The sequence below is a fragment of the Amycolatopsis sp. La24 genome, from assembly GCF_029087445.1.
Classification (GTDB): Bacteria; Actinomycetota; Actinomycetes; order Mycobacteriales; family Pseudonocardiaceae; genus Amycolatopsis; species Amycolatopsis nivea.
In genome coordinates this window covers 1-115,343 of sequence record NZ_JARACH010000024.1, presented here as the reverse complement: position 1 = coordinate 115,343, position 115,343 = coordinate 1, and the positions used below count along the sequence as shown (strand labels likewise).

The window sequence follows — 115,343 nt, the reverse complement described above, 5'->3', positions numbered from 1 at the left end:
CAGCAGGTGGAAGTAGTTCGCCGGGGTGGAGGGCACCGCGACGGTCATCGACGCTTCCGCGCACAGCGACAGGAACCGCTCGATCCGGCCGGACGTGTGGTCCGGGCCCTGGCCCTCGTGGCCGTGCGGCAGCAGCAGCACGACGTCCGAGCGCTGGCCCCACTTGGCCTCGCCGGAGGAGATGTACTCGTCGATCACGGTCTGCGCGCCGTTGACGAAGTCGCCGAACTGCGCTTCCCACATCACGAGCGCCTCGGAGTTCGCCACCGAGTAGCCGTACTCGAAGCCGACGGCCGCGTACTCCGACAGCGCCGAGTCGTAGATCATCACGCGGCCCTGGCCGTCGGCCAGGTGCTGCAGCGGCGAGTACTCCTGGCCGTTCTTGCGGTCGATGAACACCGAGTGCCGCTGGGTGAACGTGCCGCGCCGGGAGTCCTGGCCGGACAGCCGCACGAGACGGCCTTCCAGCGCCAGCGACCCGAACGCCAGCAGTTCGCCGAACGCCCAGTCGACGCCGCCCTCGCGCGACATCTTGTGCCTGCGCTCCATGACCGGCTTGACCCGCGGGTGCGGGGTGAAGCCCTCGGGCAGGTTGACGAACGCGTCGCCGATCTTCTCGACGACCTCGCGCGACACGGCGGTGGTGACCTTCGCCGGGATCTGCTGCTCGCCCTCGACCGAAGGGCTCGCCTTCGCCGGGTGCTTCTCCAGTTCGCGCACCTCGTTGAAGACGTGCTCGAGCTGGCTGGAGAAGTCGCGCAGCGCGGCCTCGGCCTCTTCGACGGAGATGTCGCCCCGGCCGATCAGCGATTCGGTGTAGATCTTCCGGACCGAACGCTTCGTGTCGATGATGTCGTACATCGCCGGCTGCGTCATCGAGGGGTCGTCGCCCTCGTTGTGGCCGCGGCGGCGGTAGCAGATCAGGTCGATCACGACGTCCTTGTGGAACGCCTGGCGGTAGTCGACCGCCAGCTTCGCGACCCAGTGCGCGGCCTCGGGGTCGTCGCCGTTCACGTGGAAGACCGGCGCGCCGATCATCTTCGCGACGTCCGTGGCGTACTGGCTCGACCGCGAGTGCTCCGGCGCGGTGGTGAAGCCGACCTGGTTGTTGACGACCACGTGCACGGTGCCGCCGGTGCGGTAGCCGCGCAGCAGCGCGAGGTTCAGGGTCTCGGCCACGACGCCCTGGCCCGCGAAGGCCGCGTCGCCGTGCATCAGGACCGGCAGGACGGTGTAGCCCTCGCCGCCCTTGTCGAGGACGTCCTGCTTGGCGCGGACGATGCCCTCGAGGACCGGGTCGACGGTCTCCAGGTGCGACGGGTTGGACGCCAGCGAGACCCGGGTCTCCCCGTCGCCGAACATCCGGAAGTACTTGCCCTCGGCGCCGAGGTGGTACTTCACGTCGCCGGAGCCGTGCGCCTGGCCCGGGTCGAGGTTGCCCTCGAACTCCTGGAAGATCTGGCTGATCGGCTTGCCGACGATGTTCGCCAGCACGTTCAGCCGGCCGCGGTGCGGCATGCCGATGACGACCTCGTCGAGCTCGGCCTCGGCGGCCTTGTCGAGCACCGTGTCCAGCAGCGGGACCAGGGTCTCGCCGCCTTCCAGCGAGAACCGCCGCTGGCCGACGTACTTGGTCTGCAGGAAGGTCTCGAACGCCTCGGCGGCGTTGAGCTTCGACAGGATGTACTTCTGCGCGGACGGCTCCGGCTTGCTGTGCCGGACCTCGACGCGCTCCTGGATCCAGCGCCGCTCCTCGGGGTCGAGGATGTGCGTGTACTCCACGCCGACCGTGCGGCAGTAGGAGTCGCGCAGCACGCCGAGGATGTCGCGCAGCTTCATCCGCTCGCGGCTGGAGAAGTCGCCGACGGCGAACTCGCGGTCCAGGTCCCACAGGGTCAGGCCGTGGCTGAGCACGTCGAGGTCGTGGTGGCTGCGCTGGCGGTAGTTCAGCGGGTCGGTGTCGGCCATCAGGTGGCCGCGCATCCGGAACGCCTCGATCAGCTCCATGACGCGCGCGGTCTTGTCGACCGGGCCGTCCGGGATGTCGGCGACCCAGCGGATCGGCTCGTACGGCAGCCGCAGGCTGGTGAAGACGTCGTCGTAGAAGCCGTCCTCGCCGAGCAGCAGTTCGTGAATGCGCTTCAGGAACTCGCCGGACTCCGCGCCCTGGATGATGCGGTGGTCGTACGTCGAGGTCAGCGTCATGATCTTGCTGACCGCGAGGTCGACGAGGGTCTTCTCGCTGGTGCCCTCGAACGACGCCGGGTACTGCATCGCGCCGACGCCGATGATCGCGCCCTGGCCCGCCTGCAGCCGCGGCACCGAGTGGTTCGTGCCGATGCCGCCCGGGTTGGTGAGCGAGATGGTGGTGCCCGCGAAGTCGTCCGCGGTGAGCTTGTTCGTGCGGGCCTTCTTGACGATCTCCTCGTAGGCCTGCCAGAACTGCATGAAGGTCATGTTCTCGGTGGCCTTGATGGAGGCCACGACGAGAGTGCGGGAGTCGTCCTTGCCCTTCATGTCGATGGCAAGCCCGAAGTTGACGTGCTCCGGCGTGATCGCGAACGGCTTCCCGTCGATCAGCTTGTAGTGCCGGTTCATGTTCGGGAAGTCCTTCAGCGCCCGCACCATGGCGTAGCCGATGAGGTGCGTGAAGGAGATCTTGCCGCCGCGGGTGCGCTTGAGGTGGTTGTTGATGACGATGCGGTTGTCCGCCATCAGCTTCGCCGGGACCGCGCGCACGCTGGTCGCGGTGGGCACGGAAAGCGAGGCGTCCATGTTCTTGGCGATCGCGGCCGCGGCGCCGCGCAGCTGCTTGGACTCCGGCTCGGCGTCCTTCGCCGGAGCGGACTTGGCGGGCGCGGAAGCCGCGGGCTTCGCGGCCGGGGCGGGCTTGGCCGGGGCCTTGGCCGCCGGGGCGGGCGCTGCCTTGGCGGCCGGCGCCGCCGGGGCCTTCGCGGCGGGGGCGGCGGGCTTGGCGGCGGGGGCCGCCTTGGCTTCCCCGTTCCCTTCCGCCTGGGTGCCGTTGCCGCCCGGAGTGGGCTTGTAGTCGGCGAAGAAATCGTGCCAGGCGGCGTCTACCGACTGGGGGTCCGCGAGAAACCGCTCGTACATTTCTTCGACGAGCCACTCATTGGCACCGAACTGCGATGCGGGACTGCTGCTGGCCACGGCTGGCTCTCGCCTCTATCCATTCTCGATCCGATATCACAAGCATCTGCTGACCGCCAGGCTAGTCCCCTGCCGGTGGCCCGAAACACGCCACCTGGACGCTCGTGAGACAGGTCATTGTCTGGATCGGTTGAGAGGCCCAGCCTGACAGACAGCAGGGCCCACCGTACGCGTCGCAAGGGCCGAATGCCGTCACCTCGGCCGGTTTGGGGTGATCCCGGACACAGCGCCGGCCCTCGTGTCAGCTCGCCGCGGCGGGCAGCGAACGCACCGGCGCTGGTCCGAACCACGCGCGCAGGGCTTCGCGCAGATCGGCGGGATCGGTGTCCGGGCTTTCGGCGAGCCAGGCGACGTGCCCGTCCGGGCGGAGCAGGAAGGCGGCCGGGACCTCGCTGGTGCACGGGGTGCCGGACACGAGGTCGAGCCGGTCGAGCCACGGCGCGGCGGTGCGGGCGACGGCGGGGCCGTCGGTGAGGTCGACGAGCACGCCGCGGCCGGAGTGCAGGAGCTTCATCGTGGTCGTCGCGGCGCCGTCCGCGACGATCGACCACTCCGGCACCCGTGTCCCGGCCAGCGGGTGGTCCGAGGCGGGGAAGGTCGGGTAGCGCACGTCGAGCGCGGTGATCATCTCCGCGAGGTAGCGGTTGACCTCGTCGAACTCCATCAGCGTCCCGAACAGCTCGCGCAGCGGGCCGATCTCCGGGCGCGGGTCCATCAGGGCGAGCTGGGCCTGGGTGTTGAAGCAGACGCGCGCGCCGACCGGGTGGCGTTCGTCGTGGTAGGTGTCGAGCAGCCGGTCCGGGCTGCCGTTGACGACCGCGGCGAGCTTCCAGCCGAGGTTCACCACGTCCTGGATGCCGGTGTTGAGGCCCTGTCCGCCCGCCGGGAAGTGCACGTGCGCCGCGTCGCCGGCGAGCATGACCCGGCCCTTGCGGTACTGCGCGGCCTGCCGGGTCGCGTCGCCGAAGCGCGAGAGCCACACCGGGTCGCGCATCGGGAGTTCCTGGTCGGTGACCCGCTTGACCGAGGCGGCGAGTTCCTCCAGTTCGACCGGGTCGTCGCGGTGCGCGGTCGGCGGCCGGAACTCGACCGACACGACGCGGTAGAGGTCGCCGCCGAGCGGGACCGTGCCGAACACGCCGCCCTTGCAGCGGGCCAGGTGCGGGCCGTCGGGCACCTGGTCGAGGTGGACGTCGGCGAGCATCGCGTCGATGTTGGAGGCGGTGCCGGGGAAGTCGATGCCGGCCAGTTTGCGGACCAGGCTGCTGCCGCCGTCGCAGCCGACGAGGTAGCGGGAGCGGATCCGGTACTCGCCGTCCGGGCCGGTCACGGTGGCGACCACCGCGTCGGGCCCGTTCTCCAGTTCGGTGAGCCGGTGCCCGCGGCGGATCTCGACGTCCAGTTCCCGCGCGCGCTCTTCGAGGATCGCCTCGGTGCGCGACTGCGGGACCATCAGCGCGTACGTGTGGCGCCCGTTGAGCTTGCTGAGGTCGAGCAGCCGCATGCCGGCGAAGTGCCCCTTCGGCCACACCGGCGCGCCCTCGCTGAAGCGGGGCAGCAGGCCGCGCTGGTCGAGCACCTCGACGGTGCGCGAGTGCAGGCCGAGCGCACGGGACTGCCCGCTCGGCTCGGCGAGCCGCTCGAGCACGAGCACCCGGCCGGGCCGCAGCCCGAGTTCGCTCGCGAGCATCAGCCCGACCGGGCCGCCGCCCACGATCACCACGTCGTACTCGACATCCATCCCGGTGCTCCCCATGTGTCCGTGCCTGTGCTCACCCTGTTGTCAGCACGGACAAGCCTGGAGCACCGCGCGGGTCCGCGGCTATACGCGCTGTGCTGGGGATTCAGCGCTAGCCGAGCGGTCTTGGACGGTCTCCGGGACGGCCCGAGCGGGGCGTCGGCGGAGGTCGAGAGCGTGTTGAGGGGCCTTCGAGACCCGGCCGGAAGCATCGCCGCACACGAAGGTTTCCGCGGCTGTCCTGCGCGCGGACCACCAGATAAGGAAGGCAGGTACGACCCGGGATGACTGCCCACCCCACCGTGGACGCGCAGGCGATCGGCCGCCTCAACATGCTGTTCACCCAGTCGAAGATCCTGCACAGCGCGGTCGAACTGGGAGTGTTCGAGTTGCTGGCGGACGCGCCGAGGACGATCGACGAGATTCGCCAGGAACTCGGTCTGCACCAGCGGTTCACCGGCGATTTCGTCCAGGCGCTGGCCGCGCTCGGCCTGCTGGAGCGCGACGGCGAGAAGTTCAGCAACGCGCCAGCTACTGCGGAGGTACTGGTGCCGGGCGCGTCCGGCGGCGGCTACCTCGGCGCGCGGGTCCGCACGACGTCGCAGCGGCACTACGCGATGTGGGGCAAGCTGTCCGAGGCGCTGCGCGACGGCGAGCCGAAGGCGGACATCGGAGGGCACGGCGCGTTCGCCAAGCTGTACGAGGATCCGGTGCGCGCCAAGGCTTTCCTGGTGCACATGGACGCGAACAACGCGTTGGTCGCGCCGCAGCTGGCCGAGCACGTGGACTGGTCGGAGTACAAGAGCTTCGTCGACGTCGGCGGCGCGCGCGGCAACGTCGCGGCGCAGTTGTGCCTCGCGCACCCGCATCTGCAGGGCGGCGTGTTCGAGCTGCCGCCGATCGAACCGCACTTCGACGAGCTGATGGCGGAACTGGGCGTCGCGGACCGGGTCACGTTCCACCCCGGCGACTTCTTCGAGACGCCGCTGCCGGAGACCGACGTCGTCGTGTTCGGCCACGTGCTGCACGACTGGGACCCGCAGCGGCGCGTGGAACTGTTGGTGCGGGCCAAAAACGCGGTGCCGAGCGGGGGCGCGGTCGTGGTGTACGACCAGATCCTCGACGCCGAGAACCCGGATCTGCGCAGCCTGGTCGGCAGCATCAACGTCGGACTGATCACCGACGGCGGTTCCGAGTACACCGTGCCGCAGCTGCGCGAGTGGCTGGCCGAAGCCGGGTTGGAATTCCGCGCCGCCACCACTCTGCCGAAGGGCAACGACACCGTTGTGGTCGCGGTGAAACCGTGAGTGCGCAAGCGCTGGTAGTCGGGGCCGGGCCGGTCGGGCTGACCGCCGCGCACGAACTGGCCCGGCGCGGCGTGCGGGTGCGGATCGTGGACCGGGCGGGCGGTCCGGCGGTGACCAGCCGGGCGCTGGCGACGCATCCGCGTTCGCTGGAGATCTACGACCAGATGGGCGTGCTCGACGACCTGCTGCCGCGCGGGCAGCAGGTGCGCGCGTTCACGATCCACATGCGCGGCAAGCGAATGGTCGGTCTCCGGGCGGACTACTCGCGGCTGCCGACGCGGCTGCCGTTCACGTTGATGGTCGACCAGGTCATCACCGAGGAGGTGCTGCGGACCGCGCTGGCCAAGCAGGGCGTCGAGGTCGAATGGGGCGTCGCCTTGGCCGACTTCACCGACACCGGAGACGGCGTCCAGGTGCGGCTCGAACGCGACGGCGAGGTCGAGGAGACCTCGGCGGACTGGCTGGTCGGCTGCGACGGCGGGCACAGCGCGGTGCGCAAGAAGCTGGGGCTGAAGCTCGAAGGCGACTCGTCGGAGACCTGGCTGATCGCCGACGCGCAGGCGGACACCGCGTTGCCGCGCGACAGTATTCATCTCATCCGGACCCCGGGCGGTTCGGTGATGATGGTGCCGTTCCCGGACGAGGGCAAATGGCGGCTGCTCGACACCCGGGACGTCGAGTACTCCGGCTCCGGCGACGACGCGGCGGTCGCGCGGCGGTTCTCGGAGAAGGTGTCCGCGGCGACCGGCGTGCCGACCGTGGTTTCCCCGCCGACGTGGGTTTCGGTGTTCTCCATCCAGCAGCGGATGGTGCCGTCGATGCGGTCCGGCCGCTGTCTGGTCGCTGGCGACGCCGCACACGTGCACAGCCCGGCGTCCGGTCAGGGGATGAACACCGGCGTCCAGGACGCGTACAACCTCGCGTGGAAGCTGGCGATGGTGATCGACGGGCACGCCGACGAGCAGTTGCTCGACAGCTACTCGCGCGAGCGCGTGCCGGTGGGCGCGGAGCTGCTGCGCACCACGAAGAAGGCGACTTTCCTGGTACAGCTGAAGAATCCGTACGTCGCCGCAGTGCTGCCGGTGGCGTTCGGCGTGATGCGCAACGTTTCGGCGCTGCGCGGCAAGCTGGAACGCAAGATCATGGGCGGAATGTCCGCACTGGGCCTTTCGTATGGCGACGGCTCCGCGGCGGCCGGGCCTGGACCGCGACCGGGCGAGCGGCTGTCGGTCGTCGCCGGTGCGGACGCGGAAACCCCGGCGTGGCAGGCGTTGCTGGCGCAGTTGCGCGAACCGGGCTGGACGCTGGTGCTCGGCCCGGACGCGGAGCGAGCCGAACTGCCGTCCGTGGGCGGCTGGCTGGTGCCGCAGGTGGCCGGCCCGGGCAGGGACCTGCCGGACGCCGACGGCGCGTTGCGGCGGTCGCTCGGCCTTTCGGCGACGGGCTGGATCCTGACGCGCCCGGACGGCTACGTGGCCGACCGCGGCGACCGGATGTCCGCCGCTGTCGTGCGCGCCGTCTTGCGGCACGCGCACATCTCTGTCTGACGGCCCCGCGGGGCCGCGAATTCGAGGAGCGAAGGTGGATCTGGGGCTGACCGGCAAGGTCGTGCTGGTGACCGGCGGCAGCGGCGGGATCGGGGCCGAACTCGCGCGCACGTTCGCCGCGGAAGGGGCTCGGGTCGCGGTGACCTACCGGGCCAACCGCGAGGCGGCGGAGGAGGTCGCGCGCGAGTGCGGGCCGGACCGCGGGCTCGCCGTGCACTACGACCTGACCGAACTGGCCAGCGTGGACGCGGCGGTCGAGACCGTGGAGCGGCACTGGGGCCCGGTGGACGTGCTGGTCGCGAATGCGATCAGTCCCGGCGCGCTGCGCAAGCCGGGAAAATTGTTCGAAGAACTACCTACGGAGGATTGCGCTTCGTTCATCAATGTGAATATCGCGCCGGTGTTCCACACAGTGGCGAAGGTGCTGCCCGGTATGCGCGCGAAAAAATGGGGACGGATCGCATTTATCTCGTCGCGCGCGGCGACCGCGGGCAAGCCGGGCCGCGAGGCTTATGGGGCGGTGAAGTCCGCATTGCACGGTTTCGCCACGAGCCTCGCCTGGGACGTCGGCCGTGACGGAGTGCTGGTCAACACCATTCTTCCTGGCCTGACCGTCACTCCCCGTGTTGCGCAACAGGTTCCGGCCGAGATGCTGGAGCGCGAGCGAGCCATCACGCCCAGTGGCCGATTGAGCTGTCCGGGTGATGTCGCACAACTCGCAGTGTTCCTGTGTTCGGCCGCCAACGGCAATACGAACGGACAGTTCGCAGAAGTATCAGGCGGACGTTAAGTTTTTCCCGCCCGGGATCAGGAAGCCGTTTCTCTGCTAGCGTCGCTGGCGTCTCACTGGGGGAAAGCGAAGCACGCGGGCAGCTGCCTGGCGTGCTCTTTCGGCAGGTATCTGGGGGTCGGATGCAGATCGCAATATTGGGACCGCTGGCCGTACGCGCGGACGGAGTGGGCAAGACGCCGTCCGCGCCGAAGCTCCGCACGGTGCTGGCCATGCTCGCGCTGAACGCCAACCGGGCAGTGCACTTCGAGCAGTTCGTCGAGGAGCTGTGGGAGAACAACCCTCCGGCGAGCGCGGCCACGACGTTGCAGACCTACGTCTACCAGCTGCGCAAATCGCTGCGCCTGGCCGGTTCGGCCGAGGAGGGAGCGACAGTACTGCTAACGCGCCCGCACGGTTATGAACTGCAGGTGCCGCGGGCGGACGTGGTCGACGCGGTGCGCTTCTCGGCGCTGCTCGACCAGGCTCGGGACCGGCACGACGCCGGTGATCTCGAAGCCTGTGCCGAGCTGGCCAGACAGGCGCTCGCACTGTGGCGCGGGGCCGCGCTCTCCGATCTCCCGCTCGGCCCGACCCTCGCCGCGCGGGCGACTCAGCTGGAGGAGAGCCGCAAGGCGGCGCTTGACCTGCGGTTCGAGGCCGAACTGGCGCTGGGCAGGCACCGGCGCGTGGTCGACGAGCTCGCCGGGGTGGTCAAGGCGAATCCGACGCACGAGGCGTACTCGGCGAAGCTGATGGTCGCGCTCTACCGCTGCGGCCGCCGGGTCGAGGCGCTCGACGTCTACCATCGGGTGCGCAGTGATTTCATCGCACAGCTGGGCATCGAGCCGTCGGCGACCCTGCGTTCGGTGCACCAGCAGATCCTGGTGGACGATCCCGCGCTCACTCTTCCGGCCCCGCGCGGGTCCAGTGTGAGTGAAGCCACAACTGGTCTAGACAACGGGCAAACCGGGCATACCGCGCAAAATGAGCGCACTGCGGAAGTAGCCGTCCGGAGTATCGACGACAACGACACCGTGACTGAGAGCAGTGTCGTCGAAGTGGTTTCCGTCGTGCGCGCCGATGCGGAGGGTGATCTGGTCCCGCTGCGGCCCGCGGCGCCGGAGGTGCTGGGGCCGAATCACCTCCCGTCCGACGTGCCCGACTTCGTCGGCCGGGACGAGGAGATCCGCGAGCTGGTGCGGCGGTGTTCCGCCGCGCGCACCAAGCTCACCGGCGGCAGCACGGTCGTGGAGATCACCGGCGGGCCGGGGGCGGGCAAGACCGCGCTGCTCGTGCACGTCGCGCACCGGGTCCGCGCGACGTTCCCGGACGGGCAGATCTTCGTGTCGCTGACGCCGGTGCACCGCGGCGAGGAGACGATGGCCGACGTGCTCGCCGGCTGCCTGCGCGCGTGCGGCGTTCCGCTGTCGCCGTCGCCCTCGATGTCCGAGCTGGTGAACGTCTACCGCGACTACACCGCCACCCGGCGGCTGCTGGTCGTCGTGGACGACGCCGCCCGGTCTTCCGAAGTGGATCTGTTGCGCCCCAGCGGTTCCGGCAGTTTGCTGCTGGTCGCGAGCAGGCGGCGGCTGTACCTGCGCGGCGTGGTCGCGCCGGTCAACCTGCCGCCGCTGACGGTCAACGAATCGCTGGAGCTGCTCGGCCAGTTCATCGGGCGGCGGCGGATGCTGGAGGACCTCGACTGCGCCAGCGCGCTGGTGCGGATGTGCGGCAGGCTGCCGCTGGCCGTCGCGGCGGTCGGCGGGTACCTGGCCTACCGGCCGGCCTGGTCGTTGCGCCGGATGCACGACCGGCTGTCCCGCGATCCCGGTGCGGTGCTTCGGTTGCCGTGCGGGGAAGGCACGGTCGACGCGAGCGTCCGGGCGAGTTACCGGACGCTGTGCGGACCGGCGCAGGAAGCGTTCCGGCAGCTGGCGAGCATCGACGAGTTCACCGTGCCGGACGCGGTCAAGCTCCTCGGCCGCCCTGGAGAACTGGTGCGCGAAGTGCTCGAGGACCTCGAATCCGCCGGGCTGGCCGAGGAAATCGGCGAACGCGGCGGTTCGGGACCGCACCGGTACCACGACGCAGAGTCCAATGTAGACGTCCTGCGGCCTTCCACGGCGGACGCGGTCTACTGCGTTCCCCGGCTCCCGTCGTTCGCGGGCCGTTGGCTGGCAAGGGAAGCCGAGCCCGCAGCACGCGAGGCCGCGGTCGCCACCGGCTGAGAACGAGGCGGGGTCGAATCCGGCTGGAGCGCGTTCGACCCCGCTTCGATCCGTCTTGGACACCCCGGGCCCAGACTCGACAACAGCGACGTCGGGCGCTCGGAGCGCGAAGGGCAGGTGCAGACGGAGTGAGTACGAGTGCGGGGCACCCCGGGGCAGCGGGAGTGCCGGCGCGGCACGGCAGCGGAGGTCCGCGGCGGGCGGTGATCACCGGGATAGGTGTTGTCGCGCCGGGGAAACCGGGGCGCGAACCGTTCTGGGACATGGTGTCGGGCGGGCGGACCGCCACCCGGCCGGTGTCGTTCTTCGACGCCTCCCAGTTCCGCTCGCGGATCGCCGCCGAATGCGATTTCGATCCGGAGGCGGCGGGGCTCGGTCCGCAGCAGGTGCGGCGGATGGACCGGGTGGCCCAGTTCGCGGTGGCGTGCACGCGGGAGGCGCTGGCCGACGCGGGGCTCGCACCGTCCGATGTGGACCCGTACCGGACCGGGGTTTCGATCGGCAGCGCGGTCGGGGCCACGATGAGCCTCGAACGCGAGTACGTCGTGGTGAGCGACGGCGGCCGGAAGTGGGAGGTCGACGCGGACTACGCGGTGCCGCATCTGTTCGACCAGTTCGTGCCGAGTTCGATGGCCAAGGAAGTGGCCTGGGAAGCGGGCGCGGAAGGGTCGGTGCAGGTCATCTCGACCGGCTGCACGTCCGGATTGGACTCGGTGGGCCACGCGCGGGACCTGATCGCCGAGGGCAGCGCGGACGTCGTCCTCGCGGGCGGTTCGGACGCGCCGATCTCGCCGATCACCGTGGCGTGCTTCGACGCGATCAAGGCGACCTCGCCGCGCAATGACGAGGCGGCGACGGCGTCGCGTCCGTTCGACAACACCCGCAACGGGTTCGTGCTCGGCGAGGGCGCGGCGGTGTTCGTGGTGGAGGAACTGGGCCGGGCGCTCGCCCGCGGGGCTCGGATCTACGGCGAGATCGCCGGGTTCGCCACGCGGTGCAACGCCTACCACATGACCGGGTTGCGGGCGGACGGCGTGGAAATGACCGAGGCGATCCGGCAGGCGATGGGCCAGGCGCGGGTGACGCCGGAAGCGATCGGCTACGTCAACGCGCATGGTTCGGGCACGAAGCAGAACGACCGGCACGAGACGCAGGCGTTCAAGAATTCGCTGGGAGAACGCGCTTATCGCGTCCCGGTGAGCTCGATCAAGTCGATGGTCGGGCATTCGCTCGGCGCGATCGGCTCGATCGAGATCGCCGCCAGCCTGCTCGCCATGCGCGACGGGCTGCTGCCGCCGACGGCCAACCTCAATGAACCCGACCCGGAGCTCGACTTGGACTACATTCCTTTGGTGGCACGAGAAGCCGCGGTGGATACGGTGCTGACGGTCGGCAGCGGGTTCGGCGGGTTCCAGAGCGCCATGGTGCTCACCAGCAACGTCGGCGGTCCGGCATGAACGCGGTGATCACCGGGCTCGGCGTGCTCGCGCCGACCGGAAGCGGGGTCAAGCAGTTCTGGGAAGCCACCCTCGAAGGGGCCAGCGGAATCGGCCCGGTGACCCGGTTCGACGCTTCGAGCTACCCCAGCACGCTCGCCGGCGAGGTCGCCGGGTTCAGCGCGAAGGGCATCCTGCCCAGCCGGTTGCTGCCGCAGACCGACCATTCCACACGGATGTCGCTCGTGGGCGCGGAATGGGCGCTGGCCGACGCCGGCGTCGACCCGGAGGCGCACGACGGGTTCAACCTCGCGGTGATCACCGCCAGTTCGGCAGGCGGCTACGAGTTCGGGCAGCGCGAACTGCAGAACATGTGGAGCAAGGGCGGCAAGTACGTCAGCGCGTACCAGTCGTTCGCGTGGTTCTACGCCGTCAACACCGGGCAGATCTCCATCCGGCACGGCATGCGCGGGCCGGGTGCGGTGGTGGTGTCCGAACAAGCCGGCGGGCTGGACGCGATCGGAAAGGCCCGGCGCGCGGTGCGTTCCGGGACCGCGGTCGCGCTGACCGGCGGCATCGACAGCGCACTGTGCCCGTGGGGCTGGGCGGCGATGCTCACCTCCGGACGGCTCAGCACGAGCAGCGAACCGGCGAAGGCTTATCTGCCGTTCGATCGGTCCGCCGCCGGGTACGTGCCCGGCGAGGGCGGCGCGGTGCTAGTGCTGGAACCGGCGGACTCGGCGCGGGACCGGCAGCCGCCGTACGCCGAGATTGCCGGATACGCGTCCACTTTCGACCCGAAACCGGGCAGCGGGCGTCCGCCGGGACTGCGGCGGGCGATCGAGCTCGCTCTGACGGACGCGGGCATTTCCGCCGCCGAGGTTGACGTCGTTTTTGCCGACGCGGCCGGGGATCTCGCGCTCGACCGTGAGGAAGCCGAGGCGGTCACCGCGGTGTTCGGCGCACGCGGTGTCCCGGTCACCGCGCCAAAAGCCGGGGTCGGCCGGTTGGCCGCGGGCGGGGCCGGGCTGGACGTCGCGTGCGCGGCGCTGGCGATCCGCCACGGCGTGGTGCCGCCGACGCCGAACGTCTCGGATCCGGTGCCGGAGCACGGGATCGACCTGGTCACCGGTGCCGCGCGGGAAACGCCGGTGCGGGCCGCGGTCGTCCTCGCCCGCGGCATCGGCGGGCACAACGCCGCGCTCGTGTTGCGCGGAGTGTGAGGGAAGACTTTTCAAGATCACCCGAACGGCCGAACCGCAAAGCCTTGTCCAGCAAGAAGAACCCACTGACAGCCGCATTCGCGCGGCAGGAGGAGCGATCATGCGCGAGCTGACCTACGAGGATCTGATGGAGATCATCCGCCGTTGCGCCGGAGAGAGCGACGAAATGGCACAAACCACCGACGCGCGCGACATTCCCTTCGCCGAATTGGGCTATGACTCGCTCGCGCTGATGGAGACCGCGAGTATGCTCCAGCGCGACTACGGAGTCGAACTGCCGGACGAAACGGTGGTCGACATCGACACGCCGCGCGCTCTGGTCGAACTGGTGAACAGCAGGCTCGGTTCCGCGGTGTAAGGGGAATTCCGCCAAAGCCTTCCGAAGGAGGACAGGTGTCCGAGCCTGCCCTGAACCCGCGCCGCTGGGCGATCCTCGCGGTGCTGCTGACGTCCTTTCTGCTCACCGTGCTGGACGCGACGATCGTGACGATCGCCTTCCGCGCGCTCGCCGATCCGGTCGACGGGCTCGGCGCGTCCGCGGACCAGCTGCAGTGGGTGGTCAACGGGTTCACGCTCGTGTACGCCGGCTTGCTGCTGGCGTGGGGCGTGCTGGGGGACCGGCTCGGGCACCGGAAGGTGCTCCTGATCGGGCTCGTGGTGTTCGGCGTTTCCAGCGTGCTGGCGGCGTTCGCGCACTCGCCCGGCGAACTGGTGCTGTGGCGCGTCGTGATGGGCGCGGGCGGCGCGGCGATCCCGCCGACCACGCTCGCGACCATCTCGCACGTGTTCGGCGACAAGGAACGCCCGCGCGCCATCGGGTACTGGGTGTCCGCCGCGGGCATCGCGGCCGTGGTGGCCCCGGTGCTCGGCGGCTTCCTCATCCAGTTCGCTTGGTGGGGTTCGATTTTCCTGGTGAACGGCCCGATCGTGCTCGCCGCGATCGTGCTGACCGTGCTGATGGTCCCGGAGTCCACTTCGACCGCGCGCAAGCTCGACGTGCCCGGCGTGGTGCTGTCGGTCGCGTGGAGCACCGCGCTCGTCTACGGGATCATCCAGGCGGGCAACCTGGCCACGATCGCCGATCCGCGGGTGTACGTCCCGCTGGTGCTCGGCGTGGTGCTGCTGGTCGTGTTCGTCCTGGTGGAACTGCGGTCCGCGGCTCCGGCGCTGGATCTGCGGCTGGTGTCGGACCGCCGGGTCGCGGGTGCGACCAGCGCGGTGTCGCTCGCGTTCTTCGTGAACTTCGGCGTGCCGTTCTTCCTGATCTTCTACCTGCAGAGCGTGCTCGGCGTGAGCCCGCTGATGACCGGCTTGGCGATTCTGCCGCTGGCGCTGGCCCTGGCCGTGTTCTCGCCGCGCTCGGCGACGCTGTCGGCGAAGTTCGGCACCAAGAACGTGCTGGTCGGCGGCTTGCTGCTGCTGGCTGTCGGCGTGGCGATTTTCGCGCTGCTGGACCAGAACAGTCCGTTGTGGCCGGTGTTCGTCGCCGACTTCCTGGTCGGTCTCGCGATGGCCAACGTGATGCCGCCCGCGACCACCACGATCATGTCGGCGGTCCCGCGCGAGCGTGCCGGGGTCGGTTCGGCGCTGACGAACATGGGCCGCAGCATCGGCGGCGCGATCGGTATCGCGGTGCTGGGTTCGCTGCTGACTGTCGTGTACCGCAACGGGGTTGAGCCCGCGTTGTCGGTGCTGCCGGAGCAGTCTCGCGCCGCCGCCGGTGATTCGATCGAAGCGACGAAGGCCGCCGCGGCGGGCCTAGGCGGCAACCAGGGCACTGACTTGTTCGCCGCGGGCGCGGACGCGTTCTCGGTCGCGATGCGCACGACGGCCCTCGCCGCGGCCGGTGCCGCGGTGCTGGCGGCGATCGTGGTTCTCGTGGTGGTGCCGGCCCGGGAACGACGAGCGGCTGAGGTTTCCTGACGCGTTCCCGGGCCTGAGCTCTCAGCTTCGGCGGGTGGCGGAGATCAGCGAGAACTCCTGCGGCAGCGGAGTGATCGCGTCCAGCGCGAACCCGGCTTCCTCGAGCAGCCGGGTCACTTCCGCGGTGGAACGGATCCCGCCCCCGCCGAAGAGCACGTACATCAGGGTGTCGTGGGACAGCAGCAATGCGTTGTCCACGCCCGGTCCGGACACCCGTTCCACCAGCAGCAACCGAGCCCCCGGAGCCGCTGCCGCCGCGCAGTTCGCCAGGATCCGCGCACAGTCCTCGTCCGGCCAGTTCACCAGCACTCGAGCGAGCAGATAGAGGTCGCCGCCTTCGGGAACGGACTCCAGGAAATTCCCGGACGCCACCTCGCAGCGTTCCGTGAGGCCCGCGTCCGCGATGGCCTTTTTCGCGGCCTCCGCGGACTGTTCGGCGTCGTAGACCGTGCCGTGGAGTTGTTCGTGTGCGGCGAGCAGCCGGAGCGCCAGTTCGCCGCTGCCGCCGCCGACGTCGACGAATCGCTGGTGCGCACCGAAGTCGTAGGCGCCGGGCAGCGCGTCGAACAACGCCGTGTTGCCCGCCATCGCGCGGTCGAAAAGCTTTCCGCGTTCGGGGTTTGCGGAGAGGTACTCGAAGAAGCTAGACTGAAATGCGCCTTCAAACGCATTTTGTCCGGTTCGTACGGCGGAGGCGATGTCGGTCCAGGCACGATGGAATTCGGAGCCCGCGATGAGCGTGTACGGCCGCAGGGAGTCTTCCCGGTCGCTGCGCAGCAGCTCGCCGAGCTCGGTGAGGGAGAACGAGCCGTCGTCCTCGCGGAACACGCCCAGCGCGGTCAGGTACTGCAGGAACCGTTGGGTGGCAACAGGATCAGTGCCCGAGTCGGCCGCCACCTGAGCGGCCGTACGCGGCCCGTCGGCGAGCCGGTCGGGCCAGCCGAGCTCGGCTGCCGTGTAGACGGCTCGGGCTTTCCAGTCGCCGATGATGAGATTCATCAGCTCGAGCTGCGGCGTTTTCGCGCGCGCGGAATCGTCGGACATCCGGGTCGTCTCCTCAGCCGTTTCGGGTAGTCGACCGATGCTCGCTGCCGCCGTTCAAAAGGTTCTCGAAGATCTCTGAAGGCGGTGTCGCGGCAACGGTTTCAGCCGATACATTGGCAGAAACGGCTCGCGGAGAAGCCCGGGAGCCCGAAACCGAGGAGCAGCGGGTGGAAGACCAGGTACGCCGCGTCGCGGTGGTAACCGGCGCGGCACGCGGAATCGGCCGCGGCATCGCGGAACGGCTGGCCGCACGAGGCGACCGGGTGGTGATCAACTACCTGACGTCCAAAGAGGCCGCCGAAGAAGCGGTAGAAGCCATCACCGCGGCCGGCGGCGAAGCAATCGCAGTAGGAGCCGACGTCCGCAACGAGGAGGGCGCGCAAGCACTGGTGACCGCGACGGTCGAAGCCTACGGCCGCGTAGACGCACTGGTCTGCAACGCGAACGTCGGACTGGCTCAGGGTTCGGTCGCGGAAATCCCGTGGGAAACGTTCTCTACGAAGGTGAACGACGAGCTGGCAGCAGCCTTCCACCCCACCCGCGCGGTGTGGCAGCTGATGAAGGACCAGGGCTACGGCCGCATCGTCTACCTGGCCGCAGAAGCGAGCAAGGGCCCAGTAGGCGCGGACGTGGTAGCGCACGCAGCGGCAAAATCGGCCCTGATCTCGTACGCGAAGTTCGCCGCCCGAGAAGGCGCCCCCAACGGCGTAGTGGCGAACGTAGTCTCCCCAGGCCTAACCCGTACCGACGCCGTAGGCGAAGCCCCGCCAGACTGGTTCTCCGCCTTCGAAAAGCGAATCCCAGCAGGCCGCGCAGCAGAACCAGAAGACGTAGCCGCCTTGGTCGCCTTCTTCACCAGCAAGGACGCAGGCTACATCGCAGGCACAGTAGTCTCCGTAAACGGCGGCTCAGACATGACCCGCTAGCTCCCACTGCCGAGAAGTCCGTGAGGGCCACCTTCATTGACTCTGATTCCCTCAGGGTTCCCCTCACGACCAGCCCGCTAGCCGTCTCCGGCGTGCCCCAATGTGGCATTGGTTGCGTCGGACGCACCGAACGCCACATTGGGTGCATCGCATGCACCCAATGCCACATTGGGGCGCTCGCCTGGCACCCGCGACAAGCACGATCAGCCGAGCCAAGGCAGCCACCCACCAAACCGCACCAACCTACGCAGCAGCCGGGGCACCCACACCCCCCGCACCCCGATACGAAGCCAAAACACGCGCGGAGAGGCTTGTCAAGGTACTCTTTCCAGCCTTGACAAGCCTCTCCGCGCGTAGTCACACTCGGGCTTCGGGGTGCCCCAACGCAACTCTCTTCTCCGGCCGAAGGCCGGACAGCTCAACGAATATCATCCCGAGACACAGAACGATATTTAACGAGCCAAGCCCCATCAACCCGCACCAACTGATCCTCACACAACGTACTGCAATGAATCCGAGGCTCCCCACCCTTACGCGTAGCAATAATCAACGCATAACACCGAGTATGCAGCTCATCCTCGGACGCCCCAGGAGAAACCGTCAACATCCCCAGCCAATGCCGCCGCAACTCATGCACCTCAGCCAGCTGTCGATGCGTAGCCGCGGAAGCCGCCGCAATAGCAGCCCGCCCCTTAACCGGCTCCGGCGCGGCATTAGCCGCGAAAACCCCGTCCTCAGTAAAAGTATCGGCCCACTCATCAGTACGAGCCTGGTCAAGCAACTGCATCTGCCACGCGTAGTACTGCTGAATCTCCTGATACAACTCGCCCGACACAGTCACGCCTGCTCCTCCGCTCGAGAATCCTGAATATCGTCATGAGTCACCACACGCCGGGCGACCTGCCACCCGTCAGCCCCGCGAACCAACGTGTCCCGGCAAAACGTAGAACGCCACAACCGGGCTTCGCCCCCGGCGGGAATCTCGGCGACCATCGCGTACAACTGCGTCCGCACCTGATCCGCACTGTCCTCGGTCACCACCAGCATCCCAGTCCAATGCCGATGCTGAACCCCTCGCGAAACAACGTCGGCGGCTAGCTTCCGGGCCACCTTCAAAATCAACTCCCGCCCGGTAGCCGGTGCGGGATTCGCGTTGTTCGCGATCGTGGCGTCCGCGGTGAACGTTTCCGCCCACGGTTCCACGTCGCCGTCGTCCATCAGCTGCATCTGCTTGGCGTAAAAGGCCTGCACCTGGTGGTACAGCTCCATTCCCACCCGCGGGTGCGCGGTTGTCGCCACCGTTTCCTCCTCGTCGGCCGCGTGTCGTCCGACAGTCGCGCGGCCGGCTCAAAGTCCCCTCGTGGACCACTCGCGGGGGACGGCCGACTGTGCGTCGAGCCGTTTTGGACCGGCCCGCTGGAGGGTGGCCCGAGGCGGTGCGACAGCGGGAGGGATCGAGTGCGCGAGATCGAAGCGGACGTGTGCGTGTCCGGCGGCGGACCGGCGGGTCTGGTGCTGGCGCTGCTGCTCGCCCGGTCGGGAGTGGACGTCGTCGTCGCGGAGCGCAGCGCGTCGCTGGACCGCGAGTACCGCGGCGAGATCATCCAGCCCGGTGCGCTGCGCACGCTTGACCAGCTCGGCGTCCTCGACGGCATCGGCGGTTACCCGATGCGCAGTTTCCAGCTGGTGCAAGGGGAACGCACGCTGCTGGACATCGACTACACGACGCTTCCCGCGCCGTACGACCATTTGCTCAGCCTGCCGCAGCGGCTCCTGCTGGAGCGGCTGCTCGACGAATGCAAGGCGACGCCGGGCTTCCGTCTGCTCAGCGGCTGCTCGACCCGGGCGTTGCTGGAGGAGAACGGCGCGGTGACCGGGATCCGCTGCGGTTCCGGCGAAGGCGAGACGGAGGTACGCGCTCGCTGGGTGGTCGCCGCGGACGGCCGGTACTCGAAGACCCGTTCGCTCGCCGGGATCGGCTACGACAAGTTCGAGAAGTTCGAGCACGACGTCGTGTGGTTCAAACTGGTCGCCCCGGAACGGCGCACCAGCGCGGTCCGCATCCACCGCACCGCCGCCGATCCGGTGCTGGTGCACGATTCCTACCCGGACCGCGTCCAGATCGGCTGGACGCTGGCGAAGGGCAGCTACAAAACGGTGGCCGCCAAGGGCATCGAGCACATCCGGGAGCAGCTGGTCGCCGCGGTCCCGCAGCACGCGGACCTGATCCGCGAGCAAGTGACCGCGCTGTCCGAACTGTCGCCGCTGGACGTGTTTTCCGGCCGTGCGCGGGAATGGGTCCGGCCGGGACTCGTGCTCATCGGCGACGCGGCGCACACGCACAGCCCGATCGGCGCGCAGGGCATCAACCTGGCCATCGCGGACGCCGTCGCGCTGCACCCCGAACTCGTCGCCGCCGTAGCCGCGAAAGACAACCGGCCCGCCGCGCTCGCCGGCTTCGAGGCCGAGCGACGCGCGGCGGTGGACACCGTCTTCACGCTCCAGTCGAGGCAGAACAAGGGAATGCTGTCCTCCGGCCGGATCGTCGACGCGGTGCGGCCGGTGCTCGCGAAGCTGCTGCCGCACACCCCGATCTTCCGCAAGATCCTCAATCTCGTCGCGTTCGGAGCTCGCCCGCGCGACGTGCGCGCGGACCTGTTCCGCACGCCGAGCAACCCAGGAGGGACACGATGACCGAACAGAGCCGGGGCGTAGCGCTGGTCACCGGCGGCACCAGCGGGATCGGGCTCGCGGTGACCCGATCGCTGGCGCAGCAGGGCTACCAGGTGTACTTCTGCGCCCGCACCCAGGGATCCGTCGACGACACGGTGCGCGACCTGCGTGCCGAGGGACTGGACGTGGACGGCAGCACCTGCGACGTCCGGGAGAAGGACGACATCCAGGCGCTGGTCGCGGCCGCGGTCGACCGGTACGGCCCGATCGACGTCCTGGTCAACAACGCCGGCCGCAGCGGCGGCGGGCAGACCGCGGAGATCCCGGACGAGCTGTGGTTCGACGTGATCAACACGAACCTCAACAGCGTCTTCCTGATGACCCGCGAGGTGCTCACCAAGGGCGGCATGCTGGCCAAGGACAAGGGCCGGGTCATCAACATCGCGTCCACCGCCGGCAAACAGGGCGTGGTGCTCGGCGCGCCGTATTCGGCGTCCAAGCACGGCGTCGTCGGCTTCACCAAGGCGCTCGGGTTCGAACTGGGCAAGACCGGCGTCACGGTCAACGCGGTGTGCCCCGGTTACGTGGAAACCCCTATGGCACAGGCGATCCGCGGCCGGTACGCGGCGGCGTGGAACACCACCGAGGAAGCCGTGCTGGAGAAGTTCACCGCGAAGATCCCGCTCGGCCGGTACTCCACTCCGGAGGAGGTGGCGGGCCTCGTCGGCTACCTCGTCACCGACACCGCGGCGTCCATGACCGGGCAGGCGATCAACGTCTGCGGCGGGCTTGGCAACTACTGAGAGGACCGAGCACGTGGCTGCACCACTGCGGATCTACGAGACCGAACACAAGATCGACGTCGCCGCGCCCGCCTCGGCCGTGTACGCGCTGCTCGCCGACGTGACCCGCTGGCCGGTCTACTTCGGGCCGACGGTCCACGCACGCCAGCTCGAACGCGACGGCACCACCGAGCGAATCCGGTTGTGGGCCACCGCGAACGACGAGCCCAAAACCTGGACCTCGCGGCGCGACCTCGACGAGGACGGCCTGCGCATCGACTTCCGCCAGGAGGTTTCGCAGCATCCGGTCGCGTCGATGACCGGGGCGTGGAACATCCAGCCCGGCGGACCGGACTCGTGCACCGTCGTCCTGGAGCACGCGTTCAGCGCGGTGCGGGACCTGCCGGAGAACGTCGAGTGGGTGAGCAAGGCGGTCGACCGCAACAGCGAGCACGAGCTGGAGAACCTCCGCGGCATCGCGGAAGGCCTCGCCGAGACCGAAGAACTCACCACGGTGTTCGCGGACAGCGTCGACATCGACGCGGACGCGGCGGCGGTCTACGAGTTCCTCTACCGGTCGGACCTGTGGCCGGAGCGGCTGCCGCACGTCCAGCGACTCGACCTGACCGAGGAAACCCCGGGTCTGCAGGTCATGGAGATGGACACCAAGACCGCGACCGGCGCCGTGCACACCACGAAGTCGGTGCGCGTGTGCTTCGACGACGAGCACGCCATCGCGTACAAGCAGCAGGTGCTGCCCGCGCTGATGACCGTCCACAACGGACTGTGGACGATCGTGCCGCAGCCTGGCGGCGGGGTGCGGGCGACGTCCGAGCACACCGTGGTGATCAAGCGTGACGCGGTGGAGAAGATCCTCGGCGAAGGCAAGACGGTCGAGGACGCCAAGGCGTTCGTGCGCAACGCGCTGGGCACCAACAGCACCGCGACGCTGAACCTCGCCAAGGCCTGGGCGGAGGAACGCGCCGATGGCTGACGGTGTCCTCCCGGTCGCGTCGCTGCTCGACACGCCGCTGCTGCCGGACGCGCTGCGCATCCTCGCGGAGAAGAGCCCGAACCAGGTCGCGGTCCGGCTCGGCGAGACAGCCCTGACGTTCGCTGAACTCGACCGGGCCGCGTCCGGGTTCGCTGCCGCGCTGGCGGAACGGATCGGGTCGGCCGGTTCGGTCGTCGCGATGTCGTCGGTGCTGCACCCGGAGTTCGCGGTCGCCTATTACGGCACTTTGCGCAGCGGAAACGTCGTGCTGCCGTTGAGCCCGCTGCTGCGGGAAGGCGACCTCGGCCGGGTGCTGACCGAGTCTTCCGCCGCGGCCGCGGTGCTGAACGATTCGATGACCGCGGCGGTCGCTCGTGCTTCCGCGACGCCGGAACACCTGCTGTGCTTCGGGAATCCGGACCGCGCTAATTCGGTCGCCGCGCTAGCGGCTGGTCCGATCGGCGCTTTAACGGAACTGGAGCCGGACGCAGTCGCCTGCATCCACTTCACGAGCGGCACCACCGGGCAGTCGAAGGGCGTGCGGCTCACGCACCGCAACATCGCGGTCAACGCGGTGCAGGTCGCCGAGGCGCACGGGGTGACCGGAACGTCGGTGACGTTCAACCACCTGCCCAGCTACCACCCGATGCACCTCAACTCCGCGCTGATCGCCGGAGCCACCCAGGTGCTCTGCCTGGTGCCGGATCCGGTAGCCACGATCGCGCTCGCGGCGGGGGTGACGCACTACTACTCGATGCCGTTCCGCCTGGCCCGGCTCGCGACCGACCCGCGACTGGCGGACCTGAAACTGCCTGGCTGCGAGGTCATCCTGTCCGGTGGTTCGGCGTTGTCCCCGGTGCACGCGGAAACCCTCCGCGCGCAGTTCGGCATCCCGGTCGTGCAGGGTTACGGCCTCGCCGAAACCGCGCCGCTGGTCCTCTCCGACGGTCCGGCGGCACCGCGTCCGGGTTCGGTCGGCCAGGTCGTGCGCGACACCGAGGTGCGCGTTGTCGACTTGACGACTCGGGAGCCGCTGCCGGTCGGCGAGCGCGGTGAAGTCGAGGTGCGCGGCCCGCAGGTGATGCGCGGCTACCTCGGCCGCCCGGACGGCGACGGCATCGGCGCGGACGGCTGGCTGCCGACCGGCGACGTCGGCTGCCTGGACGAGGACGGATACCTATTCCTGGTCGACCGCATCAAGGACGTCTTCAAACGCGACAACTGGCTGATCTCGCCCACCGAAATCGAGGCCGAGCTGCTGCGCCACCCCGGCGTGGCGGACTGTGCGGTGGTCGACCAGCCCGACGAGTTCGCCGGAGCGGTGGCGGCCGCGCTGATCGTCCCGGCCGGCGACGAGTGGGTGCCGCGCGCGGGCGAGATCGCCGCGGAGTTCAACGCCGCCCAGCCGTATTACAAGCACCTCGAGCACGTCGAGCTGACCAGGGCGATCCCGCGTTCGCCCAACGGCAAGCTCGTCCGCCGCGAGCTGCGCGAGGCGCTGTCCTCCGTGCGCGGCAGCCAGAATCCCGGAACCGCACTGCTAGGAGCCGATACCGTGGTCACGTTCATCAGCAAGTTCACCGTCAAGGGCGAGCCGGAGGAGTTCGAGAAGGTCTTCACCGAGCACGCGCAGTACATGGCCGAGCAGCCCGGGTTCGTCGCCTACCAGATGGTGCGGTCGCTGCGCGATCCCAAGGTGTATCTGAACATCGGCCAGTGGGTCGACGCGAACGCGCACAAGGCCGTCGTGACCAGCCCGGAATTCCAGGCGCACGTGAAGAAGTTCGTCGAGCTGGTCGACGTCGAGGCGGACCTGTACTCGACGGTCTCCGAGGCGTCGGCGTGAGCGATCTCGGTCTGGCCGGTCGCAGCGTCCTGGTGGTCGGCGCCACCAAGGGGCTGGGGCTGGCCATCGCCCGCAAGTTCTGCGCGAGCGGCGCGCACGTGCTGCTTGACTACGCCCACGACGACGAGGCCGCCAAAGCCGCCCTCGCGAGCCTCGAAGGGCTGCCCGGTTCGGCTTCCCTGATCCGCGCCGATCCGTCCACTGAGGACGGTGCGGCACAGCTGGTCGCCGCGGTCTCGGCGGCTGGTCGCGGGCTGGATGTCTTGGTGCACAACGCCGCGTCGTGGCATCCGATGCCCGCTGCCGGAGCGTCGGTTGCCGACCTGCACACCGACATCGCCACCGCACTGGATCCGTTGCTGCGCCTGGTTCCCGCGCTTCTCGAACACCTTGCGCCAGGCGGTCGAGTGCTCGCGGTTTCCAGCTCTGGCGCGCAGCGGGTCATCCCGCGTTACGTCGCGCTGGGCGTCGCAAAGGCCGCGCTCGAATCGCTGGTGCGCTACCTGGCGGTCGAGCTGGCTCCCCGCGGCATCACGGTCAACGCTGTGACGACCGCGAAGCTGGACAAGGGCGATGAGACCACCCAGCCCGAGATGGTGCAGGTGCTGGCGGCCCGTACGCCCGCCGGGCGGCTGAGCACGCCCGCCGACGTCGCCGATGTCGTCGCGCTGCTGAGCGCACCGGAAGCGAGCTGGATCCACGGCCAGGTGATCACCGCCGACGGCGGGCTCAGCCTGCGGTCTTGACGTAAGGAGAACTCCGTTGCAGCTGATTGACCTGTCCTCCCCGATCGATCCGGAAGGCTGGGAGCCCGAGCCGCTGTCGCTGGTCACCATGTCGGCCCAGGACGGGGCCAAGCACCTGGTGTCGGAAATGCGCGAGCACTTCGGCATGGACCTCGACCCGGAAGTGCTGCGGGACGCCGAATTCCTCACCAACGACACGGTGTCGCTGACCACGCACACCGGCACGCACATCGACGCGCCGGCGCACTACGGCGACGCCACGTCGTACGGTTCGGCCCCGCGCACGATCGACCAGATGCCAGTCGACTGGTTCCACCGCCCCGCCGTGGTCCTGGACTTCACCGGCCGCGCGCCGGGTGTCATCACCGCGGACGACGTGCGCGCCGAACTGTCCCGAGTGGACTACCAGCCGAAGGAACTGGACATCGTCCTGCTCCACACCGGAGCCGACCAGCACGCGGGCACGCCGAAGTACTTCACCGAGTTCGTCGGCCTCGACCAGTCCGGACTGGACCTGCTGCTGGACTTCGGGGTCCGCGTGATCGGCACGGACGCGTTCAGCCTCGACGCGCCGTTCACGCACATCATCGAGACTTACCAGCGGACCGGCGACAAGTCGGTGCTGTGGCCGGCGCACATGCGCGGCCGCGACCGGGAGTACTGCCAGATCGAACGCCTGGCGAACCTGGCCGAACTGCCGCGGGCGCACGGTTTTACGCTGTCGTGCTTCCCGGTGAAACTGGCCGGCGCCGGTGCCGGATGGGCTCGCGCGGTCGCTATCGTCGAGTAGCTTCCGCACGAGAAAAGGCCCCGCGACTCCTCCTCTCGCGGGGCCTTTCCTTGTGCCTTAGTCAGCCCATTCGGGTTTCTCCAGCAGTTCGATCACCGCGCTGCTCCAGGAGAATCCCGCGCCGACGCCCATCAGCAGGCAGGTCTGTCCCGGCTGCAAACCGCCGGTGCGCACGAGGTTTTCCAGGCTGACGATGTGGTCGCCCGCGCCGAGGTGGCCGATCTTGCTGTCGAAGTCCCACGTGGTTCGTTCGAGGGGAACGTCCATGTGCCGCAGGTAGTTCGACACCAGCCGCCGTCGCCCGAAATGCGGCAGCACGAGACGGTCCACATCGGACAGTTCCAGTTCGGCGTCGCTCAGTGCGCGTTTCAACGCCTCGCGCTGCCCGTCGAGAATGGCCGCGAGGGTCTGCGACATTCCGGCCTCGGACACGTATGATCGTTTGTGCGCGTCCAGGTCGACCAGCTGCCGATTGCTCATCTCGACTTCACCGAACGCCGCCCCCGCACGGTGCATGCCTTCCAGCTCCGGCCCGCTCACCACCGCCAGGCTGCGCAACCGCGCGAATCCGCTCACGCTGGACAGCACCATCGCCGTCCCGCCGTCGGCGTACGCCGTGCCCGGATCGCTGTGCCAGCGGTCGAAATCGGGTCCGTCAAAGCGATCTGCCGCGGTGATCAACGCTGCTTGTCGCGCCGGGTCCGCGAGAAGGTAACTGGCCGCGAGGTCGAGTGCGGCCATGCCGCCGTTGGAAACCTGCCGCACCTCGATCGCCGGACAGGTCCCGCCGACCGCTGCCCGCTGCACGTACGCGGCGGGCGACCACAAGTCGTAGCCCTGATGGAACAACGTCGCGTGCAGCAACACCGCGATGTCGCCGCGCGCCACCCCCGATCGCGCCAAGGCGACTCGCGCGGCCCGGGCCGCCATCTCCGGCGGCGCGATCCCGTCAGGCGCGACGAGGACCGATTCCATCTCGCTTTTGCGCGCCGTCTCGGCCGAGCATTGCCCGCTCCGCACCGCTTCGGCGGTCGTCGTCGCCGGTGGCAGCCAGCTTCCGAGCCCGGCGAGGTACAGCCCGTCGAATCTCATGCCGCCACCCTTCCCGCGGGCTCTCGACAGCCTGTGGGAACGGACTCGACCTGGCGGTCCAGCAGGGGTCGAGCAGCCGTCGACCGCCGTGCCGCACGATCCGGTTTGTTTCCGGTGCCACCGGGGTTTCGGGCGGAAGGAGTTTCGGGTGATGACCGAGGTCGCACTGCTGTTCCCGGGCCAAGGCTCGCAGCACGTCCGGATGGCCGCCGGCCTGTACGGGCACGACGACGCCTTCACCGACGCGGTGGACGAAGTCTTCGCCGCGCTGGGCCCCGACGGCCCCGCCATCCGCGCCGACTGGCTGACCGACTCGCCCGCTGTTCCCCTCGACCACGTCACCCGCTCGCAAATCCTGCTGTTCACCGTCGGCCATGCCCTGGGCCGGATGATCCTTTCCTGGGGCGTGCAACCGGCCGCGCTGCTGGGCCACAGCGTCGGCGAGGTAGCCGCCGCGACCCTTGCCGGTGTCTTCGAAGTCCCCGCCGCCGCCGCGCTGATGTGGCAGCGGGTGCAGGAACTGGCGTCCGCTCCCGCGGGCGGAATGCTCGCCGTAGCCGCGACCGTCGAGGACGTCACGCCGGTCCTGACCGATGACGTCGTGATCGGCGCGATCAACGCTCCCCGCCAGCTGATCCTCTCCGGCCCGGAAGCGCCCTTGGCGGAGGCGGCGGAGAAGCTGCGCGCTGATGGGCGGATGTGCCTGCCGGTCCCCGCGACGTCCGCCTTCCACAGCCCCTCCTTGGCCGAAGCCGCCGCCCGATGCCTCCCGTCGGTCGCGGCCGCGCAGCCCTCGCCGCCGAAGATCCCGATGGTGTCGGGCTATACCGGCCGCGTGCTCACCGATGCGGAGGCGACGGACCCTGCTTACTGGGCCTCCCACCCGGTAGAACCGGTGCGGTTCTGGTCCGCCGTCGGCACGCTGCTGGGGCCGGACTCGCCGCTCCGGGTAGATGGACAACGGGTGCTGGTGGAGACGGGACCGTCGCAGTTGCTGGCCAAGGCGGCGCGCCTCCATCCGACGGTGCGGGCGAAGGAGGCTTCGGTGCTGGCGATGCTGCCCGCGCGAGCTGGCGGCCCGGACGCGGACCTTGCTGCGGCGGCGGCTTGCCGGAAGGCGCTGGAGGCGGCCGGGAGTTGCGGGTGATGGTGGCCGTCGAGCGAAGCGGACGGCTGCGGATCGCGTGACGGTGCCGCTCCGCTCCCGCCCGTGATCGCCCTCGGCGGGCCAGCCCCTTCGTCGGCTCCGGCCACAGTTCGCCGGATGAGCCGCAGCGGGTTTGCGGGCGGCTGGGCAGTCGGTCTCGCACGGCTGCACCACTCACCTGGGCGAGACAGTGCAAGGACGTCCGCCCGTGTTACGGCTGAGTTGAGATTTGCGTAGCGACTCGTTCACTGACCGGTGTTGTGCTGTCGAAAGGCTGCGGCCTCACCCGGCCGCAGCGATTTCCGAGGCGCGAGGCGGTGGTGACGCGATGTGGCTGGTCGAATGTCCGTCGTTCTGGGACCAGGGTTTGATCCGCCCGCTTGTCACCGAACACGGCAAAGTCGTGCTGATGTGCGACTCCTGCACCGCGGTGTGGCGAACCCCGTCCGGCATTGAAGAGTTCGAGCACGTCGAACCGGAAGCGCCGGAGTGGTCCATCGGCTCGGACACGCACGTCCGCCCCGGAACGACCCGCTGGGCTGAGCTCGCCGACGTCACCTCCGCCGGTTGGGGCGACCTCCGCTGGCGCGAACTGCCCTGAAGCTGGGCAGCTGCACGGATTTCCCGCGGCGGCCAGGCTGCCGAGACCACCGCGCGCGCGGATCACTCGCCGCTGAAAGCGCGACCCTGCCGGACACGTCCGCTGTTCGCATGAGCAAATAGCTCCGTGTCGTTTCGGCGGATCCGGGCTTAGGTTCGGGCAGTGGCGAACGAATTGACCATTCCGCTCCTGCCCTGTCCGTCCATCGACGAGATCGCGTCGTTCTACGAGATGCTCGGCTTCGAGATCACCTATCGGCAGACGCGGCCGAACCCGCACGTCGCGCTGCGGCGGGAAGACATCAATCTGCACTTCTTCGGCATGGACGGCTACGACCCGGCCCAGTCGTACAGCACGTGCCTGGTCATCGTCCCGGACATCGGCGAGCTGTTCGAGTCCTTCGCCGCGGGAATGCGTTCCGTGCACGGAAAACTGCTCGTCTCCGGCATCCCGCGGATGACCCGGCCGCGGCTGCGCAACGACCGGTACACCGGGTTCACCGTCGTCGATCCGGGCGGCAATTGGATCCGGATCCACAAGGCCGGCAAAGAACCCGAAGCGCGGACCAAGCTAGCAAAAGCGCTGGAAAACGCCGCGCGGCAGGCGGATGCGCGCGGCGACGCTCGCCAGGGTCTGAAGATCCTGGAAGGCGCGTTGAAGCGGGCGACCGGCGACGAGCCGGAGTTCGAGGCGGTGCGGGAGTACCGCGACGAGCTGGTCGAACGGATCAAGGGGGCGGAGCCAAGCGGTTGAGCCACTCCCCGCCGCCGCTAGTCAGTGTTACTATCTACTGGTACTCAGCAACGCTGACTAGCTGAAGGGTGTTCGATGGGCAAGCAGGCGACGGAGATGCTCAAGGGGACCTTGGAGGGCATCGTCCTCGCGATTCTTGCCGGGCGGCCCGCTTACGGGTACGAGATCACCTCGTGGCTGCGCGAGCGGGGATTCACCGATATCGCCGAGGGCACCGTTTACGCGCTGCTCGTGCGGATCGAGCAGCGCGGGCTCGTCGACGTCGAGAAAGTGCCGTCCGAGAAGGGACCGCCGCGCAAGGTTTACACGCTGAACGCTCCGGGGCGGGCGAGCCTCGACGAGTTCTGGCGGAACTGGCGTTTTCTCTCGGACCGGCTCGAACAGCTGCGCAAGGAGGGGATCGATCATGGGGAATGAAGGAAAAAGCAGGTATCTGCACTATCTGGAAGTGGTCACCGGTCCGCTGGAGGACAAGAAGCGGTACCGGCGGTACAAGGCACGCGTCGAGGAGCTGCCGCCGGACTACCGGGCGGCGATCAAGGCGTTGCACCGGTATCTGCAGTACTTCGGGCCGGGGACGGCGGAAAGTCATCTGCGGATGCTGGACGATCTCATCGACCTGTTCGAGCAGAGCGTGGCGAACGGGACGACGGTCCGGGGCATTGTCGGTGACGAGCCGGTCGAGTTCGCGGAGGAGTTTCTCCGGAGTTATCCCGAAGGGAACTGGATTTCCCGCGAACGGACGCGGCTGACCGAATCCATCGCCCGCGCGGTGGGCGGTGCGGTATGACGGCGCCGGCGATACGAGTGCGGGGGTTGCGGAAGGCGTACGGCAAACTGGAAGTGTTGCGCGGCGTCGATTTCGAGGTGGCGCGCGGCAGTATTTTCGCGCTGCTCGGGTCGAACGGCGCGGGCAAGACGACGGTCGTGCGGATTTTGTCCACCTTGCTCAAAGCGGACGCGGGGGAGGCGGAGGTCAACGGGTTCGCGGTGGCGAGCCAGGGCGACGATGTCCGCGAGTCGATCAGTCTTACCGGGCAGTTCGCGGCCGTCGATGAAATCCTTACTGGGCGCGAGAATCTGGTCCTGGTGGCCAAGCTGCGGCACCTCAAGAACGCGGGCGAGATCGCGGACGGGTTGTTGCGGAGATTCGCGTTGACTGAGGCCGGGTCGCGGAAGGTGTCGACGTACTCCGGTGGCATGCGCCGCCGTCTTGACATCGCGATGAGCCTGGTCGGGGACCCGCAGGTCATCTTTTTGGACGAGCCGACGACGGGCCTCGATCCACAGGCGCGCAACGACGTCTGGCGCGCGGTCGAAGAACTCGCGGAGCAGGGCGCGACGGTGCTGCTCACCACGCAATACCTGGAAGAAGCCGAACATCTCGCCGACCGGATCGCGATCCTGCACGAGGGGCGGGTGCTGGTGAACGGCACGCTGGAAGAGCTCAAGCGGCTGCTTCCGCCGGCGAAGGTCGAGTACGTCGAGAAGCAGCCGACGCTGGAAGACGTCTTCTTTTCCCTGGTCGGCACCGGAAGCAAGGGGGACGGGCAATGAGCGGCCACTTCATCGCAGACATTTCAGTCCTGTTAGGACGGTCGCTGCGGCACATCACCCGCAGCCTGGACACGATCATCACGACGACGATCACGCCGATCGCGATGCTGCTGCTCTTCACCTACGTCCTCGGCGGCGCGATCAACGCCGGCTCGGAGTCGTACGTGACCTACCTGCTGCCCGGCATCCTCCTGATCACCATCGCCTCCGGGATCGCCTACACCGCGTTCCGGCTTTTCCTGGACCTGAAGGGCGGCATCTTCGAACGCTTCCAGTCCATGCCGATCGCGCGCTCGGCGGTGCTGTGGGCGCACGTGCTCACCTCGGTGATCGCGAACCTGATCTCGGTCGCCGTCGTGGTGCTCGTGGCGTTCGCGATGGGATTCCGCACCAGCGCGGGACCACTGGCGTGGCTTGCGGTGCTCGGAATCCTGGTGTTGTTCACCCTGGCCCTGACCTGGATCGCGGTGATCCCCGGCCTGACCGCCAAATCCGCGGACGGCGCGGGCGCGTTCTCGTACCCGCTCATCTTCCTGCCGTTCGTCAGCTCGGCCTTCGTGCCAACCGGCACCATGCCCGGCCCGGTACGCGCGTTCGCCGAACACCAGCCGGTGACGTCGATCGTCAACACGATCCGCGACCTGTTCGCGGAGCGCCCGGTCGGCGGCGGGATCTGGATCGCGCTGGCGTGGTGTGTGGGGATTTTGGTGGTGGCGTATTTCGTTGCGAACGTGATTTATCGGCGCAAGATTTCTTGATCACGCTGGCACGTGTGGTTGCCACCGCCCGGGCGTGGACGGTTCGGCGTGCCTTGCCTGGTGCCGGACGGTGGCCGGGTCGCGAGAGCTTTCGGTAAGTGGCGGTGTGCGCGCGGGCGCGGCGCTGCGGCTGTGCGTCGTTGCGGGCGGCTCGCTGTGGCGACGCGCAGCACCGGCCACCCGGCCGAGCCTCGGTGCTTTATCGCTGCAAGACCTCCCTGCTCACCCCAAAGCCCACAGTCGCGCGTAGTGGCCGTCGGCGGCGACCAGCTCGGGGTGGGTGCCCTGTTCGACGATGCGGCCGTGGTCGAGCACCACGATCCGGTCGGCCTTCGCGGCGGTTGCCAGGCGGTGCGCGACTACGAAGGTGGTGCGGCGACGGGCCAGGTGTTCGGTGGCGCGGAGGACCGTGGCTTCGGTGGCTGGGTCCAGGGCGGCGGTGGCTTCGTCCAGCAGGAGCACGTCCGGGTTGACCAGTTCGGCTCGGGCCAGTGCGACGAGCTGCCGCTGTCCGGCGGACAGGGAGCGGCCGCGTTCGCCTACTGGTTGCCGGAAACCGGCAGGGAGTGCGGCTACTCCGTCCAGCGCGCCGACTGCTCGTACGGCGGCCTCGACTTCCGCGTCGGTGGCTTCGGGGCGGCCGTATCGCACGTTGTCCGCGACGGTTCCGGAGAACAGGTGTGCTTCCTGCGGCACCACGCCCATCCGGGCGCGCAGTGCGGGGAGGTCGTACTCGCGGACGTCGACGCCGTCGATCAACACCGCGCCGCCGGTGGCGTCGTAGTAGCGCGCGACGAGCTTCACCGCGGTGGACTTGCCCGCGCCGGTCGCGCCGACCAGTGCCACGGTTTCGCCTGCCGCGACGTCCAGCGTCAGGTTCTCCAGCGCGGGCTTTTCTGCGCCGGTGTAGGAGAAATCGACGTCCTTGAACCGCACTTCGCCGGACAGGTGTGCGGGCAGTTCGACCGGGTTCTCGGCAGGCGGCACCGACGTGGGGGTGCGCAGCAGGTCGCCGATGCGGCTCAGGCCGACGCGGGCCTGCTGGTAGCCGTCGAACACCGACGACAGTTGCTGGATCGGCGAGAAGAATTGCTGCAGGTACAGCAAGAATCCGAGCAGCACACCGGCTTCGAGCGTGCCGCCTGCGACGCGGTGGGCGCCGACGACCAGCACTGTGGTGGTCGCCAGATCCGACATCAGCGAAACGAGCGGGAAGTACGTCGCGATGTACCGCTGCGCGCGCAGCCGCGACCGGCGGTAGTCGTCACTGCGCGACGCGAACACCTCCGCCGAACGCTCTTCGCGCGTGTACGCCTGGGCGACGCGCAGACCGCTGACGTTCTCCTGCATGTCCGCGTTGACGACGCTCACCTTCTCGCGCGCCTCGCTGTACGCACGCGAGGCGACCCGCCGGAAGATCAGCGTGGCTACAAGCAGGATCGGCAGCATGGCCAGCGCGTAGACGGCCAGCGCGGCATCGGTGACCAGCAGCGCTACCGTGATGCCCACCAAGGTGAGCGCGCTGACGACCGCGGTGGCGAGGCCGGTTTGCAGGAACGTCGACAACGCGTCGACGTCCGTGGTCATCCGGGTCATGATCTTCCCGGACAGTTCGCGCTCGTAGTAGTCCAGCCCGAGCCGTTGCAGGTGTGCGTAGCTCCGCACGCGCAGCGAGTAGAGCACCGTCTCGCCGACGCGGGCGGTGAGCCGGGTTTGCCAGCGCACCACGAACCAGTCGGCTGCCACCACGAGCGCGCCGATCCCGGCCAGCAGCCACACGACGCTCGCCACGCCGGGCAGGACGCCGTGGTCGACCCCGCGTTGATACAGCGCGGGCAGTGCGAGCGAGGCCAGCGCGTCGGCCGCGACCAGCCCGATCACGCCGATGAGCGGCCACCGCACCGGACGCAGGATCCGGGACAGCTTGAAGCCGGGATCCGGGGCCGTGACGTCCACATCGGACAGTCGCGGCCGGTCGGTGGCCGGAGGCAGCCTGCGGACGCCTTCCAGCAGTTCGGGGGTCGGCGGTACGTCGGCGCCGCCACTGCCCGCGAATCCGGTGCCGCCGCCGGGCACGCCGCCGCGGGCCTGCGCGGCCTCGGCGAGAGCATCGACCTCGTCGCGCTCGTCCTCCGGCCACAGCACTGCGGTGGTGCCGTCCGAGCCTGGCTCGAGGTTGTCGCAACGGTGCGGTTTTTCAACGTCGTCGCCCGGCCCGGCGACCAGTTCGCGGAACAGCGCGCACCGCGCCAGCAACTCCTCCTCGGTGCCGACGTCGACCACCCGGCCCTGATCCATTACCGCGATCCGGTCCGCCAACTGCAGCGTCGACCGGCGGTGCGCGATGAGCAACGTGGTGCGTTCGGCGGTGACCGCGCGCAGCGTGTCGTGGATCGCGGCTTCGGTGACGGTGTCGATCGCCGACGTCGCGTCGTCCAGGATCAGCACTCGCGGGTCAGTGAGCAGAGCGCGCGCGAGGCCGAGCCGTTGCCGCTGCCCGCCGGACAGCGTGAGCCCGCGCTCGCCCACCTCGGTGGCGTAGCCGTCCGGCAGCGCGCGGATGAACTCGTCCGCCTCCGCCGCGCGGGCGGCCGCGAAGACCTCCTCGTCGCTCGCGTCCGGGCGGCCGTACGCGATGTTGTCCCGCACCGAGGTGGAGAACAGGAACGCTTCCTCGAAGACCACGCCGATCGCCTGCCGCAGATCCTTCAACGGCACGTCGCGCACATCCAGCCCGCCGACCCGCACCGAACCGGAGTGCACGTCGTAAAACCGGGGCAGCAGCATGGAAATCGTGGACTTGCCGGACCCCGCCGTGCCCACCAGCGCGAGCGTTTCGCCGGGGCGGGCTTCGAGCGTGAGCCCGTCGAGCACCGGGTCGCTGCGGGTGTAGCCGAACTTCACGTCGGTCAGCTCGACGCCCAGCGTGCCGGGCGGCAACGGCCGCGCATCGGGGCTGTCGGCGACCTCCGGCTGCGCGTCGATCAGCTCGTACACCCGCTCCGCGCCGGCCCGCGTGAGCTGCGCTTGAACGACCAGCCCGGACAGGAACCGCGCCGGGCCGATCAACGCCGCGAGATACGTGGCGAACGCGAGGAACGTGCCGAGACTGATCTGCCCGTTCAACGCCAGCACGCCGCCGATCGCCAGCACCGCGACCTGACCCGCGGCAGGCAATGCCGACGTGGTCGCTGTCGGCAACGCGGACAGCTTCGCCGCGCGCAACCGCTCCGCGAACAGCTTCCGTGCCGTGCGCTCCAGCCGCGCGACCTCGCGCGCCTCCTGCCCGAACCCCTTCACCACGCGGACGCCGGTGACGGTCTCCTCGACGTGCTGCGCGACATCCGCCGCGCGCTGCTGCGCCGACCAGGTCGCCGGGAACAACCGCCGCCTGCTCAACGCCACGACGATCCCGACCGCGGGCGCGACCACCAGCGCGATGAGCGTGAGCAGCGGCGACATCCACAACATCGCGCCCAGCGACAGCACCGCGAAAATCACCGACCCCGCCGACAGCGGAACCTGCATCAGCAACCCGGTGACCAGCTGCAGATCCGAAATCGCACGCGACACCACCTGCCCGGTGCGCAACGCGTCCTGCTTCCCGCCGTCCAGCCGCGAGACCGCGCCGAACACCCGGTTCCGCAGATCGTGCTGCACGTCCAGCGCCAGCCGCCCGCCCACGTACCGGCGCAGGAACGCCGACCCGAACGCGACGACCTGCAACGCCACCAGCCCCACCGCGAGCCCGGCCAGCTGCGCCGTATGCCCGGCCACCGCGTCGTCCACCGCCGACCGCACCAGCAACGGACTCGCCGCCTGCACCCCGACGCTCAGCACCGCCGCCGTCATCGCGAGCACGACAACGCCGCGGTGCTCCCAGCAGGCAGCGGACAACCGGCGCACCCAGCCGACCGGTCGGGGCGCCGTCTCAACGATCGGACGGTCTTGACGCGCAGGCGTCGCAGTGGTGGTCACATCACAAGGTTAGGGAGCGGCACCGACAATTTATTCCCGAGCAAGCCGCCGGCCCGGACCAAACGGGCACAACCGGCGCTCCGCCGGACAGAGGTGGCGAACGGCACGCCAGCGGGTTCCGCAGGACCCTGGAAGCCCTGCGGAGCAGGGAAACCCTGGTCCGGACGGCACAGGTGAAAGGTTGAACGTTCACCTGGTCACGGGGAAGAACCCCGGCCAAATCCACCCCCGAACGAGCGCTCCCGCCCAATGTTCTTTAAGCTAGTACCCGGCGACCCGCTCCCAGTGACCCCCAGGCTGGTTGAGCGGGTCGCCCCTTCTTCCCTTCCTCTGCTCGCGCCTGGCGGCGCTTCGCCCAGGAAGGGGCGTCGTATTGCCCGGGGGGCCGAGCCCCCCGGACCCCCACGGTGCGTTCGGTGGCGGTTGGGTGGGGGGTTGGGTGGAACAAAAAGCGTTGGGGCATAACAAAGCGGCGAGGGCCTTTGGCCCTCGCCGCTTTGTGGTGGCTGGGTTACGCCAGGGCGGTTTCCACGGGGGTGTGGGGGAGGCCGTGGGCGGTGGCTACCGGGGCGTTCGTCAGGGCGCCGGCGTGGGTGTTGAGGCCAAGGGCCAGGGCCGGGTCGGCGGAGAGGGCGGCCTTCCAGCCCTTGTCTGCCAGTTGCACGGCGTAGGGCAGGGTGACGTTGGTCAGGCCGTAGGTGCTCGTGCGCGGGACCGCGCCTGGCATGTTCGCCACGCAGTAGAAGACCGAGTTGTGGACCGTGTAGGTCGGGTCGTCGTGCGTGGTCGGGCGCGAGTCGGCGAAGCAGCCGCCCTGGTCGATGGCGATGTCCACCAGGACGCTGCCCGGCTTCATGCGGGAGACCAGGTCGTTGGAGACCAGCTTCGGGGCCTTCGCGCCCGGGACCAGGACCGCGCCGATGACCATGTCCGCTTCGAGAACCGACTCTTCCACCGACAGGCGGTTCGAGGTGACGGTGCGGATGCGGCCGCCGAAGTCGTTGTCGATCTGGCGGAGGCGGTCGACGTTCGTGTCCAGGATCTCCACGTCGGAACCGAGGCCAAGGGCGACCCGGGCGGCGTTCAGACCCGCCACGCCGCCGCCGATGACGACCACGCGGGCCGGGTGCACGCCGGGGATGCCGCCGGGCAGGACGCCGCGGCCGCCGCTCGGCTTCATCAGGGCGTAGGCGCCGACCTGCGGGGCCAGCCGGCCCGCGACCTCGGACATCGGGGCCAGCAGCGGCAGCGCGCCGTTCGGCTTCTGCACCGTCTCGTAAGCGATCGCGGTGGTGCCCGCGGCCAGCAGCGCGTCGGTCAGCGGACGGTCCGCGGCGATGTGCAGGTAGGTGAACAGCACCAGATCCTTGCGCAGGCGCGGGTACTCCTCGGCGATCGGCTCCTTGACCTTCAGCACGAGCTCGCCCTCGGCCCACGTCTCGTCCGCGGTGGCGAGCACCTTCGCGCCCGCGGCGACGTACTCCTCGTCCGTGATGGACGACCCGGTCCCGGCACCCGTCTCGACGAAGACGTCGTGCCCGCGACCGACCAGTTCGTGCACGCCTGCCGGGGTCAACGCGACCCGGTACTCGTGCTTCTTGATCTCACGGGGAACGGCGATGCGCACTGTCCTGCCTCCTGGCGGCGGTTCTGTCGAAGGTGTTGCCACTCACGGTGATCTACCCGGACGGCGGTGTCATCATCCCGCCGCCACAGTCTTGCGCCGGGTCAGTAGTGCTCCCAGGACAACGCACTTGACCTCGACCGCACTCGAGGTAGTTGGCTGGCACCCGGCGGAGACCTCGAGGAAGGGCTTACATGCGAGCGGTGTGGCTGCGGGAGTTCGGCGGGCCGGCGGTGCTGCAGGCGGGGGAGGCCCCCGATCCGGCTCCCGGGCCGGGACAGGTGCTGATCGAGGTGGCGTTCGCCAACGTCACCTTCGTGGAAACGCAGTTCCGGGCGACGGGGACGGGGCCGTTCGGCAGCACGCTTCCGATGGTGCCCGGCAACGGCGTCGGGGGTGTGATCAGCCGGGCCGGGGAGGGCGTCGACCCGGCTCTGGTCGGGAAACGCGTGGTGACGTCGACCGGCGGCAGCGGCGGTTACGCGCAGCGCGTGGTCGTGGACGCGGCGTTGGTGTTCCCGGTGCCGCACGCGCTGAGCCTCGACGCGGCCGTCGCGCTGCTGGCCGACGGCCGCACGGCGACCGGGCTGGTGCACGCGACCGCGGTGGCGCCGGGGGAACGGGTGCTCGTCGAGGCTGCCGCCGGAGGGGTCGGCAGTCTCTTGGTGCAGCTGGCGAAGGCCGCGGGCGCGGAGGTCGTGGCGGCGGCGCGCGGGGCGGAAAAGCTTGCCCGCGCCCGGGAATTGGGTGCGGACCTGGCGGTCGACTACACCGATCCGCAGTGGACCGAGGAGGCCGGGGAGGTGGACGTGGTGTTCGACGGCGTGGGAGGCGCGGTCGGCACCGCGGCGTTCGGACTGGTGCGGCCCGGCGGGCGGATGGCGATCTACGGTCTGGCAAGCGGTTCCTGGACCGAAGTGTCCGAAGAGGACGCTGCCGCGCGGGGCGTGAAGCTGATCCGGTCGATCGGCGACGCGGCGGAGATGCGCGGCTACACCGAATCGGCACTGGCGGCCGCCGCGTCCGGACAGCTCACTCCGGTGATCGGGCAGCGGTTCCCGCTGGAGCGGGCGGCTGACGCGCACGCGGCGATCGAATCTCGGGGCACGATCGGGAAGACGCTGCTGGTCGCGTGACCGGTTTCGACGTCGACAGTTTCCTCGCGCAGCCGCTGACCGCACGGGTCGCCACCGCTGGTCCGACCGTCCGGCCCACCTGGTATCTCTGGGAGGACAGGGCGTTCTGGATCCTCAGCGGCCCGTGGTCGCGGCTGCCCGCTCGGGTGCGCGAGGAGCCGCGGATCGCGGTGACGGTGGACGTCTGCGATCTCGCGACCGGCTTGGTGCGTCAGGTGATCGCGCGCGGGTCAGCCGCCCTCGAACCGTTCGACGTGCCGCGCGGACGACGGAAACTGGTGCGCTACCTGGGCCCGGATGAGTCCGCGTGGGATCCGCGGTTCCGCGCATATCTGCTGGACGATCCGGCTGAACGCGGCACGGTGTGGGTCCGGATGGAGCCGGAATCGTTGCGCGCCAACGACCTCAGCTACCAGGTCAGCTCCAGCGGAGTGCGATCAGCTGGGTAAGCAAAGCGAGCCGTACGTCAGGATCATCAAGGTTCAACGGAACAAGTTCCAACAGCCGTTTCATCCGGTACCGCAACGTGTTCGGGTGAATGCGCAACCGTTCCGCTGCAGCGCGGGGGTCGCCGGGGTGTCGGAGCCATTCGTAGAGAGTGTCGACGTACCCGGCATTGCTCGCGTCGTCGTGTGCGCGCAGCACGCCGAGCGGGCCGAGTTCCGACACCTGCGCCGCCGCTGCTCCGGCGGCGGCGCGGTGCAGGACCAGGGCGGTCCAGGCCTCGTCGTAAGCCACGACGCGGCCCTCGACCAGCCCGGCTCGCAGCAGGCCCAGTGCCTCGTCCGCCTGGGCGCGTGACGCGGCCAGCGCGGTCGGGTCGCCCGGTGCACCCGCAGCCGCGCGCGGTAGGCCGCCTCGGCGGGACGCGGGTTGGGCGAGCAGCGCCTCTCGCAGTTCCGGCCAGCCGCCCTCGCCGGGGCGGTCTGCAACCACGACGTACAGCAATCCGCCGAGTTCCGCCGCGACCGGACGGCGTCCGAAACCCTGCGAGATCCGTTCCAACAATGCCAGCAACAGTCCTTCGGCGTCCCGGCTGTCGCCACCGCTGACGTCCACGACGACGACCCGGTGCGGCTCGTCGGACAGGTCCAGTTCGGCGACTACTCGACGCGGCGGGACCTGTCCTTCCAAGACCGCGCGCAGCAATTCGGCGGAAGCGCGGCGTTGGGCGTCCGTATGCGCGCGCCGCCGCAGCAGGTGCAGCGCGACCACCGGGGCCGCATCCGCGAAAGCCGCCGCGCGTTCCTCGGAAACCGGGCCGGGGACGACCGCCCACATCGAGCCCAGCAGTTCGCCGCCCATCCGGATCGGCACGATCAGCCGCGGCAGGGTGCCGTCGCGCTGGGCCGGGACGAAGATCGTCTGCCTGCCGCGGGAAAGCTCGCGGAACACGCCGCGCGAGCGGAACCGGGCGAGTACGTCGTCCGGGATGCGGCGGCCCATGATCGTCGCGACGCGCGCCGGGTCGGTGAGGTCCTGGCGCGCGGAGTACGCGAGCACGCGCGAGTTGGTGTCCTCGATCGTCACCGACGCGTCGACCACCGCGGCCACCGCGTCGGCGAGCCGGAAGAGGTCGCCGGAACCGGGGTCGCCGCCTTCTTCGAGCGCTTCGGATTCGTCGGCGAGCGCGTCCAGCACCGTGCGCAACAGCCAGACGAGCTGAGCCCAGGACGTCGCCGCGTGTACCTGGATCAACGCGATCCCGGCCGACTTCGCCGCGCGCCGCACCGACTGTTTCGCCGCCAGCGGCGGTTTCAGCAGCACCGCTGCCGCACCCCGTCCGGCGCTCACCCGGACGAGTGCCGCGGCGTCGGCTTGCCCGATCGTGGCGACGCCCAGCACCAGGTCGCCGGCGGCGATGGCGGACTCCGCGCCCGGTTCGGCGATCACCACGTCGCCGACCGCCGGACAGCCTTCGGGCACGAGAAGCGCGTGGAGCAGCGTGGGACCGACCCGGTCCACGACGCTGCGCACCGAAACCACAGCTACCTCCAGCGCTCCTGACGTTCTTGCTGGAACGGTAGAAGACTGCACCGGTTTCGCCACCCGCGGCACTAGTTAGCGCGAAACACCTTCGGCCACGGCTTGAAGTACGACACCAGCGTCGCGCCCAGCAGCAACGTCAGCCCGACGCTCATCGCCCCGGTGCCCGACACCGCGCTCGCCCCGACGAGCTCCCCGCGCGAAGCCTGCTCGCCGTGCTCGACAAAAGACGGGACCACCAGCAGGTTGCCGCCGACGAAGAGGGCGAGCGTCGCCACCAGTTTCCACAGCACCCAGTGGTAGCGCACCAGCTTCCACTTCGTGCCGAGGCCGAGCACCACACCGGTGGCCAGCGCGAGCAGGCTGGCCGGGAAGTAGAGCGCGCCCGCGAGGATCCCGGCGATGACGTTCGCGCTGCGCGTGGTCACCGGATCGAAGCCGGCGATCGCGAGAACGCTGCAGATCAGCACCGCGAGCTCGGCTCCGATCCAGCCGACCGACGCGACGACGTGGCCGAACAGGAACCACTTCCGGGTCGACGGCCGCATTCTCCAGTCCATGCCCCTGAGCGTGCGCGTTACCGCATCGTCGCGTCGTCCGTCAGCGCTCGGCACTTGTTCCTACGTCCGGGTGCGTAGGACTCTCATCCCGTGAGAGCTGTTGGGCGTTTCGTCCGGGCTGGTTAGCGTCGCGCCAGCCGACCCGATCCCGACCGCTAGGAGCGAGCAGATGCCGGAAGACACCACGAGCTGGTCCTTCGAGACCAAGCAGATCCACGCGGGGGCGGCGCCCGATCCGGCCACCGGAGCCCGTGCGACGCCGATCTACCAGACCACGTCGTACGTCTTCCGCGACACGCAGCACGGGGCGGATCTGTTCAGCCTCGCCGAGCCCGGCCACATCTACACGCGCATCAACAACCCGACCCAGGACGTCCTGGAGCAGCGCGTCGCCACGCTCGAAGGCGGCGTCGCCGGTCTCGCGTTCGCCTCCGGCTCGGCGGCGGTCACCGCGGCGATCCTGACCCTGGCCAACGCGGGCGACCACTTCGTCACCAGCCCGTCGCTGTACGGCGGCACCTACAACCTGTTCCACTACACGCTGCCGAAGCTCGGCATCGAGGTCACCTTCATCGACGACCAGGACGACGCCGAGCAGTGGCGGGCCGCGGTCCGGCCGAACACCAAGCTGTTCTTCGCCGAGACGCTGGCCAACCCGAGCAGCGCCGTCCTCGACATCCGCAAGGTCGCCGACGTCGCGCACGAGGCCGGGGTCCCGCTGGTCGTGGACAACACCGTGCCGACGCCGTACCTGGTCCGCCCGATCGAACACGGCGCCGACATCGTCGTGCACTCGGCGACGAAGTACCTCGGCGGCCACGGCACGACCGTCGCCGGCGTCCTGGTCGACGGCGGCACGTTCGACTTCGGCAAAGACCCGGGCCGGTTCCCCGGCTTCAACGAGCCCGACCCGAGCTACCACGGCCTCAAGTACTGGGAGGCGCTCGGCCCGGGCGCGTTCGCGGCCAAGGCGCGCGTGCAGATCCTGCGCGACACCGGCGCGGCGATCGCTCCGCTGAACAGCTTCCTCATCCTGCAGGGCATCGAGACGCTGTCGCTGCGCGTCGAGCGGCACTCCAAGAACGCGCAGGCGCTCGCGGAATGGCTGGAAGAGCGCGACGAGGTCGAGAAGGTCTACTACGCCGGGCTGCCGTCGAGCCCGTACCACGCGGCGGCGCAGAAGTACCTGCCGCGCGGCGTCGGCGCGGTGCTGTCGTTCGAGCTGCGCGGCGGGGTCGAGGCTGGCCGGAAGTTCGTCGACGGCACCGAACTGCACAGCCAGCTGGTGAACCTCGGCGACGTGCGCAGCCTGATCGTGCACCCGGCTTCGACCACGCACAGCCAGCTCGGCCCCGAGGAGCAGGTCGCCGCGGGCGTCACGCCGGGTCTCGTGCGGCTCGCCGTCGGACTGGAAGGAATCGAGGACCTGAAGGCCGATCTCGAGGCGGGCTTCCGGGCCGCCAAGGCGGCGCTGTGACGGATCCCGGCGCGAGTCTTCCGCCCGTCACCGGCGCGTGGCGGGCGGGCGACCCACCCGGCAGGCGGCAGTGGTTCACCGGTCCCGGCGCGCTCGCGCTGGAGGCCGGTGCGACCCTGCCCGGCTACACCCTCGCGTACGAGACGTGGGGAACGCTCAACTCCGACGCGTCCAACGCGGTCCTCGTCGAGCACGCTCTCACCGGCGACAGCCACGTCGCCGGGCTCGCCGGACCCGGACATCCGAGTCCCGGATGGTGGGACGGACTGATCGGTCCCGGCAAGGCTTTCGACACCGACGAGCTGTTCGTCGTCGCGCCCAACGTGCTCGGCGGCTGCCAGGGGTCGACAGGTCCGTCCTCGCCCGCTCCGGACGGCAAGGCGTGGGGCAGCCGATTCCCGGTTTTGACCGTCCGGGACCAGGTCAAGGCCGAAGCGGAACTCTCGGACGCGCTCGGCATTGACCGCTGGGCCGCCGTCGCGGGCGGTTCGATGGGCGGGATGCGCGCACTCGAATGGGCCGTAAGTCAACCCGATCGGGTCGCCTCCGCGCTCGTTCTCGCCTCGACCGCTCGCGCGTCCGCCGAGCAAATCGCCTGGGCCGCCCCTCAGCTGCACGCGATCCGAGGCGACCGCGCGTGGCACGGCGGCGACTACTACACCGCGGCCGAAGGCCCGTACCGCGGACTGGGCGTGGCCCGGCGGATCGCGCACGTCACCTACCGCTGCGAACCCGAACTGGAGACGCGTTTCGGGAACCGTCCGCAGCGGGACGAGGATCCGCTGGCCGGCGGCCGGTTCGCGGTCGAGTCCTATCTGGACCATCACGCGGACAAGCTCGCCCACCGGTTCGACGCGGGTTCCTACGTGGTGCTCACCGAATCGATGAACACCCACGACGTCGGCCGGGACCGAGGCGGGGTGGCCGCTGCGCTGGGCCGGGTCACCGCGCGCACCGTGGTCGCTGCGGTGGACAGCGACCGGCTCTACCCGCCGTACCAGTCGCACGAGATCGCGGCGGGAGTCGGCGGCGAGGCCACGGTGCTGACCTCGCCGTACGGCCACGACTCGTTCCTGATCGAGACCGAGCAGATCGCCGCGTTGGTCAAGACTCTGCTGGGCTGAGACGCGGTGAAGGCCGCCTCGAGCGAACTCGAGGCGGCCTTCACCCAGTCTTGCGAACCGTCAGCCGATCGCCGAGGTCAGCGGCGAGTAGTAGCCGCCCCGCTGCCCAGCGGCAGTCGGGTGGTACGACTCGTCCACCGGCCACGTCAAGCTGTGCAGGTAGTCGCTGGCCGCCGAGCAGATGTTGTGCCCGACGAACGCCGACCGGACGTCCACGAACTTCCCGCCCGCGGCGGAAACCCGCGACGACAGCACCGAGGCCAGCGTGTCCGCCCCGGAGTTGATCGCCGACCGCTTCGTGTCGCTCAGCCCGACGTTGCACGAACCCGGCACGGTGTAGAAGCGCGGATACGAGAGCACGACCAGGCTCGCCCCAGGGGCCTTGCTCTTGGCCGCCGAATACACCTTGTCCAACAGCCCGGGCAGGGTGTTCTGGACGTAGGTCTTGGCCGTGTTGACCCGGTCCACGCAGGTCTGGTCGCTGCCCAGCGTGCACGTCTTGATCACGTCGGTGAACCCGGCGTCGTTGCCGCCCACGGTGAGCGTGATCAAGGTGGCGTTGGACGGCATCGAGCTGATCTGGTTCAGCACGTCGCCGGTCTTCGCGCCCGAGCAGGCGAGGAAGGTGAAATTGGTGCCGGAGTGGGCGTTGGCCCACAACTGGCCGTACGCGTTGGCACTGCGTTTGCAGCTGCCGGAATCTCCGTAGCTCCCGGCTCCCACTCCGGAGGAGTAGGAGTCGCCGAGCGCGACGTAGTTTTGCGACGCAGCGCTCGCACCGGTGGCGAAGCCGAGCGAGGCAGCGAGAGCGACCCCCAGGGCCGCGCACATCCGAAGGATGCGTCGTGATGGTTGACGGGTGTTTGCAGCCATAGGTCACTCCTGTCGTGACAGCTTGACGCGGTAAAGCTTTACCAGGTGCAATCCCCACGAGACACCCCTGAAATCCGGGTGCGTCCACTTGGCTCAAGCAGGAAGTAGGACCGGAAGTTAGCGCTCGCTAACCACGGGACCTACTATGTGCGGATGCCGGCGAATTCCCTCCCACTGGTGAACGGCGCGAAGCCGAACAGGCGGGAACAGATCCTCTCCGCCGCCGCCGAGCTGTTCGCCCACCACGGTTTCCACGGCGTCGGCATCGACGACATCGGCGCGGCCGTCGGCATCTCCGGTCCCGCGCTGTACCGGCATTTCCGCAGCAAGGACGCGATCCTCGGGGAAATGCTGAACTCGATCAGCCACTTCCTGCTCGAAGGCGGCACCGCGCGCGCCGCGGCGGGCGGCACGCCGGACGAGCTGCTGGCCGCGCTCGTGCGGTTCCACGTCGACTTCGCGCTCGACCATCCGGCGCTCATCACCGTGCAGGAGCGCAATCTCGCGAATCTCACCGACGGTGACCGGAAACAGGTGCGCGCGCTCCAGCGGCAGTACGTCGAGGTGTGGGTGCGGGCGATTCGCGAAGCTGTGCCCGGCCTCGGCGAACGCCAGGCGCGCTCGGCGGCACACGCCGTGTTCGGCTTGATCAACTCGACGCCCTACAACCGCCATCTCGGTGACGGGGCACTCGCCGATCTGCTGTGCCGGCTCGCGCTGGGCGCCCTTTCCGCGGCGGGCTGAGCCCGCGATCCGGGGTATCCCGCCGACCGCCGGTCTGGTGTTTGATAGGCACGTGACCGCGGACCGGAGCGAAGGCGAGCAGCGGCTCGTCGAGAAGGCGCAGCGCGCGCTCGTCGCCATCAGCCTTGGCGAGGACACGGAGGCGCTGGAAGAGGTCACGCCCACGTCGCAGGAGCCGGGCGAACGCGACGAGGAAACCAAAGAGCTGATGCTGCTGCTCTTCGGCGAGTGCAGCGCCATGGTGTCGACCCTCGGCGACGGCGGCACCGCCCCGGTCAAGGTGCAGGTGTTCGACGAGGCGGGCGAAGAGGTTTCGATCGACCAGGCCGACCCGCCGGTCCGCACCGCCGTCCGCACGCTGCTGGCCGAGGTGCACGGCAACACCGCCGCCGCGCGCGAACAGGTCGAGATCGCGCTGGCGAGCGCCGCGCCGAACGAGGTGGACAGCCTCCTGCTGCAGGCACTGCGCTGGACGATCCGGCTGTCGGTCGAATGCCTCGAACGGGATCTGCCGGTGGCAGGCTGGATCTCGGACGCGGTCGCGGGCTGACTGTCTCGTCTCGCGACCTCAGCGCCAACCCAGTCGCGCTCATCGACCGAGAGCACCGTGCGTCGACGGCCGGGGCCCGCAGCACACCCGCGCTACCGAGAAAGCCTCACTGGGTCTCCCACCTGCACCCAATGTCACACCGTGGTGCTGAGGACTGGGCTGGACACGGCGGTTAACGAGCACTAACATCTCCGGCGGAGTTAACGACCGCTAACGTCTCGACGGAGAGCCATGGACACGCCGGTACTGCGCAGTTCCGCGGATCCGAACAGCGACACCTTCACCCGCAGCGTCACTTCGCACGGAGAATTGGTCGAGGATCTGCACAAGCGGCTCGCCGCCGCTCGCCTCGGCGGGCCGGAGAAGTCGCGCGCCCGCCATGTGGAACGCGGCAAGCTGCTGCCCCGCGACCGGGTGGACGCGCTGCTGGACCCGGGATCCCCGTTCCTCGAGCTGTCCCCGCTCGCGGCCACCGGGCTGTACGACGACGAGGCCCCGTCGGCGGGCATCATCACCGGGATCGGGCGGGTGTCCGGCCGCGAATGCGTGATCGTCGCCAACGACGCCACGGTCAAGGGCGGCACCTACTACCCGATGACGGTGAAGAAGCACCTGCGGGCGCAGGAAGTCGCCCTGCACAACAACTTGCCGTGCATTTACCTGGTCGACTCGGGCGGCGCGTTCCTCCCGCGCCAGGACGAGGTCTTCCCGGATCGCGAGCACTTCGGCCGGATCTTCTACAACCAGGCCACCATGTCCGCTCGCGGCATCCCGCAGATCGCCGCTGTGCTCGGCTCGTGCACCGCCGGCGGCGCGTACGTCCCGGCGATGAGCGACGAAGCGGTCATCGTGCGCAATCAGGGCACCATTTTCCTCGGCGGCCCGCCGCTGGTGAAGGCCGCGACCGGCGAGGTCGTCACGGCAGAGGAGCTGGGCGGCGGCGACGTGCACTCGCGGCAGTCCGGCGTCACCGACCACCTCGCGGACGACGACGCGCACGCGCTGCGCATCGTCCGCGACATCGTTTCCACGCTCGGCCCGCGTACGCCGCGGCCGTGGGACGTCAAGGCGATCGAGCCGCCCGCCGCGGACGAACGCGAGTTGTACGGCGTGGTGCCGACGGATTCGCGCACCCCGTACGACGTGCGCGAGGTCATCGCCCGCGTCGTCGACGGCAGCCGGTTCGCGGAGTTCAAGAAGGAATACGGCTCGACGCTCGTCACCGGCTTCGCGCACATCCACGGCCACCCGGTCGGCATCATCGCGAACAACGGCGTGCTGTTCGCCGAGTCCGCGATGAAGGGCGCGCACTTCATCGAACTGTGCGACCGGCGCTCGATCCCGTTGGTGTTCCTGCAGAACATCACTGGCTTCATGGTCGGCCGCGCGTACGAGGCGGGCGGCATCGCCAAGCACGGCGCGAAAATGGTCACCGCGGTGGCGTGCGCGCGGGTGCCGAAGTTCACCGTGATCATCGGCGGCTCCTTCGGCGCGGGCAACTACTCCATGTGCGGCCGGGCGTATTCGCCGCGGTTCCTGTGGATGTGGCCGAACGCGCGGATTTCCGTGATGGGCGGCGAGCAGGCGGCCTCGGTGCTGTCGACGGTGCGCCGCGACGCGATCGAGGGCCGCGGCGGCGAATGGTCCACAGAGGACGAAGAGACCTTCAAGGACCCGATCCGCGAACAGTACGAGGAACAGGGCAGCCCGTACTACTCCACGGCGCGGCTGTGGGACGACGGCGTGATCGACCCGGCGGACACCCGCACGGTGCTCGGCCTCGCGCTTTCGGCCGCGGCCAACGCGCCCTTGCCCGAGGTCAACTACGGCGTTTTCCGGATGTGATAGGGCATGTTCGAGGGTTCTCTATTTAACACTGTTCTGGTCGCCAACCGCGGAGAGATCGCGGTTCGCGTAATCCGGTCGCTGCGTGCGCTCGGGATCCGTTCGGTCGCGGTGTACAGCGACGCGGACGCCGACGCCCGGCACGTCCGCGAGGCCGACACCGCGGTGCGCCTCGGCCCGGCCGAAGCGGCGAAGAGCTACCTGTCGATCCCGGCGATCGTCGCCGCGGCAAAGGAAACCGGCGCGCAGGCGGTGCACCCGGGGTACGGCTTCCTCGCCGAGAACACCGCGTTCGCGCGGGCTTGCGCGGAGGCCGGGCTGGTGTTCATCGGCCCGCCGCCGGAAGCGATCGACAAGATGGGTGACAAGATCCGGGCGAAGGCCACGGTCTCCGCGGCCGGGGTTCCGGTCGTGCCCGGGGCGTCCGATATGGACATTCCGGAGGGCGGGTTCGCTGAAGCCGCCGCCAAAGTCGGCTATCCGCTGCTGCTGAAGCCGTCCGCGGGCGGCGGCGGCAAGGGCATGCGCCTGGTGCACCAAGAGTCCGAATTGGCCGCTGCGGTCGAGTCCGCACGCCGGGAAGCGAAGAGTTCCTTCGGCGACGACACGCTGCTCATGGAGCGGTTCGTCACCACGCCGCGGCACATCGAGATCCAGGTGCTGGCCGACACCCACGGCACCGTGCTGCACCTCGGCGAACGCGAGTGCAGCCTGCAGCGACGGCACCAGAAGATCATCGAGGAAGCGCCGTCGGTGCTGCTCGACGAGGCCACCCGGGCGAAAATGGGCGCGGCGGCCGCGGAAGCCGCGCGGTCGGTCGGCTACGTCGGCGCGGGCACGGTCGAGTTCATCATGTCCGCGCACAACCCGGACGAGTTCTTCTTCATGGAGATGAACACCCGGCTGCAGGTCGAGCACCCGGTCACGGAAATGGTGACCGGCCTCGACCTGGTGTCCTGGCAGGTGCGGGTGGCGGCAGGGGAGCCACTCGGGCTGACGCAGGACGACGTGCGCCTCGACGGGCACGCGGTCGAGGCCCGGGTCTACGCCGAAGATCCCGCGCGCGGGTTTATCCCGACGGGCGGCACGGTGCTCGCCGTGCACGAGCCTTCCGGCGACGGCGTGCGGGTGGACTCGTGGATGTCGGTCGGCGCGGTGGTCGGGTCGAACTACGACCCGATGCTGGCGAAGATCATCGCGCACGGCCCCGATCGCGCGTCGGCGCTGCAGAAACTCGACCGCGCGCTCGCCGACACCGCATTGCTCGGGCTCGGCACGAACATCGCGTTCCTGCGTGGCCTGCTCGCCGACGAGGACGTCCGCGCCGGACGGCTGGACACCGAACTGGTGGACCGGCGACTGTCCGAATTGGTCTCCTCGGAAGTCCCGGCCGGCTTTTTCGTCGCCGCGGCAATGGACCGGCTGATCTCGCTGCAGCCGACCGGTGCGGTCGTGGACCCGTGGGACATCCCGAGCGGATGGCGGCTCAGCGGTCCCGGCGGGATCACTTTCCGCTTGCGTACCGGGGAAAACCAGGCCGTGGTGCGGGTCGAGGGCACGCCGTCGGATGCTTCGGTGCGGGTGGACGACGCCGAGCCGGTGCGCGTTTCCGCCCGCCGCGAGGGTGACCTGCTCGAGGTGCGCCGGGCGAACGGCGTGGAGCGGTACCGCTGTGCGGACGGTCCACAACGGACAGTGTGGCTGGCGAGGGAAGGACGTTCGTTCGCCTTCGCCGACCAGGAATTCACGTTGTCCTCGCGCGGCGAGGCGGCGGGAGCCGGTCCGGTGAAGAGCCCGATGCCGGGAACGGTGCTGGTGGTGAAGGCCGCCGAAGGCGACGCGGTGAGCGCGGGGACGCCGCTGCTGGTCGTCGAGGCGATGAAGATGGAGCACACCGTGACCGCGCCGATCGACGGTGTGGTGACTGAGCTTTCGGTGCGGGTCGGCCAGCAGGTCGCGCTCGACGAGACGCTGGCCGTGGTGAGCGCGGCGGAGGAGAAGCAGTGATCGACTTCCGGCTGGACGACGAGTACGAAGCGCTTCGCAAGACGGTCGAGGACTTCGCGCAGGCGGAGGTCGCACCGGTGATCGGGCCGCTGTACGAGAAGGAAGAATTCCCGTACGAGCTGGTCGCCAAGATGGGCGAGATGGGCCTGTTCGGCCTGCCGTTCCCGGAGGAATTCGGCGGCATGGGCGGGGATTACTTCGCGCTGTGCCTCGCGCTGGAGGAACTGGCGCGGGTCGATTCCTCGGTCGCGATCACGCTGGAGGCGGGGGTTTCGCTCGGCGCGATGCCCATCTACCGCTTCGGCACCCAGGAGCAGAAGGAAACCTGGCTGCCCATGCTGACCACGGCGGAGGCGCTCGGCGGGTTCGGCCTCACCGAACCCGGCGGCGGCTCGGACGCCGGGGCCACCCGCACGCGCGCCCGGCTCGACGGCGACGAGTGGGTCATCAACGGCAGCAAGGCGTTCATCACCAACTCCGGCACCGACATCACGAAACTGGTCACCGTCACCGCGGTCACCGACGTGATGGAGAACGGCCGCAAGGAGATCTCGGCGATCATCGTCCCGTCCGGCACGCCGGGCTTCTCGGTGGCCCCGAAGTACTCGAAGGTCGGCTGGAACTGCTCGGACACCCACGAACTGTCCTTTTCGGACGTCCGGGTGCCCGCGGAGAACCTGGTGGGCAAGCGCGGGCGCGGCTACGCGCAGTTCCTGTCCATTTTGGACGAGGGACGGGTGGCGATCGCCGCGCTGAGCGTCGGTCTCGCGCAGGGCTGCGTGGACGAATGCCTGAAGTACGCGAAGGACCGCGTCGCGTTCGGCCACCGGATCGGCGAGTACCAGGCGATCCAGTTCAAGATCGCGGACATGGAGGTCCGCGCGCACACGGCCCGGCTGGCGTACTACCAGGCGGCGTCGAAGATGCTGCGCGGCGAACCGTTCAAGAAGGAAGCGTCGATCGCGAAGCTGGTGGCGTCGAACGCGGCGATGGACAACGCCCGCGACGCGACGCAGATCTTCGGCGGATACGGCTTCATGAACGAATTCCCGGTCAGCCGCTTCTACCGCGACGCGAAGATCCTGGAGATCGGCGAGGGCACCAGCGAGGTCCAGAAGATGCTGATCGCGCGCCACCTCGGGGTCGGCGCCTGAGACCCAGCGCCGCCGGGGCGTCCGGGCGGAGTCCCGGCGGCGCTGCTTCACCTGTCCCTATGGTGGGGATATGGAGTTCACGATCCGGCCTGGGGCCGCCGGAGACGCAGACGTTTTGCTGGGGTTTTTCGACGACGCCGTCGCATGGCTGGTCGCGCGGGGCAGCGCGGGCCAATGGGGCACGCAACCGTGGAGCACGAACCCGAAACGCGTCGAACGCGTGCACGAGTTCGCGGCCGAGCCCGGGTTCCGGATGGCGGAGATCGACGGACAGCCCGCGGGCGCGTTGATCCTCGGGCAGGCGATGCCGTACACCCCGCAGGTCGACGAGCCTGAACTGTACGTGCGGCTGTTGATCACCTCCCGCCGGTTCACCGGGCACCGGGTCGGCTCGCGGCTGCTGGAGCACGCGATGGACGAGGCGAAACGGCGCGGGATTGACCTCGTGCGCGTCGACTGCTGGGCGGGCGGCGACGGCGATCTGCCGCGCTACTACGAGAGCCAGGGCTTCAAGCCGACCGAGCAGTTCACTGTCAACGGCTGGCTCGGCCAGGTCCTTGAGCAACGGGTTGGGGGATAGCGGCCCGGGCTGATCCGGAGGACGATATTGGCACAGTGTCAATAGACTGAGGAGTCCGCCATGGCGAGGCAGTCGCTCTCCGGAAAGGTCGTTGTCGTCACGGGCGGCGCGCAGGGCATCGGGGCGGCCACCGCCGCCGCGCTGCACCGGCGCGGCGCCCGGCTGGTGCTCGGCGACCTCGATCGGATCCGCGCCGAGAAAACCGCCGGCGAGCTGGGCCCGGACGTGGTCGCGTCGCCGCTGGACGTCACCGACACGGCCGCCTTCACCGCGTTCCTGGACGACGTCGAACGCACCATCGGGCCGATCGACGTGCTGATCAACAACGCCGGCATCATGCCGCTTTCGCCGCTGGACGAGGAGGACGACGCGGCCACGCGGCGGCTGCTGGAGATCAACGTGCACGCGGTCGTGCACGGCACGCGCGAGGCGGTCATGCGGATGAAGCCGCGCGGTCGCGGGCACATCGTGAACGTGGCGTCGATGGCCGGAAAGTCCGGATTCTCCGGAGCGGCCACGTACTGCGCTACGAAACACGCCGTGGTCGGGTTGTCCGAGTCGGTGCGGCTGGAGCTGCGCGGCACCGGTGTCGAGGTGTCGTGCGTGATGCCCGCGGTGGTGCGTACCGAACTCGCGTCCGGGCTGGGCGAGGCGCGGTTCATCAAGTCAGTGGGGCCCGAGGACGTCGCGGCGGCGATCGTCGACGCGCTGGAGCGGCCGAAGTTCGACGTCTTCGTCCCGAAATCGCTCGATCTGACCGGCCGGATCACCCGGCTGTTGCCGCGCGCGTTCGGCGAATGGCTGGTGCGCGCCCTCGGCGGTGACCAACTGCTCGCGTCGGCCGCGCATTCGCCCGAGCGCGCCGAGTACGAGGGCAGGGCCGCCCGGAGCGCGCCGTCGGCCGTCCCGCCTGGTGGGAGCAGCTGAGGCGGACGTGCGCTTGCCGGGTGCTTGCGGGAGTGGCGTGTTGATGCCGTGCCCGCGCGCACGGCAAGATGCCCGGCAGACGACGAGTTCCAGGAGGCGCAGCATGGTTTCCCCACCGGCCCGGTTGGCTGCCGCGGCGGCCAATGTCGTGGGCAAGGTTTTCCAGGGTGGGGTCGCCGATCTGCGGCCGATGCCGAGGGTGCTGATCGACCAGGGGCCCAACCGGTCGGTGTACCGGATGACGCACGGCGCGGCCACGACCTCGGGCCCGCCGGTACTGCTGGTGCCGCCGCTGGCCGCGCCCGCGCTGTGCTTCGACCTGCGCCGCGGCTGCAGCCTCATCGAGCACCTGGTCGAGGGCGGACGCCCGACCTACCTGGTCGACTACGGCATGGTCGCGTTCTCCGACCGCAGGCTCGGCATCGAGCACTGGATCGACGAGGTGCTGCCGAGGGCGATCCGGAAGGTCAGCGAGGACGCCGGCGGACAGGGCGTGCACCTGGTGTCGTGGTCGCTCGGCGGGATCTTCTCGATGCTGGTCAGCGCGGACCAGCCGGGCCTGCCGATCGAATCGATCACCGCGGTCGGCTCGCCGGTCGATTTCACCGCGATCCCGATCGTCGCGCCGTTCCGCCCGCTCGTGGACCTCACCGGCGGGCACCTGCTCACCCCGGTGTACCGGGTGTTCGGCGGCGCACCGTCCTATTTGGTCACCCGGGTCTTCCGCGCCACCGGGATCTCCAAGGAGATCACGAAACCGCTGGCGATCCTGAAGAACCTCGACGACCGCGACTACCTCGCGCAGATCGAGGCCGTGGACCACTTCATGGACAACATGTACGCCTATCCCGGGCGCACGTTCGGCCAGCTGTACCACCGCCTGTTCCGTACCAACGACCTCGCCGAGGGCACCGTCGACCTGAACGGGCGCAAGATCAGCCTGTCCGACGTGAAGACGCCGATGCTGGTGGTGGCGGGCGAAAACGACACCATCGCGCCGCGGGCGTCGGTGGAACGCGTGGTGCAGCTGCTGGAGAACGCACCGGAGGTCCGGTTCCGCACCGCGCCCGGCGGGCACCTCGGCGTGCTCACCGGACGCCGCGCCCGGGGCACGACCTGGCGGTACCTGGACGAGTTCCTGGACGACCGGGTCAGCTAGCCGAGGGCTGCGCCGGGAAGAACCACGTCCGCACGTCGCGGGTGAGCAGCGCCCGCAGCGCGAGCCCGGAGAAAATCAGCGGCAGCAGCCCGGGCAAGCCCTTGCTGAGCAGCGTGACGACGCTGTTCAGCACCAGGAGGCTTTCGATGACCGCTGCGGTCACGTAGGCCCATTGCTGGCGCTTGGGCAATACGACCGCGCACACCGCGAGCGCGATAGCGGTCGCGTAGGTGATCGCGATGTAGAGCTGCGTGAGGCTGATCAGCTCGATCAGCGAAACCCCGGCCATCCCGGCCAGCAGCAGTGGGCCGATCGCGCTCAGCGCGACCTGGATCCACATGAAGATGCGGGCCTGTTTGAGGTCGGCCGGCGCCACCGGAGCGGTCATGCCGGGCAGATTAGGGCATTTCCGCGGCTTTCCGGGTGAATTGCGGACGGCGGAGATCAATCCGATATCCGCGCGAAGTCGGTGAAAAACCGGCGGTACCGTGAAGCGGTGATCGCTGCATACGTGACGTCGCTCGGCGACAGTTCCCAGATCAGGGTCGGGCAGCTCCCGGACCCCGAGCCGGGGCCGCGCGAGGTGCTGGTGAAAGTCTCCGCGGTGACGGTGAACCACGTCGACACCTTCATCCGCTCCGGCGCTTATCCCACGGCCCTTTCGTATCCGTTCGTCATCGGCCGGGATCTGGTGGGCACTGTTGTCTCGTCGCCAGTAGACCGTTTCGCTCCCGGCGACCGAGTGTGGTGCAACAGCCTCGGCCACGACGGTCGGCAAGGCTCCTTCGCCGAGTACTGCGCGGTGCCCGAGGAACGGCTTTATCGCTTGCCGGACGGGGTTTCCGACGACGCCGTCGCGGTCCTGCACACCGCCGCCACCGCGTATTTGGGCCTCTTCGAACACGCCGGCGCCGGGTACGGCGAGACGATCGCGGTCCTCGGCGCGGCGGGCGGCGTCGGCAGCGCGGTCGTCCAACTTGCTTCGACCGCCGGCCTGCGCGTCGTCGCGACCGCCCGCGCCGAGGACGCGGAATGGTGCCGGGAATGCGGTGCCGAAGAGGTTTTCGACTATTCCGATCCTGACCTCTACCGCAAACTCCCCGTGGTGGATCTGCTGTGGGACAACGCCGGAAAGCACGACCTGGTCTCGGCGGTGCCACTCCTGTCCCGCGGCGGCCGCATCGTGGCGATGGCCGGAATGGAATCGAAACCGACGCTGCCGATCGGCGAGCTGTACACCCGCGACGCCAGCATCCGCGGTTTCGCCATCAGCAACGCCGGTGTCACCGCGCTGGGTTCCGCTGCCCGCGTCATCAACCGGGGCCTGTCCACCGGAATCCTCCGGCCCCGGATCGGCACTCGCCTGCCCCTGGCCTCGGCGGCGGAAGCACACCGGTTGCAGGAGTCAGGCGAGGCGCGAGGCCGGATCGTGCTGGAGGTCTAATCCCGCGACGTCACACGGTGAGGACGACCTTGCCCCGCAGATGACCGCCTTCGAGCAGCCGATGCGCGTCGGCGATGCGCTCGAACGGGAACGTCTCCTGCACGTGGACCCGCAGCTTGCCCTGCTCGACGAGCGCGACCAGTTCCCGCAGTGCGATCGGATCAGGCTCGACCGCGATGCCGCTGAACCGCATCCCGGCCGCCTCGAACTTCGCGATCAGCGCGGTGTCCTCCTCCGCGACCGCCGTCACCAGGTGCCCGCCTGGCCGGAGCACCCCCAGCGAACGCTCAGCCGCGTCGCCGCCAAGCGTGTCGAGCACAACGTCGACATCTTTGGCAGCTTCAGCGAAATCGACCTTCGTGTAGTCGATGACTTCGTCAGCACCGAGCCCCTCGACGAACTCCCGCTTGCTCTCACTGGCGGTGGTAATCACATGCGCGCCAAGGGCTTTGGCAAGCTGGATCGCGACATGCCCGACCCCGCCGCCACCGCCGTGAATCAGAACGCGATCGCCCGCCGTCACGCCGCCAAGGTCGACCAACCCTTGCCACGCCGTCAACCCGACGACCGGCAACGCCGCGGCCTCGACGTGCGAAAGCTCCTTCGGCTTCTTGACGAGATGCAAGGCCGGAGCAGCCACCATCTCGGCGTACGCGTTGGCCGCGCGGGGAAACAACGGCATCCCGAACACTTCGTCGCCAGGCCGGAACCGCCAGCTCAACGCCTCTTCGACCACGCCGCTGACGTCCCACCCGAGCACGAACGGCGGCTGCCCGAGCAACGGAAACTCGCCCTCGCGCAGCCGCGCCTCCAACGGATTGAGCCCGATCGCCTTGACGCGCACGAGGACTTCGGTAGGCAAGGCCCGGGGCTCCGGCGCGTCCACGATCGTGAGCACTTCGGGACCGCCGAGCTCTTTCTGGGTGATGATTCGCATGACTCTCCTGGTTTCTGGAGGGGTACGAAAACCAGGCTAGGAATCCGATAGGTACCTGCGGGTACCTTGGACTCCATGAGCGGTACCCGCGGCATCTTCCTCGCCGATTGCCCAGCGCGCTTGGCCGTCGACTTGATCGCCGACAAGTGGACCGTGGTCGTGCTCGCGGGCCTCAGCGAGGGCCCGGTCCGGCATGGTGACCTGGTCGAGCTGATCGGCGGCATCTCGAGGAAGGTGCTCACCCAGACGCTGCGCCGGCTGGAAGCACACGGGCTCGTTCGCCGCCAGGCGTATGCGGAGGCACCACCGCGGGTCGAGTACGAGTTGACGTCGCTGGGAGCTACGTTGATCGAGCCCATCCATACGCTGACGGAGTGGGCTCGGGCTAATGGGGACGCCGTTTTGGATGCGCTGGATTCGGCTCAACAGAACAGTTGAGTGACGGCGTCGACTGAGAAGACCGCTCGGCCCGCTACCGGCGAGCGGGCCGAGCGGTCTCGATCACTTCAGCTCAGCCGACGACTTCCCCAGCACCCGCCGAGCCACGATCAGCTGCTGGATCTGTTGCGTCCCCTCGAAAATGTCCAGAATCTTCGCATCCCGGGACCACTTCTCCAGCAGCGATTCCTCCGTGTACCCATACGATCCGGCCAGTTCGACGCACTTCAGCGTCACATCGACCACGGTCCGCCCAGCCTTCGCCTTGGCCATCGAAGCCTGCAGCGAGTTCGGCTGACGGTTGTCCGCCATCCAAGCCGATTCCAGCGTCAGCAGGTAGGCGGCCTCGTAATCCGCCTCCAACTGCAGGAAGGTCGCGGCCGCGGCGTGCTGGGTCAGGGCCGGGCGGTCGTAGTCGATGACCACGCCTGCTTCGGTGAGGATGCGGCGGGTTTCGTCCAGCGCGGCGCGGGCGACGCCGATTGCCATCGCGGCTACCAGCGGGCGGGTGTTGTCGAAGGTCTGCATGACCCCGGCGAAACCCTTGGCCGTGTCGATTTCCGGTGTGCCCAGGAGGTTTTCCTTCGGCACGCGGCAGTTCTCGAAGCGCAGCACGGCGGTGTCGGACGCGCGGATGCCGAGTTTGTGTTCCACGCGCACGACCTCGAAGCCGGGCGTGCCCTTCTCCACCACGAACGACTTGATCGCGGCGCGGCCCTTCGTGCGGTCGAGCGTCGCCCAGACCACGACGGCGTCGGCGCGCTGGCCGGACGTCACGAAGATCTTTTCGCCGTTCAGGATGTAGTCGTCGCCGTCCTCGGTGGCCGTCGTGGTGATGGCGGCCGAGTCCGAACCGCAGCCGGGTTCGGTGATCGCCATCGCGGCCCACAGGCCCTTGAACCGCTCGAGCTGCTCGTCGGTCGCCACCGAGCCGATCGCGGCGTTGCCGAGTCCCTGGCGCGGCATGGACAGCAGCAGGCCGACGTCGCCCCAGCACATTTCGATCGTGCCGAGCACCACGTTCAGGTTGGCGCCGTTGCGGTTTCCCTTGGGGCCGTCGTCCTTTTCGGACCGGCGCACGCCAGCCGCGCCCGCTCCGCCTTCGCCGGAGGAATTGAGTCCGTCCAGCAGCGCGGCGAACATGTCCAATTCGGACGGATAGGTGTGCTCGGCGCGGTCGTACTTGCGCGAGATCGGCCGGAACACCTCGGCCGCGGCCTGGTACGCCTGGTTGATCAGCGCGCCGGCCTTCTTCGGAGCTTCCAGGTTGATCATGAGTTGCCTTTCGGAGCAAGAAAAAGGATCAGAGGAGGACGGCGCCTTCCATCACGCCGATCGCCCGCAGGTCGCGGTACCAGCGCTCCACCGGATGCTCCTTCACGAACCCGTGCCCGCCGAGCAGCTGCACGCCGGCGTTGCCGATCTGCATGCCCTTGTCCGTCGCGAGCTTGCGGGCGAGCGCCGCTTCCCGCGCGTATTCCTTGCCCTGTTCGGCCCGGGCCGCCGCGCGCAGCGTGACCAGGCGCAGGCCCTCCAGCTCGATCGCGATGTCCGCCACCGAGAACGCGACCGCCTGCCGGTGGCTGATCGGTTCGCCGAACGCGGTGCGCTCGTTCACGTAAGGCACCACGTAGTCCAGCACGGCCTTGCCGACACCGGCGGCGAGCGCCGCCCAGCCGAGCCGGGAAAGCCGGATCACCTCGGTGAACACGTCCGCCTTGCCGCCGCCGAGCAGTGCGCCCGCGGGCAGCGAAACCTTCTCCAGGTGCAGCTTCCCGGTGGCCGCGCCGCGCAGGCCCATCGCGGGTTCGGACTCGATCGTCACGCCCGCGTTGGACGATTCGACCAGGAACAGCGCCGGTCCGCGGCCTTCCAGGTCGGCAGAGACGATGAACAGCTCGGCCTCCGCCGCACGCGGGACGAGCGACTTCACGCCGTCGAGCTGGTAGCCCTTCGGGGTGCGCTTCGCCTTGGTGGCGGGCTTGAACGGGTCGAACAACGGCGTCCGCTCCAGCAGCGCGAGCGCCGCGGCGGGCACCTGCTCGCCGGTGAACGCGGGCACGTAATCGGCCTGCTGCTGCTCGTCGCCCCACGCGACCAGCGCGGTGCTCACCGCGGACGGGGCCAGCACGGCCACCGCCAGTCCGAGGTCGCCGTGCGCGAGCGTCTCCGCGACCAGCGCGTTCGTCACGACCGAACGCTCAGTGCCCGCGCCGCCCAGCTCTTCCGGAATCCCGACGAGGCTGACGCCCAGCTCGGCAGCGCGGCTCAGCAGACCCTCCGGCGCGGCGAGCTTCTCGTCGGCGTCCGCGGCGGCCGGACGCAGCTGTTCGGCGGCGAACTCGCTGACCGTCTCGACGATGAGCTTCTGGTCCTCGTCCGGCGTCAGGTCGAACAGCCCGCGGTCGTCCGGCTTCGCCAGCCGCGCCGGTTTGCCCAGCCGCTGGACCGAGGTGAACGACCTGGTCGCCGCCCCCGCCGCGCGGAACCCGCTGCGGGTCCCCGTCTTGACCAGGTTCTGCACCGGCCCGCGCAGCCCGACCCGGTCGATCGCCTTGCTCCCGGCCAACCGGGTGAGCGCGGCCAGGCCGAGGCCCATCGCGTCTCGTTTCCTTGGCGCAGCCATGCAGCATCTCCCTCGCGTTACCTACTCACGAGTAGGTTAGCGCGGCGATGCGGAATCCGCCAGTGCGGCCCGGCTCACCCGACGACCGGCCGCCGGGCCAGCGACGTGCGTTCGAAGGCGATGAGAAGCAGGACCGAGGCCGTGACGATCAGCAGCAGCAAGGTCGCGGGCACGTGTCCCAGCAGCGGGGTGAGGGCGAGCAGCAGCGCCGCGAGCACGAGCCGCTGCCGGTTCCAGCTGCCGAGGTTGCGCCGCCGCAGCGAGCTGAGCGCGACCAGATACAGCGCGAGCCCGCCGGTCAGCGCCCACAGCGCGACGCCGTGCAGTGCGTCCGCCGGACTGTGGTCCAGGGTCAGGAACGTCGTCTTCAACCCGAGCGCGACGAGCACGATGCCGGCGATGAGCGGCAGGTGCAGATAGGTGTAGGAGTCAGTGGCGATCTTGGTCCGCGCGAGGCCTTCGGCTTGGGCGAGCCTGCGTTCGGCGACGTTGGCGACCAGATCGAAGTACGTCCACCACATCCCGGCGGCGAGCGCGATCCCGCAGATCGCCGACCCGGCGACGAGCCCGGTGATCGGCACGTGCCCGATCCCGATGCCGATCGCCACGACCGATTCGCCCAGCGCGATGATCACGATCAGCCCGAACCGCTCGGCGAAGTGCGCGGGCGAGTGCAGCCGCCAGCCGGCGGGACCGGTCAGATAGACGTTGAGATAGTCCACCGCCAGCGCGACCACCCACAACGCGGGCTGCCACGGCCCGCCCACGACATCGGCGACGGCCAGCAAAGCCAGGCTCGGGAGCAGTCCGCGCAGCATCTTCAGCAGCACCAGGCGCAGTTCGGCGTCGTGCCGCGCGGCCCCGGCGTACGCGACGATGTGCAGCAGCCGCACGACGCCGTAACAAGCGACGAACAGCAACGGCCCGTCGAGCCCGCCCGGTTGGCTGGTGAGTGCCTGCGGCACGGTGAGCGCGACGAGGAACATCACCGCCATCGCGCCGAACATCGCCAGCCGGGCGATGCCGTGGTCGACGTGGATGGTCGTGCCGAGCCACGCGTAGCTGCACCAGCACCACCACAGCACCATCAGCACCAGCAGTCCCTCGCCGACGCCGAGGAGGCTCAGGTGTCCGGCCATCAGTTCGGTCGTCTGCGTGATGGCGTAGACGAAGACCAGATCGAAGAAAAGCTCAAGGGTCGTGACGCGGTGGTCTTCGTCCGCGCGAACCAGATGCAGCAGTCTCGTGGGCACGGCCGATGCTGACACGGATGGGCGACCGATCGGGGCGGTTTCGCTGACAGCGTGCGACCGACCTCGCGAGGTTCTCTTCTCTCAGAAGTTGTGACTTCACCTCTGAAGTACTTCACTAGTGAAGTTGCAACAACTTTTGAGAGAGAACCACTTGCGAAGTGGTCTGCCCGCCCGCCGCGACCGCCGTCAGCCGAGCCCGAGAACCGCGTGCAGTACCGCCGTCAGCTCGGTCTGCAGATGCGGCCTGTTCTTGATCCGCCCGGTCCGGCTGAGGTCGTTCGCGATGGTCAGCGCGGCATGCACCCGGATCTTCGCCTCGCGCGCCGGAAGCTCCGGAAACACCGCGCACAGCAAGGAAACCCACTGGTCGACGTAGTCCCGCTGGACGCGGCGCAGATCGGCCTTGTCCCGCTGCGGCATGGTCGCGCGGTCCGCGGTGAAGGACACCAGCAGTTCCGGCGTGCGCAGCAGGATGTGCACGTACGACGCGGCGAGCCGGCCCAGTGCGGATCGTTCGTCCGGGGCCTGCAGTGCCTGTTCGGCGGCCAGTGCGAGCCGGTCGGCGGCGCGGTGTCCGATCGCGACCATCAGCGCGGCCTTGCTGGGGAAGTGCCGGTACACGCTGGGCCCGGCGATGCCTGCCGCCGCGCCGATGTCCTCCATGCTCACCGTGTGGAAGCCGCGTTCGGCGAAGAGCCCGGTCGCGGCGGTCAGCACCTGCTCGCGGCGGGACGGCGTGCCGAGGCTGCTCGCGACCGGCGGCGCGGGTTCGTCCGGGACCGGGAGTGAGGCGTTGAGCACAGTCTGCGCCAGTTCGACCAGCAGCGGCACGAAGCGTTTGCGCGCCACCGACGTGTGGTGCACCGCGACGCTCCCGAACACCGACAGCGCGGCCCAGCACAGCAGTTCGGCCTCGTCCGCGGACAGCTCGGGACGCAGGGTGAGCAGGGCTTTCGTCCACGCGTCGAGCACGGCGCCGGACCGGCGGCGGATCTCCCGGCGCTGCTCGCGCGGCAGATGCGGACCCTCCCAGCGCCATAGCGCGGCGATCTCCCGGCGCTCGACCGCCTGCGTCGCGAGGCCGGTGAGCAGGGCGTCCAGCTGGGCGAGCGGCGGCGCGGAATCGGCGAGCGCGGCCGCGGTGGCCGACTCCATGTCGTCGATCCCGGCGAGCACGACGTAGGCGAGGATCGCCTGCTTGTCGGCGAAATGCCGGTACAGCGCGGGGCCGGTGACCCCGGCCGCCGCGGCGATGTCATTGATTCCGACGCCGTGGAACCCCCGCGCGCGGAACAGCTCGGCCGCGACGGCAGCGAGCTGGGCCTTGCGGTCGCGAGGGCGCGTGCCGCGGGCGGGATACGTACTCATGGTGAACTGACCATAGCGCTAATCGAAACTACGGCAACCCATTGACACCATGGGGTTCATCGGGCTTATGTTAATGGCCATTAGCACCTACTGGCCGGTATAGTCGGCCGCGAGATACACCGCAGTGTCCATCCATGCCGCTTCGCGGAGGAGTTGTTCAGTGAGTAGCGAGGCCTACATCTACGAGGCGTTGCGCACGCCCCGGGGCAAGAACAAGGGCGGTGCCCTGCACGGCACCAAGCCGGTCGACCTGGTGGTCGGCCTCATCCAGGAGCTGAAGGTCCGCCACCCGAACCTCGATCCGCAGGCGATCGACGACATCGTGCTCGGCGTCGTGTCCCCGGTGGGCGAGCAGGGCGCGGACATCGCGCGCACCGCCGCGCTCGTCGCGGGCCTGCCGCAGACCGTCGCGGGCGTGCAGCTCAACCGGTTCTGCGCGTCCGGGCTCGAGGCCACGAACGTCGCCGCGCAGAAGGTCCGCTCCGGTTGGGACCAGCTGGTCATCGCGGGCGGCGTGGAGTCGATGTCGCGCGTGCCGATGGGTTCCGACGGCGGCGCGCTGTTCATGGACCCGGCCACCGCGTACGACCACTACATCGCCCCGCAGGGCATCGGCGCGGACTTGATCGCGACGATGGAGGGCTTCTCCCGCGAGGACGTCGACGCCTTCGCGGTCCGCTCGCAGGAGAAAGCCGAGGCGGCCTGGTCCGGCGGCTACTTCGCGAAGTCCGTGGTGCCGGTCAAGGACATGAACGGCGTCACGATCCTCGACCACGACGAGCACCGCCGTCCGGGGTCCACTGTGGAGGGTCTGGCGAAGCTCAAGCCCGCCTTCACCACGATCGGCGAGATGGGCGGCTTCGACGCCGTCGCGCTCCAGAAGTACCACCAGGTCGAGAAGATCGACCACGTGCACACCGGCGGCAACTCGTCCGGCATCGTCGACGGGTCGGCCATCGTGCTGGTCGGTTCCGAGCAGGCGGGCAAGACCTTCGGCCTCACGCCGCGGGCGCGCATCGTCGCCACCGCCTCGATCGGCTCCGAGCCCACGATCATGCTGACCGGTCCGACGCCTGCCACCGAGAAGGTGCTGAAGACCGCGGGCCTGACCCCGGACGACATCGACCTGTGGGAGCTTAACGAGGCGTTCGCGTCCGTCGTGCTCAAGTGGCAGAAGGACCTGAACCTTCCGGACGAGAAGATCAACGTCAACGGCGGCGCGATCGCCATGGGCCACCCGCTCGGCGCCACCGGCGCGATGCTGGTCGGCACCGTGGTCGACGAGCTGGAGCGCCGCGAGGCGCGCCGGGCGCTGGTGACGCTGTGCATCGGCGGCGGCATGGGTGTCGCGACCATCATCGAGCGGGTGTGAGGACCGAGATGACCGAGAGCAAGACCATCCGCTGGGACAAGGATTCCGACGGCATCGTCACGCTGACCCTGGACGACCCGGACCAGTCGGCCAACACGATGAACCAGGCCTTCCGCGAGTCGCTCGCCGCGACCGTGGACCGGCTCGAGGCGGAGAAGGACGACATCACCGGTGTCGTGCTCACCTCCGCGAAGAAGACCTTCTTCGCCGGCGGCGACCTGCGCGACCTGATCCAGGCGAAGCCGGAGCACGCGGCCGAGATCACCGCGTCCAGCGGCGCGATGAAGAGCCAGATGCGCCGGCTCGAGCAGCTCGGTAAGCCGGTCGTCGCGGCCATCAACGGCGCGGCGCTCGGCGGCGGCCTCGAGATCGCGCTGGCGACGCACCACCGCATCGCGGCCGACGTCAAGGGCAGCCAGATCGGCCTGCCCGAGGTCACCCTCGGCCTGCTGCCCGGCGGCGGCGGCGTGGTCCGCACCGTGCGGCTGCTCGGCATCCAGAGCGCGCTGCTGAACGTCCTGCTGCAGGGCCAGCGGATGAAGCCGCGCAAGGCGCTGGAGATCGGCCTGGTGCACGAGGTCGTGGACACCGTCGACGAGCTGGTGCCCGCCGCGAAGGCGTGGATCAAGGCCAACCCCGAGGGCGGCGTGCAGCCGTGGGACGTCAAGGGCTACAAGATCCCGGGCGGCACCCCGTCGAACCCGAGCTTCGCGGCGAACCTGCCCGCGTTCCCGGCGAACCTGCGCAAGCAGCTCAAGGGCGCGCCGATGCCCGCGCCGCGCGCGATCCTCGCCGCCGCGATCGAGGGTTCGCAGGTCGACTTCGACACCGCGATCCAGGTCGAGACGCGCTACTTCGTGAGCCTGGCGATCGGGCAGGTCTCGAAGAACATGACCAAGGCGTTCTTCTTCGACCTGCAGACGATCAACTCCGGAGGTTCGCGTCCGGACGGGTTCGAGAAGTTCACCGCCAAGAAGGTCGGCGTGCTCGGCGCCGGGATGATGGGCGCCGCGATCGCCTACGTGTCCGCGAAGGCGGGCATCGACGTGGTCCTCAAGGACGTCTCGCAGGAGGCGGCTGACAAGGGCAAGGGCTACGCGGTCAAGCTCGAGGAGAAGGCGCTCTCGCGCGGCAAGACCACGCAGGAGAAGTCGGACGCGCTGCTGGCGCGGATCAAGCCGACCGCCGACCCGGCCGACTTCGCCGGCGTCGACTTCGTCATCGAGGCCGTGTTCGAGAGCGTCGAGCTGAAGCACAAGGTGTTCGGCGAGATCGAGAGCATCGTCAACGCGGACGCGGTGCTGGGTTCCAACACCTCGACGCTGCCGATCACCACCCTCGCCGAGGGCGTGCAGCGCACCGAGGACTTCATCGGGATCCACTTCTTCTCGCCGGTGGACAAGATGCCGCTGGTCGAGATCATCTGCGGCGAGAAGACGTCGCCCGCCACGCTGGCGAAGGTCTTCGACTACACGCTGCAGATCCGCAAGACCCCGATCGTCGTCAACGACAGCCGCGGCTTCTTCACCTCGCGGGTCATCGGCACCTTCATCAACGAGGCCGTGGCCGCGCTGGGCGAGGGCGTCGAGCCGGCGTCGATCGAGCAGGCGGGTTCGCAGGCCGGGTACCCGGCGCCGCCGCTGCAGCTGATGGACGAGCTGACCCTGACGCTGCCGCGCAAGATCCGCGCGGAAACCCGTGCCGCGATCGAGGCCGCGGGCGGCACCTGGAACGCGCACGCGTCCGAGGCCGTCATCGACACGATGCTCGACAAGTACGACCGGAAGGGCCGTTCCACTGGGGCGGGCTTCTACGAGTACGACGAGAACGGCAAGCGCACCGGTCTGTGGCCGGGCCTGCGCGAGGCGTTCAACTCGGGTTCGGCGGACGTGCCGTTCGAGGACCTCAAGGAGCGCATGCTCTTCGCCGAGGCGCTGGAAACGGTGAAGTGCTTCGACGAGGGCGTCCTGACCTCGATCGCGGACGCGAACATCGGGTCCATCTTCGGCATCGGTTTCCCGCCCTGGACCGGTGGCGTGATCCAGTACATCAACCAGTACGAGGGCGGCCTGCAGGGCTTCGTGGACCGGGCCCGCGAACTGGCGGCGCGGTACGGCAGCCACTTCGAGCCGCCGCAGTCGCTGGTGGAGAAGGCCGCCAAGGGCGAGATTTACGAGTAAAAAAGAATATTCTCGGCGGGGCCGCTCCGGTTTTTCCGGGGCGGCCCCGTTTTTCATGTCTATTCAGGACGATTTCTGCTGTTTTCGTAAGGTGATCAAGGAATGGTGGTCCGCGGTCGCTGAGCGTGAACGCGGGTCGCCCGGAAGGCTGAACCCGGACTACTCGAATGGCCGCTGTCCGAGGGCGGAAATCCTTGGCATGGCGGCATAATTCCGGGACCCCTCCCCTGAGCCGCGTGGTTTACTTCGGCATGGACCAGACGGTGGCAGTCGCGGGGGAGCAGCTCGCGTTCGCTGGTGCGGATCGGCTCGTCAAGCTCATCGGGGCGCTTTACCAACGACCTCGAAGCGGCGACCGGCCGCGGGAATTGCTGGACGACGGGGAATGGCGTCCCGGTTATCACCGGGAGCGCGCCGGGCGGCGCGGGCTGCCCATGGTGTGCCTCGTCGGCGACGCGCGTGCGGGCGTGCTCAAGGAGCTGGCGTCCCGGCTGCAGAACGCGGAACCGGCGGGCACCGTGCGTTCGGTCTATCTGCCCCTCGCCGATCGGCCGGACACCGATTCCGCCGCCGAGGCGACCAAGGAGAGCGTCGACGCCGTACGCGACCTGCTGTGGCACGTCCGCAACAGCCTCGTCCGCAGCGGCCGCACCCGGGAAAGCCGGTTGCGGTTCCGGCTGTTCACGCTGGTCGATCAGCTCATGGCGAAGCAGTTTCCGGACGGCGACACCGATCCCGAACGCACCCTGTTGCGCGAGCTGCAGGAGAACGGCCTGCTGGTCCGCTTCCGCTCGGCCATCGACAGTGTCAGCCGCGAGCTGGTGCCGCAGCATCCGGCGTGGCGATTTCCGTTGCTGCTGCTGCGGTTGCTGACGTTCGGCACCTTCCGGCTCGCGGTCACCGGGCGCGTGCCCGGGCTGTCCGGGCGGTACCGGTGGTTCCTGCGCCAGCCGCACCTCGCGCCGGAGATGTCCGGCAGTTTCGTGCGCTTCGCGCTGCGGCTCACCGACGGCGAATGGCAGAAGGAATCGCCCGAGTACGTCGCGCGGCTGCTGGTCAACGCGTTCCTGGAAGACCTGCGCCGCGAGTACCGGCTGCGGCCGTGGCAGTTCTGGCGACGGCGCCGGATGACCTATCCGGTGCTGCTGCTCGACGAGGTCGGTCCCGCCAACGGCGGTTACCGGCTGCTCCGGCTGATGAACGACGTCCGCAACCAGGTCGGCCTCTTCGACCCGCTGCTCGTGGTGAGCGCGAGCCAGGCCCCGCCGCCGGACGCCGCGCCGAGCGAGGACCGGCCGAAGTACCACGCGACCGACGCCGCCGGTGCGTACCGGGTGTGGCAGAACCGGCTCAGCGCGGACCGGCGCGCTCGCCGCCCCACCGCTTGGTACCTGCCGATCGGGCTCGACGTGCCGCAGACGGAGGCCGAGGAAACCGAGGTACGCAAGCGAATGCTGGCGCTCGGCGAGCACTACGACCTGTCCGGCGGACGCGGGCGGGCGGCGTGGTGGACGACGCGCTGGATCCGCGCCGGGGTGCCCGCGGTGGTGCTCGCGCTGGTCGCCGCGTTCGCCGTGGTGCGTTATCAGTCCTTTCTGGACAGTCACTGCGGCACGTCGAGCGAGTGGCTGAGCCGGGTGGACGACCAGTGCGTCGGAGTGTCCGACGGCACCTTCACGCTGTTCTCCCCGGTCGACAAGGAGGGGACGATCCAGCAGGTCGAAGCCGTGGTCGCGGACCAGAACCGGCGGGCCGAGGAACTGCACCAGCAGCATCCGGAACGGCCGTACATCACGCTGGTCGACCTGGAGGCGCTGACGTCGTCGAACGGCACCGCCGAGGGACTCACCGCGGAACGCGAATCGCTGGAGGGCTTCGCGGTCGCGCAGTCGCGGCAGCTCGACGCGACCGCGGCGGCCGAACCGATCGTGCGCATGCTGATCGCCAACGGCGGCAAGGGAATGCTCCAGGGCGCGCAGGTCGCGCGCACCCTGCTGGAGATGGCGAAACAGGATCCCAGCATCGTCGGCGTGGTCGGACTCGACATGAGCAGCGAGCCGACCGCCACCACGATCCGCGCACTCGGCGACGCGGGCATCCCGATGGTCGCCGCGACCCTCACCGCCGATCAGCTCGCGGACCAGAACCCGATCTACTTCCAGGTCGCACCGCAAAACCGCCGGGAAGCCGCGGTGACCGCGGCCTTTGCCGCCCAGCGCCCCGGCCCGCGCTCGCTTCGCATCTATTACTCCGACGACGACACTGACTTCTACAGTCCCAATCTTCGCGACAATCTGCTGAAAGAGTTCAAGGGCAAGGGTTTCGCGGTCGAAGCACGCGCTTTCGTCCCGGACGAAGGGCAAAAAGCGAGGTCCGCGCATCTCCGCTACGGAGACCGGCTCGTGGGCAACGCGGGTGCGGCCGGGCGCGACAGCTGCTCCTACGACGGGTACGCGTTCTTCGCCGGCCGAGGCGTCCCCGATTTCGGAGCGTTCCTGGCTGGGGCCGCACAATGCGGCAGCACCGCGACGATCATCGGCGACGACGACGTCGCGCGTTTCGTCGCCGACTCCGTTGCGCGAGAAGATCATCGCGCGCTGCCGTACTACTATTTCGCGCTCGCGAACGCGCCGGCCACACCGGCGAAAGGTCTCGCGCGTGACTTCTACTCCACGCTCAATGCCAAATTCTCCTTTGAACACACCGAAAAAGGCCGCTCGTTCGACGGCCACGCGGCGTTGTCCTACGACGCCGCGCTGGTGATGATCACCGCGACCGCGTACCTGCGGGAGACGTCGTCGAAAATCCCGGTCACGCCCGGTGCGGTGTGGCGGGAGATCGCCGCGATCCACACCTCGCGGCCGGACGCGAACCAGATCAACAAATACATCGAGGGAGTGAGCGGAACCATCGACTACGGCGGCGACATCGGCAGGCACGTCCCACAGGACAAATCGCTCGCGGTACTGCAGGTCCAAGGCGGAGAAGTCGACCCGGCGCTCCAGGGCTTCTGCGGCAAGTCGGTCCTGCGCGCCCCGGACCCGTGGTGTCCCGCGGACGGCTGAGCCCGCGGGCGCGTGAGACGATGCCCGCGGAGGAGCCGATGACCGCCGAAGAGCAATTGCCCGTCCTGGACGAACATCGCGTCACCGTGCCCGCCGACGCCGAGACCACCTGGCGCGCGGTCAATCAGGTCGCCGAACGCTTCTCCGGCAGGTTGGCCACCGCGTACGCCTGGGCGGTCCGCTGCGCCGATTGGAAGGCAACCGGTCCGCGTCCGCTCGCGGAAGGATCCACCGTGCCCGGCTTCCGAGTCGTGGTCGCCGAACCGCCGCACCAGCTCGCACTGGCCGGACGACACCAGTTTTCCGAGTACCGCCTCACCTTCCGGCTCGAATCCGTCTCCGCCGCAGAGACCGTGGTCCGCGCCGAAAGCCGGGCCCGGTTCCCCGGCGTGGCCGGAGCGGGCTACCGCTTGCTCGTCGTCGGAAGCGGCGGCCATGTTTTCGGCGTGCGGCGAATGCTGGCGACGATCTCCCGGCTCGCGAAGGACTGACTCGACGGTTGAGTTTCGCGTTCGCCCTGCTGCCGGGCGGCGCGACCGCGCGACCGCCCAGTGCAACGACAGCACCTACATCTACAGCCAGCACCGTTCCGGCACCTGCTCCGGTCACGGCGGCGTCAAACAGTGGCTGTGAACCCGACGACCCCAGCGAGCATTGGGCCAAACGGACCAGTCCGCTAAGTCGGATCGATCACGAACCGCCCGTTCTGCCCGCCGCGCCCGGTAGCGTGCGAATCCGGTACGGCATACGGAGCGGGGGACGTGGTGGCGCGGGCGGGTTCGGGGCCGATCATCGTGGTGCTCGCCTCGTGCGGGCTGGTCGCGTCGTTCATGCAGACGCTGGTCATCCCGTTGATCCCGGCGTTCCCGAGACTGCTGAACACCACGCCGACGGACGCGTCGTGGGTCGTCACCGTCACGCTGCTCGCGGCGGCGGTGTGCACCCCGGTCGCCGGGCGGCTCGGCGATCTTTACGGCAAGCGCCGCGTGCTGCTGGTGAGCCTGGCGGTGCTGATCGCCGGATCCGTGGTCTCGGCGCTCACCAGCTCGCTCGCGCTGATGATCGTCGGCCGCGGGCTGCAGGGATGCGCGATGGGCGTCATCCCGCTCGGAATCAGCATCATGCGCGACGAACTGCCGCCGGAACGCGTCAGCGGCGCGATTTCGCTGATGAGCGCGACGCTCGGCGTCGGCGGCGCGATCGGCCTGCCGGTCGCGGCGATCGTGGCCGAGCACGCGGACTGGCACGTCCTGTTCTGGGGTGCGGCCGGGCTCGGGCTCGGTTGTGCGCTGCTGATCCTGCGGTTCGTTCCGGAATCGCCGGTCCGCACGCCCGCGCCCTTCGATTTCCTTGGCACGCTCGGGTTGATCGTCGGCCTCACCAGCCTGTTGCTGCCGATCGTCAAGGGCGGCGAGTGGGGCTGGGGCAGCCCGGCGACGCTCGGGTTCGCCGCGACGGCAGTGGTCGTTCTCGCTGCCTGGGGCTGGCATCAGCTGCGCCGCCGTGACCCGCTGGTCGATCTGCGCGTTTCGGCGCGGCGGCCGGTGCTGTTCACGAACCTCGCGTCGGTCCTGGTCGGTTTCGCGATGTACGCGATGTCGTTGTCGTTCCCGCAGTTGCTGCAGGCGCCGTCGGTTACCGGCTACGGCCTCGGGCTCAGCATGGTGCAAGCCGGGCTGTGCCTCGCGCCGAACGGTCTGGTGATGATGGCGCTGTCCCCGGTGTCCGCACGGCTGACCAACCGCTACGGCGCCCGCGTCACGCTCATGACCGGGGCGACCGTGATCGCGGTCGGGTACCTCTTCGCGATTTTCCTGATGGCCAACGCGATCGAGCTGATCATCGCGTCGGTGATCATCGGGGCGGGCGTCGGAATCGCTTACGCCGCAATCCCCGCGCTGATCATGAGCGCGGTGCCGGTCACCGAAACGGCGTCGGCGAACGGGCTCAACTCGCTCATGCGTTCCGTCGGCACCTCGACCTCCAGCGCGGTGATGGCCACGATGCTCGCCCATCTGACGATCACCGTCGGCTCGTTCACCGTGCCGTCGCTCGCCGGTTTCCGCGCGACGTTCGCGGTCGCCGCGGTCGCGGCGGTGGCCGGGCTGGCGTTGACCTCGGTGGTGCCGCGGTTCCATGCCGCCAGCCCGGACCTCGCCCGCGTCTAGAGCAGCGGCGGAACAGCCGCGTCGATCAGATGCGGTCCCGGCTCGGCGACTGCCCGCCGGAACTGTTCGGCCAGTTCCTCCGCGGTCGTCGCGCGGGTCGCCGGAACGCCCATGCCCTCGGCGATCTTGACGAAGTCCAGGTCCGGACGGCCGATGTCCAGCAGGTCCTTCGCCCGCGGTCCGTCCCCGGACGCACCGACGCGCTGCAACTCCATCCGCAGGATCGCGTACGCGTTGTTGTTGAGCACCACCGTGGTCACGTCGAGGTTCTCGCGCGCTTGCGTCCACAGCGCCGAGATCGTGTACATCGCGCTGCCGTCGGATTCGAGGTTGATCACCGGCCGCTTCGGTGCCGCGATCGCCGCGCCGACCGCCACCGGCATCCCGTAGCCGATCGCGCCGCCGGTCAGGGTCAGCACGTCGTGCCGCGGCGCGCCTGCCGTCGCGGCGGGGAGCATGAGCCCGGACGTGTTCGCCTCGTCCACGATGATCGCGTTCTCCGGCAGCAGCGCACCGATCACGTCGACCCAGTTCTGCACGGTGAGCGGACCGCTCGGCAGCTCCGGCCGTCCGGGCCCCTGCAGGACCGGTTCGGTGTCCGCGGCGACCAAGGCGGCGACCGCTTCCAGCGCGGCCGGGATGTCCTGGCCGACCGTCGCGAGGACGTGGACGTCCGCGCCTTCCGGGGTCAGCTCGCTCGGCATGCCGGGGTAGGCGAAGAACGACACCGGCGCCTTCGTGCCCGCGACGATCAGGTGCTTGATCCCGTCCAGCTGGTATTTGGCCTGTTCGGCGAGATACCCCAGCCGTTCGATGTTCGGCAGGCCGGCCCCGCGTTCGAGCCGCGCCGGGAACGTTTCGGCGAACGCCTTCACCCCGGTCGCGGCGACGATCCGGCTGGTCGCGCGCAAACCGGCTTCGCGGCAAGCGGATCCGCCGATCAGCAACGCCACGGGCTCGCCGCTGCGCAGCACGTCCGCGATCTTCTGCACGGTCGTCGCGTCGACCGTCTGCGGCACGCGCGGCGGAATCGGCGCGCACGTTTCGCCGCCCTCGCCCCACGACGCGTCGGCGGGAAGGATCAGCGTCGCGACCCGGCCCGGCGCGTCCTGCGCGGCCGCGACCGCTGCCGCGGCGTCCGCGCCGACGTCCTTCGTGTGCCCGGACCGGCGCACCCAGCCTTCGAGCGAGCCCGCGACGGCGTCGATGTCCGACTCCAGCGGGGCGTCGTACTGCTTGTGATAGGTGGCGTGGTCGCCGATCACGTTGACCACCGGCGTGTGCGCGCGGCGCGCGTTGTGCAGGTTCGCCAGGCCGTTCCCCAGACCCGGACCGAGGTGCAGCAGCGTCGCGGCAGGCTTGCCGGCGACCCGCGCGTACCCGTCCGCGGCACCGGTCACGACCCCCTCGAACAGTGCGAGCACGCCGCGCATCTCCGGCACCGAATCGAGCGCGGCGACGAAGTGCATCTCCGACGTGCCGGGGTTGGAGAAGCACACGTCGACCCCGCTGTCGACGAGCGTGCGGATGAGGGACTGGGCGCCGTTGAGCGTGGTCACTGTGCTCACTTTCCGGTTCGCGCGAACAGAACGCCGGGGTTCAGGATCCCGGTCGGGTCGAAGCTGTCCTTGACCCGGCGCAGCAGATCGAGCTTCGCCGGGTTTTCGAGCTTTTCGTAGTACTTCGTCTTGGTGCGGCCGAGGCCGTGCTCGCCGGAGATCGCGCCGCCCAGTTCGTACGCGTAGCCGAAGATGTCGGTCAGCAACTGGGAGCGCGTGTCCGGGTCCTTGCAGAAGATCGCCAGGTGGACGTTGCCGTCGCCGGCGTGCCCGCAGCCGATCGCGCCGCCGCCGGTCGTCATCGCCAGCGCGCGTGCTTTGGCCAGGAAGGGCGGCATCGCGGTCCTCGGCACCACCACGTCGATCACGTCGTCCGCGCCCGCGGCTTTGGCGTTCCAGAAGGCTTTTTCGCGAGCTTCGATCAGCTTGCGCGCGGCCCCGCCTTCGAGCACGTACGCGTCGACCGCGCCGAGTTCGGTGAGCAGTTCGCCGAGCGCTTCGACGTCCTCGTCGAGCCGGTCGGCCACCCGGTTTTCCAGCGCCACGGCCAGATACGCCTGGGTCCGGTCCCGGATTTCCGCCGGGACGCCCAGCTCGAGCTTGTCGTTGTAGACCATCGCGGCCATCGTCATGTTGTCGATGTACTCGAGGATCTGCGGGGCGAGACCGCTCGCGGCGATCTTCGGCACCGCCGCCATGACCTGCTCGAAGTCGTCGAACGGGGCGAGCACGGTCGCGCCGTGCGGCAGCCGGGGCTGCAGCTTCACGGTCACCTCGGTCACCAGCGCGAGCGTGCCCTCGGAGCCGATGATCAGCTGGGTGAGGTCGTAGCCGCTGGAGATCTTCGACATCCGGCCGCCGGTGCGGATGATCTCGCCGGTCGCGAGCACCGCCTGCAGGCCGGAGACGTTGCCCCGGGTGATGCCGTAGCGGATCGCGCGCATCCCGCCGGCGTTGGTGCCGACGGTGCCGCCGACGCTCGCGCTCAGCTCGCCGGGATAAACCGGGTAGGTGAGGCCGTGCTCGGCGGTCTTCGCGTCGAGTTCGGCCAGCGTGACGCCCGGCTGGACGACGGCGACGTGGTTGCCGGTGTCGATCTCGAGCACCGAATTCATCCGCTCGAACGAGACGACCAGCCCGCCCTCGACCGGCCGTGCCGCGGCGGACAGCCCGCTGCCGGACCCGCGCGCGGTCACCGGGATGCCCTCGGCCGCGGCGATCTTCAGCAGTGCGGAGACCTCTTCGGCGCTGGCTGGCTTCGCGACGTACGCCGGTTTCTGGCCCGGCGTGCTGAGCGCCTCGTCGTGCGCGTAGTCGTCGGAAATCGCGTCACCGGTCAACAGGTTCCCCGCTCCGACGGCACCTGCCAGCTGTGTTGCGATCTCGCTCATGCCACTCCCTCGTGCGCGCGCGTACGTCGTGGCCGCAGCCTAGCCGCTCTGCCGCGGAGCTGGCCATGAATAGTTTTCACGTTAGCGCACGCGGGCGCGAAAAAGGCCACGCCGCGCGCGTGGCCAGGAGGGAGAGAACCCAAGCAGGGACCGGCCCGCGCCAACAGGCCGGCCCCTGGGTTAATCCTCGGTGCCGGTCAGACGAGCCAGCCGAGCACGTGCGCCAGGTGCGCGAGCAGACCCGAGATCAGGTCGTGGCCGTGGTGCGCGTGCTGGGTGAACATCTGCATTGAGGGGCTCCTTGTTCGGATTGTTCTTCCTTGGTGCTCTCGCGAGGAGCGAACGCAGATTTCCACCGGCGCGCTCACGGTGTCAAAACGCGGATTTCCCTGTGCTGGCAAGGAATCGGCGGCCGGGGAATCTTCCCATGTTAAACATGTAAGGCTTTCGTGTTTGCCGCCGGGGGTGCACTGTGGACTCTTCGCCACGGTTCGTAGCGGGCGCCGGCTCCGATCACCGTGGGTAGCAGAAACGCGCTGCGGCAACCGGGCGGCGTCGCCCCTCGAACCGGTGAAGGCGAAGCCACGATTGGTGAGTTCCCGAGGTTCACACCGCCGGGTGATCAACAGGCCGGGATCCCTTGTCCGGCAGGGGATCCGGGTCTCGTCCATGATCGCGGAGGGTTAACCCGGCTTCACTCTGGCGGGACAATCCGCCCGATCGGATCGCGAAAAAGGCCGGTCCCTCCGCAGTGGAGGAACCGGCCCTTGCCGGGTGACTCGTCAGTCCGCGCGCGCGAACGACAGCGTTTCGCCTTCGACGCCGCGCAGCCACAGATCCTGCGCGGCCGCGGCCATCTCGGACAGGCCTTCCTCGATCGTCGCGAACACGTTGCCGGGCACCCAGCCCGCGTCGCCGTTGATCAGGAGGTTGTTGCGGCCGTAGAAAATCGCGAGATCCGTGGCACCCTGGTCGCTGTGCGCCTCGCTGCCCTCGTCGTAGCCGTACGCCGGGTTGCCGATTTCCCACGCCTCGAATCCGAAGTAGACAACATCGCCCGGGATCGGGGTGATGGTCGGATTCTCGCGGCCCGGCTTGGGTTCCGCGAAGGGCGGCACGAGCGTGTAGACCTCGTTGCGCGCGTACTTCGCGTGGTAGGCCGAACCGCTCTGCGGCAGTGCGTCCCACACTGCCTTGCAGGTGCGCGGTGCTTCGTCGTCGAGCAGCCGTGCGCGGCAGGTGACGCCGCGCTTGTCGAGGCTGATGGTGATGTAGCGCGCCATGCCTCAGCTCCCCGTAACCGAAGTGACGACGTCGCCCCAGATGCGCAGCGCGTCGTCGACCTGTTCCGCGTTGACGACCAGCGGCGGCACCATGCGCACGACGTTCGAGTACGCGCCACAGGTGAGCAACAGCAACCCGCTCTTCGCGGCTGCCTGCTGCGCGGCCTGCGCCGTGGCCGTGTCGGGTTCGCCGTCCGCAGTGGTGAACTCGGTGCCCACGAGAAGCCCGAGACCGCGTACGTCGCCGATAGCCGGCGTCTTGTCCGCGATGAGGCGCGCGCCCTCCAGCAGCTGACGGCCGCGCTCCGCGGCGTTCTCGACCAAGCCTTCGTCCTTGATGACGTCGAGCGTCGCGATAGCCGCCGCGCACGACACCGCGTTGCCGCCGTACGTGCCGCCCTGCGAACCCGGGTACGCCTTCGCCATCAGCTCTTCCGAAGCGGCGATGCCGGAGAGCGGGAAGCCGCTGGCGAGGCCCTTCGCGATCAGCACGACGTCCGGGTGGACGTCGAAGTGGTCGTGGCCCCAGAACTTGCCGGTGCGGCCGAACCCGGCCTGCACCTCGTCGAGCACCAGCAGGATCCCGTGCCGGTCGGCGCGCTCGCGCAGCCCGGCCATGAACTCGGTGTTGGCCGGGACGTAGCCGCCCTCGCCGAGCACCGGCTCGATGAAGAACGCGGCCGTCTCGCTCGGCGCGGAGACGGTCTGGAACAGGTAGTCCAGCTCGCGCAGGGCGAATTTCGTCGCCGTCTCCTCGTCCCAGCCGTAGTGGTAGGCGTACGGGAACGGCGCGACGTGCACGCCGGACATCAGCGGCGAGATGCCCGCGCTGAACCGCGTGCCGGAGGTGGTCATGGACGCCGCGGCGACCGTGCGGCCGTGGAAACCTCCCTGGAAGACGATGACGTTCGGCCGCTTCGTCGCCTGCCGGGCCAGCCGCAGCGCTGCCTCCACGGCCTCGCTGCCGGAGTTGGCGTAGAAGAGCGAATCGAGCCCGGACGGCAGCACTTCGCCGAGCTTGCGGGTCAGTTCGAGCAGCGGCTGGTGCATCACCGTCGTGTACTGGCCGTGCACGAGTTTGCCGATCTGCTCGCGCGCGGCTTCGACCACGCGCGGGTGACAGTGCCCGGTGCTGGTCACCCCGATGCCCGCGGTGAAGTCGAGATGACGTTTCCCGTCCACGTCGTAGAGGTAAACCCCTTCACCGTGGTCGACGACGACGGGCGTTGCCTGCTTGAGCAGCGGGGAAAGCTGGGCCATGCGGCGCCCTCCTGGATGCGGGTGGAGACGGTTGTCGATTGTTGACAATATCCATAGCATGGGGTTCGGGACAACAGGAACAGGAGCAACCTGGATGAGCGGGATCACCGAGAACGGCGTCGTCGACGCGGTCGGCAAGGAACTCTTCATCGGCGGCAAGTGGGTCTCCGCGCGCAGCGGGAAGACCTTCGACGTGCAGGACCCCTCCACCGGCGAGGTGCTGTGCCAGGTCGCGGACGCCGGGCCGGAGGACGGTCTCGCGGCGCTCGACGCGGCGTGCGCGGCACAGGCCGACTGGGCCGCCGTCGCCCCTCGGGAGCGCGGCGAGATCCTGCGCCGCGCCTACGACAAGCTCATCGAGCGCCGCGACGAGCTGGCACTGCTGATGACCCTGGAAATGGGCAAGCCGCTGGCCGAGGCCGCCGGGGAAATCACGTACGCCGCCGAGTTCTTCCGGTGGTTCGCCGAGGAGGCCGTGCGGATCGACGGCGGCTACGCGGTGGCTCCGAACGGTTCCGGCCGGTTCCTGATCACGCGCCAGCCGGTCGGTCCGACGCTGCTCATCACGCCGTGGAACTTCCCGATGGCGATGGGCACGCGCAAGATCGGCCCGGCCGTCGCCGCCGGCTGCACGATGGTGATCAAGCCCGCCGCGCAGACGCCGCTCTCGATGCTCGCGCTCACCCAGATCCTCGCCGACGCCGGGCTGCCCGAAGGCGTGCTGAACGTCGTCACCACCAAGGACGCGGGCGGCGTGATGGAGCCCCTGATCCGCGACGGACGCGCCCGCAAGCTGTCCTTCACCGGTTCGACCGCGGTCGGGCGCAAGCTGCTGGAGCAGTGCGCGGAGAAGGTGCTGCGCACGTCGATGGAACTGGGCGGCAACGCGCCGTTCGTCGTGTTCGACGACGCGGACCTGGACGCCGCGGTCGAGGGCGCGATGCAGGCCAAAATGCGCAACATCGGCGAGGCGTGCACCGCGGCCAACCGGTTCTACGTGCAGCGCGGCGTGGCCGAGGAGTTCTCCCGCCGGCTCACCGAGCGGATGCAGGCGCTGCCGATGGGCCGCGGCACGGACGAAGGCGTCGTGGTCGGTCCGCTCATCGACGAGGCCGCGGTGAAGAAGGTGACCGAACTGGTCAAGGACGCCACGGACAAGGGCGCGCGGGTGCTCACCGGCGGCTCGCGGGTCGACGGACCGGGACACTTCTACCCGGCGACGGTGCTCACCGACGTGCCGGTCGACGCCCGGCTGGCCAGCGAGGAAATCTTCGGCCCGGTCGCGCCGATCACGCCGTTCGACACCGAGGACGAGGCGGTCGAGAAGGCCAACGACACCGAATACGGCCTGGTGTCCTACCTGTTCACCAGCGACCTGAAGCGCGCGCTGCGGGTGTCGGAACGCCTTGAAGCCGGGATGATCGGCCTCAACCAGGGCATCGTGTCCAACCCGGCGGCCCCGTTCGGCGGCGTCAAGCAGTCCGGTCTCGGCCGCGAGGGCGGCACGGTCGGCATCGAGGAATTCCTGGAGACCAAGTACATCGCGGTGAACCTGTGACCCATCGGATCGCGAGCATCCCCGGCGACGGGATCGGGGTCGACGTCACGATCGAGGCGCGCCGGGTCCTCGACGCCGCCGCGGACAAGTACGGATTCTCCTTGGAATGGACCGAATTCGACTGGAGCTGCGAGCGGTACGCGAAGACCGGCGCGATGATGCCGGAGGACGGGGTCGAGCAGCTGTCGGGGTTCGACGGCATCCTGCTCGGCGCGGTCGGCTTCCCCGGCGTCGCGGACCACGTTTCGTTGTGGGGCCTGCTGATCCCGTTGCGGCGGGCGTTCCAGCAGTACGTCAACCTGCGCCCGGTGCGGCTGCTGCCGGGGACGTCCTCGGTGCTGGCCGGGCGGAAGGCCGACGAGCTGGAAATGGTGATCGTCCGGGAGAACTCCGAGGGCGAGTACTCGGAGATCGGCGGACGGCACAACGCCGGGCGGCCGGACGAGTTCGTGCTGCAGGAATCGGTGTTCACGCGGGTCGGGGTGGAACGGATCATCCGGTACGCCTTCGAACTCGCGCGGACGCGTTCCCAGCACGTCACGTCGGCGACGAAGTCCAACGGGCTGATCCACTCGATGCCGTACTGGGACGAGATTTTCGCCGAGGTGGCGGCGCGGTACCCGGATGTTCGTGCGGAACAGTGCCATGTGGACGCTCTCGCCGCGCGGATGGTGCAGGCCCCGGACCGGCTCGACGTGGTGGTGGCGTCGAACCTGTTCGGCGACATCCTGAGCGACCTCGCGGCCGCGATCACCGGCGGACTGGGCATGGCCCCGTCCGGAAACATCAACCCATCAGGTGAGTTTCCGTCGATGTTCGAGGCGGTCCACGGCAGTGCTCCGGACATCGCCGGGCAGGGCATCGCGAACCCGGTCGCACAGATCCTCGCCGCGGCGATGCTGCTGGAGCACCTCGGGGAAACCGTTGCCGCACAAGCGATCCGTGCCTCGGTCGACGAGGTGCTGACCGCGGGCGAAACGCTCACCCCCGACCTCGGCGGAACCGCTACCACAACCGCGCTCGGCACCGCGGTGGCCGCTTCGCTCCGCTGATTTTTCGTCGGTGCCGCGCGGTTGACTCTTCCCTGACCCGCCGACGGGTCCCCGAGGGGAGGAGGAGCCGATGTGCCAGAGGTGCGAGGAACCGGAAAGACCGGAGGAGCAGTACCTGATCGAGGTGCTCGACGAGATCAGGGAGCACGGCTGGTGCGTCCAGGGCGTGCTGGGAACAGGTTCCCGGCCGCCCTGGGCGTACACCGCGGGCCTGACCGTGCAGGGCCTGCCCGAGCTGGTTGTCACGGGATTGCTGCCACACCAGGCGGTACGGCTGCTGAACGCCGCGGCCGAACACTCGCTGCACACCGGCCCGCCGGTGCCCGGGCAGCAGTGGCTGCTGCCTCGGTTGCCGCGAGTGGAAATCGTCCAGCTCAGTGCTCCGGCGGCGCACCTGGACATCGCGGTGTGCTGCTATGGCACGGGAATCGAAGCCAGACAGCTGGTGTACGCCGACCCGGCGGGCTGGTTTCCGTGGTCTCCGCAGTACAACTCCGGCCGCGGCGGACAGCCCGTGCTGGGGGTGCGTCGTGCGTGAGTTTTTCTTGCTGTTGCAGGGTTTTCTACGCCGCTGGCCGGTAGTGTCGAAGCATGCCGGAACTGCTGGCCCCCACCGTCCGCCTGCACCGCTCGTGGCTGGACGCGCATCGCGAGTGGGGTCCGGGCTTGCACGAGGACGGCTTCGGCCTGTCCGCGTCGGATCAGGTCGATTCTCCGGCTGGCTTCGCCGCCTGGGTCGGCTCCTTGGCCGCGGATCGCGCTGTGTACCGCTGGGTGGTCGAGGAGGGACAGGTGCTCGGCGGAATCGCCCTGCGCGCTGGACCGGCCTCGTACGTTCGGTGGGCTGGGCACCTTGGCTTCGGCCTACGTCCGTCCGCGCGCGGCCGTGGTCTCGCTTCTTGGGCACTGCACCAGATGCTGCCCGAAGCCCGGCGGCTGGACCTGCGTTGTGTGCTCTTGGTGTGCGAGGGGGAGAACCTGGCGTCCGCCAAGACAATCGAACGCGCGGGCGGTGTGCTGGCGGAAACCCGTCAGACCGACCACGGACCGGTGCGGCGGTACTGGATCACGCTGGAACCGTTGGCGAGCTGAGCCGCACCTCCTGGTCGCCACGGCGGAGCGGTGCGGACTTTGCCATTCCGTTGCTGCTGCTCGCATTGCCCGGCGGCGCTTCCGGCTTCGTGCTGCACCGGTTCGCCCGCGAGGAACGGACTGCCGTGCGGTTCGCCACCACGGGGGCAAGCGGTCCGGTCAGGTGCGGAGACGACCGCGTCGCCATCCGCCGAGCGCGGATTGCGTGTGCTCATGCGGTAATCGGGCAGCGCGGGGTGAGTGGCGTGCTCCCTGCGGTGCGGGGGAGGAGAAGCGGCCGTCCGGAAAACCCGCCCGCCTCACTCCGAAAGCGCGACCCCGCCCTTCAGGCTCCGTCCCGGAAGCAACCGGCTGATCGCGTCCTCCATGTGCGCGTCCAGCAGGTGCAGCGCCGTCTCCTCGTCGTCCGACCGAAGGGCTTCGATGATCCTCGTGTGCTCCTCCAGCCGGTCCTCCACGCCCTGATACGTGCTCTGCAGCAGGGTCAGGCACATCCGCGTCTCGATCAGCAGCGTCCGGGCCATGCGCACCAGCCGTTTGCTGCCGGAGGCGTTGATCAGCGCCTCGTGGAAGCGCAGGTCAGCCTCCGACAGCGCGGCCGGATCGTCCGCGGCCGCCGCCATGTCGGCCACGTTCTGTTCCAGCATCGCCGCCACTGCCTCGCGGTCGCCGCGGAACGCGCACAGCAGGGCGGCCCGTTCGACCGCCGAGCGGGCGAGGTAGATGTCGAAGACATCCTCCGGTTCGAGGTCGATCACGAACAGGCCCCGGTGGCGTTCGCTGCGCAGCAAACCCTCGGACACGAGATGCTGCATCGCCTCGCGCAGCGGGCCGCGCGAGACCTGGAAGCGGGCGGCCAGGTCGGTTTCGCCGAGCTGGGTGCCCGGCGGCAGCGCGCCGGTCATGATCGCGTCGCGCAGCTGGCGCGCGATCACGGCGGCGGTCGATTCCCGGCTGACCGGCTCTATGTCCGGCAGTGCGACCACGGGTCAGCCCCTCGTCCGGAACAACGCGCCCAGCGAACGCACCAGCCGGGTCGTGCCGGTCAGGCGCAGGCCTTCCCACACGGTCACCTGGTTGGCGGTCAGCACCGGCTTGCCGAGCTTGGCCTCGATGTCGGTGATCTCGCCGAGCGTGCGCATCGCGGTGTCGGGCACCAGGACCGCGTCGGCGTCCGGGTGGTCGTGGCTCACCGCGAGGTCCACCACGGCCTCGGGGGCGAGCTGGCCTACCTCGGCGGCGGTGTCGATGTCGGCGCTCGACATCGACAGCACCTCGACGCCTCCCGCGGCGAGGAAGTCCACGAACAGCCGCGCGACGTCGTCGGGGTAGCTCGCGGCCACCGCGACTCGTTGCACGCCAAGGGCTTTCGCCGCGTGCACGAAGGCGAACGACGTGCTCGAGGCCGGCACTCCGGCGGCCTTGGCGAGCTGGTCGGCCTGGTTGCGCGCACCGTCCCAGCCGTACACGAAGCTGCCGGACGTGCACGCCCACACCACCGCTTCCGGCTGGTGTTTCGCGAGCAGCCGCGCGCCTTCGGCGAGCCGGGCTTCGCTGCCGAGGTCGAGCAGTTCCGGCACGGCGTGCAGGTCGGTGCCGTAGATGTGCGCGACCGGCAGGCTGATGTCGCCGTCGGAGCCGCCGAGAAGCTGTTCCGCGAGCGGGTAGTCGTCCTCGGCCGCGTGGTCGGGGTAGATGAAGCCGATCGTGGTCACGAAACCTCCGGGATGCGCAAATTGTCGACAATATTAGCGGGACTGGTCAAGACACCTCCCGCAGCCACTGGCCGGGTCCCACGATGGGCAGCTGCATCCGGCGCAGGCACGCCCACATCGTCAGCTGGTTGGCGGTCAGCACGGGTTTGCCGAGCGCCTTTTCCAGCGGTTCGATCAGGTCGAACGTCGGGAGGTTGGTGCAGCTGACGAAGATCGCCTCGGCGTCGCGGTGGTCGGCGGCCAGGATCCGCTCGGCGATGGTGCGGTAGCTGACCTTCCAGATGCCGCCGCCCAGCCCGAGGTGGTCGCTGGACACCGTGGTCACGCCGACCTCGCCGAGGAAATCGTGGAGTTTGCCGGTGAGGTCGGCGTCGTAGGGCGTGAGCACCGAGACCCGGTGCAGGTCGAGCTGATGCAGCACCTCGACCAGCGCCCCGGACGTGGTGACCGCGTCCGGCGCGCCCGCGTCGCAGATCGCCTTGGTGAGGGAGCGTTCGTAGTCGATGCCGTTCACGAAGCTGCCCGAGGTGCACAGGTACGCGACCACCTCCGGCTCCACGTGCAGCACGTCGCGCGTGGCCGCGGCGAGGTGCCTGCTGTCGCTCACCAGCTGCGCCATCTCCATGCTCACCGGAACCGGTTCGTAGGGGGTGCGGGCGAGATGCAGCGACACCTCCATCGGCACCCAGCGCCACAGCTCGCGCTCGAGCGCGAGGTCGAACGGCGCGATCACGCCGATGCCGCGCTGGGCGAGCGGGCCCTCGAACGCGAGGAAGTCCAGATCCAAGGTTCAGCCTCCGGAATACGCCTGTGCCGATGCCCGTCCGGTGCTCCGGGGGTAGTCCTCGGATTGTTGACAATCATACGAGCCACTTTTACCGTGTCAATCGTGACCGCTCCGGAAAACCCCGTACTGGCAGTGCTCTGCGGGGCAGACCATCCACCGGACATGGCCGCTATCGAAGACGCGGCGGTAGTTCGTTACACCGACGAGCGCGGCCTCGCCGGTGCGCTGGCCGGGGCCGACGCGCTTTTCGTCTACGACTTCCTGTCCGGGGCCGTCCCCGGTGCCTGGCCCGCCGCGGACCGCTTGCAGTGGCTGCACATCGCGAGCGCCGGCGTCGACCCGGTGCTGTTCCCGGGGCTGCGCGAGAGCGACGTCGTGCTCACGAACTCGCGCGGGGTGTTCGACGACGCCATCGCCGAGTACGTGCTCGGCGTCGTGCTGTCGTTCGCCAAGGACTTCGCGCGTTCGCTCGACCTGCAGCGCGCCGGCACGTGGCAGCACCGCGAGACCGAGCGGATCGCCGGACGGGAGGTGCTGGTGGTCGGCACTGGACCGATCGGCAGGGCCATCGCGCGGATGCTGCGCGCGGCCGGGATGCGCGTGTCCGGGGCGGGGCGGCGGGCCCGGGTCGGGGATCCGGATTTCGGCGTCGTGCGCGAATCCGCCGGGCTGACGGGGTATCTGCCCGAGTTCGACTACGTCGTCGCGGTCGCGCCGCTCACCGACCAGACCAAGGGCATGTTCGATGCCGCCGCGTTCGCCGCGATGAAACCGTCCGCGCGGTTCGTCAACGTGGGCCGCGGCGAGCTGGTGGTCACGTCCGATCTCATCGCGGCGCTGCAGGCGGGGGAGATCGCCGGCGCCGCGCTCGACGTCTTCGAAACCGAGCCGCTGCCCGCCGAGAGTCCACTGTGGACCATGCCGGACGTTCTGCTGTCGCCGCACATGTCGGGGGACTTCCTCGGCTGGCGGCGGACGCTGGTAGAGGTGTTCGCCGGGAACTTCCGGCGCTGGCTCGCCGGGGAACCGCTCTGGAACGTCGTGGACAAACGGCTCGGCTACGTGCCGTCCGAATCGCAGGGAGGCGCCGGATGGGCGACCGGGAATTGACCGCCAGCGAACTCGTCGCCGCCTACGCCACCGGCGAACTGTCGCCGGTCGAGGCGACCAAGAGCGCCCTGCAGAACATCGAGGACCGTGACGGCGAGGTCAACGCCTACTGCCTCGTCGACGCCGAGCGCGCGCTGGAGCAGGCGAAAGCGGCCGAGGCGCGCTGGCGCGACGGGAATCCGATCGGCGCGCTCGACGGCGTCCCGGCGTCGATCAAGGACATCTTCCTCACCCAGGGCTGGCCGACGCTGCGCGGTTCCACGAGCATCCCGGCCGACCAGCCGTGGGAGGTCGACAGCCCGGTGATGGCGCGGATGCGCGAGGCGGGCCTGGTCGTGCTGGGCAAGACCACCACGCCGGAGATCGCCTGGAAGGGCGTCACCGACAGCGCGCTCGCGGGCATCACGCGCAATCCGGTGAACCCGCGGATGACGGCGGGCGGGTCCAGCGGCGGCAGCGCGGCCGCGGTCGCGGCGGCGATGGGCGAATTGTCCGTCGGCACCGACGGCGGCGGCTCGATCCGGATTCCCGCGTCGTTCTGCGGAATCGTCGGCATGAAGCCGACGCACGGCCGGGTCCCGCTGTTCCCGGCGAGCCCGTTCGGCCCGCTCGCGCACGCCGGGCCGATGGCGCGCTGCGTGGACGACACGGCGTTGCTGCTGGACGTCCTCGCGCTGCCGGACCACCGCGATCCGACCGGGCTCGCGCCGCCGATCAGCGCGTACCGCGAGGCAGTGCGGCGCGACGTGCGCGGGCTCATCGCCGCGTACTCGCCGACGCTCGGTTTCGCCGACGTGGACCCGGAAGTCGCGGCGATCGTCCAGTCGGCGGTGCAGTCCCTCGCCGACGCCGGACTGCAGGTGGAGCAGGCCGACCCCGGATTCGCCGACCCGAAGGACGCCTTCGACGTGCTGTGGTCCGCGGGCGCGGCGAAGTCCCTCGAAGCGTTCCCGCCGGGCAGCGAGTCGCGGATCGACCCGGGCCTGCTCCGCGTGTGGGAACAGGGCCGCACCTATTCCGCGGGCGACTACCTCGACGCCACCGCGGAACGCGCCGCGCTCGGCATCCTGATGGGCGAGTTCCACACCCGCTACGACGTGCTGCTCACGCCGACCGTCCCGATCCCGCCGTTCGAGGCCGGCCACGACGTGCCGCCGGGCAGCGGGATGACCGAATGGCCGGAGTGGACGCCGTTCACCTATCCGTTCAACATGACGCAGCAGCCCGCGATCAGCGTCCCGGCCGGGCGCACCGAATCGGGCCTTCCGGTGGGCCTGCAGATCGTCGGCCCCCGGCATTCGGACGACCTGGTGCTGGCGGTGGCGAAGCTGCTCGAGGAGGTCCGGCCCTGGGCCGCGCCGTGACGCCCGCTGGGGAGACTCTCGGCACGTTTCGCCGGTGACAAGCTGTGGCAGGCTGTCCCGCATGACCGAGTTCACCGCGCCCATCGACGACCGCTGGTTCGAGGACTACCCCGAGGGATCGGTGTACGAGTTCGGCGACACGACTGTCACCGAGGCGGAGATCATCGAGTTCGCCGAAAAGTACGACCCGCAGAGCTTCCACGTCGACCCGGTGGCGGCGAAGGAGGGCCCGTTCGGCGGGCTGATCGCGAGCGGCTGGCACACGTCGAGCCTGATGATGCGGATGTTCGCCGACCACTACCTGTCGTCGGTCGCGAGCCTCGGCAGCCCCGGTGTCGACGAACTGCGCTGGCCGCGTCCGGTGCGACCGGGGGACCGGCTGCGGATGCGGGCGACCGTCACCGAGGCGCGGCTGTCGAAGTCGAAGCCCGACCGCGGCCTCGTGCGCACCAAGATGGAACTGTTCAACGGCGACGACGAGCTGGTGTTCAGCGCGAGCGCGGTCAACTTCCTGTCGGTGCGACCGGTGCCGCCTGCCGGTTCGTGAGCTGCCGGATCTCCCGGCTGCACAGCGCGAGGCCGGTCGCGACGACGACCAGCACTCCGCACGTGACGAGCACCGGCTCGCGGCCGAAGTGCTGCACGAGGGGACCCGCCGCGATCTGCCCGAGCGGCATCGCGGCGATCGACCCCAGCATGTCGTAGGAATACACGCGGGCGAGCCGGTCCGGCGGGACGTGTTCCTGCAGCGAAACGTCCCAGGCGACGCTGAACTGCTCCATCGCCAGCCCGGCCACCAGCATCGCGATCAGCGCCGGGACGAGCGACGGCCACCAGCCGAGCGTCAGTGCCGGCAGCGCGTCCATCGTCACCAGAGCCACCCCGATGAACAAGGCGTGCCGCGGTTGCCAATGCGCGGCGACGAGCCCGCCGAGCAGCGCGCCCGCGGTCTGCATCGCCAGCGCCAGTCCCCAGCCGGACCGCCCGAACGTCTCGTCCGCCACCACCGGCCCGATGACCGTGAGCGCGCCGAACCCGGCGGCGTTGACGACGGCGAACTGCGCCACCACCGCCCACACCCAGGTACGGGACCGGAATTCGTGCCATCCGGCGATCAGATCGGCGATCGGCCTGCTGCCCGGCGCTCGTTCGGCGCGCGGCAGCCGGACCGCGTGGTAGGCGAGCGCGGCGGCGAAGAACAGCAGCGCGTTGACCGCCAGCGCCCAGCCGGATCCGACCGCCGCCACCGCGACCCCGGCGACTCCGGCCCCGGCGATGCGACCGCCGTTGACCAGCAGCCGCAGCAGCGCGTTCGACGGGGCCAGCAGGTCGCGCGGCACGGTCTGCGGGGTGATCGCCGCCGACGCGGGCAAGGACATCGCCGAGACCGCGCCGTTGACCACGCTCAGCGAGATCAGGAACGGGACCGAGGAGAATCCACAAAGGACACTCGCGGCGATCAGGGCCTGGCTGAGCCCGGCCGCGATCTCGGTGCCCTGGAGGATCACCGCGCGCGGCAGCCGGTCCGCGAGCACGCCGCCGAAAAGCAGCAGCAGCACGTTCGCGAGCGACCGCGCCCCGACGACCAGCCCGAGATCGACCGCCGACCCGGTGCGGTCGAGCACCGCGAACGCGAGCGCGACCGGAGCGACCGAATTGCCGAAGGTGCCGAGCGTCCGCCCGGCGGCGAGGGCACGGAAACTGCGGTGCCGCAACGGCTCCAGGAGGCTCACCGGCCGAGCCTCCCGCGGCTGTCAATCGAATAACCACGCCGTCTCCGGCGCCATCCAGTGCCCGGGCTACCCCCGCGTCGCGAACTCCAGTTCGGCGAGCGCGGTGTCCAGATGCGTCAGGATCCGCTGCAGATGCGGGACACTGCGCCGGCATCCGGTGACGCCGAAGTCGAGATTGTCCCCGTTGCTGGTCAGCGTGATGTTCAGGGCTTGCCCGTCGAGCAGTACCGACGCCGGGTAGATGCCGTCGAGCGCCGCGCCGTTCCAGTACATCTGCTTGCGCGGGCCGGGCACGTTCGAGATGACCAGGTTGAACGGCGGCCGCGTGTTGCCGACGACCCCGGGGATCGGCGACGCGCCCAGTTGGGCCACGTTGATCCCGGACAACAGCAGCGTCTGCAGCGGCGACAGCTGCGAAAACAGCTTCTTGCCGTTCGACATCGACTCCGAGATCGCGGCCAGCCGCTGCGCCGGATCGGTCAGGTCGGTGGCGAGGTTGCACAGCAGCGCGCCGATGTTGTTGCCGGTCGCGTCTCCGGAGTCGCGGCGGCGCAGCGACACTGGGACCATCGCGACCAGCGGCGCGTCCGGCAGCGCGCTCTGTTCGATCAGATAGTCGCGCAGCGCGCCGGCACACATCGCGAGCACCACGTCGTTGCGGGACACGCCCGCGGCCGTCGCGACCTCGCGCACCCGGTCGAGCGGCCAGGACTGCGCGGCGAACCGGCGCGCGCCGCCGATCGGCACGTTCAGCATCGTCTTAGGCGCCTGCATCGGCAGCGTGAGCCGGTGCTCGCGGAACGCCTCGCGCGCCACCTTCGCCGCGGCCGGCGCGATGCCCGCGACCTGCTCGAACGTCTTGCCCACGAGGGCGAACGGCGACGCGGAGGCACGGCCGTTGCGGTTTGCGGCCGGCTTGTCGCGCGAACCCCACGGAGGCGGGCAGTCCAGGTCAGCGGGGTCGTCCGACAGCGTGCCCTGCAGATGCCGCAGCGCCGAAACGCCGTCCATCAGCGCGTGGTGGATCTTGGAGTACACCGCGAACCGGCCGTCGCGCAGTCCTTCGATGAGGTGCGTTTCCCACAGCGGCCGGTGCCGGTCGAGCAGCGTGCTGTGCCAGCGCGAGGTGAGTTCGAGCAGTTCGCGGATCCGGCCCGGCTGCGGCAGCGCGGAGTGCCGGAAGTGGTAGTCGAGTTCCAGATCGGTGTCGCGCGACCAGCGCACGTGCCCGACGGTGTTCACCGGACGGCTCGGCCGCATCCGGAACACGCCGCGCATGTTGTCCGATTCGAGCAGGGAGCGGCGGAGGTCGCGCAGATAGTCGTCGCCCGCGCCGTCGGGTTTGCGGAACAGCTGGAGCCCGCCTACGTGCATCGGGTGCTCGCGGGTCTCGACCATCAGGAACATCGAGTCGGTCACCGGCATCAACGGCATTCGGCCACCCCTTTCCGCTGCCGCGGGGACCTCGGCGTCCCCGGCACCCGGAGTGTACGCACGAAAAAGGCGGCGCCTCAGATCTCGCGGCCGGACGGGGGACAGCGGGGCCGCGCGGCGATGACAACCCCTGTCCGGTGACGTTGTCTGCAGCTGCTTACGCGAGGCGGATACCATCGCTGGCGTGGCAGGACGGACTGGAGCTCAGCAGCTGGGGGACGCGCTCACGGCTCTCGGGACCGAGGTGGTGTTCGGCCTGCCGGGAGTCCACAACCTGCCGCTGTGGGAGGCGTTGGCGGACACCGGGATCCGGCTCGTCAACGTCCGGCACGAACAGACCGCGGGGTACGCCGCCGACGGTTATGCGCGCAGGACGGGAAAACTCGGCGTCGCGCTCGTGACCACCGGACCCGGCGCGGCGAACACGCTCGGCGCGGTCGGCGAAGCGATGGCGTCCGCGGCTCCGGTGCTGGTGATCGCCACGGACATTCCGTCGACGCTGCGCCGTCCGGGTGTCGTGCGCGGAGTGCTGCACGAAACCTCCGATCAGCAGGCGATGTTCGCCCCGGTGACGAAAGCCGGTTTCACGGTGCACCGCGCGGACCAGATCGCCGCGACGTTGCACCGCGCCGCCCGGCTCGCGCTGATGCCGCAAAGCGGTCCGGTGTATTTGGGCATTCCGACCGATTTCCTCCGCGAGACCACGCCGCCGCGTGAACCGCCCGCGCCGCCCGCCGAGCGCGTGCTCGACCTGCCGGATCTGCCGCGCGCGGCGGAGCTGCTGGCGTCCGCGCGCCGTCCGCTGATCTGGGCGGGCGGCGGCGCGTTGCGCTCCGAAGCGGGCGAAGCGATCGGGCATCTCGCTGAACGGCTGGCCGCGCCGGTGGTCACCACCTTCGGCGCGCGCGGCCTGCTTCCGCCCGAACATCCTTGCCTGGCCCCGAATCCGGTGCACGCGCCGGAGGTCGGCCAGCTGTGGGACGAGGCCGACGTGGTGCTCGCGATCGGCACCGATTTCGACGGCCTGATGACGCAGAACTGGCAGATGCCCGCGCCGCCGAAGCTGATCGCGATCAACGTCGACGCGGGCGACGCGGCGAAGAACTACCGTCCGGACGTCACCCTGGTCGGCGACGCCCGCCGCGTCGTCGAATCCCTGCATCCGGATACGCGGCCCGGCCTGGACGAACTGACCGCGCGGCTGGCCGGGATCGGTCGCCGGGTGCGCAGGCGCATCCGCGACGAGGAACCGCAGGCCGCCGATTTTCTGTCCACTTTGGAGGAAGTGCTCCCGGCGGACGGGACGATCGTCACGGACATGTGCGTCGCCGGATACTGGATCGGCGGCTTCCACCGGGTCCGCGCGCCGCGGCGGCTGGCGTACCCGATGGGCTGGGGCACGCTCGGCTACGGCTTCCCGGCGTCGCTCGGCGCGGGCGCGGCGGCCGAGGCGGCGGGCGGCGGGCGCGTCCTGTGCGTCACCGGCGACGGCGGTTTCCTTTACGCGGTAGGGGATTTGGCGACGCTCGCCGAGGAACAGCTGCCGGTGACGGTCGTGGTCGTCGACGACGGGGGTTACGGCATGCTGCGCTTCGACCAGGACCAGGAAGGACTGCCGCACCGCGGGGTCGACTGGGACAGCCCGGATTTCGTCGGACTGGCCCGTTCGTTCGGCGTGCACGCGGACCGGGTGTCCGGCTTCGGCCGCGCGTTCCGCCGTCTGCTGAGCGAATTCGTCGAATCGGACGAGCCGAACGTGCTGGTGGTGCGCGCGAAACTGAAGCCGCCGCTGAACACTTCGCCGCGCTGGTACCGCAAACCGCGCGGCTGAGCTATCCGCCGTCCCGCAGGGAACTGGCCATGCTCCGCAGGATCCGGAACGCGTCCGCCTGCTCGGCCTCGGTCAGCCCGGACAGCATCCTGACCTCGACAGCCCGGACCGCGGCGCTCGCCTTCTCCAGGCTCCGCCGTCCGCGCGGCGTGAGCCGGGCGGGAAGGGCCTTCCCGACGGGCGCTTCCGCGGGCCTGGTCACGTAACCGTCCCGCTCCAGGGCCTGGAGCAGCACGTTCATCGACTGCCGGGTCACGAACGTGCCGCGCGCGAGTTCGGAATTCGACAGGCCCGGCCGCTGCGCCAGCAGTTCGAGACAGGAGTAGTGCGTCACCGTCATCCCGAGCGGACGCAGCACCTCCTCCATGGCCGCCCGCAACGCGCTCGACGTCTCTTTCAGCAGGTAGCCCAGCGACTTGTCCAGGTCGACCCCAGCGCCGTCTTGACTCATGTCAGGATTCTGACATACAGTGGCTCGTGTCAGAAACCTGACACGAAGAAAAGGAGCAGCACCGTGCCCGCCATCGGCCCCGATTTCCTCTCCCTCCAGGCGCGTGACCTGGACGCTTCCCAGGCGTTCTACGAGCGCTACCTCGGCCTCGTCCGCTCGCCGGCCGGGCCGCCGCACGCCGTCGTCTTCGAGACGAAGCCGATCGCGTTCGCCCTCCGCGAGGTCGTTCCCGGCACTGACCTCGCCTCCGTCGCGCAGCCCGGCATCGGCGCCGCGATCTGGCTGCTCGCCACCGACGTCCAGGCCATTCACGACGCGCTCGTCGCCGACGGGCACCCCATCGTCTCCGCGCCGATCGACGGTCCCTTCGGCCGCACGTTCACCTTCGCCGACCCCGACGGCTACCACGTCACCCTCCACGACCGTGGCTGAGGCGAGCACCCTCGTTTTCGGGGCTACCGGAGCACTCGGCCAGCACGTCCTGGACGCGCTGGCCGAGCGGGGCAGGAGTCCCGAGACGATCACCGCGGCCGGACGCAACCCGGCGCGTCTCGCGGAACTCGCGTCCGCCGGGTTCCGTGCCGCGTCCGTCGACCTGTCGGATGAGGCGGGCGTCGCGGACCTGGTCGCGCGGCATTCGGACATCGTGTTGATCTCGGGCCGCGACGAGAATCGCCTCGCGCAGCACGAGTCGGTCATCAAAGCCGCGAAGAACGTCCGGCGCATCTACTACACCAGCGGGGTCCGAGCCGACGACGATCGGTTCGAGATCAACGCGGACCACCGGGCGACCGAGAAGGCCCTTGTCGAGTCCGGCGTGCCGTACACGATCCTGCGGAACACTTGGTACATCGAGAACTACGTCCAGTCGCTGGCTGGCCCCCGCTTCACCGGCGTTCTCGCCGCGGCGACCGGTGACGCCGTTGTCGCGGCAGCCAGCCGGAAGGATCTGGCCGAGGCGTTGGCCGTCGTGGTCACCACCGAAGGGCACGACAACGTCACGTACAACCTTTCCGGCGACACGGACTTCACCTACGCCGACATTGCCGAAGCGATGTCGGTGGTGCTGGAGCGGGAAGTCGCCTATCAGCTGGTCACTCCCGAGGAATTGCGGGCGCTGCTCCGCAAAACAGGCATGGCAGACGAGATGGCCGACTTCCTGGTCAGCCTGGACGAAACCATTGCTGCCGGGGTTTTCGCGCGGGTCGGTGACGATCTTTCCCGGCTCCTCGGCAGGCCGACGTCCGGTCTGGTCGAAGGGCTGACGGAAAAGTGAACGCCGCGGCCCAGCGTTTCTGGATCAACACCGTCAGCCTCGACCACGTGGAAGCCGCCGTCGAGGGCGGCTTCACCCAGGCGGATCACGGTGCGGGCAAACGCCTTCGCCAGCCGCGCCCCGGCGACGAGATGATTTTCTACTCGCCGCGCACGAGCTTGCAGGGCGGCTCGCCGGTCCGGCAGTTCACCGCGTGGGCCACCATCACCGGTGAAAAGCCTTACCAGGCCTACGTCAGCGACGACTTCCGGCCGTGGCGGCTCGCGGCTTCCTTCCACGCTTGCACGCGGGTGGACGCGAAGCCGCTGGTCGGCCAGTTGTCGTTCGTCACCGACCCGGCGCATTGGGGCCTGCCATTTCGCCGCGGCTTGTTTCCCGTGCCACAGCAGGATTTCGCGACGATCCTCGCGCGGATGACCGCGTGAAGTCAGCTGTGGTGCGCGTCCGCGTCCCAGCTGAGGAACGCGTCCAGCGTCGCTGACCGGTGCGCCCGCGCGCAGTGCTCGATCCATTCGGCGCCGGAACCGGAGCGGATCAGGTCCAGCAGTTGGTCGTGTTCGGCGACGGAGGCGAGCGCGCGGGCGGGCACGAACGAGAAGGTCGAATCGCGGATCGTGGCGAGCTGGGCCCAGCCCTTTTTGACGAGGTCGACCAGGCTCGGATTGGGGCAGCGGGTGTAGAGCACCTCGTGGAACTCGTGGTTGAGCCTGGTGAATTCGACCGGTTCGAGCTGGTCGAGACCGGCGCGCATCCGGTCGTTGAGTTCGCGTGCCTCGGCGAGGTCGTCGGCCGTCAGATGCGGCGCGGCGAGCGCGGTCGCCGCGCTTTCCACGATCGCGAGCATCTGCATCGTGTGCTCGTAGCCGACCGGATCGATCGCCGCGACGGTCGCGCCGACGTTGCGTTCGAAGTGCACGAGGCCCTCGGCCTGCAGCAGCCGCACCGCTTCCCGCACCGGGACCGTGCTCACGTCGAATTCCTTGGCCAGCGAACCCAGGACGAGCCGGTGCCCGGCCGGGTATTCGCCCGCGGTGATCCGGGACTTCAGCACTTGATACGTGTGCTGGCTTTTGCTCAGCCCCGCCTGCTCGTGCGTGGTGGACATCCCTGTCGCCTCCCCTTCGCCACCCGCCGCGGCGGGGTGTCCAGGCAACCGTAACCGGTCCGTTCGCTCTGCTAAATAATATACTATCTGCTCGCTGTGGCCACGGGCTGGAATCAGTGAGCACGCTGCCAGTTTCGACCAATGTAGACAAAAGTCCTGCTCAGTTACCTGATTGAGGCTTGTCGGGATGGCAGCTGATTATATACGATCTGGCTCGGCCTGAAGCACTGTCAGCAGGGGAGGCGCGATGCCGCGCACGTCCGGGATCAGCAGAGAGCACCGCCGCGTCGTCCTGGCGGCGATGGTCGGCACGACTATCGAATGGTTCGACTTCTTCATCTACGCGATCTGCGCCGGATTGGTGTTCGCGACGCAGTATTTCGCGGTCCTCGGCAAGGACGCGCTGATCGTGTCGTTCGCGACGGTCGGCATCAGCTTCTTCTTCCGCCCGATCGGCGCGGTGATCGCCGGACATCTCGGCGACCGCCTCGGCAGGCGCGCGATGCTGATCCTCACCCTGCTGCTGATGGGGATTTCGACCGTGCTGATCGGCCTGGTGCCGAACACCGCGTCGATCGGGGTGTGGGCGCCGATCATCCTGGTGCTGCTGCGCATCGTGCAGGGGCTATCGGCCGGCGGCGAATGGGGCGGTGCGGCACTGCTCGCGGTCGAGCACGCGCCTGCCGAGCGGCGTGGGCTGTACGGTGCGTTCCCGCAGATCGGCGTGCCGATCGGGCTGCTGCTGGCCAACGGCGTCCTCGCGCTGGTCACCGCGCTGACCTCGCCGGAGCAGTTCCTGGCGTGGGGCTGGCGGATCCCGTTCCTGCTGAGCGTGGTGCTGATCGTCGCCGGACTGATGATCCGGTCGCGGGTCGCGGAAAGCCCGGTGTTCGAGGAGGTCCGAGAGAAGAAGGCGCGGTCGAGCATGCCGCTGGTGCAGTTGTTCCGGCACCACTGGAAGCTGGTCGTCGCGGGCGCGCTGCTGTTCGCGGCCAACAACGCCGTCGGGTACATGACCACCGGCGGATACGTGCAGTCGTACGCGACGAAGACCCTGCACCTCGGCCGGTCGACCGTGCTGATCGCGGTGATGCTGTCCGCGGTCGCCTGGCTGGTGAGCACGCTCGTCGGCGGCTGGCTCGCGGACCGGATCGGCCGCGTCCGCACTTACCGGATCGGGTTCGTCATCCAGCTGGCGTGGATGTTCCCGTTCTTCGCGCTGATCAACACGGCCAACGTCGGACTGCTCCTGGTGGCGCTGTTCCTGTTCTCGGTCGGGCTCGGGTTCACCTACGGCCCGCAGTCGGCGCTGTACGCGGAGATGTACCCGACGACAGTCCGCTACAGCGGCGCGGCGATCTCGTACGCGATCGGCGCGGTGCTCGGCGGGGCGTTCGCGCCGACCATCGCCGAAAGCCTGCAGACCAGCACCGGCACGGTCTACGCGGTCGGCGGCTACCTCGCCGTGATGACTCTGATCGGCCTGGTCACCAGCTTCTTCGTCAAGGACCGGAAGGGCGCGTCGCTGAGTTCCGCGCCTTCGAGCGCACAGGCAACCACCGTCGAAAACGTCTGAGCGGGGGCGCGCGATGCGGACCCAGACCCGAAGCGACTACTGCGCGTGGCTCGACGCGGCCGCCCGGGAAGCGCACGACGCGATCAACCGGATCCACGTCGAGGCTTACGCCGATCTGGTCCGCGCCGCCGAGTTGTACAAGGGCGAGCTGGCCTGCCGCCGTCCGGCGCGGCGGCAGGCGCCTGGTCTGCCCGGCCGGGGTCAGCGCCATCGGAGCCATCGGGCCCACGGGCTGCGGGGTTCCGCGATGGCGCGCGTCGAGGGGTCGCGGTTCGCCGATCCCCGGCCGGGCGGGTAGAAAGGGCGGCGGCGGCCGGTCGCCGCTCCCCGCGGCGCCGGCCGGTTGAGCCGACCCCGAGGAGGAGCAATGCCGGACCAGCAGCCGAACCCGCTGTGGCACCCGTTCGCGGACATGGGCGCGGTCGACGGAAACCGGTTCGTGGTGACCCGCGGCGAGGGGTCCTATGTCTGGGACGACGCGGGCCGCCGTTACTTCGACGCCTCCGCGTCGCTGTGGTACTCGAACCTCGGGCACGGCCGCCCCGAGATCACCCGCGCGGTGACCGAGCAGCTGGAGAAGCTCGACGCGTACAACCTGTTCGGCGGCGTCGCGAACGAACCGGCACTGAAGCTGGCTTCGCGGCTGTCCGAGCTGGCTCCGGTGCCGGGGTCGAAGGTGTTCCTCGGCTCGGGCGGCGGCGACATGGTGGACACCGCGGTGAAGATCGCGCGGTCCTACTTCGTCCACACCGGACGCCCGGAGAAGACCCACGTCATCAGCCGCACCCAGGGCTACCACGGCACGCACGGATTCGGCACCGCCGCGGCCGGGATTCCGGCGAACGCGGAGGGCTGGGGTCCGCCCGCCGCGGATTTCTCGCAGGTGCCGTATGACAACGCGGCGGCGCTGGAGCAGGAGATCCTCCGTGTGGGGCCGGAACGGGTGGCCGCGTTCTTCTGCGAACCGGTCATCGGCGCGGGCGGCGTGCTGCTTCCGCCGGACGGCTACATCGAGGAAGTGGCGGCGATCTGCCGCAAGCACGAGGTGCTGTTCGTCGCGGACTGCGTGATCTGCGCGTGGGGCAGGCTCGGCACCTGGTACGGCATCGACCGCTGGTCGGTGCAGCCGGACCTGGTGACCACGGCGAAGGGCGTGACGAGCGGGACGATCCCGCTCGGCGTGCTGCTGGTCGCGCCGCACGTGGCGGAGCCGTTCTTCACCGGCCGTCCGGGCGCGCCGATCCTGCGCCACGGCGCGACGTACGCCGGGCACCCGGTCGCCTGCGCCGCGGCGAACGCGACGCTGGACATCTACGAGCGCGACGACATCATCCCGCGCGGCAAGGCACTGGAGAAGCCGCTCGCGGACGCGCTGTCCGGTGCGGTCGGGCACCCCGCGGTGGCGGAGGTCCGGGCCGGGCTGGGATTCCTGGCCGCGGTGGAACTCGCGCCGGACCTGCTGGCCGCGGACCCGGGTGCGCCCGGGAGGCTGCACAAGTTCCTGCTCGAGGAGGGCGTGATCGTGCGCTCGCTCGGCAAGGGGATGGCGGTGTCGCCGCCGCTGGTCGCCGAAGAGGCGGAAATGGACCTGCTGGCCACGGCCGTCCCGCGGGCCTTGGACCGGTTGCTGAAGAACTGACGCTCTTACGACACTGCGGCGGCGCCGGGGTTTCCGGTGCCGCCGCAGTTGTCTGTCTACAAAGGACTACTTACAGGAGAGCGTCCCGGTGCGCAGCGCGTGGTTGTCGTCGTTGCCGTCGTCGGACCACACGACCTGCTTGCTTCCGTTCGCGCAGGTCGGCGAGATGGCGAAGCCCTCGTTGTTGTAGTTCGCCATCCCGGACGGGCGGTCGTACTGCGCGGTGGCCGCGAACGCGCCCTTGGAGTTGACGTCGAGCGTGCTGGTGCGGCCCTTGCAGGTGTTGTCGCATTCGGCCCACAGGTGGCCGGTCGACGGTTCGTACTCGAGGTCCATGATCGCCGGGAACCCGCTGTCGATGGTGGCGACGCGCGTGTACTTGCCCCCGGACTGGTCGAGCGCGTACGCGTAGACCTTCCCGTTGTCCTCGAGCCCGACGAAGTACAGGCCGGTCCCGTGGTTCGGGTAGCTCGCCGGGTTGTAGGCGGCTTTCGTGTGCTCGTCCCGGAATTTGTGCGCGGTGAGCGCCGAGTCCGGGACCCAGGAGATGGCCTCGAGGCCCTTGTTGGGCTCGACCGACGGCAGGTCGGAGGTGAGGTCCCACTCCCCGGTCGCGTTGAGCGACTTGCCCGATCCCGAGGTCGCGTACCGAAGCACGGCGGGCTTGCTCGTGTCGCCGTCGTCGTTGTCGCGCTCGGTGGCGGTGAAGACGCCGTCCGGGGTGAAGACGACCCCTTCGGCGTCCGGGTCGCCGCTGCCGTCGGAGTAGTGCATGGACTTGCCCTCGGACCAGCCGTTGGCGGTGTCGGGCCGCCACTTGGCGCCGTCCTGGACGAGCCGGTACAGGGTGCTGGGGCCGTTCTTCACCGCCCACAACACGGTGGGCGATTCGTACGACACGCCGCTGAGGTTGCTGCCGAAAACCCCGGAGTCGTCGGCGATGGCCACCTTCGACCCGCCAGGCCACGCCGTAGCCTTCGGGGCAGCCGCCGGCGCCGCGTGAGCCGCACCGGCCCCGACCGCGAGCGCGAGGACCGCCAACGCGACGGTGCCCCGGATCTTTCCACGCCGACTGTTTCCCCGCAGATGTGTTCCACGCTGGTGCGCAAGCAAAGGAGCCGCTCCTTCTGTCCGTCGGGCACGGATCGCAGGACCGTGCCGAGGTGGTCGCTGCTGACAAGCGGCGGTCCCGCAGACGCGGGACTTACAGCAGTGGGTGATCGACAGTGGAGCACACAGCGTGGCCGGTAAGCAACAAACAGCAGGTGACGTTGTCCCGCTGACCGGCACGACGGTGGTGTGTCGGTCGATTACCGTGCTGTCGACGGGCAAACGGCCTCTCGGGGAGGTTTCCGGGCGGCGGTTGAGTGGTGACCGGGTGAGGTCCGCTTGGCGACGGTCACCGGACAGTTCGGTGACCTTTGCGCGGGGTTGCCGGGACAGTTGCTCGGGGACCGTCGCCGAGTGGGGGCCGTGTCAGACGGATGGCCGCTGCGCCGCTCGCTGCGCGGCGGTCTCCGGACGGCAACTGCCGGGCGTCACCGGGAGTGCCGCCGGTCGCCGGGCGGGAAACGCCGGGAACCGCCGGTGAAAGCGGCCCATCACTGGGCTGCGATCGCGCGGAGCCGCCGGGCGGTGCCGCCGGTCGCTGGACGGCGATCACGGGATGCCATCGGAGAGGATCGCCGATAGCCGGGCGACGATCGCCGGGGAGCAGTCGGGGGAGTGGCACCGGTCGCGGGGCGGCAATCACCGGGGGCCGTCGAGCCTTCGGCGCCAGCCGCCCGTTGCCGGGCCCCAATCACTGGAAGCCGTCGAGCTGCCGGTGACAGCCGCCCGCTGCCGGGCCGCACTCACCGGGAGCCGTCGAGGCACCGCCGAAAGCCGCCCATCGCCGGAGCCGCGCTCACCGAGCCACAGTCCGCCACACCGGCACGTTGACGACCGCCGCGGGCATCCCCGGAGCGCCGCTGTCCCCGGGGACGATCGTGAACCGCCACTTGTCCACTCCGCCGCCCATGATTTCGGCATAGCGGCGGGCACCGTCCGCGTTCGCGAAGCGGACCTGCTGACCACTGGCGAGGTGGGTGATCTTGACCGCCACACTGCCTCCTGGGGATCGATCGACGGACACGTTCTGCCTGGGTGCCGGCCCGCGGAGCTTCCCCCTCCGGGGCCGGCCCATCCAGTAGAACACGTGTTCGATTCCCGCGGCAATCCAGGTCCCCCTCCCGAGCGACCCACGCGCGGCTGACGCGGGAAGACCGCCAGCCCGGCAAGGAAAACCCGCGAGACATCGTCGGGTTGGCCGACGAGGCGAGCGGCGGCGAGTGAAGTTCCGGCAGCGGCCGGAGCGAGTCGGTAGCGTCGCGAGCTCGCTTGCCCCAACGCGGGACTGTCGGACTGATCCGGGCGCGGGCGACCCCAACGGAATCAGCCCGAACAGCGCCGAAACCGCTTACCCCACACCAGAAACGCGGGCAGGCCGCATCATCGCCACCCGAGGCCACCGGTCCAGCCCCCGTGCGATCTCCGCTCGCCGGATCTCCCGCAGTGCTGGACCCTGCTCCTCGTCGGCCAGGACGCGGAATCCGAGCCGCTCGTAGTAGGGCGCGTTCCACGGCACCTCGGCGAACGTCGTCAGCGTCAGCCCGGACAGCCCGCACTCCGCGGCCCATGCCCCGACCGTCTCGATCAGCGCCCGCCCCAATCCGCGGCGCGCGTGGCTCGGCAGCAGCGAAACCTGTTCCACATGCCCGAAACCGTCGACCTCCTCGGCGAGCACGTACGCCGCGATCGTCCCGCCGTCGTCCCAAACCCAGCAGCGGCCCGCGGACTGGAACACCGAGAGCTCGTCGACCGAAGGCGGTGCGTCATCGGCGATCTCGGCCATGCCGACCGTCCGGAACGGTTCTCCGGCAGCACGTTCGAGGTCAGGCAGCGCAGGAAGATCGGCGGGGACAGCGAGACGGATCACCGGCCCGACTTTACGGCTACACGGAGTACTCGGAAATCGCTTTTGCGATCTGCCCGGCGTAACCGCGCAACGCCATGATCGCCCGTTCGCGCTCCGCGTCGCCGATGCGGGTGGCCGGTCCGACGAACGTCAGCACGCTCGGCCGGTGCCGGTCGACGTCGACGGGCACCGAGCAGCACCACACGCCGTCCTCGATCTCGCCCCAGCTCTGCACGTAGCGGTTGGCCAGCGCGTCCTTGAGGTCGTCGCGCACCTCGGCGCCGCGTTCCGCGGAGATCCGGGCGACCTGGCGCTCGCGTTCGCCGTCGGGAAGGAGGGCGAGCAGCATCTTCCCGGTCGCGCCGACGCCGAGCGGGGTCGAATGCCCCGGCTGGAATGTGAACCGCATCGGGCGGTCGCATTCCACCCGGTCGCTGCACACCGCGACGTCGCCGAAGTGCTGGAAAAGCAGCACGGTCTCGCCGAGTTCGCGCACCGCCTCCTCCATCAGCGGCCGCGCCACCCTGGCCAGGTCGTTCGCGAGCCGGGCAGCGCGCGCGAGCGGCATGACCCGGCTGGTGAGGTGGTACCGCCCGGACCGCGACTCCTCGAGCAGCTGCAGCTCTTTCAGCAACTGCACGTAGCGGTAGGTGGTGGCGACCGGGCTGCCGACCACCTCGGCGAGTTCCGCCACGCTGGCCTCCCAGCGCTGTTCGGTGAACGACAACAGCAACTGGAGCACTTTCCGGGAACTGTTGGCGCCGGCCGTGCGACGGAGTCCGGGTTCAGACATCCTGAAACCTCTCCGTAGGAGCACCGAATTCAGTCACGAACGCGTCGGTAAATTACCACAGGTCACGGTTTTCCTGACACAGCGAGAAACGGCGTGAGCAATCCGGGAACGGCGGCGTCGGCGAGCGCGAGCCCGGCGCCCTGCTCCACGTCGAGCACGCGGTAGTGCCCGCGACCGGCGGCGACCGGGGCGATGACGGTGACCAGCCCGGCCCGCCGCTGGAACAGCGACTGCTGCACGACGATCCCGGTGAGCCGGTCACGCCGGACCGCGACCGTAGCCCTGGCCAGCGACCCGGAACGGGTCACCAGATACCGGCCGGTGATCGCGTGGCCGAGCGAGCGGTACCGGTCGAAGCCGACCAGCACCGCGAACGGCAGCAGCACCAGCGCGGCCTGCCACGGCCATTCCGGCAGCACATCGAGCCGGGCCAGCGCGAACAGCGCGGCCGAAAGCGCCAACACAGCGAACACAGCGCGGGTGATCCGGCGGGTCAGCGCGCGCCGCGAATGCCGCACGAGGGGGACATTCGCGAAGTCCTCGCCGAGCACCTCGCTCGCGATCTCCCGGGCTTTCCCGGCCGGAGCCGGCGGCAGCAGCAGGCCGCCGCCGCGGTCCGCGCCCTTGCCTTCGCGCAGTCCGGCCGCGACCGCGACGCATTTCGCGCCGCCGACCATCCGCAGCGGCAACGGTTCCTTGATCTCGACGCCGCGCAACCGGTCTTCCTCGATCGACACCGACCGCGTCGTGATCAGCCCGCGTCGGATGTGCAGCGTGCCGCCGGGTTCGCGGGTGAGCCGGAAGTTCCAGAACGACAACACGTATCCGCCGACCGACAGCACCGACACCAGCACGAGCAGCCCGGCCGCGGCCAGCACCACGGTGAGCCAGACCGGTTGTTCAAGCGCGCGTGCGGTGAGGTCGCGGAGCGGCCCAAAACTCGTCGGATCGAAGTGCAGTTCGTGCGCGAAGTGATAGACCGTGCCGAGGATCGCGGCGACCACCGCGAGTCCGGACAACGTGAACGGTGCGTAGCGCACCCAGCGTTTGTCGACCTCGGCGACGAGCGACTCGGGCGGTTGCGCCGCTTCGGTTTCCGCCGGTTTCCGGTGCAGCAACAGGGTCCGCAGCCGCTGCGCTTCGGCGCGGGTGACCGCGTCGAGGACCAACTGGTCCTTGCCCGGACCTTTTCCGTGATCATGGCGTCCGGTACCGATTCGTACCGCAGACAGCGAGAAAAGCCGATGTTTCGGTTCCGAAAGCACGTCTACGGTACGGATTCGATCGAGCGGAATCGCGCGTTGCTTGCGCAGCAGCAATCCGGTGTGCCATTCGATCTGGGTCGCGGTGACGCGATAGCGCGAGGTGAGGCAGTGCGAAATGCCGACGCCGATCGTCACCGCGGTGGCGACGAGACCGATCCACTGCCAGTAGTTCCCGTGGCCGAGCACGAGCGCGCCGACGAGCACCGGCAGCGACTTCACCAGGTCGAGAACCGGGCGGATCAACAACATCCGGCGATCGAGACGATGCCAGGGCACGTCGCCGGCGCCTTCGGCCGAGACGGGCGCGGAGGGTGCGGTCGCGTTCACGTCGCGTCCCCGCGCACGGCCTGGGTGGTGCGGGTCAGCTCGTCGGCGAGCGCGACCGCGACGTCGCGGTCGAGTCCGGAGATGCGCAGCGGCCCGGCGGCGGACGCGGTTGTGACGGTGAGCCGGGCCAGCCCGAACAGCTGCTCCAGCGGGCCGCGTTCGACGTCGACCGTCTGGATCCGCGAGATCGGCGCGATCCGCCACTCCTGCTTCAGCCAGCCGGACTGGGTGTAGACGGCCTCGCCGGTGACTTCCCAGCGGTGCACGCGGTAGCGCCACTGCGGCATGACGAGCAGATGCAGCGGGGCCAGCACGCAGGAGAGCAACAGCGTCACCGTGAGCCACGACGGCGGATCGTCCGCGGTCGCGACCACCACCGCCTGCACCGCGAGCACGAGCAGCCAGCCCGCCCCCGCGGACGCCGCCCAGTGGCCGATCGCCCGGCGGCTCACCCGGTGTTCGGGCGGGCGCAGCCGCAGTTCAAGCGTGGTGGATTCCTCGATGTTCACGTGCTCAGAGTGCCTGAGCGCGGGGGTCGATGCCCACGACAAGTGTCACGATGCCCCGATCCGGGGTGGCTGGTGAGTGCGGGGCGTTACTATTTCGGCCGCGCGCGGGATGGATTCGCAGCCGGGCCGCGTTGTATCGCGTACGTCCGTGCAAGCGAGCAGCAGGAGGATCCGGTGGGACTCGATCCCGAGGAACTGTACGAGGTGGACTCGGACGTCCCCGACCTGGACGGAGCGGTGCTTCTGCACTTCTTCGAGGGCTTCATGGACGCGGGGTCGGCCGGGCAGCTGGTCACTGACCACCTTGCCGGTGAGGTGGAGAACCGGATCATCGCGCGGTTCGACGTCGACCGGCTCATCGACTACCGGTCGCGCCGCCCGTCGATGATCTACGCGGTCGACCACTGGGAGGAATACGAGGCCCCCGAGCTGGTCGTGCGCCTGCTGCACGACGACGACGGCATCCCGTTCCTGCTGCTGTCCGGCCCCGAGCCGGACCGCGAATGGGAGCTGTTCGCCGCCGCCGTGCGGCAGCTGGTGGAACGCTGGGGCGTGCGGCTCACCGTCGGGTACCACGGGATCCCGATGGGCGCCCCGCACACGCGCCCGCTCGGCGTCACCGCGCACGCGACCCGCGAGCACCTGGTCGGCGAGCACCAGCCGCTGCCGAACCGCATGCAGGTCCCGGGCAGCGCCGCCGCGATGCTCGAGTACCGCTTCGGCGAATGGGGCCACGACGCGATGGGCTTCGCCGCGCACGTGCCGCACTACCTGGCGCAGTCGACCTACCCGGCCGCCGCGCTGACGATCCTCGACTCGATCGGCAAGGCCACCGGCCTGCGCCTGCCCGACGGCGAACTCCGCACCGCGGCCGAGGTGGCCAAGGCGGAAATCGACCGTCAGGTGGCCGAATCCGAGGAATCCGCCGACGTGGTGCGCGCGCTGGAACGTCAGTACGACACGTTCACCGAAGCGTCCGGGCACAGCCTGCTCGCCGAATCGCAGGAACACATGCCGACCGCGGACGAACTGGGCTCGCAGTTCGAGCGATTCCTCGCCGAACAGGGCGGGGACGGCTCCGAACGCTGAGCCGCGAGGTAAGCAACGCCTGCGGACCGGACCGTCTGCCAGGCCCACCAGAGCCGGGCCGCCATGATCGCCACACCGGACATGGTGCGGCCCGCACGTTGCCGCGAGGCTGCGGGGGCGCGTGTGGCGGGTGACATCTGGTGAAGCTAGCCGGTGCGTTGGGCGGCCTGGCACCCGGACCGGCCCCTAACGCTGCCCGGTGTGCTCTCCGCGCGCTTCGCATCCCGCAGAAGGCGCATCGGGTAGCGGGTTCATGCAGCGTGCGCAGTATGGACGTGGCTTGGGGTCGCGTCAGCCCGGCCAGCCAGCGAGATACCGCAGCGCCTCGCTGGTCGGCCCGAACGCGTCCCCGAGCAGCGCGTGCAGTTCGCGGTTGAACGACTCGATCACCGGCCGCAACCGGGCGATCGTCGCGTTGCCCTCCGCGGTCAGGTCCAGGACCAGCGCCCGGTGCTGTTCCGGATGCTGCTGCCGGACGATCAGCCCCGCGTCGACCAGCCGTCCGGTCATCGCGGTGATCGCCGATTCGCGCTGGCCCAGCTCAGTGGCCAGTTCCCGCTGGGTGAGGCCGGGTTGGTCGTGTACCGCGAGCAGCGCGCCGAGCTGCGCGGTCGTCACGCCGCCCGCGGCTAGGCAGCGGCGGTCGCCCTCGACGCGCAGCCGGTGCGCCGCGCTCTGCAGCAGGAAGAAAAGACGTTCGTCGGCGGCCATGCGGGGATCTTGACAGTGTTCTCTCCGCGCCGCCATCCTCACTTCACTACTGAAGTACTTCACTACTGAAGTGAGGACTGAAAATGGACATAGACTTCGCGCGCGCCGGGCTGGCCGCGCAACCGTTCAGCGTTCTGCTCGGCGCGCGACTCGAGGAATTCGGCGACGGACGGGCGGTGCTGGAACTGGACGTCCGCGACGAGCTCCGGCAGCAGAACGGCTATCTGCACGGCGGCGTCCTCGCCTACGCCGCCGACAACGCGCTCACCTTCGCCGCCGGAACCGTGCTCGGTCCGCAATTGCTGACGAGCGGCTTTTCCATCGACTACCTCGTGCCCGCGGACGGCGTGCTGCTGCGGGCGGAAGCGACGGTCGTCCAAGCAAGCCGTTCGCGGGCAACGTGCCGCTGTGATCTGTACACAGTGGACGGAGAAGGAAACGCGACGTTATGCGCGGCAGCACAAGGATCCGCGGTGATCAGGCGGTCGGCGGCTTCCGGGTAGACCGGGCAGTTCGGACGGGTTTCCGGTTGTCCGCTATCGTCCCGGGATGAACCAGGAAAGCCAAGATCGGCTGACGACAAGGACTTTGGGCCCTGCGCTGCGCCGGAAGGCCGGCCTGGTGCTGCGCCGGGCCGCGGCCCGCCTGCACGATCCGCACGCCGAGCAGATCACCGAACTGCGCGCGGAATTGCGCGCGGAACTGGAACGGACGCGCGAGGACCTGCGGTCGGAGGTCGTTAGGCAGGGCGACCGCCTGCTGGACCGCGTGGTCGAGTTCGAGATCCGCAGCCGTCGCGACATCGTGTACGCCGGCGATCAGGACGCGGCGTTGGAGAGCAACATCTTCGCGCGCGAAAGCCTGATCGGGGCACAGCATTTCGGCAGCCCGAAGGAAACACTGGAATATGCGCTTTCCCTCGCGCCCACCGGCGGGATGGCGCTCGAGTTCGGCGTCGCGTCCGGAAACACGTTGCGCACCATCACCGCCGCGCGCGAGGCGACCGAGGTGTACGGCTTCGATTCGTTCGACGGCCTGCCCGAAGCGTGGCTCAACGGCATGCCCGCCGGCGCCTTCGCCCGCGATGATCTGCCCGACGTGCCGGGTGCCGAACTCGTCGTCGGACTGTTCTCCGACAGCCTGCCCGGCTTCCTCGAGAAGCACTCCGGTCCGGTCGATTTCGTGCACGTCGACGGCGATCTCTACAGCTCGGCGAAGACGGTGCTGGACAACGTCGGCCCGCGGCTGCGCGTCGGCAGCATCGTGCACTTCGACGAGTTCTTCAACTTCCCCGGCTGGAAACGGCACGAATACCGGGCGTGGACCGAGCACGTCGAGAAGACCGGCGTCGAGTTCTCTTACGAGGCCTACACGTACAACGACAACCAGGTCACCGTGCGGATCACCGGCGGACCGGGGCTCATGGACTGAAGCAGCCGTGCTCGTTGACCGGTCCGATCGCGGGAAGGATCAGGCCGCACAGGTAACCGTCGATCCAGCGGCCGTTGCCGGTGAGGTTCGCGGCGAAGCGGACGAGCGGGGCCAGTTCGCGGATTCCGTCCGCGAGCGAGGCGCGGTTTCGTTCGAGCAACGCGGTGAGCTGGTCGAGCTGGGCGAGCACTGGGCCGAGCTCACGGTCGTTGTCGGCGACGAGTCCGGACACTTCGCTGCTCAACCGGCGGGCTCCGTCGAGCAGCGACTGGATGGCCGATTCGCGTTTCTGTACCTCGTCCAGCAGCTGGTTGCCGTCGGTGAGAAGACGGGTCAGCTGGGTGTCACGGTCGGCGAGAGTGGCGGAAACCGTGCGTGCCTGAGCCAAAAGGTGAGCCAGTTTCGTATCGCGGGCGGAGAGGGAATCGGACAGCCGCGACAGTCCGGTCAGCGTGGCGCGGACGTCGCCAGGGGTGTGCGCGAAGGTGTCGGAAATGGCGCGGAAGCTCTGTGACAGCTGAGTGGTGTCGATGTCGTCGACTGTCGTGGCCAGCTGCCGGAACGCGGGCAGGACGTCATACGGAACCGTGGTCCGGTCGCGCGGAATCGGAGTGTCCGGATCCAGCGATCCGACGCCGACCGGATCGAGCGCGAGATACTTCTGCCCGAGCAATGTTTTGATCCGGATCGACGCGGATGTCCGGTCCCCGAGCCACGCCCCCGACACCCGGAAGGACACCCGGACGGACGCGCCGTCGAGCGAAACCTCCGACACCCGGCCGACTTTCACCCCCGCGACCCGCACGTCGTTGCCGGTCTGGAGCCCCGCGGCCTCGCTGAACTCGGCGGCATACGCGGTGCCGTCGCCGATGATCGGCAGATTCGGCGCCTGGAGCGCGGTGAGGACGCCGAGGGCGAGCACAGTCAGCCCGACGAGAGCGGTGCGCACGGGGCGCCGGTCGGGATGCACAGCGTGGATAGTGGCTCGCCCGGCCGGGTGAGGCCACTCACGCCACCCGAATGGGCGCTTTCTCGTTGTGTCCACTTAGGACGCTTGGACTTCCCGCCCTGCGCACGGCCCGTTTCCGGCACCGCACCCGGCGGCTCCCGTCGTGTGCCATTCTGGCCTGACTGGCTGACGTGACCGGAGTCATCGGAACATCCGGTGCGGGTCGGCCGTTGAAGGGGTGTGCAGGGAGCGCGGACAACCCGTGCCCACGCCGATCGGGGAGGAGCCACCATGCGAGACCTGACCGCCGGATTGCACCCGGCGCCAGACCTCGTGGACGACACGGACGCGGCCCGGCAGGAGGAACGCCGCCGCAAGGCAGCGCTGGCCGTCGCGTCGCGGGCCAAGGACGCGCAGGAATGCGCCCTGCTGCTGGACATGCTGGGGCTGCACGCCCCCGGCGGCAGCCGCACTGAGGTCGCCTGAGGCGCTCCGGTTCCGCCGGGTTGTCCCGAGGTGCCGGGGGAAGACGCCGCTGCCGGTGCGGGCCGGTCGCGGGATTGTCTGATGCGCCAGCCTGGCTCTGGGGAGGGCCGGGCTGGCCGCGGCCGGGTTGTGACGGGCTGGGCGACTCGGCGTTCGATGCGGGGTTTCGACACTGGCGGGTGGGGTAACCCCGCCGGGAGTTCGATCAGCGACGGGCTGACCGGGCGGTTGAGCGCGCCTGACGACCTTGCGGGGCTGCAGCTTGGCTGAACGACCATCGGTGCCCGGTGCCCGGTGCCCGGTGCCCGGTGCCCGGTGCCCGGTGCCTGGTGGGGGTTGCGTCCTTGCCTGAGCAACTCAGTTCTCGACGGGATCTGGCGGGGTTGGATCGTGCCTGAGCAAACTCAGCCCTGGCACCGCAAACTTCTTCACGTTGCCGGGCCGCCAATTGGCCGCCACTAGCTTCGCTCGCTCTCCGTGTCGCCCGGCTGCCGCGTGCCGGACCTCTTCCGCGCGCAAGCCTTCCCTCCCAACGCTTCATCGCTCGCCTGAGAGCAGCCCACCGCCTCGATCCCGCGCCCCCGGCTGCGCCAAACGGGTGAAATCGAGCCCGTAAATCAAACCCGAAAAACCACGCCGCCCAAGGCAACCAAGACACGAACCGCCCGGAGGCCCGCTCCGCTTGCAGGCAACAAGCCCTTGCCATGAAAGCGTTTCGCAATCACCACCCCGCCCACGCACGGGTGTCCACTAAGGCCAGTCACCCAAAGAATGCGGATTCCGCAGCAACCCACCCCATCCGCACCGGCAACCCAACCCAAGCGGCAAGTCCGTTGCGGAAACCGGCCCACGCCCCGAACTCCCGCCAACCACCCGAAGGTGGCCGATTCCTGAGGCACAACAAGGATTCCCAGACTTGCGCGGTCGGGTACTGTCGATGCCCCTGGGTGATATTTTGCTCCGAACGGCTGAGTGTCGCCGACGTATCTGTCACCCTGGTGGAGCATCCTGTACCGGGAAGCGGCCTGGGTCGGGACCGGGCGCAGGGGAGGAAACGCTGTGCAGAACCTGTGGGAAGACGAATATCTCATTCGGCAGCAGCGAGCTCTGGCGGAAATGGTGCGCCTGGGGCGGCGGAAGCGCAGTTTTCAGCTGGCGGAACATCTGGCGGCGGAGGGCGGGGTGCATCGGTCGGACGTCTTGGCTGTGACGGCGCTTTTCCTTGCCTGCCAGGCGGTTCGGCGGGGTGACGCGGCGGCCGTGCAAAGGTTTTCGAGCGCGTTTCGCAGTTGTGAGCGAAGCAGCATGGATCTTGCTCGGCAGCTCATGCGTTTGGAAGCGGGCCGGGAACAGGGATGGCTTCCCCGGGTGCATTATGACGAGCTTTTTTCCTACGCTTGGCGAGAAAACCGGCCCGACATTCTGGTCAAAGCCTCGATGATTCAGCCGCGGGATGTTCCGGCGGCCGGATGGTGGGCCGAGATGGAGCGGAATCTCAGCCTGTTATCGGTCTGAACCGGCGCGTTCACGACCAGTCGATCCGGTCGAACAGGCCGCGCAATTTCGTGCCGCGGGTCGCGTTCGTGGCGCTGATCCACGCGATCCGGCCCAGCAGGTGCGCGCGGAAATCCGGGTGCCCGGCGCGGTTCTGCGGCACCGGGCCGGTGCGGGCGCAGTTGTGCAGCACGGCCCGCAGCTCGTCGTACTCGGCGCGGGCGACGGCCGGAGCGGCGTTCACCACCAATCCGGCGACGCGCTGTTGCCGGTAAGCCGGTTTTACTGACGTCTTGTCGTCGCGCAGATGGAAGCCTTCGTCGGTCACGATCCGGCGGACGCCCGGCAGCAGCCGGTGCAGCGGCAGGCCTGCGTCGCCGGAGAAGGCCAGATCGTCGGCGTAGCGGGTGTAGTTCGCGCCCAGCACGTCGGCGAGGCCGGAGAGCCTGCGATCCAGGTGATGGGTGACCGCGTTGGCGACCGAGGGCGACGACGGCGCGCCTTGCGGGAGGTGCGTGCCGGCGAGATGGCCCAGCATGGCCGATCGGGCGGGCGCCGAGCGCAGGACGTCGACTGGCGTGCGCGTCGTAAGGATCCCGGCGATGGCGGCCGCGACGGCAGGCGGGTAACCGGCCAAGTCGAGCAGCGACCGCACCCGCGTCGCGGTCACGGTCGGGAAGAAGCCGGCCAGATCCAGCCGCACCACCATGTCCTGCCCGGAGTGCGGACGGGCGCAGGTGTGGATCGAGCGGCCGCGGCGGAAACCATGCGCGGCCTCGTGGACCGGCAGCGCGTCGAGCACGTGCCTGCGGACCCGGCGCTGCACCTCGGCCAGCCGGGGTTTCGGCTGCTCGATGAGCCGCGCGCCGCCGGTGGACGTGGGGATCCAGCGGTAGCGGTAATGCCGCAGCACAGGCCGGGACCGCCGGTGCCAGCCGCGTTCGTCGGCGAACCAGGACAGTTCGCCCGGCGTGAGGTCGAGGGCGGCGGCGCATTCGTCGAACGTGGTCCACCGGGCGACCGGCCATCGCCACACCGGCATCGGTTCGAGCAGCGACGCGGAGGCGACTCGTTCTCCGTTCATCCGCGCTGTCTCGCACGCGGAGCGTGCCGCCGCTGCGCGGGGCGCTGTGGGTACGTGTCGTGCTGCTCCCCGGGGTTGCCCCGGAGTGGGTGGTGCTCCACCGGCTCACCTCCGCGTCGCCGAACCCCACCCTAGCCAAGATCACCGACAAAACCGGCGCCCGGGGAGGAACCCCTGGTGACCGAACACACCCTTGACCTGAAGCCTTGTCTATAGCAACTTTTGCACTATGCAAGGTTTGTCGGATGACGTGGCCGATCTCGAGCGGCTGACTCGCGTGCTCGTGGCCGTGGCCTGGGACAGTGCGCACGCCGCCCCGCGCGGCGTCACCTTCCCGCAGGTGCGATTGCTGGTGGTGCTCGACAGCCTGGGACGCGTGCCGTGCTCCCGGCTCGCCGAGGCGATGGGCGTGAACGCGTCGTCGGTCACCCGGCTGGCCGACAAGCTCGAGGCGCACGGGTACGTCGTGCGCGGCGAGGACGAGCACCGCCGCACGGTGGTGACCATGGAGGTCACCGCTGCCGGGCGTGAGGTCGTCGCCGGAGTCGTCGGCCGACGTCAACGCGCGCTGTCCGAACTGCTGACGGAAATCCCGGCCGCGCGGAACGAGGCGGTCTCGACCGCGGTCCGCGACCTGGTCCTGGCGGCGGAATCGGCACCGGGCGTGCCCACGGCGGGGCCGGGCCGGCTGTGAAGGTTCCAGCGCGGGCCGCGCACCTCGGCGACTTCGCAGTCAATCCTCGAATGCTGTTGATCACCGCGATCGCGCTGCCGGTGGGCGGCGCGGCGGCGGTGGCGGCGTTCGCCCTGCTCAAGCTCATCGGCTTGATCACCAACCTGGTCTTCTACCAACGTGTCGCCACGGATCTCGTCGCGCCGGGCGCGCAGCACCACCCGTGGTGGCTCGTGCTGCTCGCCCCGGTCGTCGGCGGGCTCGTGATCGGCCTGATGGCGCGCTACGGGTCGGAGAAGATCCGCGGTCACGGCATGCCGGAGGCGATCGAAGCGATCCTTACCGGAGGCAGCCGGGTGGCTCCGCGCGTCGCGGTGCTGAAGCCGGTGTCGGCGGCGGTCAGCATCGGCACCGGTGGTCCGTTCGGGGCCGAGGGGCCGATCATCATGACCGGCGGCGCGGTCGGTTCGATCCTCGCGCAGCTGCTGAAGCTGTCCGCGGACGAACGCAAGACGCTGCTGGTCGCCGGTGCCGCGGGCGGGATGGCGGCGACGTTCAACGCGCCACTCGCGTCCGTCCTGCTGGCGGTGGAGTTGCTGCTGTTCGAATGGCGGCCGCGCAGCCTGGTTCCGGTGGCTGCCGCGGTGTGCGTCGCGACGGTGTGCCGCGGGTTCCTGCTCGGCACCGGACCGGTCTTCGGGGTCCCGTTCACCGGGGCCAACCCCGGCCCGGCCGCCGACGGTCTCGCGCTCGTCCCCGGCCTGACCGGCGGGTTGCTGGCGATCGGCGCGACCGCGCTCGTCTACTTCGCCGAGGATCTTTTCGGGCGGCTGCCCGTGCACTGGATGTGGTGGCCCGCGATCGGCGGCCTGGTGATCGGCATCGGCGGCCTGATCGAACCGCACGCGCTCGGCGTCGGCTACGACGTGATCGACACGCTGCTCACCGGGCACGCGACCGCGTCGCTGATCGTCGGGATCCTGGTCGTGAAAACGCTGATCTGGGCGCTTTCGCTGGGATCAGGGACTTCCGGCGGCGTGCTGGCTCCGGTGTTCATGATCGGCGCCGCGCTGGGCGCCGCGGAAGGCGGCTTGCTGCCGCATGTCGCGCCCGGGTTCTGGGCGACGTGCGGGCTGGCCGCGGTCGTCGGCGGCGTGATGCGGTCGCCGTTCACCGGCATTGTGTTCACTTTGGAGCTGACCCACGCGTGGAGTTATCTGCTGCCGCTCGTCGTCGCGTCGTTCTCGGCGTACGCGCTTTCGGTGTTGCTGCTCAAGCGTTCTGTGCTCACGGAGAAGATCGCGCGGCGTCGGCTGCACCTCACTCGCGAGTACACGACTGATCCACTTGAGACGTTCTTCGTGCATGAAGTGATGACGCACCAACCGGACGTGCAGATGTCGGCTGATGTCGTCGTGTTCGGGGACGACACTCTGCGCGATGTCGCGAACGAGCTGGCGCTCGGGCATACGACGCAGGCGCTGGTGGTCGACCGGCATGATCCGTCGCGGGTACTCGGCAAGGTGACGCTGGCGCAGCTGCTGCATGCCCGGCGGCGAGACCTGCACGAGGAACATCACCGGGAACGGTTGCTGGGCCGGTCGGTCAGCGCTTGAGCCGCTGTTTGTCCACTTTGCCCACTGGGGTCAGCGGCAACTCGTCGCTGAATTCCACAGTGGACGGTACGAAGTGCTCGCCGCCGAGTTCGGCGCGGACCTGGTCGCGCAGTTCGTCAGCGGTGGTGTTTTCGGCGACCACCACGGCGTGCAGCAGGGTTCCGTCCGGGCCCGGTGCGGGGACGACCGCGGCGGCATTCACCTTGGGGTGGCTGAGAAGTGCGTGCTCCACTGTGGTCGAGGAGACCTTCGTGCCGTGCTCGCCGGTGACGATGACGTCGTCGATCCGGTCCTCGAGGTAGAGGTAGCCGTTTTCGTCGAAGCGGCCGAGGTCGCCGGTGCGCAGCCAGCCGTCGCCGATCGGCGGCTGTCCGTGGTAGCCGTCCATCATGGACAGTCCGCGGACGAGCACTTCACCGTCCTCGATCCGGGCTTCCATTCCGGGCACGATGCGGCCGACGGAACCGAGGAGTTCCGGCCGGGCAAGGACTTCGTCCGCGGAGATGCTGGCGATCATCGGCGCTTCGGTGAGCCCGTAACCCTGTCCGACGACCGGGCCGAACACCTTGAGCGCCTCGGCCAACCGGCTCGGCGGCAGCGGCGCGGCGCCGAGGGAAAGCTGCTGCACGCTGGATACGTCCGTAGTGGACAGCTGTGGATGGTCGAGCACGGCGGCGAGGCGGGGCGGGGTAAGGGAAAGCGTCGTGATGCGATGACACTCCACATCGGAGAGAAGCTTCTCGGCGTTGAACTCCCGGTGCAGTACCACGGTGTTGCCGCAGCAGAGCGCACCCAGAACTGCCGCGTTGCCGGTCATGTGCGTGAGTGGCGCGGTGACGAGCGCGGTTTTGGTGCCATCCGGTTGGAAGATGTGGGCCACGCCATCGTAGATCCCGCTGTGCCGGATCAGTTTCGGCGTGCCGGTGGTGCCGCCGCTGGGGAAAATCGCCGTGACGCTATTGGGCAAAGTGTCCGGAATAGACGGTTGTGCCGCAGCGAGTGTGTCGAGTTCGGCATCGGTGAGCAAGGTCGCTCCGGTCGCCGCGAGCGCCGCAGCCCGCGCCGGACGGCTCGCGGACGCCGCGATCAGCACGACTTCCAGCCCACGCAGCTGCGCGGCAAGCTGGGTGAGCACCACTTCCGGCCGGTTGGCGGCGTCGATCGCCACCATGCCGCGTACCTCGGCGAGTCCGCTGTACAGCCGGGACAGCAGGTCTGCCGCCGCCTGGTACGTCATGGTGGTGTCGTCGTGGTGGAACAGCACGGTGTCGCCGCCGTCACGAAGTGCGGAAAGGACGCGGGACAGGAAAAAGCTCACCCGGCACACCGTAGTCGCGTGTTGGCCGAGAACGGCGATCGCGGCTAGGTTCGTCGTCATGACCGCTCCGCCCGCGATCGACGCGGACCCGAGAAGCTGGCGTCGAGCCTTCGCTGATCTGCAGGCCGGGTTGCGTGCCCGGGAACTGTGGGCGTTGCTCGCGTGGCAGGACATCAAGCAGCGCTACCGGCGTTCGTCGCTGGGGCCGTTGTGGATCACCGTCGGGATGGCAGTCACCGCGCTCGCGCTGGGCGTGGTGAACTCCGCATTGTTCGGCACGTCCATCTCGACCCTGCTGCCGAGCATCACCACTGGGCTCATCCTGTGGAACTTCATGAACGGTTGCATCGTTGAAGGCTCGGAAACGTTCATCGCGAACGAAGGGATGATCAAGCAGCTGCCGGCGCCGGTGTCGGTGTACGCGCTGCGCACGGTGTGGCGGCAGGCGTTGTATCTGGCGCACAACCTCGTCGTGTACGTAATGGTGCTGGCGATCTTCTTCGGCAAGCTTTCGCACCCGTATCGTTTGGTGGACAAGGGATACGCGCTGCTGCACCCCGGACTCGGCTGGGGAATGCTGCTCGCCGTGCCCGCACTGGCCCTGGTCGTGCTGAACGGTGCGTGGGTGGTGCTGCTGTTCGGCGTGGTGTCGACGAGGTTCCGCGACATCCCGCCGGTGATCCAGAGCTTTATCACGATGCTCTTCTACGCGACGCCGATCATGTGGTCGATGGACCAGGTCCGGGCGATGAACCAGACCTCGCACGAAGGATTCGGGTCGCTCGCGGTGAATTTGCTGCAGCTCAATCCGGTTTATCACTTCGTCGAGATCGTGCGCGCGCCGCTGGTCGGGCAGCAGCAAAGCTGGACGCACTGGCTGGTCGCCGGTGTGGTGACCGTGGTCGGTTGGTCGCTGGCGATGCTGGTGCTGCGCAATTACCGGGCTCGGGTGGCTTACTGGGTTTGATTGTCCATTGAGGACTGTCGGTGTGGTTCGTTGCGAGGAACGGCCAGATGCCGGTACTGCTGGCGTCCGCGGGTGCGTGCAGCAGCGAGCGGTTGCACTGTCGCCGGGAGCCGGGAGCCGGGAGCCGGGAGCCGGGAGCCGGGAGCCGGGAGCCGGGAGCCGGGAGCCGGGATGCCCAGCTCCGCTCGGTCCTTGCCCGGCGCGGGCATGCGGACAACCCACCGCACACCCAAGCCCGCCGACTGACGCTTTGGCCGAGCCCGCCATCCATCGCTTTGCCGGGACTCGCCGACTGTCGCTTTGCCGGAGCTCGCCGACTGTCGCTTTGCGTGAGCCCGTCATCTGTCGCTTTGCCGGGACTCGCCAACTGGCGCTTTGTCCAAGCCCGCCAACTATCGCTCTGCCCGAGCTCACCAGCTAACGCGTTGCCCGAGCCCGCCTCCTATCGTATTGCCCGCCATCCTTCCGCCTCACCGCGAACTCGTTCGCCGCGCTAACCCCCATCGGCAGCTGAGCACGCCCGCCCGCCGGGGGTTAGCGTTGTCCTAGGGCTCGCGAACGGAGGTCGCATGAAGCGTCGGAAGGCATTGCTGGCTATGGCCGTGACGGTGCTCGCGATGAGCGCGGTCGCCGCCACTCCCGCTGGACTCACGCCGCGGCAACTGGCCGGACAGCGGGTGATCTACTCCTATCCTGGTCTGACGCCGCCAGCCTCGTTGCTGCAACGAATCCGCGCCGGCGAGGCAGCGGGCGTGATCTTCTTCGGCGAAAACATCTCAAGCTCCCAGCAGATTACCAACGTGGTACGACAATTCCGGGACGCCAACGCGCAAAGCCCGGTGCACCGCCCGTTGCTGCTGATGACCGATCAGGAAGGCGGCAAGGTCCGTCGGCTGCCCGGCGAACCCGTTCTGTCGGAGAAGCAGGTAGCCCAGTCCGCGGATCCGTCTGCCGCAGCCAAAGCCGCGGGTACTGGTGCGGGCCAGAACCTCGCCGGGGTAGGTATGAACGTCAACCTCGCGCCGGTTCTGGATGTCTACCGCCAACCGGGGAATTTCATCGACAAATACGGCCGCTCTTACAGCCAGGACCCCCAGGTGGCCGGCGCACTGGGCCGGGATTTCGTCACGGCTCAGCAGTCAACGGGCGTCGCCGCGACAGCCAAGCACTTCCCCGGCCTGGGCGCAGTCCCCGCCGGAAGCAACACGGACGTCGGCCCGGTGACGCTGAACGTGCCCCTGTCCGAACTGCGTGCCAAGGACGAGGCTCCCTACCGCCCAGTGGTCGACGCTGGCGTGAAGCTCGTGATGCTCTCGTGGGCTGTATACCCAGCCCTGGACGCCTCCCGCCCCGCCGGACTCTCGCCCACGGCCGTGCAGGAACTCCGAACCAAGACAAACTTCGCCGGGGTGACCGTGACGGATGCCTTGGAAGCTGGCGCACTGAAGTCCTATGGCGGACCGGGAAACCGCGTGGTGCTGGCCGCGAAGGCGGGGATGGACCTGATCCTGGCCTCGGCCCGAGACGTGAGCCCGGGGGACGATGCCGCTTCCGCGCTGGCCGCCGGGTTGTCGGACGGATCCCTGCCGAGCGCGGATTTCACTGCGGCGGTAGATCGGGTTTCGGCGCTTCGGGATGGGGTGAAGTGAGTCGTCCGCGGGTGGATGTCGCGGGACGCGGTGAAACCGTGCGCCAGATTTTCGACACCACCCAGGAGCCGACCGCTGCGGTCAGCACGACCGTGCCGAGGACGTAGAACCCGGACGCGCCGTTCCTGAACACGCCCTCCGACGAGATTTTTGGGTGGAGGCCTCGGCGTCGCTGCGAGTTCAGGCGCTCAGCGTCACGAGTCGCGTGTTTTCCATTCCAGCCGACATCCTTGTTGCGTGACGGGTCGCTCTCGATGCCAAACTCCGCGAGAGTTGCTGCCCGACGAGGTTCTTCGCACCCGGAGCGTTGCCTCCTCACGGCCCGTCCGTGTGCTTCGCTGCGAAGCCCGCCGTTATGCGGCAGCTGTTAGCGGAAGCCTCGTTGTTATGCGGCGCTGTTAGCGTCGGTAACGCAGGACCCGTCCGGCACTCCGCGATTATCCAGCAAACAACCCCCGTTCCGGTGACACCCGGCGGTGTGGACATCGCGCTGTCCTCAGGCTGAACGGGCACCCTTGCGTGCGACCCACCCACGACGGGAGGACGAATGCAAGCTTGGTGGCTCCTGGTGGCCGTCGCCGCGGTGTTCGTGGTGCTGGCCGTAGTTTTCCTGCGCCGCGCCGCCCGGCGTCGCTCTGCCGTTCCGCCGCCGAATGCTCCGCGAACCTCCTCGCCAGACGACTCGACGCGCCGCTGGGTCTCGCCGTCGGACGACGTCCCCCGCCGCGCCCGCCACCGATTGGACGAGGCGCACCCCCTGGCGCGCTACCCAGTCGCCCGGCAACGCCCGATGCGGCATCCACGACCGTCGCCCCAGCAGGAATCCGCCCGGGAACGGCGAGACTCGTAGCGCGCACGAATCCGGGGCCAGCTTGACGATGCCGAGGAGCCGCCCTCCAGATCCCTGTGCCGTCGGACCACTGCGAAAGCCTCGTCCTGTGTTCATCCTTGTGGGCGAACGCCGAGGCCCCGTTTTTGTCGGTGCCCGCTGAGATGCTTCCGGCATGGTTCCCGCGCTGCTTCTCATCGACGTCCAGAACAACATGCTTCTCCCTCCTGAGGTTCACCCCGGGTAGTGGACACCGAGTTAGCAGGATCAGTCGTCCTGCTGAAAGGATGTCCTCATGCCTCCTCGCAAGCGCCGGTCGTACACGGCTGAGTACAAGGTCGAGGCTGCTCATCGC

Annotated in this window: 103 protein-coding genes (1 of these 103 running past the window's edge); 65 read left to right on the top strand and 38 right to left on the bottom strand. The window is 69.3% G+C overall.

Annotation, left to right across the window (positions count from 1 at the left end; all coding sequences use genetic code 11):
- Together PUT80_RS23210 and PUT80_RS23205 are read right to left on the bottom strand one after the other, a co-directional pair.
- A protein-coding gene (locus PUT80_RS23210; protein WP_078870629.1) for a multifunctional oxoglutarate decarboxylase/oxoglutarate dehydrogenase thiamine pyrophosphate-binding subunit/dihydrolipoyllysine-residue succinyltransferase subunit crosses the window boundary here: on the bottom strand, positions 1-3,168 show its 5' portion. Its footprint begins 516 nt before the window's first position; 3,168 of the gene's 3,684 nt are visible here — the first part of the coding sequence; the start codon lies at positions 3,166-3,168; its stop codon lies off the left edge, out of view.
- Between the two features lie 241 nt (positions 3,169-3,409).
- Positions 3,410-4,909, bottom strand: a complete 1,500-nt coding sequence (locus PUT80_RS23205; RefSeq protein WP_275293407.1) for an FAD-dependent monooxygenase — start codon at positions 4,907-4,909, stop codon at positions 3,410-3,412.
- Between the two features lie 281 nt (positions 4,910-5,190).
- On the opposite strand from PUT80_RS23205, the gene PUT80_RS23200 reads away from it, so the two are divergent.
- The 8 genes from PUT80_RS23200 (at position 5,191) to PUT80_RS23165 (ending at position 15,342) form a co-directional block, all read left to right on the top strand.
- Complete coding sequence (locus PUT80_RS23200) at positions 5,191-6,213, top strand: methyltransferase (RefSeq protein ID WP_275293406.1); 1,023 nt, start codon at positions 5,191-5,193, stop codon at positions 6,211-6,213.
- Positions 6,210-7,760, top strand: a complete 1,551-nt coding sequence (locus tag PUT80_RS23195) for an FAD-dependent oxidoreductase (RefSeq protein ID WP_275293405.1) — start codon at positions 6,210-6,212, stop codon at positions 7,758-7,760. Before PUT80_RS23200 ends, PUT80_RS23195 begins: the two co-directional genes overlap by 4 nt.
- A gap of 34 nt (positions 7,761-7,794) precedes the next feature.
- Entirely contained in the window at positions 7,795-8,550 is a 756-nt protein-coding gene (locus PUT80_RS23190) for an SDR family oxidoreductase (protein ID WP_238604354.1), read from the top strand.
- Between the two features lie 122 nt (positions 8,551-8,672).
- Complete coding sequence (locus PUT80_RS23185; RefSeq protein WP_275293404.1) at positions 8,673-10,760, top strand: AfsR/SARP family transcriptional regulator; 2,088 nt, start codon at positions 8,673-8,675, stop codon at positions 10,758-10,760.
- A gap of 203 nt (positions 10,761-10,963) precedes the next feature.
- Positions 10,964-12,217, top strand: coding sequence for a beta-ketoacyl-[acyl-carrier-protein] synthase family protein (locus tag PUT80_RS23180; RefSeq protein ID WP_081684878.1), 1,254 nt, complete (start codon positions 10,964-10,966; stop codon positions 12,215-12,217).
- The gene (locus PUT80_RS23175; RefSeq protein WP_275293403.1) at positions 12,214-13,419 is read left to right on the top strand and encodes a ketosynthase chain-length factor; all 1,206 of its coding nucleotides are present in this window, start codon (positions 12,214-12,216) and stop codon (positions 13,417-13,419) included. The genes PUT80_RS23180 and PUT80_RS23175 overlap by 4 nt, the downstream gene beginning before the upstream one ends.
- Before the next feature lie 100 nt (positions 13,420-13,519).
- Positions 13,520-13,777, top strand: a complete 258-nt coding sequence (locus PUT80_RS23170) for an acyl carrier protein (RefSeq protein ID WP_037817205.1) — start codon at positions 13,520-13,522, stop codon at positions 13,775-13,777.
- Between the two features lie 35 nt (positions 13,778-13,812).
- Entirely contained in the window at positions 13,813-15,342 is a 1,530-nt protein-coding gene (locus PUT80_RS23165; RefSeq protein WP_167754032.1) for an MFS transporter, read from the top strand.
- Positions 15,343-15,363: 21 nt separating this feature from the next.
- On the opposite strand, the gene PUT80_RS23160 is transcribed toward PUT80_RS23165, so the two are convergent.
- Positions 15,364-16,386, bottom strand: a complete 1,023-nt coding sequence (locus PUT80_RS23160; protein ID WP_051729290.1) for a methyltransferase — start codon at positions 16,384-16,386, stop codon at positions 15,364-15,366.
- Positions 16,387-16,553: 167 nt separating this feature from the next.
- On the opposite strand from PUT80_RS23160, the gene PUT80_RS23155 reads away from it, so the two are divergent.
- Positions 16,554-17,312 (top strand): SDR family oxidoreductase, encoded by a 759-nt coding sequence (locus PUT80_RS23155; protein WP_037817202.1) that lies wholly within the window; start codon positions 16,554-16,556, stop codon positions 17,310-17,312.
- 418 nt (positions 17,313-17,730) lie between these two features.
- Here PUT80_RS23155 and PUT80_RS23150 read toward each other — a convergent pair whose 3' ends face one another.
- Positions 17,731-18,153 carry a nuclear transport factor 2 family protein gene (locus PUT80_RS23150; RefSeq protein ID WP_275293402.1) on the bottom strand — a complete coding sequence of 141 codons (423 nt, stop codon included), beginning with the start codon at positions 18,151-18,153 and terminating at the stop codon, positions 17,731-17,733.
- A complete protein-coding gene (locus PUT80_RS23145; RefSeq protein WP_037817196.1) occupies positions 18,150-18,611 on the bottom strand; it encodes a nuclear transport factor 2 family protein in 462 nt (153 codons plus the stop codon). Before PUT80_RS23145 ends, PUT80_RS23150 begins: the two co-directional genes overlap by 4 nt.
- Positions 18,612-18,770: 159 nt before the next feature.
- Here PUT80_RS23145 and PUT80_RS23140 point away from each other — a divergent pair, with 159 nt between their 5' ends.
- From PUT80_RS23140 to PUT80_RS23115, 6 genes are read left to right on the top strand one after another with little or no spacing between them, the layout of a single operon-like run.
- The gene (locus PUT80_RS23140) at positions 18,771-20,006 is read left to right on the top strand and encodes an FAD-dependent monooxygenase (protein ID WP_037817193.1); all 1,236 of its coding nucleotides are present in this window, start codon (positions 18,771-18,773) and stop codon (positions 20,004-20,006) included.
- Positions 20,003-20,788 carry a 3-oxoacyl-ACP reductase FabG gene (fabG, locus tag PUT80_RS23135; RefSeq protein WP_043832838.1) on the top strand — a complete coding sequence of 262 codons (786 nt, stop codon included), beginning with the start codon at positions 20,003-20,005 and terminating at the stop codon, positions 20,786-20,788. Before PUT80_RS23140 ends, fabG begins: the two co-directional genes overlap by 4 nt.
- Positions 20,789-20,801: 13 nt before the next feature.
- Positions 20,802-21,761, top strand: coding sequence for an aromatase/cyclase (locus PUT80_RS23130; protein ID WP_037817187.1), 960 nt, complete (start codon positions 20,802-20,804; stop codon positions 21,759-21,761).
- Positions 21,754-23,607 carry an AMP-binding protein gene (locus PUT80_RS23125; protein ID WP_275293401.1) on the top strand — a complete coding sequence of 618 codons (1,854 nt, stop codon included), beginning with the start codon at positions 21,754-21,756 and terminating at the stop codon, positions 23,605-23,607. Before PUT80_RS23130 ends, PUT80_RS23125 begins: the two co-directional genes overlap by 8 nt.
- Positions 23,604-24,353, top strand: coding sequence for an SDR family oxidoreductase (locus PUT80_RS23120; protein ID WP_275293400.1), 750 nt, complete (start codon positions 23,604-23,606; stop codon positions 24,351-24,353). Before PUT80_RS23125 ends, PUT80_RS23120 begins: the two co-directional genes overlap by 4 nt.
- A 16-nt stretch (positions 24,354-24,369) precedes the next feature.
- Complete coding sequence (locus tag PUT80_RS23115; protein ID WP_037817183.1) at positions 24,370-25,143, top strand: cyclase family protein; 774 nt, start codon at positions 24,370-24,372, stop codon at positions 25,141-25,143.
- A 57-nt stretch (positions 25,144-25,200) separates the two neighbouring features.
- Here the strand turns inward: PUT80_RS23115 and PUT80_RS23110 are convergent, their stop codons facing one another.
- On the bottom strand, positions 25,201-26,235 hold the full coding sequence (locus PUT80_RS23110) for a ketoacyl-ACP synthase III family protein (protein WP_134668703.1): 1,035 nt from the start codon (positions 26,233-26,235) through the stop codon (positions 25,201-25,203).
- Positions 26,236-26,386: 151 nt separating this feature from the next.
- On the opposite strand from PUT80_RS23110, the gene PUT80_RS23105 reads away from it, so the two are divergent.
- From PUT80_RS23105 to PUT80_RS23075, 7 genes are all read left to right on the top strand, one after another.
- The gene (locus PUT80_RS23105; protein ID WP_275293399.1) at positions 26,387-27,382 is read left to right on the top strand and encodes an acyltransferase domain-containing protein; all 996 of its coding nucleotides are present in this window, start codon (positions 26,387-26,389) and stop codon (positions 27,380-27,382) included.
- Between the two features lie 328 nt (positions 27,383-27,710).
- Entirely contained in the window at positions 27,711-27,983 is a 273-nt protein-coding gene (locus tag PUT80_RS23100; protein ID WP_037817176.1) for a hypothetical protein, read from the top strand.
- A 162-nt stretch (positions 27,984-28,145) separates the two neighbouring features.
- Positions 28,146-28,736: a hypothetical protein gene (locus tag PUT80_RS23095; protein ID WP_134728124.1), complete on the top strand. Its 591-nt coding sequence runs from the start codon at positions 28,146-28,148 to the stop codon at positions 28,734-28,736.
- Between the two features lie 75 nt (positions 28,737-28,811).
- Positions 28,812-29,153, top strand: coding sequence for a PadR family transcriptional regulator (locus PUT80_RS23090; RefSeq protein WP_037817171.1), 342 nt, complete (start codon positions 28,812-28,814; stop codon positions 29,151-29,153).
- Entirely contained in the window at positions 29,143-29,526 is a 384-nt protein-coding gene (locus tag PUT80_RS23085) for a DUF1048 domain-containing protein (protein WP_275293398.1), read from the top strand. The genes PUT80_RS23090 and PUT80_RS23085 overlap by 11 nt, the downstream gene beginning before the upstream one ends.
- Positions 29,523-30,293: an ATP-binding cassette domain-containing protein gene (locus PUT80_RS23080; protein ID WP_275293397.1), complete on the top strand. Its 771-nt coding sequence runs from the start codon at positions 29,523-29,525 to the stop codon at positions 30,291-30,293. The genes PUT80_RS23085 and PUT80_RS23080 overlap by 4 nt, the downstream gene beginning before the upstream one ends.
- Positions 30,290-31,051 carry an ABC transporter permease gene (locus tag PUT80_RS23075; RefSeq protein ID WP_275293396.1) on the top strand — a complete coding sequence of 254 codons (762 nt, stop codon included), beginning with the start codon at positions 30,290-30,292 and terminating at the stop codon, positions 31,049-31,051. The genes PUT80_RS23080 and PUT80_RS23075 overlap by 4 nt, the downstream gene beginning before the upstream one ends.
- Positions 31,052-31,273: 222 nt before the next feature.
- Here the strand turns inward: PUT80_RS23075 and PUT80_RS23070 are convergent, their stop codons facing one another.
- Positions 31,274-34,990: an ABC transporter ATP-binding protein gene (locus PUT80_RS23070; protein ID WP_275293416.1), complete on the bottom strand. Its 3,717-nt coding sequence runs from the start codon at positions 34,988-34,990 to the stop codon at positions 31,274-31,276.
- Between the two features lie 550 nt (positions 34,991-35,540).
- Positions 35,541-36,656 (bottom strand): alanine dehydrogenase, encoded by a 1,116-nt coding sequence (gene ald / locus PUT80_RS23065; RefSeq protein WP_037817164.1) that lies wholly within the window; start codon positions 36,654-36,656, stop codon positions 35,541-35,543.
- 191 nt (positions 36,657-36,847) lie between these two features.
- On the opposite strand from ald, the gene PUT80_RS23060 reads away from it, so the two are divergent.
- Positions 36,848-37,789, top strand: a complete 942-nt coding sequence (locus PUT80_RS23060; protein WP_275293395.1) for a zinc-binding dehydrogenase — start codon at positions 36,848-36,850, stop codon at positions 37,787-37,789.
- Positions 37,786-38,238 carry a pyridoxamine 5'-phosphate oxidase family protein gene (locus PUT80_RS23055; protein WP_275293394.1) on the top strand — a complete coding sequence of 151 codons (453 nt, stop codon included), beginning with the start codon at positions 37,786-37,788 and terminating at the stop codon, positions 38,236-38,238. The genes PUT80_RS23060 and PUT80_RS23055 overlap by 4 nt, the downstream gene beginning before the upstream one ends.
- Here the strand turns inward: PUT80_RS23055 and PUT80_RS23050 are convergent.
- Positions 38,207-39,775, bottom strand: a complete 1,569-nt coding sequence (locus PUT80_RS23050) for a helix-turn-helix domain-containing protein (RefSeq protein ID WP_275293393.1) — start codon at positions 39,773-39,775, stop codon at positions 38,207-38,209. The genes PUT80_RS23055 and PUT80_RS23050 overlap by 32 nt on opposite strands.
- 71 nt (positions 39,776-39,846) lie before the next feature.
- Positions 39,847-40,335: a hypothetical protein gene (locus PUT80_RS23045; protein ID WP_275293392.1), complete on the bottom strand. Its 489-nt coding sequence runs from the start codon at positions 40,333-40,335 to the stop codon at positions 39,847-39,849.
- Positions 40,336-40,504: 169 nt separating this feature from the next.
- Between PUT80_RS23045 and PUT80_RS23040 the strand changes: the two genes are divergently transcribed.
- Together PUT80_RS23040 and PUT80_RS23035 are read left to right on the top strand one after the other, a co-directional pair.
- Positions 40,505-41,812 carry a bifunctional o-acetylhomoserine/o-acetylserine sulfhydrylase gene (locus PUT80_RS23040; protein ID WP_275293391.1) on the top strand — a complete coding sequence of 436 codons (1,308 nt, stop codon included), beginning with the start codon at positions 40,505-40,507 and terminating at the stop codon, positions 41,810-41,812.
- Positions 41,809-42,936, top strand: a complete 1,128-nt coding sequence (locus tag PUT80_RS23035) for a homoserine O-acetyltransferase (protein WP_275293390.1) — start codon at positions 41,809-41,811, stop codon at positions 42,934-42,936. Before PUT80_RS23040 ends, PUT80_RS23035 begins: the two co-directional genes overlap by 4 nt.
- A gap of 60 nt (positions 42,937-42,996) precedes the next feature.
- On the opposite strand, the gene PUT80_RS23030 is transcribed toward PUT80_RS23035, so the two are convergent.
- The gene (locus tag PUT80_RS23030; protein ID WP_134668679.1) at positions 42,997-43,767 is read right to left on the bottom strand and encodes an SGNH/GDSL hydrolase family protein; all 771 of its coding nucleotides are present in this window, start codon (positions 43,765-43,767) and stop codon (positions 42,997-42,999) included.
- A gap of 195 nt (positions 43,768-43,962) precedes the next feature.
- On the opposite strand from PUT80_RS23030, the gene PUT80_RS23025 reads away from it, so the two are divergent.
- The 8 genes from PUT80_RS23025 to PUT80_RS22990 all read left to right on the top strand — a co-directional run bounded on the left by PUT80_RS23025 (position 43,963) and on the right by PUT80_RS22990 (position 52,775).
- Positions 43,963-44,553 carry a TetR/AcrR family transcriptional regulator gene (locus PUT80_RS23025; protein WP_037817267.1) on the top strand — a complete coding sequence of 197 codons (591 nt, stop codon included), beginning with the start codon at positions 43,963-43,965 and terminating at the stop codon, positions 44,551-44,553.
- A gap of 52 nt (positions 44,554-44,605) precedes the next feature.
- Positions 44,606-45,103 carry a hypothetical protein gene (locus PUT80_RS23020; RefSeq protein ID WP_106961326.1) on the top strand — a complete coding sequence of 166 codons (498 nt, stop codon included), beginning with the start codon at positions 44,606-44,608 and terminating at the stop codon, positions 45,101-45,103.
- A gap of 231 nt (positions 45,104-45,334) precedes the next feature.
- Positions 45,335-46,948 (top strand): carboxyl transferase domain-containing protein, encoded by a 1,614-nt coding sequence (locus PUT80_RS23015; protein WP_037817151.1) that lies wholly within the window; start codon positions 45,335-45,337, stop codon positions 46,946-46,948.
- Between the two features lie 6 nt (positions 46,949-46,954).
- Entirely contained in the window at positions 46,955-48,955 is a 2,001-nt protein-coding gene (locus PUT80_RS23010; protein ID WP_275293389.1) for an acetyl-CoA carboxylase biotin carboxylase subunit, read from the top strand.
- A complete protein-coding gene (locus PUT80_RS23005) occupies positions 48,952-50,109 on the top strand; it encodes an acyl-CoA dehydrogenase family protein (protein ID WP_043832814.1) in 1,158 nt (385 codons plus the stop codon). Before PUT80_RS23010 ends, PUT80_RS23005 begins: the two co-directional genes overlap by 4 nt.
- A gap of 70 nt (positions 50,110-50,179) precedes the next feature.
- Entirely contained in the window at positions 50,180-50,689 is a 510-nt protein-coding gene (locus PUT80_RS23000) for a GNAT family N-acetyltransferase (protein ID WP_275293388.1), read from the top strand.
- 60 nt (positions 50,690-50,749) lie between these two features.
- The gene (locus PUT80_RS22995; RefSeq protein WP_275293387.1) at positions 50,750-51,616 is read left to right on the top strand and encodes an SDR family oxidoreductase; all 867 of its coding nucleotides are present in this window, start codon (positions 50,750-50,752) and stop codon (positions 51,614-51,616) included.
- Between the two features lie 103 nt (positions 51,617-51,719).
- Positions 51,720-52,775: an alpha/beta fold hydrolase gene (locus PUT80_RS22990; RefSeq protein ID WP_037817139.1), complete on the top strand. Its 1,056-nt coding sequence runs from the start codon at positions 51,720-51,722 to the stop codon at positions 52,773-52,775.
- Here the strand turns inward: PUT80_RS22990 and PUT80_RS22985 are convergent.
- Complete coding sequence (locus PUT80_RS22985) at positions 52,768-53,163, bottom strand: hypothetical protein (protein ID WP_037817136.1); 396 nt, start codon at positions 53,161-53,163, stop codon at positions 52,768-52,770. The two genes, PUT80_RS22990 and PUT80_RS22985, sit on opposite strands and share 8 nt — an antisense overlap.
- A gap of 108 nt (positions 53,164-53,271) precedes the next feature.
- Between PUT80_RS22985 and PUT80_RS22980 the strand changes: the two genes are divergently transcribed.
- Complete coding sequence (locus PUT80_RS22980) at positions 53,272-54,219, top strand: NADPH:quinone reductase (RefSeq protein ID WP_275293386.1); 948 nt, start codon at positions 53,272-53,274, stop codon at positions 54,217-54,219.
- Between the two features lie 10 nt (positions 54,220-54,229).
- Here the strand turns inward: PUT80_RS22980 and PUT80_RS22975 are convergent, their stop codons facing one another.
- Complete coding sequence (locus PUT80_RS22975) at positions 54,230-55,156, bottom strand: NADP-dependent oxidoreductase (RefSeq protein WP_275293385.1); 927 nt, start codon at positions 55,154-55,156, stop codon at positions 54,230-54,232.
- A gap of 75 nt (positions 55,157-55,231) precedes the next feature.
- Between PUT80_RS22975 and PUT80_RS22970 the strand changes: the two genes are divergently transcribed.
- Positions 55,232-55,594 (top strand): helix-turn-helix domain-containing protein, encoded by a 363-nt coding sequence (locus PUT80_RS22970; RefSeq protein ID WP_037817131.1) that lies wholly within the window; start codon positions 55,232-55,234, stop codon positions 55,592-55,594.
- 63 nt (positions 55,595-55,657) lie between these two features.
- Here the strand turns inward: PUT80_RS22970 and PUT80_RS22965 are convergent, their stop codons facing one another.
- The 4 genes from PUT80_RS22965 to PUT80_RS22950 form a co-directional block, all read right to left on the bottom strand.
- Entirely contained in the window at positions 55,658-56,869 is a 1,212-nt protein-coding gene (locus tag PUT80_RS22965) for an acyl-CoA dehydrogenase family protein (protein WP_037817130.1), read from the bottom strand.
- Between the two features lie 28 nt (positions 56,870-56,897).
- Positions 56,898-58,193: an acyl-CoA dehydrogenase family protein gene (locus PUT80_RS22960; RefSeq protein ID WP_275293415.1), complete on the bottom strand. Its 1,296-nt coding sequence runs from the start codon at positions 58,191-58,193 to the stop codon at positions 56,898-56,900.
- A gap of 101 nt (positions 58,194-58,294) precedes the next feature.
- Positions 58,295-59,473 (bottom strand): low temperature requirement protein A, encoded by a 1,179-nt coding sequence (locus PUT80_RS22955; protein ID WP_275293384.1) that lies wholly within the window; start codon positions 59,471-59,473, stop codon positions 58,295-58,297.
- Positions 59,474-59,659: 186 nt separating this feature from the next.
- Positions 59,660-60,841: a TetR/AcrR family transcriptional regulator gene (locus PUT80_RS22950; protein WP_275293383.1), complete on the bottom strand. Its 1,182-nt coding sequence runs from the start codon at positions 60,839-60,841 to the stop codon at positions 59,660-59,662.
- A 160-nt stretch (positions 60,842-61,001) separates the two neighbouring features.
- Here PUT80_RS22950 and PUT80_RS22945 point away from each other — a divergent pair, with 160 nt between their 5' ends.
- From PUT80_RS22945 to PUT80_RS22920, 6 genes are all read left to right on the top strand, one after another.
- Positions 61,002-62,213, top strand: coding sequence for an acetyl-CoA C-acetyltransferase (locus tag PUT80_RS22945; RefSeq protein WP_037817122.1), 1,212 nt, complete (start codon positions 61,002-61,004; stop codon positions 62,211-62,213).
- An 8-nt stretch (positions 62,214-62,221) separates the two neighbouring features.
- Positions 62,222-64,393 (top strand): 3-hydroxyacyl-CoA dehydrogenase NAD-binding domain-containing protein, encoded by a 2,172-nt coding sequence (locus tag PUT80_RS22940; protein ID WP_037817120.1) that lies wholly within the window; start codon positions 62,222-62,224, stop codon positions 64,391-64,393.
- A 236-nt stretch (positions 64,394-64,629) separates the two neighbouring features.
- Complete coding sequence (locus PUT80_RS22935; protein WP_275293382.1) at positions 64,630-67,458, top strand: hypothetical protein; 2,829 nt, start codon at positions 64,630-64,632, stop codon at positions 67,456-67,458.
- 38 nt (positions 67,459-67,496) lie between these two features.
- The gene (locus PUT80_RS22930; protein WP_037817118.1) at positions 67,497-67,949 is read left to right on the top strand and encodes a hypothetical protein; all 453 of its coding nucleotides are present in this window, start codon (positions 67,497-67,499) and stop codon (positions 67,947-67,949) included.
- Complete coding sequence (locus tag PUT80_RS22925) at positions 67,894-68,091, top strand: DUF3761 domain-containing protein (RefSeq protein ID WP_078870625.1); 198 nt, start codon at positions 67,894-67,896, stop codon at positions 68,089-68,091. Before PUT80_RS22930 ends, PUT80_RS22925 begins: the two co-directional genes overlap by 56 nt.
- 56 nt (positions 68,092-68,147) lie before the next feature.
- Positions 68,148-69,626, top strand: coding sequence for an MFS transporter (locus PUT80_RS22920; protein ID WP_343076898.1), 1,479 nt, complete (start codon positions 68,148-68,150; stop codon positions 69,624-69,626).
- Here PUT80_RS22920 and PUT80_RS22915 read toward each other — a convergent pair.
- The 4 genes from PUT80_RS22915 to PUT80_RS22900 all read right to left on the bottom strand — a co-directional run bounded on the left by PUT80_RS22915 (position 69,623) and on the right by PUT80_RS22900 (position 75,119).
- Positions 69,623-71,185, bottom strand: coding sequence for an acetolactate synthase large subunit (locus tag PUT80_RS22915; protein ID WP_101437896.1), 1,563 nt, complete (start codon positions 71,183-71,185; stop codon positions 69,623-69,625). The two genes, PUT80_RS22920 and PUT80_RS22915, sit on opposite strands and share 4 nt — an antisense overlap.
- Positions 71,186-71,190: 5 nt before the next feature.
- Positions 71,191-72,576, bottom strand: a complete 1,386-nt coding sequence (locus PUT80_RS22910) for an FAD-binding oxidoreductase (RefSeq protein WP_101437897.1) — start codon at positions 72,574-72,576, stop codon at positions 71,191-71,193.
- Between the two features lie 782 nt (positions 72,577-73,358).
- The gene (locus PUT80_RS22905; protein ID WP_009082826.1) at positions 73,359-73,859 is read right to left on the bottom strand and encodes a DUF3830 family protein; all 501 of its coding nucleotides are present in this window, start codon (positions 73,857-73,859) and stop codon (positions 73,359-73,361) included.
- Between the two features lie 3 nt (positions 73,860-73,862).
- Complete coding sequence (locus tag PUT80_RS22900) at positions 73,863-75,119, bottom strand: aminotransferase class III-fold pyridoxal phosphate-dependent enzyme (RefSeq protein ID WP_183125840.1); 1,257 nt, start codon at positions 75,117-75,119, stop codon at positions 73,863-73,865.
- Positions 75,120-75,213: 94 nt separating this feature from the next.
- Between PUT80_RS22900 and PUT80_RS22895 the strand changes: the two genes are divergently transcribed.
- The 4 genes from PUT80_RS22895 to PUT80_RS22880 all read left to right on the top strand — a co-directional run bounded on the left by PUT80_RS22895 (position 75,214) and on the right by PUT80_RS22880 (position 78,821).
- Positions 75,214-76,677: an NAD-dependent succinate-semialdehyde dehydrogenase gene (locus PUT80_RS22895; protein WP_275293381.1), complete on the top strand. Its 1,464-nt coding sequence runs from the start codon at positions 75,214-75,216 to the stop codon at positions 76,675-76,677.
- Entirely contained in the window at positions 76,674-77,729 is a 1,056-nt protein-coding gene (locus PUT80_RS22890; RefSeq protein WP_037817105.1) for a tartrate dehydrogenase, read from the top strand. Before PUT80_RS22895 ends, PUT80_RS22890 begins: the two co-directional genes overlap by 4 nt.
- A gap of 70 nt (positions 77,730-77,799) precedes the next feature.
- Positions 77,800-78,267, top strand: a complete 468-nt coding sequence (locus PUT80_RS22885) for a DUF4262 domain-containing protein (protein WP_037817103.1) — start codon at positions 77,800-77,802, stop codon at positions 78,265-78,267.
- Positions 78,268-78,320: 53 nt separating this feature from the next.
- Positions 78,321-78,821 (top strand): GNAT family N-acetyltransferase, encoded by a 501-nt coding sequence (locus tag PUT80_RS22880; protein ID WP_037817100.1) that lies wholly within the window; start codon positions 78,321-78,323, stop codon positions 78,819-78,821.
- A 299-nt stretch (positions 78,822-79,120) separates the two neighbouring features.
- On the opposite strand, the gene PUT80_RS22875 is transcribed toward PUT80_RS22880, so the two are convergent.
- From PUT80_RS22875 to PUT80_RS22865, 3 genes are read right to left on the bottom strand one after another with little or no spacing between them, the layout of a single operon-like run.
- Positions 79,121-79,807 (bottom strand): GntR family transcriptional regulator, encoded by a 687-nt coding sequence (locus PUT80_RS22875; RefSeq protein WP_275293380.1) that lies wholly within the window; start codon positions 79,805-79,807, stop codon positions 79,121-79,123.
- A gap of 3 nt (positions 79,808-79,810) precedes the next feature.
- The gene (locus PUT80_RS22870; RefSeq protein WP_043832785.1) at positions 79,811-80,536 is read right to left on the bottom strand and encodes an aspartate/glutamate racemase family protein; all 726 of its coding nucleotides are present in this window, start codon (positions 80,534-80,536) and stop codon (positions 79,811-79,813) included.
- 46 nt (positions 80,537-80,582) lie between these two features.
- The gene (locus PUT80_RS22865) at positions 80,583-81,323 is read right to left on the bottom strand and encodes an Asp/Glu/hydantoin racemase (protein ID WP_037817095.1); all 741 of its coding nucleotides are present in this window, start codon (positions 81,321-81,323) and stop codon (positions 80,583-80,585) included.
- 102 nt (positions 81,324-81,425) lie between these two features.
- Between PUT80_RS22865 and PUT80_RS22860 the strand changes: the two genes are divergently transcribed.
- The 3 genes from PUT80_RS22860 to PUT80_RS22850 all read left to right on the top strand — a co-directional run bounded on the left by PUT80_RS22860 (position 81,426) and on the right by PUT80_RS22850 (position 84,344).
- Complete coding sequence (locus PUT80_RS22860) at positions 81,426-82,433, top strand: D-2-hydroxyacid dehydrogenase (RefSeq protein WP_275293379.1); 1,008 nt, start codon at positions 81,426-81,428, stop codon at positions 82,431-82,433.
- On the top strand, positions 82,415-83,797 hold the full coding sequence (locus PUT80_RS22855) for an amidase (RefSeq protein ID WP_037817092.1): 1,383 nt from the start codon (positions 82,415-82,417) through the stop codon (positions 83,795-83,797). Before PUT80_RS22860 ends, PUT80_RS22855 begins: the two co-directional genes overlap by 19 nt.
- A gap of 61 nt (positions 83,798-83,858) precedes the next feature.
- Positions 83,859-84,344 (top strand): MaoC family dehydratase, encoded by a 486-nt coding sequence (locus PUT80_RS22850; RefSeq protein WP_037817090.1) that lies wholly within the window; start codon positions 83,859-83,861, stop codon positions 84,342-84,344.
- Here PUT80_RS22850 and PUT80_RS22845 read toward each other — a convergent pair.
- Positions 84,301-85,530 (bottom strand): MFS transporter, encoded by a 1,230-nt coding sequence (locus PUT80_RS22845; RefSeq protein ID WP_275293378.1) that lies wholly within the window; start codon positions 85,528-85,530, stop codon positions 84,301-84,303. The genes PUT80_RS22850 and PUT80_RS22845 overlap by 44 nt on opposite strands.
- A gap of 66 nt (positions 85,531-85,596) precedes the next feature.
- Positions 85,597-86,964, bottom strand: coding sequence for a wax ester/triacylglycerol synthase family O-acyltransferase (locus PUT80_RS22840; RefSeq protein WP_037817087.1), 1,368 nt, complete (start codon positions 86,962-86,964; stop codon positions 85,597-85,599).
- Between the two features lie 184 nt (positions 86,965-87,148).
- Here PUT80_RS22840 and PUT80_RS22835 point away from each other — a divergent pair, with 184 nt between their 5' ends.
- Positions 87,149-88,795: a thiamine pyrophosphate-binding protein gene (locus tag PUT80_RS22835; protein ID WP_275293377.1), complete on the top strand. Its 1,647-nt coding sequence runs from the start codon at positions 87,149-87,151 to the stop codon at positions 88,793-88,795.
- Position 88,796: 1 nt separating this feature from the next.
- Here PUT80_RS22835 and PUT80_RS22830 read toward each other — a convergent pair whose 3' ends face one another.
- Positions 88,797-89,246: a MarR family transcriptional regulator gene (locus PUT80_RS22830; RefSeq protein ID WP_037817085.1), complete on the bottom strand. Its 450-nt coding sequence runs from the start codon at positions 89,244-89,246 to the stop codon at positions 88,797-88,799.
- A gap of 63 nt (positions 89,247-89,309) precedes the next feature.
- Between PUT80_RS22830 and PUT80_RS22825 the strand changes: the two genes are divergently transcribed.
- From PUT80_RS22825 to PUT80_RS22815, 3 genes are read left to right on the top strand one after another with little or no spacing between them, the layout of a single operon-like run.
- Positions 89,310-89,678, top strand: coding sequence for a VOC family protein (locus tag PUT80_RS22825; protein ID WP_275293376.1), 369 nt, complete (start codon positions 89,310-89,312; stop codon positions 89,676-89,678).
- Positions 89,671-90,522 (top strand): NAD(P)H-binding protein, encoded by an 852-nt coding sequence (locus PUT80_RS22820; RefSeq protein WP_275293375.1) that lies wholly within the window; start codon positions 89,671-89,673, stop codon positions 90,520-90,522. Before PUT80_RS22825 ends, PUT80_RS22820 begins: the two co-directional genes overlap by 8 nt.
- On the top strand, positions 90,519-90,947 hold the full coding sequence (locus PUT80_RS22815; RefSeq protein ID WP_275293374.1) for an EVE domain-containing protein: 429 nt from the start codon (positions 90,519-90,521) through the stop codon (positions 90,945-90,947). Before PUT80_RS22820 ends, PUT80_RS22815 begins: the two co-directional genes overlap by 4 nt.
- 2 nt (positions 90,948-90,949) lie before the next feature.
- On the opposite strand, the gene PUT80_RS22810 is transcribed toward PUT80_RS22815, so the two are convergent.
- On the bottom strand, positions 90,950-91,627 hold the full coding sequence (locus PUT80_RS22810) for a GntR family transcriptional regulator (RefSeq protein ID WP_275293373.1): 678 nt from the start codon (positions 91,625-91,627) through the stop codon (positions 90,950-90,952).
- Between the two features lie 247 nt (positions 91,628-91,874).
- Between PUT80_RS22810 and PUT80_RS22805 the strand changes: the two genes are divergently transcribed.
- The 3 genes from PUT80_RS22805 to PUT80_RS22795 all read left to right on the top strand — a co-directional run bounded on the left by PUT80_RS22805 (position 91,875) and on the right by PUT80_RS22795 (position 94,842).
- Entirely contained in the window at positions 91,875-93,203 is a 1,329-nt protein-coding gene (locus PUT80_RS22805; RefSeq protein WP_275293372.1) for an MFS transporter, read from the top strand.
- 13 nt (positions 93,204-93,216) lie between these two features.
- Entirely contained in the window at positions 93,217-93,501 is a 285-nt protein-coding gene (locus tag PUT80_RS22800; RefSeq protein WP_037817077.1) for a hypothetical protein, read from the top strand.
- Between the two features lie 69 nt (positions 93,502-93,570).
- Entirely contained in the window at positions 93,571-94,842 is a 1,272-nt protein-coding gene (locus PUT80_RS22795) for an aspartate aminotransferase family protein (protein WP_275293371.1), read from the top strand.
- Between the two features lie 66 nt (positions 94,843-94,908).
- Here the strand turns inward: PUT80_RS22795 and PUT80_RS22790 are convergent, their stop codons facing one another.
- The 6 genes from PUT80_RS22790 to PUT80_RS22765 form a co-directional block, all read right to left on the bottom strand.
- On the bottom strand, positions 94,909-95,790 hold the full coding sequence (locus PUT80_RS22790; RefSeq protein ID WP_343076897.1) for a hypothetical protein: 882 nt from the start codon (positions 95,788-95,790) through the stop codon (positions 94,909-94,911).
- Between the two features lie 958 nt (positions 95,791-96,748).
- Complete coding sequence (locus PUT80_RS22785) at positions 96,749-96,946, bottom strand: hypothetical protein (protein WP_037715481.1); 198 nt, start codon at positions 96,944-96,946, stop codon at positions 96,749-96,751.
- A gap of 354 nt (positions 96,947-97,300) precedes the next feature.
- Positions 97,301-97,819, bottom strand: a complete 519-nt coding sequence (locus PUT80_RS22780; RefSeq protein ID WP_275293369.1) for a GNAT family N-acetyltransferase — start codon at positions 97,817-97,819, stop codon at positions 97,301-97,303.
- A 16-nt stretch (positions 97,820-97,835) separates the two neighbouring features.
- Positions 97,836-98,591 (bottom strand): helix-turn-helix domain-containing protein, encoded by a 756-nt coding sequence (locus PUT80_RS22775; RefSeq protein WP_051729280.1) that lies wholly within the window; start codon positions 98,589-98,591, stop codon positions 97,836-97,838.
- Between the two features lie 62 nt (positions 98,592-98,653).
- Entirely contained in the window at positions 98,654-100,105 is a 1,452-nt protein-coding gene (locus PUT80_RS22770) for a PH domain-containing protein (protein ID WP_275293413.1), read from the bottom strand.
- A gap of 74 nt (positions 100,106-100,179) precedes the next feature.
- A complete protein-coding gene (locus PUT80_RS22765) occupies positions 100,180-100,692 on the bottom strand; it encodes a PH domain-containing protein (protein WP_238604391.1) in 513 nt (170 codons plus the stop codon).
- A 174-nt stretch (positions 100,693-100,866) separates the two neighbouring features.
- On the opposite strand from PUT80_RS22765, the gene PUT80_RS22760 reads away from it, so the two are divergent.
- Positions 100,867-101,781, top strand: a complete 915-nt coding sequence (locus PUT80_RS22760) for a PAC2 family protein (RefSeq protein WP_275293368.1) — start codon at positions 100,867-100,869, stop codon at positions 101,779-101,781.
- A gap of 291 nt (positions 101,782-102,072) precedes the next feature.
- On the opposite strand, the gene PUT80_RS22755 is transcribed toward PUT80_RS22760, so the two are convergent.
- Positions 102,073-102,492 carry a MarR family transcriptional regulator gene (locus PUT80_RS22755; protein ID WP_037817063.1) on the bottom strand — a complete coding sequence of 140 codons (420 nt, stop codon included), beginning with the start codon at positions 102,490-102,492 and terminating at the stop codon, positions 102,073-102,075.
- Positions 102,493-102,575: 83 nt separating this feature from the next.
- On the opposite strand from PUT80_RS22755, the gene PUT80_RS22750 reads away from it, so the two are divergent.
- Both PUT80_RS22750 and PUT80_RS22745 read left to right on the top strand, forming a co-directional pair.
- Positions 102,576-102,995, top strand: a complete 420-nt coding sequence (locus PUT80_RS22750) for a PaaI family thioesterase (protein ID WP_275293367.1) — start codon at positions 102,576-102,578, stop codon at positions 102,993-102,995.
- 46 nt (positions 102,996-103,041) lie between these two features.
- The gene (locus PUT80_RS22745) at positions 103,042-103,923 is read left to right on the top strand and encodes a class I SAM-dependent methyltransferase (RefSeq protein ID WP_275293366.1); all 882 of its coding nucleotides are present in this window, start codon (positions 103,042-103,044) and stop codon (positions 103,921-103,923) included.
- Here PUT80_RS22745 and PUT80_RS22740 read toward each other — a convergent pair.
- Positions 103,913-104,893, bottom strand: coding sequence for an MCE family protein (locus PUT80_RS22740; RefSeq protein ID WP_275293365.1), 981 nt, complete (start codon positions 104,891-104,893; stop codon positions 103,913-103,915). The genes PUT80_RS22745 and PUT80_RS22740 overlap by 11 nt on opposite strands.
- A gap of 270 nt (positions 104,894-105,163) precedes the next feature.
- On the opposite strand from PUT80_RS22740, the gene PUT80_RS22735 reads away from it, so the two are divergent.
- Together PUT80_RS22735 and PUT80_RS22730 are read left to right on the top strand one after the other, a co-directional pair.
- Positions 105,164-105,358, top strand: coding sequence for a hypothetical protein (locus PUT80_RS22735; RefSeq protein WP_275293364.1), 195 nt, complete (start codon positions 105,164-105,166; stop codon positions 105,356-105,358).
- A 1,059-nt stretch (positions 105,359-106,417) separates the two neighbouring features.
- The gene (locus tag PUT80_RS22730; protein WP_205670308.1) at positions 106,418-106,873 is read left to right on the top strand and encodes a hypothetical protein; all 456 of its coding nucleotides are present in this window, start codon (positions 106,418-106,420) and stop codon (positions 106,871-106,873) included.
- Positions 106,874-106,883: 10 nt separating this feature from the next.
- Here PUT80_RS22730 and PUT80_RS22725 read toward each other — a convergent pair whose 3' ends face one another.
- On the bottom strand, positions 106,884-107,936 hold the full coding sequence (locus PUT80_RS22725; RefSeq protein ID WP_275293363.1) for a reverse transcriptase family protein: 1,053 nt from the start codon (positions 107,934-107,936) through the stop codon (positions 106,884-106,886).
- A gap of 250 nt (positions 107,937-108,186) precedes the next feature.
- On the opposite strand from PUT80_RS22725, the gene PUT80_RS22720 reads away from it, so the two are divergent.
- Together PUT80_RS22720 and PUT80_RS22715 are read left to right on the top strand one after the other, a co-directional pair.
- Complete coding sequence (locus PUT80_RS22720) at positions 108,187-108,630, top strand: MarR family transcriptional regulator (RefSeq protein WP_235146747.1); 444 nt, start codon at positions 108,187-108,189, stop codon at positions 108,628-108,630.
- 50 nt (positions 108,631-108,680) lie between these two features.
- Complete coding sequence (locus PUT80_RS22715) at positions 108,681-110,225, top strand: chloride channel protein (protein WP_134669820.1); 1,545 nt, start codon at positions 108,681-108,683, stop codon at positions 110,223-110,225.
- On the opposite strand, the gene PUT80_RS22710 is transcribed toward PUT80_RS22715, so the two are convergent.
- The gene (locus PUT80_RS22710; protein ID WP_275293412.1) at positions 110,215-111,543 is read right to left on the bottom strand and encodes a fatty acid--CoA ligase family protein; all 1,329 of its coding nucleotides are present in this window, start codon (positions 111,541-111,543) and stop codon (positions 110,215-110,217) included. The genes PUT80_RS22715 and PUT80_RS22710 overlap by 11 nt on opposite strands.
- A 58-nt stretch (positions 111,544-111,601) precedes the next feature.
- Between PUT80_RS22710 and PUT80_RS22705 the strand changes: the two genes are divergently transcribed.
- On the top strand, positions 111,602-112,510 hold the full coding sequence (locus PUT80_RS22705; RefSeq protein WP_037817049.1) for an ABC transporter permease: 909 nt from the start codon (positions 111,602-111,604) through the stop codon (positions 112,508-112,510).
- A gap of 569 nt (positions 112,511-113,079) precedes the next feature.
- Positions 113,080-114,159 (top strand): glycoside hydrolase family 3 N-terminal domain-containing protein, encoded by a 1,080-nt coding sequence (locus tag PUT80_RS22700; protein WP_275293362.1) that lies wholly within the window; start codon positions 113,080-113,082, stop codon positions 114,157-114,159.
- Positions 114,160-115,343 lie beyond the last annotated feature (1,184 nt).

Coding starts and splice junctions, on each gene's coding strand:
- PUT80_RS23205 (WP_275293407.1), bottom strand. CDS start 4,909: ATGGATGTCGAGTACGACGTGGTGATCGTGGGCGGCGGCCCGGTCGGG.
- PUT80_RS23200 (WP_275293406.1), top strand. CDS start 5,191: ATGACTGCCCACCCCACCGTGGACGCGCAGGCGATCGGCCGCCTCAAC.
- PUT80_RS23185 (WP_275293404.1), top strand. CDS start 8,673: ATGCAGATCGCAATATTGGGACCGCTGGCCGTACGCGCGGACGGAGTG.
- PUT80_RS23175 (WP_275293403.1), top strand. CDS start 12,214: ATGAACGCGGTGATCACCGGGCTCGGCGTGCTCGCGCCGACCGGAAGC.
- PUT80_RS23170 (WP_037817205.1), top strand. CDS start 13,520: ATGCGCGAGCTGACCTACGAGGATCTGATGGAGATCATCCGCCGTTGC.
- PUT80_RS23160 (WP_051729290.1), bottom strand. CDS start 16,386: ATGTCCGACGATTCCGCGCGCGCGAAAACGCCGCAGCTCGAGCTGATG.
- fabG (WP_043832838.1), top strand. CDS start 20,003: ATGACCGAACAGAGCCGGGGCGTAGCGCTGGTCACCGGCGGCACCAGC.
- PUT80_RS23125 (WP_275293401.1), top strand. CDS start 21,754: ATGGCTGACGGTGTCCTCCCGGTCGCGTCGCTGCTCGACACGCCGCTG.
- PUT80_RS23110 (WP_134668703.1), bottom strand. CDS start 26,235: ATGAGATTCGACGGGCTGTACCTCGCCGGGCTCGGAAGCTGGCTGCCA.
- PUT80_RS23105 (WP_275293399.1), top strand. CDS start 26,387: ATGACCGAGGTCGCACTGCTGTTCCCGGGCCAAGGCTCGCAGCACGTC.
- PUT80_RS23100 (WP_037817176.1), top strand. CDS start 27,711: ATGTGGCTGGTCGAATGTCCGTCGTTCTGGGACCAGGGTTTGATCCGC.
- PUT80_RS23090 (WP_037817171.1), top strand. CDS start 28,812: ATGGGCAAGCAGGCGACGGAGATGCTCAAGGGGACCTTGGAGGGCATC.
- PUT80_RS23085 (WP_275293398.1), top strand. CDS start 29,143: ATGGGGAATGAAGGAAAAAGCAGGTATCTGCACTATCTGGAAGTGGTC.
- PUT80_RS23080 (WP_275293397.1), top strand. CDS start 29,523: ATGACGGCGCCGGCGATACGAGTGCGGGGGTTGCGGAAGGCGTACGGC.
- PUT80_RS23075 (WP_275293396.1), top strand. CDS start 30,290: ATGAGCGGCCACTTCATCGCAGACATTTCAGTCCTGTTAGGACGGTCG.
- PUT80_RS23060 (WP_275293395.1), top strand. CDS start 36,848: ATGCGAGCGGTGTGGCTGCGGGAGTTCGGCGGGCCGGCGGTGCTGCAG.
- PUT80_RS23045 (WP_275293392.1), bottom strand. CDS start 40,335: ATGGACTGGAGAATGCGGCCGTCGACCCGGAAGTGGTTCCTGTTCGGC.
- PUT80_RS23040 (WP_275293391.1), top strand. CDS start 40,505: ATGCCGGAAGACACCACGAGCTGGTCCTTCGAGACCAAGCAGATCCAC.
- PUT80_RS23030 (WP_134668679.1), bottom strand. CDS start 43,767: ATGTGCGCGGCCCTGGGGGTCGCTCTCGCTGCCTCGCTCGGCTTCGCC.
- PUT80_RS23025 (WP_037817267.1), top strand. CDS start 43,963: ATGCCGGCGAATTCCCTCCCACTGGTGAACGGCGCGAAGCCGAACAGG.
- PUT80_RS23015 (WP_037817151.1), top strand. CDS start 45,335: ATGGACACGCCGGTACTGCGCAGTTCCGCGGATCCGAACAGCGACACC.
- PUT80_RS23010 (WP_275293389.1), top strand. CDS start 46,955: ATGTTCGAGGGTTCTCTATTTAACACTGTTCTGGTCGCCAACCGCGGA.
- PUT80_RS23000 (WP_275293388.1), top strand. CDS start 50,180: ATGGAGTTCACGATCCGGCCTGGGGCCGCCGGAGACGCAGACGTTTTG.
- PUT80_RS22995 (WP_275293387.1), top strand. CDS start 50,750: ATGGCGAGGCAGTCGCTCTCCGGAAAGGTCGTTGTCGTCACGGGCGGC.
- PUT80_RS22990 (WP_037817139.1), top strand. CDS start 51,720: ATGGTTTCCCCACCGGCCCGGTTGGCTGCCGCGGCGGCCAATGTCGTG.
- PUT80_RS22985 (WP_037817136.1), bottom strand. CDS start 53,163: ATGACCGCTCCGGTGGCGCCGGCCGACCTCAAACAGGCCCGCATCTTC.
- PUT80_RS22975 (WP_275293385.1), bottom strand. CDS start 55,156: ATGCGAATCATCACCCAGAAAGAGCTCGGCGGTCCCGAAGTGCTCACG.
- PUT80_RS22970 (WP_037817131.1), top strand. CDS start 55,232: ATGAGCGGTACCCGCGGCATCTTCCTCGCCGATTGCCCAGCGCGCTTG.
- PUT80_RS22965 (WP_037817130.1), bottom strand. CDS start 56,869: ATGATCAACCTGGAAGCTCCGAAGAAGGCCGGCGCGCTGATCAACCAG.
- PUT80_RS22960 (WP_275293415.1), bottom strand. CDS start 58,193: ATGGGCCTCGGCCTGGCCGCGCTCACCCGGTTGGCCGGGAGCAAGGCG.
- PUT80_RS22950 (WP_275293383.1), bottom strand. CDS start 60,841: ATGAGTACGTATCCCGCCCGCGGCACGCGCCCTCGCGACCGCAAGGCC.
- PUT80_RS22940 (WP_037817120.1), top strand. CDS start 62,222: ATGACCGAGAGCAAGACCATCCGCTGGGACAAGGATTCCGACGGCATC.
- PUT80_RS22930 (WP_037817118.1), top strand. CDS start 67,497: ATGACCGCCGAAGAGCAATTGCCCGTCCTGGACGAACATCGCGTCACC.
- PUT80_RS22925 (WP_078870625.1), top strand. CDS start 67,894: ATGTTTTCGGCGTGCGGCGAATGCTGGCGACGATCTCCCGGCTCGCGA.
- PUT80_RS22910 (WP_101437897.1), bottom strand. CDS start 72,576: ATGAGCGAGATCGCAACACAGCTGGCAGGTGCCGTCGGAGCGGGGAAC.
- PUT80_RS22905 (WP_009082826.1), bottom strand. CDS start 73,859: ATGGCGCGCTACATCACCATCAGCCTCGACAAGCGCGGCGTCACCTGC.
- PUT80_RS22900 (WP_183125840.1), bottom strand. CDS start 75,119: ATGGCCCAGCTTTCCCCGCTGCTCAAGCAGGCAACGCCCGTCGTCGTC.
- PUT80_RS22895 (WP_275293381.1), top strand. CDS start 75,214: ATGAGCGGGATCACCGAGAACGGCGTCGTCGACGCGGTCGGCAAGGAA.
- PUT80_RS22885 (WP_037817103.1), top strand. CDS start 77,800: ATGTGCCAGAGGTGCGAGGAACCGGAAAGACCGGAGGAGCAGTACCTG.
- PUT80_RS22880 (WP_037817100.1), top strand. CDS start 78,321: ATGCCGGAACTGCTGGCCCCCACCGTCCGCCTGCACCGCTCGTGGCTG.
- PUT80_RS22855 (WP_037817092.1), top strand. CDS start 82,415: ATGGGCGACCGGGAATTGACCGCCAGCGAACTCGTCGCCGCCTACGCC.
- PUT80_RS22850 (WP_037817090.1), top strand. CDS start 83,859: ATGACCGAGTTCACCGCGCCCATCGACGACCGCTGGTTCGAGGACTAC.
- PUT80_RS22840 (WP_037817087.1), bottom strand. CDS start 86,964: ATGCCGTTGATGCCGGTGACCGACTCGATGTTCCTGATGGTCGAGACC.
- PUT80_RS22830 (WP_037817085.1), bottom strand. CDS start 89,246: ATGAGTCAAGACGGCGCTGGGGTCGACCTGGACAAGTCGCTGGGCTAC.
- PUT80_RS22810 (WP_275293373.1), bottom strand. CDS start 91,627: ATGTCCACCACGCACGAGCAGGCGGGGCTGAGCAAAAGCCAGCACACG.
- PUT80_RS22805 (WP_275293372.1), top strand. CDS start 91,875: ATGCCGCGCACGTCCGGGATCAGCAGAGAGCACCGCCGCGTCGTCCTG.
- PUT80_RS22800 (WP_037817077.1), top strand. CDS start 93,217: ATGCGGACCCAGACCCGAAGCGACTACTGCGCGTGGCTCGACGCGGCC.
- PUT80_RS22795 (WP_275293371.1), top strand. CDS start 93,571: ATGCCGGACCAGCAGCCGAACCCGCTGTGGCACCCGTTCGCGGACATG.
- PUT80_RS22775 (WP_051729280.1), bottom strand. CDS start 98,591: ATGTCTGAACCCGGACTCCGTCGCACGGCCGGCGCCAACAGTTCCCGG.
- PUT80_RS22770 (WP_275293413.1), bottom strand. CDS start 100,105: ATGTTGTTGATCCGCCCGGTTCTCGACCTGGTGAAGTCGCTGCCGGTG.
- PUT80_RS22755 (WP_037817063.1), bottom strand. CDS start 102,492: ATGGCCGCCGACGAACGTCTTTTCTTCCTGCTGCAGAGCGCGGCGCAC.
- PUT80_RS22750 (WP_275293367.1), top strand. CDS start 102,576: ATGGACATAGACTTCGCGCGCGCCGGGCTGGCCGCGCAACCGTTCAGC.
- PUT80_RS22745 (WP_275293366.1), top strand. CDS start 103,042: ATGAACCAGGAAAGCCAAGATCGGCTGACGACAAGGACTTTGGGCCCT.
- PUT80_RS22735 (WP_275293364.1), top strand. CDS start 105,164: ATGCGAGACCTGACCGCCGGATTGCACCCGGCGCCAGACCTCGTGGAC.
- PUT80_RS22725 (WP_275293363.1), bottom strand. CDS start 107,936: ATGAACGGAGAACGAGTCGCCTCCGCGTCGCTGCTCGAACCGATGCCG.
- PUT80_RS22715 (WP_134669820.1), top strand. CDS start 108,681: ATGCTGTTGATCACCGCGATCGCGCTGCCGGTGGGCGGCGCGGCGGCG.
- PUT80_RS22705 (WP_037817049.1), top strand. CDS start 111,602: ATGACCGCTCCGCCCGCGATCGACGCGGACCCGAGAAGCTGGCGTCGA.
- PUT80_RS22700 (WP_275293362.1), top strand. CDS start 113,080: ATGAAGCGTCGGAAGGCATTGCTGGCTATGGCCGTGACGGTGCTCGCG.